The organism is Marinobacter adhaerens HP15, from assembly GCF_000166295.1.
Taxonomy (GTDB): domain Bacteria; phylum Pseudomonadota; class Gammaproteobacteria; order Pseudomonadales; family Oleiphilaceae; genus Marinobacter; species Marinobacter adhaerens.
In genome coordinates, this window is record NC_017506.1 from 3,890,798 (window position 1) to 4,006,140 (window position 115,343).

The 115,343-nt window shown below is 58.7% G+C and carries 91 protein-coding genes, 1 tRNA gene and 3 pseudogenes (2 of these 95 running past the window's edge); 43 read left to right on the plus strand and 52 right to left on the minus strand.

The annotated features are described in order from the left end of the window. Positions 1-1,022, minus strand: the 5' portion of a protein-coding gene (locus tag HP15_RS18255; RefSeq protein ID WP_014578828.1) for an MFS transporter. 277 nt of this gene lie to the left of the window's left edge; 1,022 of the gene's 1,299 nt are visible here — the first part of the coding sequence; its start codon is at positions 1,020-1,022; its stop codon lies off the left edge, out of view. A 228-nt stretch (positions 1,023-1,250) separates the two neighbouring features. On the opposite strand from HP15_RS18255, the gene HP15_RS18260 reads away from it, so the two are divergent. Next, positions 1,251-2,516 (plus strand): EAL domain-containing protein, encoded by a 1,266-nt coding sequence (locus tag HP15_RS18260; RefSeq protein ID WP_014578829.1) that lies wholly within the window; start codon positions 1,251-1,253, stop codon positions 2,514-2,516. 12 nt (positions 2,517-2,528) lie between these two features. On the opposite strand, the gene HP15_RS18265 is transcribed toward HP15_RS18260, so the two are convergent. The 3 genes from HP15_RS18265 to HP15_RS18275 are packed head-to-tail and all read right to left on the minus strand — an operon-like array spanning position 2,529 to position 7,372. Then, positions 2,529-5,675, minus strand: coding sequence for an efflux RND transporter permease subunit (locus HP15_RS18265; RefSeq protein ID WP_014578830.1), 3,147 nt, complete (start codon positions 5,673-5,675; stop codon positions 2,529-2,531). A 3-nt stretch (positions 5,676-5,678) separates the two neighbouring features. Continuing rightward, on the minus strand, positions 5,679-6,773 hold the full coding sequence (locus HP15_RS18270) for an efflux RND transporter periplasmic adaptor subunit (protein WP_014578831.1): 1,095 nt from the start codon (positions 6,771-6,773) through the stop codon (positions 5,679-5,681). Between the two features lie 38 nt (positions 6,774-6,811). Continuing rightward, the gene (locus tag HP15_RS18275; RefSeq protein ID WP_008172557.1) at positions 6,812-7,372 is read right to left on the minus strand and encodes a DUF3833 domain-containing protein; all 561 of its coding nucleotides are present in this window, start codon (positions 7,370-7,372) and stop codon (positions 6,812-6,814) included. A 247-nt stretch (positions 7,373-7,619) separates the two neighbouring features. Between HP15_RS18275 and HP15_RS18280 the strand changes: the two genes are divergently transcribed. Continuing rightward, positions 7,620-9,440, plus strand: coding sequence for an acyl-CoA dehydrogenase C-terminal domain-containing protein (locus HP15_RS18280; RefSeq protein WP_041645850.1), 1,821 nt, complete (start codon positions 7,620-7,622; stop codon positions 9,438-9,440). A gap of 164 nt (positions 9,441-9,604) precedes the next feature. Continuing rightward, positions 9,605-10,540: an ectoine hydroxylase gene (gene thpD, locus HP15_RS18285; RefSeq protein ID WP_014578833.1), complete on the plus strand. Its 936-nt coding sequence runs from the start codon at positions 9,605-9,607 to the stop codon at positions 10,538-10,540. Positions 10,541-10,542: 2 nt separating this feature from the next. On the opposite strand, the gene mnmE is transcribed toward thpD, so the two are convergent. The 5 genes from mnmE to rpmH all read right to left on the minus strand — a co-directional run bounded on the left by mnmE (position 10,543) and on the right by rpmH (position 14,553). After that, positions 10,543-11,913 (minus strand): tRNA uridine-5-carboxymethylaminomethyl(34) synthesis GTPase MnmE, encoded by a 1,371-nt coding sequence (gene mnmE / locus HP15_RS18290; RefSeq protein WP_041645852.1) that lies wholly within the window; start codon positions 11,911-11,913, stop codon positions 10,543-10,545. A 70-nt stretch (positions 11,914-11,983) separates the two neighbouring features. Continuing rightward, positions 11,984-13,699: a membrane protein insertase YidC gene (gene yidC, locus HP15_RS18295; protein ID WP_014578835.1), complete on the minus strand. Its 1,716-nt coding sequence runs from the start codon at positions 13,697-13,699 to the stop codon at positions 11,984-11,986. A 4-nt stretch (positions 13,700-13,703) separates the two neighbouring features. Further along, a complete protein-coding gene (yidD, locus tag HP15_RS22025; protein ID WP_008172546.1) occupies positions 13,704-13,997 on the minus strand; it encodes a membrane protein insertion efficiency factor YidD in 294 nt (97 codons plus the stop codon). Then, on the minus strand, positions 13,997-14,404 hold the full coding sequence (gene rnpA / locus HP15_RS22030) for a ribonuclease P protein component (RefSeq protein WP_014578836.1): 408 nt from the start codon (positions 14,402-14,404) through the stop codon (positions 13,997-13,999). Before rnpA ends, yidD begins: the two co-directional genes overlap by 1 nt. Positions 14,405-14,418: 14 nt before the next feature. Beyond that, entirely contained in the window at positions 14,419-14,553 is a 135-nt protein-coding gene (rpmH, locus tag HP15_RS22035) for a 50S ribosomal protein L34 (protein ID WP_008172542.1), read from the minus strand. A 657-nt stretch (positions 14,554-15,210) separates the two neighbouring features. On the opposite strand from rpmH, the gene dnaA reads away from it, so the two are divergent. The 5 genes from dnaA (at position 15,211) to gyrB (ending at position 22,825) form a co-directional block, all read left to right on the plus strand. Beyond that, positions 15,211-16,653 (plus strand): chromosomal replication initiator protein DnaA, encoded by a 1,443-nt coding sequence (gene dnaA, locus HP15_RS18305; RefSeq protein WP_014578837.1) that lies wholly within the window; start codon positions 15,211-15,213, stop codon positions 16,651-16,653. Between the two features lie 55 nt (positions 16,654-16,708). Then, positions 16,709-17,812, plus strand: coding sequence for a DNA polymerase III subunit beta (gene dnaN / locus HP15_RS18310; protein WP_008172539.1), 1,104 nt, complete (start codon positions 16,709-16,711; stop codon positions 17,810-17,812). A 15-nt stretch (positions 17,813-17,827) separates the two neighbouring features. After that, positions 17,828-19,099 carry an ABC1 kinase family protein gene (locus HP15_RS18315; protein WP_041645856.1) on the plus strand — a complete coding sequence of 424 codons (1,272 nt, stop codon included), beginning with the start codon at positions 17,828-17,830 and terminating at the stop codon, positions 19,097-19,099. Between the two features lie 128 nt (positions 19,100-19,227). Next, on the plus strand, positions 19,228-20,355 hold the full coding sequence (gene recF / locus HP15_RS18320; protein WP_014578839.1) for a DNA replication/repair protein RecF: 1,128 nt from the start codon (positions 19,228-19,230) through the stop codon (positions 20,353-20,355). Between the two features lie 55 nt (positions 20,356-20,410). Next, complete coding sequence (gene gyrB / locus HP15_RS18325; protein WP_008172535.1) at positions 20,411-22,825, plus strand: DNA topoisomerase (ATP-hydrolyzing) subunit B; 2,415 nt, start codon at positions 20,411-20,413, stop codon at positions 22,823-22,825. Between the two features lie 100 nt (positions 22,826-22,925). On the opposite strand, the gene HP15_RS18330 is transcribed toward gyrB, so the two are convergent. The 3 genes and pseudogenes from HP15_RS18330 to HP15_RS18340 all read right to left on the minus strand — a co-directional run bounded on the left by HP15_RS18330 (position 22,926) and on the right by HP15_RS18340 (position 26,992). After that, on the minus strand, positions 22,926-23,690 hold the full coding sequence (locus HP15_RS18330; protein WP_008176596.1) for a VC0807 family protein: 765 nt from the start codon (positions 23,688-23,690) through the stop codon (positions 22,926-22,928). A 205-nt stretch (positions 23,691-23,895) separates the two neighbouring features. Next, complete coding sequence (gabT, locus tag HP15_RS18335) at positions 23,896-25,173, minus strand: 4-aminobutyrate--2-oxoglutarate transaminase (RefSeq protein WP_014578841.1); 1,278 nt, start codon at positions 25,171-25,173, stop codon at positions 23,896-23,898. 89 nt (positions 25,174-25,262) lie between these two features. After that, positions 25,263-26,992, minus strand: a pseudogene (locus HP15_RS18340) (ABC transporter transmembrane domain-containing protein). A gap of 254 nt (positions 26,993-27,246) precedes the next feature. On the opposite strand from HP15_RS18340, the gene HP15_RS18345 reads away from it, so the two are divergent. Further along, the gene (locus tag HP15_RS18345; protein WP_008176603.1) at positions 27,247-29,064 is read left to right on the plus strand and encodes an ABCB family ABC transporter ATP-binding protein/permease; all 1,818 of its coding nucleotides are present in this window, start codon (positions 27,247-27,249) and stop codon (positions 29,062-29,064) included. On the opposite strand, the gene HP15_RS18350 is transcribed toward HP15_RS18345, so the two are convergent. The 4 genes from HP15_RS18350 to recC all read right to left on the minus strand — a co-directional run bounded on the left by HP15_RS18350 (position 29,049) and on the right by recC (position 40,063). Further along, entirely contained in the window at positions 29,049-30,398 is a 1,350-nt protein-coding gene (locus HP15_RS18350) for a sensor domain-containing diguanylate cyclase (protein ID WP_014578843.1), read from the minus strand. The genes HP15_RS18345 and HP15_RS18350 overlap by 16 nt on opposite strands. A 67-nt stretch (positions 30,399-30,465) precedes the next feature. After that, positions 30,466-32,739 carry an exodeoxyribonuclease V subunit alpha gene (gene recD, locus HP15_RS18355; protein ID WP_014578844.1) on the minus strand — a complete coding sequence of 758 codons (2,274 nt, stop codon included), beginning with the start codon at positions 32,737-32,739 and terminating at the stop codon, positions 30,466-30,468. After that, positions 32,736-36,440: an exodeoxyribonuclease V subunit beta gene (gene recB, locus HP15_RS18360; protein ID WP_014578845.1), complete on the minus strand. Its 3,705-nt coding sequence runs from the start codon at positions 36,438-36,440 to the stop codon at positions 32,736-32,738. Before recB ends, recD begins: the two co-directional genes overlap by 4 nt. Further along, positions 36,437-40,063, minus strand: coding sequence for an exodeoxyribonuclease V subunit gamma (recC, locus tag HP15_RS18365; RefSeq protein WP_014578846.1), 3,627 nt, complete (start codon positions 40,061-40,063; stop codon positions 36,437-36,439). The genes recB and recC overlap by 4 nt, the downstream gene beginning before the upstream one ends. A gap of 155 nt (positions 40,064-40,218) precedes the next feature. Between recC and HP15_RS18370 the strand changes: the two genes are divergently transcribed. Further along, positions 40,219-41,004, plus strand: a complete 786-nt coding sequence (locus tag HP15_RS18370; protein ID WP_014578847.1) for an SDR family NAD(P)-dependent oxidoreductase — start codon at positions 40,219-40,221, stop codon at positions 41,002-41,004. 18 nt (positions 41,005-41,022) lie between these two features. Here HP15_RS18370 and HP15_RS18375 read toward each other — a convergent pair whose 3' ends face one another. Further along, complete coding sequence (locus HP15_RS18375) at positions 41,023-41,313, minus strand: DUF6482 family protein (protein WP_014578848.1); 291 nt, start codon at positions 41,311-41,313, stop codon at positions 41,023-41,025. Between the two features lie 77 nt (positions 41,314-41,390). On the opposite strand from HP15_RS18375, the gene HP15_RS18380 reads away from it, so the two are divergent. Continuing rightward, positions 41,391-41,822: a hypothetical protein gene (locus tag HP15_RS18380; RefSeq protein ID WP_014578849.1), complete on the plus strand. Its 432-nt coding sequence runs from the start codon at positions 41,391-41,393 to the stop codon at positions 41,820-41,822. 83 nt (positions 41,823-41,905) lie between these two features. Continuing rightward, positions 41,906-42,346 (plus strand): DUF4864 domain-containing protein, encoded by a 441-nt coding sequence (locus tag HP15_RS18385; RefSeq protein WP_014578850.1) that lies wholly within the window; start codon positions 41,906-41,908, stop codon positions 42,344-42,346. 5 nt (positions 42,347-42,351) lie between these two features. Here the strand turns inward: HP15_RS18385 and folM are convergent, their stop codons facing one another. Next, positions 42,352-43,059 (minus strand): dihydromonapterin reductase, encoded by a 708-nt coding sequence (gene folM, locus HP15_RS18390; protein WP_014578851.1) that lies wholly within the window; start codon positions 43,057-43,059, stop codon positions 42,352-42,354. 105 nt (positions 43,060-43,164) lie between these two features. Between folM and HP15_RS18395 the strand changes: the two genes are divergently transcribed. Continuing rightward, positions 43,165-44,874, plus strand: coding sequence for a VRR-NUC domain-containing protein (locus tag HP15_RS18395; protein ID WP_014578852.1), 1,710 nt, complete (start codon positions 43,165-43,167; stop codon positions 44,872-44,874). Then, on the plus strand, positions 44,871-47,168 hold the full coding sequence (locus HP15_RS18400; protein WP_014578853.1) for an ATP-dependent DNA helicase: 2,298 nt from the start codon (positions 44,871-44,873) through the stop codon (positions 47,166-47,168). The genes HP15_RS18395 and HP15_RS18400 overlap by 4 nt, the downstream gene beginning before the upstream one ends. On the opposite strand, the gene cra is transcribed toward HP15_RS18400, so the two are convergent. Next, positions 47,089-48,123, minus strand: a complete 1,035-nt coding sequence (gene cra / locus HP15_RS18405) for a catabolite repressor/activator (RefSeq protein WP_049784503.1) — start codon at positions 48,121-48,123, stop codon at positions 47,089-47,091. The two genes, HP15_RS18400 and cra, sit on opposite strands and share 80 nt — an antisense overlap. 132 nt (positions 48,124-48,255) lie before the next feature. Here cra and ptsP point away from each other — a divergent pair, with 132 nt between their 5' ends. Genes ptsP through HP15_RS18420 form a run of 3 tightly spaced genes read left to right on the plus strand, consistent with a single transcriptional unit; the run spans position 48,256 to position 53,812 of the window. Continuing rightward, positions 48,256-51,087, plus strand: a complete 2,832-nt coding sequence (gene ptsP / locus HP15_RS18410; RefSeq protein ID WP_041646422.1) for a phosphoenolpyruvate--protein phosphotransferase — start codon at positions 48,256-48,258, stop codon at positions 51,085-51,087. Beyond that, entirely contained in the window at positions 51,087-52,052 is a 966-nt protein-coding gene (gene pfkB / locus HP15_RS18415; protein ID WP_014578856.1) for a 1-phosphofructokinase, read from the plus strand. The genes ptsP and pfkB overlap by 1 nt, the downstream gene beginning before the upstream one ends. After that, entirely contained in the window at positions 52,049-53,812 is a 1,764-nt protein-coding gene (locus tag HP15_RS18420; protein ID WP_014578857.1) for a PTS fructose-like transporter subunit IIB, read from the plus strand. The genes pfkB and HP15_RS18420 overlap by 4 nt, the downstream gene beginning before the upstream one ends. Before the next feature lie 40 nt (positions 53,813-53,852). Here HP15_RS18420 and HP15_RS18425 read toward each other — a convergent pair whose 3' ends face one another. The 6 genes from HP15_RS18425 to HP15_RS18450 form a co-directional block, all read right to left on the minus strand. After that, a complete protein-coding gene (locus tag HP15_RS18425; RefSeq protein ID WP_014578858.1) occupies positions 53,853-54,224 on the minus strand; it encodes a VOC family protein in 372 nt (123 codons plus the stop codon). Between the two features lie 60 nt (positions 54,225-54,284). Continuing rightward, on the minus strand, positions 54,285-55,574 hold the full coding sequence (locus HP15_RS18430; protein ID WP_014578859.1) for a sensor domain-containing diguanylate cyclase: 1,290 nt from the start codon (positions 55,572-55,574) through the stop codon (positions 54,285-54,287). A gap of 33 nt (positions 55,575-55,607) precedes the next feature. Then, positions 55,608-57,974 carry a sensor domain-containing phosphodiesterase gene (locus HP15_RS18435; RefSeq protein ID WP_014578860.1) on the minus strand — a complete coding sequence of 789 codons (2,367 nt, stop codon included), beginning with the start codon at positions 57,972-57,974 and terminating at the stop codon, positions 55,608-55,610. 9 nt (positions 57,975-57,983) lie between these two features. Beyond that, positions 57,984-60,038, minus strand: coding sequence for an EAL domain-containing protein (locus HP15_RS18440; protein ID WP_014578861.1), 2,055 nt, complete (start codon positions 60,036-60,038; stop codon positions 57,984-57,986). Positions 60,039-60,060: 22 nt separating this feature from the next. Next, positions 60,061-61,614, minus strand: a complete 1,554-nt coding sequence (locus tag HP15_RS18445; protein ID WP_014578862.1) for a methyl-accepting chemotaxis protein — start codon at positions 61,612-61,614, stop codon at positions 60,061-60,063. A gap of 135 nt (positions 61,615-61,749) precedes the next feature. After that, the gene (locus tag HP15_RS18450) at positions 61,750-63,018 is read right to left on the minus strand and encodes an NAD(P)/FAD-dependent oxidoreductase (RefSeq protein WP_014578863.1); all 1,269 of its coding nucleotides are present in this window, start codon (positions 63,016-63,018) and stop codon (positions 61,750-61,752) included. 281 nt (positions 63,019-63,299) lie between these two features. Between HP15_RS18450 and HP15_RS18455 the strand changes: the two genes are divergently transcribed. Together HP15_RS18455 and HP15_RS18460 are read left to right on the plus strand one after the other, a co-directional pair. Beyond that, positions 63,300-64,208, plus strand: a complete 909-nt coding sequence (locus HP15_RS18455; protein WP_014578864.1) for an MBL fold metallo-hydrolase — start codon at positions 63,300-63,302, stop codon at positions 64,206-64,208. Between the two features lie 166 nt (positions 64,209-64,374). After that, positions 64,375-64,818, plus strand: coding sequence for a hypothetical protein (locus HP15_RS18460; RefSeq protein WP_014578866.1), 444 nt, complete (start codon positions 64,375-64,377; stop codon positions 64,816-64,818). Between the two features lie 45 nt (positions 64,819-64,863). Here HP15_RS18460 and HP15_RS18465 read toward each other — a convergent pair whose 3' ends face one another. Next, positions 64,864-65,409, minus strand: a complete 546-nt coding sequence (locus HP15_RS18465) for a rhodanese-like domain-containing protein (RefSeq protein WP_227499666.1) — start codon at positions 65,407-65,409, stop codon at positions 64,864-64,866. A gap of 66 nt (positions 65,410-65,475) precedes the next feature. Continuing rightward, positions 65,476-66,102 carry a peroxiredoxin gene (locus HP15_RS18470; RefSeq protein WP_014578868.1) on the minus strand — a complete coding sequence of 209 codons (627 nt, stop codon included), beginning with the start codon at positions 66,100-66,102 and terminating at the stop codon, positions 65,476-65,478. Between the two features lie 244 nt (positions 66,103-66,346). Here HP15_RS18470 and HP15_RS18475 point away from each other — a divergent pair, with 244 nt between their 5' ends. Next, positions 66,347-67,903, plus strand: coding sequence for a phospholipase D family protein (locus HP15_RS18475; protein WP_014578869.1), 1,557 nt, complete (start codon positions 66,347-66,349; stop codon positions 67,901-67,903). Positions 67,904-68,001: 98 nt separating this feature from the next. Here HP15_RS18475 and HP15_RS18480 read toward each other — a convergent pair. The 8 genes from HP15_RS18480 to def all read right to left on the minus strand — a co-directional run bounded on the left by HP15_RS18480 (position 68,002) and on the right by def (position 76,148). After that, positions 68,002-68,078: transfer RNA gene (locus HP15_RS18480), tRNA-Pro, on the minus strand. A 35-nt stretch (positions 68,079-68,113) separates the two neighbouring features. Then, the gene (gmhB, locus tag HP15_RS18485) at positions 68,114-68,671 is read right to left on the minus strand and encodes a D-glycero-beta-D-manno-heptose 1,7-bisphosphate 7-phosphatase (protein ID WP_014578870.1); all 558 of its coding nucleotides are present in this window, start codon (positions 68,669-68,671) and stop codon (positions 68,114-68,116) included. A gap of 28 nt (positions 68,672-68,699) precedes the next feature. Next, positions 68,700-70,781, minus strand: coding sequence for a glycine--tRNA ligase subunit beta (glyS, locus tag HP15_RS18490; RefSeq protein ID WP_014578871.1), 2,082 nt, complete (start codon positions 70,779-70,781; stop codon positions 68,700-68,702). A gap of 2 nt (positions 70,782-70,783) precedes the next feature. After that, a complete protein-coding gene (gene glyQ, locus HP15_RS18495) occupies positions 70,784-71,809 on the minus strand; it encodes a glycine--tRNA ligase subunit alpha (RefSeq protein ID WP_041645858.1) in 1,026 nt (341 codons plus the stop codon). 104 nt (positions 71,810-71,913) lie between these two features. Next, positions 71,914-73,317, minus strand: a complete 1,404-nt coding sequence (gene trkA / locus HP15_RS18500) for a Trk system potassium transporter TrkA (RefSeq protein WP_008176663.1) — start codon at positions 73,315-73,317, stop codon at positions 71,914-71,916. Next, positions 73,314-74,615 (minus strand): 16S rRNA (cytosine(967)-C(5))-methyltransferase RsmB, encoded by a 1,302-nt coding sequence (rsmB, locus tag HP15_RS18505; protein WP_041645860.1) that lies wholly within the window; start codon positions 74,613-74,615, stop codon positions 73,314-73,316. Before rsmB ends, trkA begins: the two co-directional genes overlap by 4 nt. 1 nt (position 74,616) lies before the next feature. Then, complete coding sequence (gene fmt, locus HP15_RS18510) at positions 74,617-75,552, minus strand: methionyl-tRNA formyltransferase (protein ID WP_014578874.1); 936 nt, start codon at positions 75,550-75,552, stop codon at positions 74,617-74,619. 92 nt (positions 75,553-75,644) lie between these two features. Beyond that, entirely contained in the window at positions 75,645-76,148 is a 504-nt protein-coding gene (gene def, locus HP15_RS18515) for a peptide deformylase (protein WP_008176668.1), read from the minus strand. A gap of 418 nt (positions 76,149-76,566) precedes the next feature. Here def and HP15_RS18520 point away from each other — a divergent pair, with 418 nt between their 5' ends. The 8 genes and pseudogenes from HP15_RS18520 (at position 76,567) to HP15_RS18555 (ending at position 83,264) form a co-directional block, all read left to right on the plus strand. Beyond that, the gene (locus tag HP15_RS18520) at positions 76,567-77,583 is read left to right on the plus strand and encodes a LysM peptidoglycan-binding domain-containing protein (protein WP_014578875.1); all 1,017 of its coding nucleotides are present in this window, start codon (positions 76,567-76,569) and stop codon (positions 77,581-77,583) included. 70 nt (positions 77,584-77,653) lie between these two features. Then, a complete protein-coding gene (dprA, locus tag HP15_RS18525; protein ID WP_014578876.1) occupies positions 77,654-78,796 on the plus strand; it encodes a DNA-processing protein DprA in 1,143 nt (380 codons plus the stop codon). A gap of 45 nt (positions 78,797-78,841) precedes the next feature. Then, positions 78,842-79,414: an L-threonylcarbamoyladenylate synthase gene (locus HP15_RS18530; RefSeq protein WP_014578877.1), complete on the plus strand. Its 573-nt coding sequence runs from the start codon at positions 78,842-78,844 to the stop codon at positions 79,412-79,414. An 8-nt stretch (positions 79,415-79,422) separates the two neighbouring features. Then, positions 79,423-80,348 (plus strand): annotated as a pseudogene (gene hemF / locus HP15_RS18535) (oxygen-dependent coproporphyrinogen oxidase). Beyond that, on the plus strand, positions 80,341-81,168 hold the full coding sequence (aroE, locus tag HP15_RS18540) for a shikimate dehydrogenase (protein WP_014578880.1): 828 nt from the start codon (positions 80,341-80,343) through the stop codon (positions 81,166-81,168). The pseudogene hemF and the gene aroE overlap by 8 nt, the downstream one beginning before the upstream one ends. A gap of 54 nt (positions 81,169-81,222) precedes the next feature. Next, entirely contained in the window at positions 81,223-81,996 is a 774-nt protein-coding gene (locus HP15_RS18545; protein ID WP_041645862.1) for a motility protein A, read from the plus strand. 4 nt (positions 81,997-82,000) lie between these two features. After that, the gene (locus tag HP15_RS18550; RefSeq protein ID WP_014578882.1) at positions 82,001-82,834 is read left to right on the plus strand and encodes a flagellar motor protein MotB; all 834 of its coding nucleotides are present in this window, start codon (positions 82,001-82,003) and stop codon (positions 82,832-82,834) included. Between the two features lie 112 nt (positions 82,835-82,946). Beyond that, positions 82,947-83,264, plus strand: coding sequence for a PA4642 family protein (locus tag HP15_RS18555; protein WP_014578883.1), 318 nt, complete (start codon positions 82,947-82,949; stop codon positions 83,262-83,264). Positions 83,265-83,305: 41 nt separating this feature from the next. Here the strand turns inward: HP15_RS18555 and HP15_RS18560 are convergent, their stop codons facing one another. From HP15_RS18560 to HP15_RS18580, 5 genes are all read right to left on the minus strand, one after another. Continuing rightward, a complete protein-coding gene (locus HP15_RS18560) occupies positions 83,306-83,761 on the minus strand; it encodes an Hsp20/alpha crystallin family protein (RefSeq protein WP_014578884.1) in 456 nt (151 codons plus the stop codon). Between the two features lie 189 nt (positions 83,762-83,950). Further along, a complete protein-coding gene (locus HP15_RS18565; protein WP_014578885.1) occupies positions 83,951-85,501 on the minus strand; it encodes an alkaline phosphatase family protein in 1,551 nt (516 codons plus the stop codon). After that, positions 85,498-87,603, minus strand: a complete 2,106-nt coding sequence (mdoH, locus tag HP15_RS18570) for a glucans biosynthesis glucosyltransferase MdoH (protein WP_081449855.1) — start codon at positions 87,601-87,603, stop codon at positions 85,498-85,500. The genes HP15_RS18565 and mdoH overlap by 4 nt, the downstream gene beginning before the upstream one ends. Further along, positions 87,596-87,841: a hypothetical protein gene (locus HP15_RS18575; protein WP_014578887.1), complete on the minus strand. Its 246-nt coding sequence runs from the start codon at positions 87,839-87,841 to the stop codon at positions 87,596-87,598. Before HP15_RS18575 ends, mdoH begins: the two co-directional genes overlap by 8 nt. 65 nt (positions 87,842-87,906) lie before the next feature. Beyond that, positions 87,907-88,443, minus strand: a complete 537-nt coding sequence (locus HP15_RS18580) for a gamma carbonic anhydrase family protein (protein WP_041645865.1) — start codon at positions 88,441-88,443, stop codon at positions 87,907-87,909. 225 nt (positions 88,444-88,668) lie between these two features. Here HP15_RS18580 and prlC point away from each other — a divergent pair, with 225 nt between their 5' ends. From prlC to HP15_RS22410, 3 genes are read left to right on the plus strand one after another with little or no spacing between them, the layout of a single operon-like run. Next, a complete protein-coding gene (gene prlC, locus HP15_RS18585; RefSeq protein ID WP_014578889.1) occupies positions 88,669-90,714 on the plus strand; it encodes an oligopeptidase A in 2,046 nt (681 codons plus the stop codon). Positions 90,715-90,771: 57 nt separating this feature from the next. Further along, a complete protein-coding gene (locus HP15_RS18590; RefSeq protein WP_041645867.1) occupies positions 90,772-91,026 on the plus strand; it encodes a YheV family putative zinc ribbon protein in 255 nt (84 codons plus the stop codon). Positions 91,027-91,066: 40 nt separating this feature from the next. Next, a complete protein-coding gene (locus tag HP15_RS22410; RefSeq protein ID WP_146162204.1) occupies positions 91,067-91,258 on the plus strand; it encodes a hypothetical protein in 192 nt (63 codons plus the stop codon). Positions 91,259-91,351: 93 nt separating this feature from the next. On the opposite strand, the gene HP15_RS18595 is transcribed toward HP15_RS22410, so the two are convergent. Together HP15_RS18595 and HP15_RS18600 are read right to left on the minus strand one after the other, a co-directional pair. Beyond that, positions 91,352-92,674 carry a Na+/H+ antiporter family protein gene (locus HP15_RS18595; protein ID WP_014578891.1) on the minus strand — a complete coding sequence of 441 codons (1,323 nt, stop codon included), beginning with the start codon at positions 92,672-92,674 and terminating at the stop codon, positions 91,352-91,354. A 116-nt stretch (positions 92,675-92,790) separates the two neighbouring features. Then, the gene (locus tag HP15_RS18600; RefSeq protein WP_014578892.1) at positions 92,791-93,021 is read right to left on the minus strand and encodes a DUF1653 domain-containing protein; all 231 of its coding nucleotides are present in this window, start codon (positions 93,019-93,021) and stop codon (positions 92,791-92,793) included. Between the two features lie 158 nt (positions 93,022-93,179). Between HP15_RS18600 and HP15_RS18605 the strand changes: the two genes are divergently transcribed. Next, positions 93,180-94,976 carry a sensor domain-containing diguanylate cyclase gene (locus HP15_RS18605; RefSeq protein WP_014578893.1) on the plus strand — a complete coding sequence of 599 codons (1,797 nt, stop codon included), beginning with the start codon at positions 93,180-93,182 and terminating at the stop codon, positions 94,974-94,976. A gap of 14 nt (positions 94,977-94,990) precedes the next feature. On the opposite strand, the gene HP15_RS18610 is transcribed toward HP15_RS18605, so the two are convergent. The 7 genes from HP15_RS18610 to HP15_RS18640 all read right to left on the minus strand — a co-directional run bounded on the left by HP15_RS18610 (position 94,991) and on the right by HP15_RS18640 (position 101,939). Then, positions 94,991-95,377: a DoxX family protein gene (locus tag HP15_RS18610; RefSeq protein WP_014578894.1), complete on the minus strand. Its 387-nt coding sequence runs from the start codon at positions 95,375-95,377 to the stop codon at positions 94,991-94,993. 16 nt (positions 95,378-95,393) lie between these two features. Further along, the gene (locus HP15_RS18615) at positions 95,394-95,843 is read right to left on the minus strand and encodes a group I truncated hemoglobin (protein WP_014578895.1); all 450 of its coding nucleotides are present in this window, start codon (positions 95,841-95,843) and stop codon (positions 95,394-95,396) included. 2 nt (positions 95,844-95,845) lie between these two features. Continuing rightward, a complete protein-coding gene (locus HP15_RS18620) occupies positions 95,846-96,721 on the minus strand; it encodes a DUF3034 family protein (RefSeq protein ID WP_041645869.1) in 876 nt (291 codons plus the stop codon). Then, positions 96,718-99,072 (minus strand): putative bifunctional diguanylate cyclase/phosphodiesterase, encoded by a 2,355-nt coding sequence (locus HP15_RS18625; RefSeq protein ID WP_014578897.1) that lies wholly within the window; start codon positions 99,070-99,072, stop codon positions 96,718-96,720. The genes HP15_RS18620 and HP15_RS18625 overlap by 4 nt, the downstream gene beginning before the upstream one ends. Then, on the minus strand, positions 99,072-99,737 hold the full coding sequence (locus HP15_RS18630; protein WP_014578898.1) for a methylamine utilization protein: 666 nt from the start codon (positions 99,735-99,737) through the stop codon (positions 99,072-99,074). The genes HP15_RS18625 and HP15_RS18630 overlap by 1 nt, the downstream gene beginning before the upstream one ends. A gap of 16 nt (positions 99,738-99,753) precedes the next feature. Next, on the minus strand, positions 99,754-100,404 hold the full coding sequence (locus HP15_RS18635) for a hypothetical protein (RefSeq protein ID WP_008176713.1): 651 nt from the start codon (positions 100,402-100,404) through the stop codon (positions 99,754-99,756). A gap of 206 nt (positions 100,405-100,610) precedes the next feature. Beyond that, positions 100,611-101,939: an MATE family efflux transporter gene (locus tag HP15_RS18640; RefSeq protein ID WP_014578899.1), complete on the minus strand. Its 1,329-nt coding sequence runs from the start codon at positions 101,937-101,939 to the stop codon at positions 100,611-100,613. A 203-nt stretch (positions 101,940-102,142) separates the two neighbouring features. On the opposite strand from HP15_RS18640, the gene coxB reads away from it, so the two are divergent. From coxB to HP15_RS18660, 4 genes are read left to right on the plus strand one after another with little or no spacing between them, the layout of a single operon-like run. After that, positions 102,143-103,267 (plus strand): cytochrome c oxidase subunit II, encoded by a 1,125-nt coding sequence (gene coxB / locus HP15_RS18645; RefSeq protein WP_041645870.1) that lies wholly within the window; start codon positions 102,143-102,145, stop codon positions 103,265-103,267. A gap of 57 nt (positions 103,268-103,324) precedes the next feature. Continuing rightward, the gene (gene ctaD / locus HP15_RS18650) at positions 103,325-104,908 is read left to right on the plus strand and encodes a cytochrome c oxidase subunit I (RefSeq protein ID WP_041645872.1); all 1,584 of its coding nucleotides are present in this window, start codon (positions 103,325-103,327) and stop codon (positions 104,906-104,908) included. A 15-nt stretch (positions 104,909-104,923) separates the two neighbouring features. Further along, on the plus strand, positions 104,924-105,526 hold the full coding sequence (locus HP15_RS18655; protein ID WP_014578902.1) for a cytochrome c oxidase assembly protein: 603 nt from the start codon (positions 104,924-104,926) through the stop codon (positions 105,524-105,526). A gap of 16 nt (positions 105,527-105,542) precedes the next feature. Further along, entirely contained in the window at positions 105,543-106,430 is an 888-nt protein-coding gene (locus HP15_RS18660; protein WP_014578903.1) for a cytochrome c oxidase subunit 3, read from the plus strand. Positions 106,431-106,440: 10 nt separating this feature from the next. Here the strand turns inward: HP15_RS18660 and HP15_RS18665 are convergent, their stop codons facing one another. Next, positions 106,441-106,644 (minus strand): twin transmembrane helix small protein, encoded by a 204-nt coding sequence (locus tag HP15_RS18665; RefSeq protein WP_014578904.1) that lies wholly within the window; start codon positions 106,642-106,644, stop codon positions 106,441-106,443. Positions 106,645-106,723: 79 nt separating this feature from the next. On the opposite strand from HP15_RS18665, the gene HP15_RS18670 reads away from it, so the two are divergent. The 6 genes and pseudogenes from HP15_RS18670 (at position 106,724) to hrpB (ending at position 113,459) form a co-directional block, all read left to right on the plus strand. After that, positions 106,724-107,461, plus strand: a complete 738-nt coding sequence (locus tag HP15_RS18670) for an SURF1 family protein (protein ID WP_014578905.1) — start codon at positions 106,724-106,726, stop codon at positions 107,459-107,461. Continuing rightward, positions 107,454-108,092 (plus strand): hypothetical protein, encoded by a 639-nt coding sequence (locus HP15_RS18675; RefSeq protein ID WP_014578906.1) that lies wholly within the window; start codon positions 107,454-107,456, stop codon positions 108,090-108,092. The genes HP15_RS18670 and HP15_RS18675 overlap by 8 nt, the downstream gene beginning before the upstream one ends. Before the next feature lie 64 nt (positions 108,093-108,156). Then, positions 108,157-109,219, plus strand: a pseudogene (locus HP15_RS18680) (COX15/CtaA family protein). Further along, the gene (gene cyoE, locus HP15_RS18685; RefSeq protein WP_014578909.1) at positions 109,216-110,136 is read left to right on the plus strand and encodes a heme o synthase; all 921 of its coding nucleotides are present in this window, start codon (positions 109,216-109,218) and stop codon (positions 110,134-110,136) included. The pseudogene HP15_RS18680 and the gene cyoE overlap by 4 nt, the downstream one beginning before the upstream one ends. A 148-nt stretch (positions 110,137-110,284) precedes the next feature. Further along, positions 110,285-110,956: an SCO family protein gene (locus tag HP15_RS18690; RefSeq protein WP_014578910.1), complete on the plus strand. Its 672-nt coding sequence runs from the start codon at positions 110,285-110,287 to the stop codon at positions 110,954-110,956. A gap of 22 nt (positions 110,957-110,978) precedes the next feature. After that, positions 110,979-113,459, plus strand: a complete 2,481-nt coding sequence (gene hrpB / locus HP15_RS18695) for an ATP-dependent helicase HrpB (RefSeq protein WP_014578911.1) — start codon at positions 110,979-110,981, stop codon at positions 113,457-113,459. On the opposite strand, the gene HP15_RS18700 is transcribed toward hrpB, so the two are convergent. After that, positions 113,413-114,267, minus strand: coding sequence for a translation initiation factor eIF-2B (locus tag HP15_RS18700; protein ID WP_041645874.1), 855 nt, complete (start codon positions 114,265-114,267; stop codon positions 113,413-113,415). The two genes, hrpB and HP15_RS18700, sit on opposite strands and share 47 nt — an antisense overlap. A 141-nt stretch (positions 114,268-114,408) precedes the next feature. On the opposite strand from HP15_RS18700, the gene HP15_RS18705 reads away from it, so the two are divergent. Beyond that, on the plus strand, positions 114,409-115,227 hold the full coding sequence (locus HP15_RS18705) for an alpha-L-glutamate ligase (RefSeq protein ID WP_041645876.1): 819 nt from the start codon (positions 114,409-114,411) through the stop codon (positions 115,225-115,227). Positions 115,228-115,230: 3 nt separating this feature from the next. On the opposite strand, the gene HP15_RS18710 is transcribed toward HP15_RS18705, so the two are convergent. Further along, positions 115,231-115,343, minus strand: the 3' portion of a protein-coding gene (locus HP15_RS18710; protein ID WP_014578913.1) for a YjfB family protein. Its footprint extends 100 nt past the window's final position; 113 of the gene's 213 nt are visible here — the last part of the coding sequence; the start codon falls outside the window, past its right edge — the gene reads right to left on this strand; its stop codon occupies positions 115,231-115,233.

Sequence of the window (115,343 nt, forward strand, 5' to 3'; positions counted from 1 at the left end):
ACCAGATCCATCAAAACCCTCAGATAGACAGGATCGGTCAACAGGGTCCACCAGGTGGAGGCCATGGGATCATCCGGCACCGCAAAATACAGGTCTATTCCGAACAGGCTCAGCCCCAGGGCGCCCCAGGGCACGGGTGAAAGGGTAATGCGGTGTTTGGTGAGTCGCTCGCACATCATGGAGCCGATAGAAATGCCGATCGTAAACATGGCCAATAACAGGGTCACCACGGTCTCGTCACCCAAGAGGTTGGTGCGGGCAAAATTGGGAAACTGGGTCAGATAGGCGGCTCCAAGGAACCAGAACCAGGAGATGGTCAGCACCGCCAGCAACACCTGCCGGCGCTCGGCCGCCAGAGCCATCAGTCTCCAGGTTTCGAGCACCGGTCGAAAACGGACATTGACACCGGAACCATCGGATTCGGTCACCGGAACCTGACGCGCCGCCAGATAGCCGAACACCGCCATGACAAAAACGGCAACCGCCGTCAGCCGGGCGGCCATCTCAAAGCCCATCAAAAGCCCCGCCGCAATGGTGCCCAGAAGAATCGCCACAAACGTGCCCATACCAACCAGGCCATTGCCGCCCACCAGCTCATCGTCCGCCAACACCTGGGGCAGGATCGCGTATTTCACCGGACCGAAGAACGTGGACTGGGTACCCATCAGGAACAGCAGAACCAGCAACAACTCGTACCAGCCGAACCACAGTCCGAATGCGGCAACGGCCATGATGACAATTTCCGCCAGCTTCACATTCCGGATAATCCGGGATTTTTCGTAGCGATCCGCCATCTCGCCGGCAATACCCGAAAACAGGAAAAACGGCAGTATGAAGAGGAAAGCGGCCAGGTTAACCACCACATTCACCGACAACCCCATCAAACCGCCGGCACTGTAGGTGATCAGCAGCAGCAGCGCGTTCTTGAACAGATTGTCGTTGAAGGCGCCAGAGAACTGAGTCAGATAAAACGGCAGGAACCGGCGTTGGCCAAGCAAACGGAACTGACTTTTCGATGGCATCAAGAAACCCTGTTTTGGTGCGTTGCCGGCATTGCGACCGAAAATCTGCCCGGATCCGGTGCGGCAGCGTAGAAAGCGGCAATCATGTTCATTTATTTGACGGGGTTAAGCATAGTTAAACGCTTGATTTTTGGCCGTCTGGTACGCAATTCGCTTGGTCTCCTTGTTCAGACACTATTTTATCAGGCCAGGATGGCTGGATTATTGGCACTATAAAGGTTCCTGACCATGAGCAGCGTAGTCCGACTTCCAAGGCGCATCTATCGCGGAGCCGAAATATCCAGGACTCCCAAGATCATCGACGACTATGATTTCAGTTCTGTTTACCAGCCGATCCTGAGCCCAACCCATCGAAAACTGGTTGGCTATGAGGCATTGGTCCGGGTCAGAAAGAACAATGAAAGCATCTCTCCGTTTACGCTTTTCGAACAGGCCGAAAAAAACAACCAGACACCGGAGCTGGATCGGCACCTGTTGCAGCTCCATCTGGACAACTTTGCGGCCAGCTCCCAGGCCGTCTGGCTGTTCCTGAATATCAATCCCGGTACCTGCATCCATCCGGAAGCCTCCCTGGAAAAGCTTGCTCTGCAATGCCAGCGTAGCGGAATCGATCCCGAGAAAGTGGTTCTGGAACTGGTCGAAACCGCGTCCGACAACCCGACCGCACTTCTGGAATTCATCCTCAAGGCCAAAGCACACGGCTTTCAGATCGCTATCGACGATTTCGGTATGGGCGATTCCAATTTTGAGCGCCTGTGGCGCATCAATCCGCTCATTGTGAAACTCGACCGGAGCCTATTGGTAAACGCCGAGAACAACAGTCGCGCCCGAATGCTGCTGGAGAGTCTGGTCAAGATGATCCGCGAAAGCGGCAGCCTCGTGCTTCTGGAAGGGATCGAGAACCACACCCAGGCTCACATTGCCCTGCAAACGGAGGCCGATCTTCTGCAGGGTTTCCTGTTCGCAAGGCCGTCCAACCTGAAACAACACGAGCCGGAGCTGACCGAACAGGCGTTAAAACGGATCATTGCCGATTCCAGCGAGTCATCAGCCCAGGACATACGGGATCAGGAGAGTTATTTCCGACTTCTGCGTTTCGAAATTCTCGAAGCCTGCCATTCCCTGAGCCGGGAGCTGCCGTTCAGCACCGCCTGCAACAAGCTGTTGGAAGTGGATGGCGTAAAACGCTGCTTCCTGCTCAATCCAAAGGGCATCCAGCAAGGCAACCTTGCCCGCGCCAATCCGGACATTCATCGCGGAAAGTTCAATCCGCTGTATCATTCCGCCGGTGCTCAATGGACCCACCGGGAGTACTTCCGGAATGCCCTGGAACGGCCCCAGCACATCAGCAGCTGTCGGCCCTATGTCGGTCTGCCGGACGCAAAACGTACCGTCACCCTGTCAACAATGCTGCCGGGGCAACAGGTCTTCTGCGTCGACATACACCCGGATGAGATGTTTGGCGGCCAGCTGGAGTTCCCGGCCACCCTGTAATCATCCGGTGAGTCAGAAATCGTCGGCGCGTTTCTGTGGCGCGGCGGCCAATCCCGTGCCACCCGCCTGTCCGGACGCCTGACGTTCCAGTTCTTTTTCCACCGCATTGGAAGACTTGGCAAACCGGGCCAACAGGTTGTAGAGCACCGGAATGATGAACAGGGTCAGCGTGGTGGCGAAGATCAGCCCGCCCAGAATGACCATACCAATCGCAGCCCGACTCTCGGCTCCCGCACCGGTGGCAATGACCAGTGGCACGGCACCGAAAATCGTCGATATGGTAGTCATCAATACCGGACGGAAACGCAGACAGGCGCCTTCGAGAATCGCCTCCCGCACCTCGTAACCCTTGTCCCGGAGCTGGTTGGCGAACTCCACGATCAGTATCCCGTTCTTGGCCATCAATCCCAGCAACATGATGATGCCGATCTGGCTATAGATGTTCAGACTGATACCCGTCCACCAGAGCGCCAGGAGAGCCCCGGTTACCGCCAGCGGCACCGACAGCATGATAATCAACGGATGTATCCAGCTTTCAAACTGGGCTGCCAACACCAGGAACACGATGACGAAAGCCAGCGCAAAGGTAACGTAGATTGCCGCCGAGGATTCCTGGAATTCCCGGCTCAGGCCCTTGTAACTGACGCGGGCTTCCGGCGGCAGGTTATCCACAGCCAGGTTGTTCAGGTAGGTCAATGCCGAACCCAGGTCGTAACCATCCGCCAAAGACGCACTGATCACCACAGCGGGCAGGCGGTCGATGCGGCGGAGGTCCGGGTTGGCCCCGATTTCCTGCACGGAAACCAGTGCCTGCAATGGGATCAGGTTACCGCCCTCCCGGGGCCGCAGGAAAATCTGGCCCAGGTCTTCGGGCGTTGCCCGGTTGGCGTCTTCCGCCTGAATGATTACATCGTATTCCCGGCCTCGATCGATGTAAGTGGTTACCTGCCGGGAAGCCAGCATGGTCTGCAAGGTGAGGCCCACGTCTTCCACCGTGATATCCAAATCCGCGGCCCGCTCCCGGTCGATGTTTACCCGCAGTTCCGGCCGGGTCAGCTCGAAATCGGTATCCAGGTCCTGAAGATTGGGGTTTTCCTTGGCCCGCTCCACTATCTCCTGGCTCCAGGCCTGCACCGATTCGTAGTCCGGGCCGGCCACCACAAACTCCACGGCCTGGCTGAACCCCCGCTGACCCAGACCCGGCGGGTTCACGGCCACGGTTCGAATGCCGGACACATCGGCCAACTTTTTGCGGATTTCGCTGGTCACTTCCTGCTGCTTGATCTCCCGATCTTCCCAGGGCACCAGGCCTATGATCATGAACGCGTTGTCCTCTTCATTGCGGAATCCGACGATAGCAAGCAAACGGTTGGCTATCCCCTCGTCCAGATACGGGAGCAGTGTTTCTTCCACTTGCCGAACGTAGTGGTCGGTGTATTCCACCGTTGAGCCACGGGGCGCGCTGGTGGGCATGATAATCACGGCACGGTCTTCGGTCGGCGCCAGCTCCTGAGGCAATTTCGGATACACCACGGCGGCAATGACCAGCCCGACAAGTCCAAGGCCCAGTAACAATCCCGGCTGCCTCAGGGAAAACTCCAACAACCTGCGATAACCATTGGTCAGGCCATTCAGGACCTTTTCACTGGCGGCCCAGAGCCGATGACCTTCTGCCGATTCGGGGCTGTGCCTGAGCCACTTGGAACACAGCATCGGCGCCAGGGTCAGGGCCACGAGGCTCGAAAACACCACTGCCGCCGCCAGGGTAAAGCCGAATTCGGCAAACAACCGGCCAATGTTGCCGCCCATGAAGGAGATGGGGACGAACACCGCCACCAGGGTCAGAGTGGTCGCAATCACGGCGAAGGCAACCTGCTTCGCGCCCCGGTAGGCGGCAAGCAACGGGGGCTCGCCCTCGTCAATCCGGCGCTGGATGTTTTCCAGCATCACGATGGCATCGTCCACCACCAGGCCGATGGCAAGAATCACCGCCAGCAGGGTCAGTACGTTGATGGAAAAACCCAGGAAGCCCAGACCGATAAAGGCACCAATCACCGCAACCGGAATGGTCACCGCGGGAATGAGGGTCGCCCGCCAGGAGCGCAGGAACAGGAAAATAACCAGGATAACCAGTGACACCGCAATGGCGAGCGTGGTGACCACTTCCTTGATGGAAGCCCGGATGAAAATGGATTCGTCGTAGCTTTCCGCGATGGTGACTTCCGGTGGCAGTGTCTCCCGGATCTTCTCCAGCTCGGCGCGGACGGCATCGGAAACCGCAACGGTGTTGGCCTTGGACTGGCGGATAATCCCCATGCCGATGGCGGTCTGGCCATTGGCGCGCAGGCGGCTCACATCCGACTCCACACCCATCTGGACATTGGCCACCTCGCCCAGGCGCAACAGATCATTACCATCCCGGCGAACCACAAGCTCCCGGAACTGTTCCACGTTCGACAGCCGGCCCTCGGCCCGCACGGTGAAATTCCGGGTGGACGAATCCACCGATCCTGCAGGCAGCTCCACGTTGTTGGCACGCAGGGCCCGTTCCACTTCCGCCACGGTGATATCCCGGGCCGCAAGACGTTCGCGGTCCAGCCAGACCCGGATGGCATAGCGCCGTTCGCCGCCAATACGCACGTCGGCAACACCATCGAGTACCGACAACCTGTCCGCCAGGACCCGGTCGGCAAAGTCACTCAATTCGGCACTGTCCCAGACATCACTGCGCAGGGTCACCCACATCATCGGGCGTGCATCGGAATCCGCCTTGCGCACCACCGGTGGATCGGCTTCGTCTGGCAGCTGGTTCGCCACCCGGGACACCGCATCGCGGACATCATTGGCGGCAATATCCACATCCCGCGCCGTGGTAAATTCAATACTGGTTCGGGACTCGCCCTGCTCGGTGGATGATTCGATCGACCGAATACCCTCAATGCCACTGATGGCACCCTCGATCACCTGGGTAATCTGGGTGTCTACCACCTCGGCCGCCGCGCCGGTGTAGTCGGTGGAGATGGAAACAACGGGTGGGTCAATATCCGGGTACTCGCGCACCGGCAGGCCCATCAGGGCTGCCAGACCGAACACAACGATCAGAAGACTGAGGACCGTAGCGAACACCGGCCGCTTGATGGAGACGTCAGAGAGGACCACCGGTTACGACTCCCTGGCCGTAATAAAACGATTCTCGGGAATGGCTTTGTCGTCTTCCAATACCCGAACCCGGTCCCCACTGCTGAGCCGGTCCTGACCGGTCACGATCACCGGGTCTTCCTGGCTCAAACCGCTCGAAACTTCCACAAAACCGGGCATGCGCGACCCCAGGCTCACCGAAACCCGCCGGGCCACACCGTCTTCAGCCACAAACACATATTGTTCATCACCCCGGATCATCACCGCCTGCTCGGGGATTACCAGTGCCTGCCGTTGCCGGAGTGTAAGCGTCGCAGACATGAACTGTCCCGGCCGGAGCAGACCATCCGGGTTATCGATCAGTGCCCGGACAGGCAGCGAACGGCTCAACTCACTGACCCTGGAACCCAACTCCACCAGCTGACCGGAAAAGGTCTGGTCCGGATAGGCCGGCGATGCGCCCCTTACCTCTTGCCCGAGACTTACCTGCCCCAGGAAACGCTCCGGTATCGAAAAGCCCAGTTCCATACGGTCGGTGGTATCCAGGGTAGTCACCGAGGTCCCGGCAGTAATATAGGCACCGACGCTGATGTCACTCAGCCCGACCACACCGGCAAACGGCGCCTCGATCCGGTGGTTTTCCAGACGAACTTGAGCTGACTGGCGCTGTGCCTCGGCGACATCGACTGACGTTCTCAGTTGATCCACCTGGGACTGGGAAATACTGTTGTTCGAGCGCAACCGCTGTGCCCTTTCAAGCTGTCGGCGGGCATCCGCCAGTTGCGCCTCGATCACCTGCAGGTCTGCCCAGGCCTGGCGATCATCAAGCCGCAACAGGACGTCGCCCTGCCCCACCCGGCGGCCGGTTTCCAGATTCAATTCCACCACGCGGCCACTGACTTCCGTGGTCAGTTCAACCGCGTTCAGGGCTTTGAGACTGCCAACGGCGTTGACCACATCCCGTACTGCCTCCATCTGCGGAAGCATGGTGTTAACGGCGCTGGCGGGGCGTTCTCGGCCGCTCTGGGCGGCGGTCCCATCATCGAAGTTCTGATACACAAAGGCGCCGCCGATAGCGACAGCCACCAGTACCAACGCAATCAACCACTGTTTCCACATAGGATTTCCAGGTATTTCGGGGTCAGGTTAGTCGTCTGTTACTTTTTCTGGATGACCAGAACCACCTCGCCCACGTCGATTCCCCACTTGCTCATGGTGGTCTGATTGATCAACGTGTCGGGCGTAATCAGGTACATCCAGTCATCCATGCGTACGTCCAGGGTACCGTCGCCATAGGCCACCTGGAGCACATAATTCATGTGAATTGCATTGCCACTCCAACGCATGGTTCCGGGTTCAACCACGTCACCGGCGTCAGCATGGTAGCCGTCTTCCGCGGGAGTCAGGGTCCAGACGCGGGTCTGCACTTCGCCGTCATCGAAACGGAACACCTCATCCAGGGTGCCTACGCCCTCGTCATCCCATGATGCGCTGATATCCGCATCAAAGGTGCGAATCACCTCACCGGAAAAATTCTTGACCACCCCCCGGGCGGAAAGTTCGCCGGTAAAGAACTCTTCAGGGACCAGCTCTGGCGTGCGGTCGGCGTAGTCCTCGAGCGAGGGACTGGCACAGCCACTGAGCAGCAGTGCCGAAAACAATACCCAGAGTATAGGTGTCGACAGGCGTTTCGATATCTCAGTAAACAGGCTTTGCATGACTTTTACACTCTCTGAACAGGAAAATGTGGGGGTCCTCGGCGCAAGGAAATACGCCGAAACCCTCTTTAGCGATCATTACCCGGAATCCACGATCTCTGCTACGTCATCTCGGCCAATTGTCCATTCTGACAGTCTGCCCGGTGCTTTTCGTCAATGGCAGTGCCCGGGTATTGGCGTAAAACACAAGGCAACGAACGGTGGTTGCCCACCCAAGATTGTTGAGAAAGACACAGAGGATTCCGCTATGCCGGTTTACAAAGCACCCCTGCGCGACATGAAATTCCTGCTGAACGAGGTGTTCGATTACCCGGGTCATTACGCCACCCTGACCAGCGGTGAAAACGCCACGCCCGATATCGTGGACGCGATACTCGGCGAATGCGGAAAGTTTTGTGAAGAGGTGCTGAGCCCACTTTACCTCTCTGGCGACGAAGAAGGCTGCAAACTGGACAACGGTGAAGTCACCACACCCGCCGGTTACCGGGACGCCTACCAGCAATACGCCATGGGGGGCTGGCAGGGACTCTCAGCGCCCGAGGAATACGGCGGCCAGGGCCTTCCCGCGTCCATGGGACTGCTGAAACAGGAAATGATGGGTACCGCCAACTGGCCTTTCTCCATGTATCCGGGGCTGTCCCTGGGGGCCATGAACACGATTTTCCTTCATGGTACGGAAGACCAGAAACAGACCTACCTTGCGCCACTGACGGAGGGCCGCTGGGCCGGCACCATGTGCCTGACCGAACCCCAGTGTGGCACCGATCTGGGCCAGGTAAAGACCAAAGCCGAACCCCAGGCCGACGGCAGCTACCGGCTTACCGGAACCAAGATCTTCATCTCCTCTGGCGACCACGACCTGACCGAGAACATTGTCCACATTGTACTGGCCCGTCTGCCCGACGCCCCCAAGGGCACCCGGGGTATCAGCCTTTTTATCGTACCCAAGTTCCTGCCCGACAGTAACGGCGATGTCGGTGAGCGCAATGGTGTGGTCTGCGGCAGCCTGGAAAAGAAAATGGGCATCAAGGCCTCGGCCACCTGTGTACTGAATTTCGATGGCGCAACCGGTTTTCTCATTGGCCCCGAGAATGACGGCCTCAATTGCATGTTCACTTTCATGAACACCGCCCGTATCGGCACCGCCATTCAGGGCGTCGGGCCGGCGGAGCTGTCCTATCAGTGGGCGTTGGCCTATGCAAAAGATCGGCGCTCCATGCGGGCACTCTCAGGCAAGAAAGAGCCGGACCAGGTCGCCGACAGCCTGATCCATCATGCTGATGTGCGCCGGATGTTACTGACCCAGAAGGCCATCGCCGAAGGCGGTCGGGCCATGCTGTATTACGCGGCCCGCCTGGCCGACCATATGGTAGAAGGATTCACCGAAGGCGACGAGAAAAAGGCCGACAAATACGACGACAAGCTCGGCTTCCTTACACCGATACTGAAGGGCTTTCTCACCGAACTCGGTTGCGAAGCCGCCAACCTGGGGGTACAGGTCTTTGGCGGCCACGGTTACATCCGCGAACACGGCATGGAGCAGATTGTCAGGGATACCCGCATCGCCACCCTGTACGAGGGCACTACCGGTATCCAGGCGCTGGACCTTCTGGGACGAAAAGTATTGCTGATGACCCAGGGCGGCGCGGTGCGCGAGTTCACCCTGAACATTGCCAATTTTGCCCGTAAGCATCTCACCGATAAACGGCTACGGCCCTGGGCTCTGGAACTGCTCAAGCTGACCGGGCAATGGAATCTGCTGACCGTCCGTATCATGCTCGCGGCGCGCAAGGATCGCGATGTGGTGAGTTCCGCATCCTACGATTTTCTGATGTATAGCGGCTACGTCACCATGGCCTATATCTGGCTGCGTCAGGCTGCGGTGGCTGTGGATAAACTCGATAACGGTGGTGAGGAATCCACCGGCTTTTACCAGGCCAAGCTCGCCACCACCGAGTTCTATTTTGAACGTTTGCTGCCCCGGGCCCAGAGCCACGCCACCAGCATGCTCAGCCCCAGCAAAAACCTGATGCAGCTCGACGCCGAAGATCTGGCCTTCACCGGGTAGAGTATCCGATACACCTTATCCCCGGGCCTCGGCCCGGTTTTTTTGCCCTTGAAATACGTCCGCCTGAACCCATCTACCAGGTGCATTTCCGCATTGGAGTTATTAACTCACTGAATTAAATAGAAATGTTCTGATCTCTCGAATAAAAGTAAGGAGGTTCGAATATGGAGACTCGTACTGACGACTTTTATCCCACCCGCCTGGAACGCCCCACCAAAAGCTTTGAACGACAGGATCCCGTGGTGCACAGCAGCGGCTCGGACCGTTCCGACGGACCACTGAGTGAGACTGAGCTGGCACAGTACGAGCGCGACGGTTTTCTGGTCTTCGACAGTTTTCTCGACCAGGCCACGGTGCGCCAGTTCCGGGAGGATTTGCGGGGCTATGAGGACGATGAAAGCATTCTGCGCTCAGAAGGCACCATTACAGAACCCGGCAAGCAGGGAATCCGCTCGATTTTTGGCATTCACGAACTGTCGGACCGATTCGACCGGTTGACCCGGGATCCCAGGATTCTGGCCATGGTGCGTCAGCTTCTGGGCAGTGAAGCCTACATCCACCAGTCCCGGATCAACTTCAAACCCGGTTTCCACGGCAAGGGTTTTGACTGGCACTCGGATTTTGAAACCTGGCACGCCGAGGACGGCATGCCACGGATGCGGGCAGTCAGCTTTTCCATCGCCCTCACCGACAACACGCCTTTCAACGGCCCCCTGATGCTCATTCCCGGTTCCCACAAGACCTTTGTGCCCTGCGTTGGCCGCACACCGGAGGACAACTACCAGTCGTCGCTGAAAAAACAGGAACTGGGTGTTCCCAACAATCGGGACCTGGCAGCCATGGCGGATGACTACGGTATCAAAGCGCCAACCGGCCCTGCCGGCTCGCTGATCATCTTCGAGTGCAACACGCTCCACGCCTCCAATGCCAATATGTCGCCCTGGCCGCGCAGCAACCTGTTTTTCGTCTATAACAGTGTGGAAAACCAGCTCCAGGCCCCATTCTGCGGCAACAAACCGCGCCCGGATTTCCTGGGCAACCGCACCAGCACTGAGGCATTGATGCCAGTTACCTCCGAGGAACGCCGGAAGACCGGTTAGCGCTATTTACCGATACAGAAGCTGCTGAAGATCTTGCCCAGTAACTCATCAGGCGTCAGATGCCCGGTGATCTCGCCCAGGCTATCCTGGGCGGCACGCAGGTCTTCAGCCAGAAGCTCGCCGGCACCGAAACCCTCCAGCTGGCTCTGGCCCTGGATCAGCAGGGCCTGGGCGCGCTCCAGAGCATCAAGATGGCGGCGCCGGGCGAGGAAACCACCTTCTGTGGTGCTGGCAAACCCCATGCATTGTTTGAGATGGTCCCGGAGGATCTCCAGGCCTTCCGCAGACTTTGCTGCCAAACGGATCACCGGCGCGCTCTGGTGGTCTTCGGCACTGATACCGACCGTTTCACCAGAGAGGTCCACTTTATTCCGTATCACCGTCACCGGGGCGTTGGCCGGTAGCTGGTCGATGAAATCCGGCCAGATTTCATGGGGACTGGTCTTCTCGGTGGTAGTCGCATCCACCATCAGAAGAATGCGATCGGCCTGACGGATTTCCTCCCAGGCCCGGGCAATACCGATCTGTTCCACTTCGTCCGGGCTGTCCCGCAGGCCGGCGGTATCAATAATGTGCAGGGGCATCCCATCGATGTGGATATGCTCCCGCAGAACATCACGGGTTGTGCCCTCAATCGCCGTAACAATGGCCGCTTCGCGACCGGCCAGGGCATTGAGGAGACTCGACTTGCCGGCATTAGGCCTTCCGCCGATCACCACTTTCATGCCGTCACGAAGAATCGTTCCCTGCTGGGCTTCGGCCAGGATTTTCCCGAGCCGCTCCAGGAGGTTTTGAAGGTCACTGGCTACCTTGCCGTCGGCCAGGAAGTCGATTTCCTCCTCTGGAAAATCGATCGCCGCCTCCACGTAGATCCGTAGATGAGTGACCGCGTCCACCAGATCCTCGATCTGCCTGGAGAACACACCCTGCATCGAACGAACCGCGCAGCGGGCCGCCTGTTCCGAACTGCTTTCAATCAGGTCGGCAATCGCTTCGGCCTGGGCCAGGTCCAGTTTGTCGTTCAGAAACGCCCGCTCGGAAAACTCGCCGGGCCGGGCGAGCCTTGCACCCTGGCCGCACACCTCACGGAGCAGAAGATCGAGAATCACCGTACCACCGTGCCCCTGAAGCTCGAACACATCTTCGCCGGTGAACGAGTGGGGGTTGGGGAAAAACAGGCCGATGCCCTCGTCTATTAACTCGCCATGGCTGTCATGGAAGGGGCCGTAATGGGCGTATCGCGGTTTCGGCTCAAACCCCAGCATCTTTTTTGCAATGGCGAGGGACTTGGGCCCAGAGATACGAACAATGCCAACTCCGGCCTGTCCCGGTGCGGTGGCGATGGCTGCGATGGTGTCAGAACTCTGGCTCATGCTTTTTCCACAGGCTGAAAACAACAAAGGCTCCATACAGGAGCCTTTGCCGGGTCGGTTCGGGCACCGGTCAGTGCTTCTTGCCGGCCATTTCTGCTTCGATCTTGCGGGTAATGTACCACTGCTGGGCAATGGACAGAATATTGTTCACCAGCCAGTACAGAACCAGACCTGCCGGGAACCACAGGAAGAAGACCGTAAAGATCAACGGCATCATCTTCATGATCTTGGCCTGCATCGGATCCGGCGGCGTCGGGTTCAGACTCATCTGAAGGAACATGCTGGCACCCATCAGAATCGGCAGGATGAAGTACGGGTCCATGACCGACAGATCCTGAATCCACAGCATGAATGGCGCGTGGCGAAGCTGAACACTCTCGAACAGAACCCAGTACAGGGAGATGAACACCGGCATCTGCACCAGTATGGGCAGACAGCCACCCAGCGGATTGATCTTCTCCCTCTTGTACAACGCCATCATTTCCTGGGACATGCGCTGCCGGTCGTCTCCGTACAGTTCTTTCAGCCGGGTCAGCTGGGGCGCAACGGCCCGCATCTTGGCCATGGACTTGTAGCTGGTAGCGGACAGATGGAAAAACACCGCCTTGACCAGAACCGTCAGCAGGATGATGGACACGCCCCAGTTGCCAACCAGGCTATGAAACCAGTCCAGAATGATGAACAGCGGCAGCGAAATGAAGAACAACCAGCCGAAATCAACGGTACGGTCGAGGTTCGGAGCCATGCCTTCAAGGCGCTCAATAATCTTCGGCCCAACGTAGGCCCGGGCACCGATCTCTGCGGTTTCGCCCGGCGCCACACTGGTAGCCGGATAAACAAAGCCCATTACATAGTTCGGGCCACGGCGCGTGGTCTGGTACTGGGCGGGAATATCGCGCTCCGGTACCCATGCCGACAGGAAGTAGTGCTGCAGGAAGGCCAGCCAGCCGTTGGTAACCGACTGATTGATCTGGTTTTCCTGTAGGTCTCCGAAATCAAACTTCTCGTAGGGATCTTCCGGAGAGCTGATGACCAGACCCAGGAAGGCCTGGATACCCATGCTGGTCTGGGAGGTCGGGTCCGGGGACTGATCCCGGACGATCTTGCCGGTGAAATTGGCCTGCCATTCTTCACTCGACTGGTTTTCAACCAGATATTTGACGCTAATTTCGTAGCTGTTGCGTTCAAATTCATAACGCTTGGTGATCTGGACGCCATTATCAGAGGTGTAAGTCAGATCTACCTGAAGCTGGTTGTCGCCTTCCGCCAGTTCATAGCTTGCAGCGTCAGCACTGTAGACCGGAGCCGAACCGTTTTTGCGACTATCCGGGCCATCACGACCAATCAGCCCACTTTCCAGAACGTACAGGCGATTCTGCGTGTTGTTCAGGAGCGTCAACGGCTTTTCGCTGTTCAGGGTATCGTCGTAATCAAGCAGCCGTGCTTTTACCAGGTTACCGCTGACCCGATCGATCTGCAGATCGTAGACATCGGTGCGAACTGTGATGAACTGATCGCTGACCGCGGTGGTGGTTTCGGTTGAGCTGATGACAGCCTGACCAGTCTCCGGAGTGGTGAACTCGCCATCACCATCAACCTGAGCGGAGCTGTCCTCCGGAAGCACCATATTGTCGGAATTGCCCATGTTGCCAGCGGTTTGCGAAGGCTGGGATTCAGCGACCTGAGCCGTCTCGGGCGGCTGATGGTAGTCCTCATTCCAGGCAAGCACCATCAGATAACTGACAATAGCCAGGCCGGCAAATAATACGATGCGTTGAATATCCATAGAGTTACTGTCTGGTCTGGGTTGTTGTATGGGAGTGATCAGCGTGTACGCAGGCTGTTGCGGTTTCCGGAGCCCGGGGTTCTGCCGTTCCCGGTACAGGATCATAACCGCCTTCCGCCCAAGGATGACACCTTAACAAACGCCGGATTGCGAGAAATAATCCTTTAAGCGCGCCATGGTGGTTAATGGCTTCAACGGCGTATTGTGAGCAGGTGGGGTAGTGGCGGCAGTGACTGGCCATCAGCGGGCTGATTGCATACTGGTAGAAGCGGATGGGCAGAAGCAGAAGCTTGCGCATTAACCCGTTCCTCGATTGGCAGATTCCGATGGTGCTGCCCGGGATGGCTGAGATTGAGCGTACTTTTTCCTGAGACGTCGCCAGAGGTCATCCATGGATGCCCGAACCGAGTGGTTGTCCAGGGAAACCAGCCCCTGGCGTCCCAGAATCACAAGATCCAGGCCGGGCAGGTCCGTCTGGTGACGAAAACTTTCCCTGACCTGGCGCTTTACCCGGTTTCTCTGGACTGCAAGCTTCAGGTTTTTCTTCGAGAAGATCAAACCAATCCTGGCGTGACCGAGATTATTCGGTGTAGCCAGGATCAGAAAATTCCGGTGCGGAACTTTCAGCTGCACGTCGTTGAAGACTTTGCCGTAATCAGCAGGTCGCAAGAGACGATGTGATTTCGGGAAACTCAAAGCCTTCATGAGGCAATCAGAGCTTACGCGGACAGACGTGCGCGGCCCTTGGCACGACGACGGGAAATAACCTTGCGACCGTTGGCAGTGGCCATACGGGCACGGAAACCGTGAACGCGCTTACGCTTCAGGACGCTTGGTTGAAACGTTCTTTTCATGGTGATGATCTCACAATTCGTAAGTTGGAAATTCAGTAACTGGCTGGAAAATGAACAGCCAAAACAGGAGCGGCATTCTATTCAAATACCGGGGGGAATTCAATGCTTATTGCTAGGGGGTTATGCGCATGCCCGAAATTCGGAATCAGCCAGGTCAGCTAATAAATTCAGTAAGTCTTTTTAGAATTCTTTTAAGGATTAATTATTACTGTTATTAGTACCGCAGGTTTCTGTGGATAAGCGAAGAAAAGATCAGAAAAACAGTTCGTTGGGCGGTTTATAAGGGTATTGATAAGGCGCCCTGAGATCTGTGGACGATGGCAGGGTGAAATGTGGGTAAGTCGTTTTCGAAGGGAGGTGCAAAGTTATCCCCGGTTGCATCCCGTGGTTCCTAACAGGGTTAAACCCGGGCTGTACACACAGGGCTGTGGGTAACTTTCATTGTAGGAATTTTCTGTACACAAGGTTGTAGGTAAGTTCGTAAAAAATTGAAATATAAAGAAATAAATTTCCACAGGCTGTTCATGAACTGGCTTTAGCCCTTTCACTGGAGGGCCGGTCGGGTTAGAATTCGGGGTCATCTCACAGGACAGGAAGTCCCTTGTCCGTTCAGAGACATTTCAGGGTTATCGGGAGCAGGCTGTCGTGCCAAACAGTATGTGGCATCAATGTCTTGAAGTACTCCGGGACGAGTTTCCCGCACAACAGTTCAATACCTGGCTCAGGCCCCTGCAGTCCGATCACCGGGAGGGGCAGCTGATGCTGTTCGCCCCAAACCGTTTTGTCATGGATTGGGTAAACGAAAAGTACCTGCGACGTATCGAAGAGGTGCTTAAGGATCTGAACGGTGGGCAGGCGCCCCGGGTCAATATGAAAGTGGGTTCTGCACCCCGTGAAGGCGAACCGGTCAAACGGTCGGAAGCACCTGCCCGCGTCAACGGTCAGGTTCAGGAAGAGGCCGGCAGCCGGGTAACCGAAGAAGAAAAAGGCGTGGCCGCCACCGTTGCATCCACACCATCCGTGCGCCCGAAGAGTGACACCCAGCGGCGTCCGGTTCAGGTTGAAGGTGACATCAAACACCAAAGCTTCCTCAACGAGGGGTTCACCTTCGAAACCTTTGTGGAAGGCAAATCCAACCAGCTGGCCCGTGCCGCATCCATGCAGGTGGCCGAGAATCCGGGTGGAGCCTACAACCCTCTGTTTTTGTATGGCGGTGTTGGTCTTGGTAAAACACACCTTATGCATGCGATCGGAAACGAAATTGTCCGTCGTAACCCCAAGGCGAAGGTGGCCTATCTCCGTTCGGAGCGTTTTGTTGCCGATATGGTGAAGGCATTGCAGCTCAACGCCATCAACGAGTTCAAGCGCTATTACCGTTCAGTGGACGCGCTGTTGATTGATGATATCCAGTTCTTCGCCCGCAAGGAGCGTTCCCAGGAAGAGTTCTTTCATACCTTTAATGCGTTGTTGGAAGGCGGGCAGCAGGTAATTGTTACCTGCGATCGGTTTCCGAAAGAAATTGTGGATATGGAAGAGCGACTCAAATCGCGGTTTGGCTGGGGCCTGACGGTGATGGTAGAGCCGCCGGAACTGGAAACGCGGGTTGCCATTTTGATGAAAAAGGCTGATCAGGCCAACGTGAAGCTCAGCAGCGAAGCGGCCTTTTTTATTGCCCAGAAGATTCGTTCAAACGTTCGGGAGCTCGAAGGCGCGCTTCGTCTGGTGATAGCGAATGCTCACTTCACTGGCTCTGAAATCACGCCTCCGTTTATCCGGGAGAGCCTGAAAGACCTGTTGGCGCTGCACGAGAAACAGGTGAGCATCGACAACATTCAGCGCACGGTGGCGGAATATTACAAGATCAAGGTGGCCGACCTTCTCTCCAAGCGCCGGACTCGAACGGTGACCCGGCCAAGACAGGTCGCCATGGCGTTGTCGAAGGAGCTGACCAATCACAGCTTGCCGGAGATTGGTGATGCCTTTGGCGGGCGTGACCACACCACCGTATTGCATGCGTGCAAGAAAATCGTGGAGTTGCAGGAGACTGATCCGGGCATCCGCGAGGATTATCAGAATTTTATGAGACTGCTGACCACCTGATGCCGGGCGTTGGCGAACAACATTCACCCTTCCAACATAAAGAAAGCTGAGTGCCATGAAACTGACGATCAGCCGTGAATCCCTGCTTACCCCGCTGCAAAGCATTGCTGGCGTGGTGGAAAAGAAACAGACCATGCCCGTGCTCTCCAACGTCTTGCTGGTGGCCGAGGACAATACCCTGACCCTGACCGGTACCAATATGGAAGTGGAACTGGTGGCGCGGGTAACACCGGTGCATGTAGATCAGCCCGGCCGGATTACCGTTCCGGCCCGCAAGCTGTCCGATATCTCCCGGGCCCTTGGTGACGAGGCGCCGATGGAGCTGTCGCTTGAAGGCGATCGGTTGCACCTGCGGTGTGGCGCCAGCCACTTTACCCTGTCGACCCTGCCGGCGGAGCACTTTCCGAACGTGGAAGACGAAGACGAGAGCTTCCGTCTGGAATTGCCCCAGAAAGAACTCGGCCGAATGCTTGATGCCACGGCGTTCGCCATGGCTCAGCAGGACGTGCGCTACTACCTGAATGGACTGTTGCTGGAAGTGGACAAGGACCATGTGCGGACGGTAGCTACCGACGGCCATCGACTGGCCATGGCACACCTGGAACTGGCCACCAACTGCCCGGAGCTGCGTCAGGTTATTGTTCCGCGCAAAGGGGTACTGGAACTGGCCCGGTTGCTCGATGATGTGGAAACACCGGTGACCCTGGTTATTGGCGATAACCACCTGCGAGCGACGGTGGGGTCTTATACCTTCACCTCGAAACTGATTGAAGGCAAATTTCCCGACTACAATCGCGTAATTCCGCGCGGGGGCGACAAGATCGTCCTGGCGGACCGCGCCACCTTAAAGAATACCCTGCAACGGGCGGGCATCCTGTCCCACGAGAACATCCGCGGCGTGCGCTTGAACCTGGCATCCAATGAACTCCAGGTATTTGCCAACAACCCGGATCAGGAACAGGCCGAAGACGCGCTGCCGGTGGACTATCAGGGCGAATCCCTGCAAATCGGTTTTAATGTAGGCTATCTGGTGGATGTCATGAACGCGCTGGATGAGGACCAGGTAAAAATAACCCTGTCGAATCCGAACAGCAGTGCGTTGATAGAGGCGCAAAACGATAACCGTTGCCTCTATGTTGTCATGCCCATGAGGCTGTAGGAGGAGATGAGATTGATGAGTACCGTAACGAATGGAATCAAAGGCGCCTTCAGGATTGGCCAGACTGTGTCGGTACTCGGGCGCACCGGGATCAACTGGCTTCGGGGGGATCGCCCTCCAACGCCGCGCTTGCTGAGGCAGACGTTTGAATCCCTCGGTGCAACCTACATCAAACTGGGACAGTTCATTGCCAGCTCCCCGACGTTTTTCCCTAAGGAGTATGTCGAGGAGTTCCAGCACTGCCTGGACAGAACACCCAACCTGCCCTTTGGTGTGATCAAGAGAATTATCCGGGAAGAGCTTGGTCGGCCCCTGGAGGAAGTCTATTCGGAAATCGATCCGGTGGCCCTGGCGTCGGCATCGATTGCCCAGGTTCACGCCGCGCGTCTGGTATCCGGTGAAGAAGTGGTGATCAAGGTTCAGAAGCCGGGTGTGGAAAACATTCTCTTAACCGATCTGAACTTCCTGTACCTGTCTGCCCGTATTCTGGAAACTCTGGCACCGAAACTGTCCTGGACCTCCATGTCCGGTATCGTCGAGGAAATCCAGCGGACCATGATGGAAGAGTGCGATTTCATCAAGGAAGCGAACAACCTGAAGGTGTTCCGGGATTTTCTGCATGATACCCATAATGAAGATGCGGCAGTACCGAGGGTGTTCGAACACTGCAGCACCCGGCGGATCCTGACCATGGAGCGGTTCCACGGTGTGTCCCTGACCGATCTGGAAAGTATCCGCGGTTACGCCCGTGATCCGGAGCGAACCCTGATCACGGCCATGAACACCTGGTTCTCCAGTCTGACCCAATGTGAGTTTTTCCACGCGGATGTGCATGCCGGCAACCTGATGGTTCTCAAGGACGGTCGGGTTGGTTTTATCGACTTCGGAATTGTTGGTCGTATCAAGCCGGATACCTGGCAGGCGGTGAGCGATTTCATTTCAGCCGTTATGGTTGGGAATTTCGAGGGAATGGCCGACGCGATGATCCGAATCGGTATTACCCGCCAGACGGTTCGGGTAGATGATCTGGCCAGCGATTTGAGACGGCTGTACCAGCAGATGGATCGAATGGTGCCCGACGAGGTTCCCTATGAGGCGGAGCAGGCAGAAGACGATGTTAATCATATCCTGATGGATATGGTTAAGATCGGCGAAAGCCATGGCCTGCATTTTCCAAGGGAATTTGCTTTGCTACTGAAACAGTTCCTGTATTTCGATCGCTATGTTCACATCCTTGCACCAGAAATGGATGTGTTCATGGACGAACGGTTGAACATGCTCCACTGAGGCTGTCGCCTTGAGCGATTGGCTTTTGTACACTAGGGCAGCGTTACCGACGGGAAGGTAACGCTGCCTTTTTCGTTAAAGGGTTTTGTGTTGTTTCCTGCCCTCATCCCCTTCGAGTCTGCTTTTCTATGGCGCTTGTAAAATTCCAGACTGAGAACTTCCGCAACCTGTCGTCGGCGCCGGTCAGCTTTTCGTCGTCGTTTAATATGCTTTACGGAGAAAATGGAAGCGGCAAAACAAGCGTGCTGGAAGCCATCGGTTATCTGGGATTGGGCCGTTCGTTTCGGGTGAACAGACACCAGGCAGTGGTGAGTCATGGCGAACAACGGCTGACAGTGTTTGGTGGTCTCGATCATGGGTTGGACTCACGCAGGCATGGCAGCGAGACCGATCTGGTGCATCGCCTGGGAATATCCCGGGATGTGGGTCAGAAGGAAACGATGTTACGGGTGGATGGTGAGGCGGTCAGGAGTCTTTCTGCCCTCGCCAAGCATCTGCCGGTATCGGTGATCGATCCTGGTGTTTTTGATGTCGTGGCAGGTGGACCCGGGAAGCGGCGTCAGTTTCTGGACTGGTTAGTGTTCCACGTGGAACCTTCCTTTGGATCTCTCTGGCAACAATGCCAGAGAGTGACATCACAGCGGAATCAAACGCTGAGAAATGGTAGACTAGACGAAGCTTTAATGCGTGTCTGGGATCATCAGTACGCTACCCTGAGTGAGCGCATTACTGAGGCCCGTGCCGGCACCTTTGGCCGGTTCAAGTTGGCTTTTGAAAAGCTGGTTCGGGAAGTAGAGGTACCCTGGACCGAAGGTCTGAAGCTCGAGTATTACCCGGGCTGGGATGTCAGTCGGCCGCTGGCAGAATTACTGGTAGACCATCGGGATCAGGAGCGAAAAGTCGGGCACACATTATATGGTCCGAATCGCGCAGACATCCGGTTGAAGTTTCAGGGCAGGCCTGTTGCCGAAACGTTCTCCCGGGGCCAGCAGAAAACCCTGGTGATTTTGATGAAGATTGCCCAAGGCATGGTGTTGAGTGACATGGGCAAGCAGGTGACCTTTTTGCTCGACGATATTAACGCCGAGTTGGATGAGGGCCATCGCGCCATGCTGGCTATCAGGTTACAGGCATTACGTTGTCAGGTGTTTATCACGTCTATTGAGCGTCCCATGGTGGATCAGCTCTGGCCCGAGGGTAATGCACCGGATTACAGATTGTTCCACGTGGAACATGGCAAATTGACGGAAGAATAAGACCGGTGCGAAGAGCAAAGAATGCTCCGGCCTATCACGCTTCAGGAGTTTCCGAATGAGTGAATCGAACTATAATTCCTCCAGTATCAAAGTCTTGAAAGGGCTGGATGCGGTGCGAAAGCGGCCAGGTATGTACATCGGGGATACCGATGATGGCACTGGCCTGCACCACATGGTCTTTGAATTGGTGGATAACTCCATCGACGAAGCGCTTGCGGGCTACTGCTCAGAGATTGGTGTGATTATCCACCCGGACGAATCGGTAACCGTGAAAGACAACGGACGTGGCATCCCGGTGGACCTCCACGAAGAGGAAGGCGTTTCGGCTGCGGAAGTTATCATGACCGTGCTGCACGCCGGCGGTAAGTTCGACGATAACTCCTACAAGGTGTCCGGCGGTCTTCACGGCGTGGGCGTCTCGGTCGTGAACGCATTGTCCTCTACCCTCACCCTGACCATTCGTAGAGACAACAAGGTTTACGAGCAGACCTATACCCACGGTGTTCCCAATGCACCTCTGGCAGCCGTCGGCGAGACCGACGCATCAGGTACCAAGGTGCATTTCATTCCCTCGCCGGAAACCTTTACCCACATTGAATTCCACTACGACATTCTCGCCAAGCGTCTGCGGGAACTCGCGTTCCTGAACAGTGGCGTGCGCATTCGTCTGACCGACGAGCGTTCTGGCAAGGAAGAAGTCTTCGAGTACGAAGGTGGCCTGCGCGCCTTTGTCGAGCATCTGAATTCCAACAAGACCCCGATCAACCGCGTTTTCCATTTTAATCGCGAGCGCGAAGACGGTATCGCGGTGGAAGTGTCCATGCAGTGGAACGATGCTTTTCAGGAGAACATCTACTGCTTCACCAACAACATCCCCCAGCGCGATGGCGGCACACACCTGGCCGGCTTCCGGGCGGCCCTGACCCGTTCTCTCAATAACTATATCGAGCAGGAAGGTCTGGGCAAGAAGGCGAAAGTTGCGACCTCCGGTGACGATGCCCGGGAAGGCCTGACTGCCATCATCAGCGTCAAGGTTCCGGACCCGAAGTTCTCCTCACAGACCAAGGACAAGCTGGTCTCCTCCGAGGTGAAGACCGCGGTTGAGCAGGAGCTGTACCAGAGTTTTGCGGAGTACCTGCAGGAGCAGCCGAACGAAGCCAAGCTCATCGTCAACAAGATGCTGGAAGCCGCCAGGGCTCGTGAAGCCGCTCGAAAGGCGCGTGACATGACTCGCCGCAAAGGCGCCCTGGATATCGCCGGTCTGCCCGGCAAACTGGCCGACTGCCAGGAGAAGGACCCCGCCCTTTCCGAACTTTACATTGTGGAGGGTGACTCGGCCGGTGGTAGCGCCAAACAGGGCCGTGACCGCAAGACCCAGGCAATCCTTCCGCTGAAAGGTAAGATCCTGAACGTGGAAAAAGCCCGCTTTGACAAGATGCTGTCCTCTGCAGAAGTGGGCACCCTGATCACGGCTCTGGGCTGTGGTATCGGCCGGGAAGAATTCAATCCCGATAAACTGCGTTACCACTCCATTATCATCATGACCGACGCGGACGTGGACGGTTCTCACATCCGGACACTGCTGCTGACCTTCCTGTTCCGTCAGATGCGCGAAATCATCGAGCGTGGCCATGTCTTTATCGCCATGCCGCCGCTTTACAAGGTCAAGCGTGGCAAGCAGGAGCAGTACCTGAAGGACGAGAAGGCCAAGGAAGCTTACCTCACCCAGACCGCTCTGGAAGGTGCCCAGCTCTATGTGAACCCGGAAGCCCCGGCGATCAAGGATTCCGCTCTGGAAACCATGGTCAAGGACTACCAGGCGGTCATGAACATGATTGGGCGACTGTCCCGGGCCTACCCGGCCAAGGTGCTGGAGCAGATGCTCCAGAACGTCACGCTCAAGCCTGAGCATCTGAAGGAAGAAGCTTCCGTGGCTCGCTGGGTTGCGCGTCTCGGCGATGGCCTGGACCTGGATACCCGCACCGGTACCAAATACACCTTCTCGGTCACCAAGGATACCGAGCGGGCGCTGTATCTGCCGAAGGTAACCATCTACGTGCATGGCATTCCCTACGAGCATGTATTCAGCCATGAGTTCTTTGAATCATCCTCGTACGCAGCGATCGCCCGCATGGGTGAAACTCTGGATGGCCTCATTGAAGACGGCGCCTATATCCAACGTGGCGAGCGTAAGCAGCCGGTGCTGTCGTTCGAAGGTGCCCTGGACTGGTTGATGAAAGAGGCCCAGCGCGGTCTGAATATCCAGCGCTATAAGGGTCTTGGCGAGATGAATCCAGAGCAGTTGTGGGAAACCACCATGGATCCGGAGACCCGCCGCATGATGAAAGTGACGATCGAAGACGCCATTGCGGCAGACCAGATCTTCACAACCCTGATGGGCGACGATGTCGAACCGCGTCGTAACTTCATTCAGACCAATGCCCTGGAAGTGACCAACCTGGACGTCTGATCACAACCGTCCAAAAGGCACAAAAAAAAGCGGCGAAGGCTTCAAACCTTCGCCGCTTTTTTTGTTTTCGATCCCGTGCGGCAACGATCCACCGGAGGTTTTATTTACCGGTGCTCGATTCCGACGATTCGTTTCTCTCCCTCTCTTTCTCGGCCAGATGCGGTGCCATCACTTCTTCCAGCGTGTACCCGGTCAGCCGGCGGATGGTGCGCCAGAGATAATAAAAGATCAGCATCATCATAATCATGGAAGGAATGGCGATCATGGGATAGCTCACCAGGGTCATCCGACCAAGCTCTTCATTGAACGCCTCAGTACCGGACGGGCTTACCACGATCCATTTGGCAATCACGTAGTTCATGATGGATGAAAACAGGAAGGTGCCCGCAAAGAAGTAACTCGCCTTGAGCAGGCGGGCCTCGAATTCCTCAACCCGATTGTGTTCTTCAAGGGTCTTATGGATCTTATCGACATCCAGAACACTTGGGTTATACAGAAGGGTGCGTACCAGAGGGTACTTGGTTCGTGTGGAAGCCAGTACCGCCAGACCTATAATCGCGGGAATCGCGGCTTCCTTGATGGCTAACCAACCCGCATCCAGCTCAAGCAGGCCAATGCCGCCTGTCAGCCCGACACTGACCAAACCGAGTACCGCAATGAAGTTTTTCTTGCGGTACTTGATCAGTTCGAACAACCCCCAGCCCAGTGGAAACGCCAGGCCGATGACCAGTGCGTTCACGCTGCCCAGATGTTCTTCGCCACTGAACTTCATCAGGATAACGGATGGAATGATAATACTGACCAGCAAGTCGACCCAGGGCCTTGGCTTGTGGTCCGGAACGTTGGCGGAGCTCGGAGACGTCATGTTCTAGCCTGATTGGTGAAACTGGAGCAGGCCGGAAGGCACTGCCGGAGTAGTCTGGGCAGTATACGATGAATCCAAGTGTGGACGTAACCGCCGTCACCGCACACAGAAGCGGCGGGTTGACTGAATAGACGCTTTCCAAACGGGCATAAAAAAACCGGGCTTATGCCCGGCTTTTCTGTTTCCTCTTGAACGTCAGCGCCGATCAGGCACCCACTTCCTTGAGGCTTTCTTCCACAATCGCCAGCCCTTCTTCCAGCACCTCGTCTTCGATGGTGACCGGCATCAGGAACCGCAAGGTGTTGCCGTACATACCACAGCTCAGGAGAATCAGACCCTTCTCCTTCGCCTTCTTGGTTACCGCCGCTGCCAGTTCCGGCTTGGGCGTACGGCTTTCCTTGCTTTCCACCAGCTCAAACGCAGCCATGGGACCGAGGTTGCGCACATTGTCGACGTGGGCAAACTGTTCCTGCCACTGGCTGAAGCGCTGCTTCAGTTTTTCGCCCAGCGCCTGGGACTTGCCGAGGATGTCCTCTTCCTTGAACACGTCGAATACGGCCAGGGCTGCTGCACAGGCGGTCGGGCTGCCCGTGTAGGTGCCGCCCAGAGAGTTCGGGCCGGACGCGTCCATGTACTTGTCGGTACCGACGATGGCGGAAATCGGCATGCCATCAGCCATACTCTTGGCCATGGTCATCAGATCCGGCTCAACGCCACTGTGCTCGATGGCAAACATCTTGCCGGTCCGGCCAAAGCCGCTCTGCACTTCGTCTGCGATCATCAGGATATCGTTCTCGTCGCAGATCTTGCGGATTTCCTTGAGGAAGCTGGTCGGAGCCGCGTAGAAGCCGCCCTCACCCAGCACCGGCTCGATAACGATCGCTGCGGTGTTGTGGGCCGGGGAATCGGCTTTCATGGCCATTTTCAGGCCGCGCAGTGCTTCATCTTCACTGACGCCGTGGTACGGAACCGGATAAGGCGCGCGATAAACGGTGCCGGGCATGGGGCCGAAATCCGTCTGGTACGGCGCTGCCTTACCGTTCATGGCCATGGTGTAGAAGGTCCGGCCGTGATAACCACCGTCGAAGCAGATGACGTTGGTTTTGCCAGTCGCTGCACGGGCGATCTTCATGGCGTTTTCCAGAGCCTCGGCACCGGAGTTGGCCAGCATTACCTTGGCGTGGCCACGCACAGGAACCACACCGCTGAGCTTCTCCGCCAGTTTCACGTAGCCCTCATAGGGCATAACCGTCTGGCAGGTATGCATCAGCTTGTCCAGCTGTGCCTTGACCGCTTCCACCACCTTCGGGTGGCGATGGCCGATGTTCAGTACGCCGATGCCGCCGGCGAAATCGATCATGCGCTTGCCGTCTGCATCCCACAGCTCTGCATTCGTTGCATGGTCGGCAAACTGTTCATTGGGACTTGCCGCGCCCGCCGCAACGTAGCGTTCTTTGAGTGCCTGCAATTCTTTATTGCTCACTTTGCCATTCTCCCTGGGTTCAGGTTCGAAAGTTTCACCTAACAGTGTAAGTAGTACGGTCACAGGAAACAAACCGACTATTGTCGCCCTCAGGCCGCATTGTCCCGGAATTGCAGTTTTGCCAGGCGTTGATAGAGGGCGTTATGGCGCATCAGTTCATCATGGGTGCCCACCGCCAGCAGGCGTCCCTGGTCCATAACCGCAATCCGGTCCGCGTCCCGGACCGTGGCCAGTCGATGGGCAATCACCAGGGTGGTACGCCCGGCAGTGAGAGCTGGCATCGCTTGCTGGATCAGGTTCTCGCTCTCCGCGTCCAGTGCGCTGGTGGCCTCATCCAGCAACAGCACTGGCGCATCGGCCAGAAGCGCCCGGGCGATGGCAAGACGCTGCTTCTGGCCACCGGACAGGCCCAGGCCAGCATCCCCGAGTGGCGTCCCGTAGCCCTTTGGCAGGCTCTGGATGAAATCATGGGCATGGGCGACCTTCGCAGCCTGCTCGACATCCTGCTGGCTGGCATCAGGCCGGGCGTAACGGATGTTGTCGGCCACCGTGCCATGGAACAGGGCTGGATTCTGGGGCACCAGGGAAAAACACCGGCGCAGCGCATCGAGAGACAGATCGGCAGTGTCGACGCCATCGAGCAGAATTCGGCCCTCTGTCGGCTGATAGAAGTGCAGCAGCAAATCGAACAGCGTGGATTTTCCGGCTCCGGACGGCCCCACCAGGGCCAGGGTCTCGCCGGCCCTGACCTCCAGCGAAAGATCTGTCAGCGCGGGCTGTTCCAGCCGCCCCGGGTAACTGAAGCTCAGCCGCTCAATCCGGATTGCCCCCTGAACGTGTTCAGGGAGTGTCTGTGTCGACGCTTTGCGTTCAAACGCCGGCTCAGTCTGTAACAGTTCAAACAGCCGCGCCGCCGAGCCTGCAGCCCTCTGCAACTCGCCGATGACCTCGCTGATGGCGCCGGCAGCAACACCCACCAGCAGACTGTAGAAGACAAAGGCCGCCAGCTCACCCGGGCTGATCCGGCCGTGAATAACGTCCAGGCCCCCTATCCAGATGACGATGCCCACAGCGCCCATCACCAGGGAGATGGCCAGTGTGGTCAGCCAGGCGCGCTGACGGATACGCTGGCGGGCAATCTCGAACGCCCGTTCAGACACTTCGGAAAAATACTTGCGGTCGTGGGGCTGATGGTTGAAGGCCTGAACGGTCTTGATCTGGGTAAGGTTCTCGCCCACGTAGCTGCCGACATCGGCAACCCGGTCCTGGCTTAAACGGGAAAGAGCCCGCACCCGCCGGCCATAGAACAGAATAGGCGCGATCACCAGGGGAAAGCCCAGCAGAATAATGCTCGCCAGTTTGGCGTTGGTGATGAACAGCAGCAGCAACCCCCGACCAGCATCAGGGCATTGCGCAGCGCAATGGAAACCGTGGAGCCAATCACCGACTGCAGAACCGTGGTATCGGCAGTGAACCGGGACTGGATTTCCAGGGCCCGGTTCTGCTCGAAAAAGCCCGGATGAAGATCAATCAGGTGGTTGAAGACTTTTTTGCGAATATCCGCCACCACCCGTTCGCCGATCCAGGAAACGAGATAGAACCGGGCAAACGAGCCAAATGCGAGCCCCAATACCAGGATGAAAAACAGACCGATGGCCCTGGCCAGGTTCTCCGGCGACTCGGTGGCTAATCCCTGATCGACAAGAATACGTAGACCCTGTCCTAACCCGAGTGTAATTCCGGCCGTAAAAATCAGCGCCACCAGGGCACCGGCAACAGCCCGCCGATAGGGGCTGATAAAGTCGATGACCAGTTTCAGGGCCTTGCGGTGACGAGTGTTAATGATGTGCCTCCAACCTGATGGCTACGATAGACTCCACTCCAATACGGTTTGTACTGGCAATAAGACCTATCATACAGCTACGTAAGAGCGTGCGGGGCGGGATGGCCTGACAGGACCGTCGAAAGCCATGGATGGCTTTCGCCGAGCGTACAGGGACGTATTTAAAGCGTGTCCTGTCAGGCCATCCCGCCTCGTGCGCTCGACTACTCTGAAGTAAAAAAGGAAATCCTGTGCGCGCATACGCCGACAACGATTACCCGGCAGATCATAAACCGGACTGGAAAATCATTTCAGGCCTCTGGCCCTATCTGGCCGAATTCCGCGGCCGGGTAGTCCTGTCCCTGGTTTTGCTGGTGTTGGCCAAACTGGCGACCGTTGCCACGCCCATTGCCCTGAAATACATCGTCGACTACCTCGACCAGAACCGCGGCGCGGACATGCTGCTTTGGATCCCGGTGATCCTTGTGGTGGCTTACGGCACACTGCGGTTTGGCGCCACCCTGTTCAATGAGCTTCGGGATGCGGTATTTGCCCGGGTAGCTGAACGGGCCATGCGCCGGGTGTCCCTGCGAGTGTTCGAGCACCTGCACCAGCGCGAACTGGCCTTCCACCTGGATCGAAAGACCGGTGGCCTTGCCCGGGATATCGAGCGGGGTACCAACGGCATCAGCTTCCTGCTGCGTTTTACCCTGTTCAACATTGTGCCCACCCTGCTGGAGATCCTGATGGTCGCCGGCATTCTTTTCGTGGTGTTCAACGTGGGTTATGTGCTGGCGATCCTGGTGGCCGTAGTGGTGTATGTGGTCTTTTCCATCAAGATCACTGAGTGGCGGACGAAATTCGTGCGCGAAGCCAATGCCCGGGATAACCAGTCCAACTCGCGGGCCATAGACAGCCTGTTGAACTATGAAACCGTCAAATATTTCAATAACGAGCGGTACGAGGCCGAGGTCTATGATCGGGATCTGGACGACTGGGAACAGGCCCGTCTGAAAAACCGCCTGTCCCTGGCCGCGCTTAACTCCGGTCAGGCATTGATTATCGGTCTGGCGATGATCGTGATCATGGCCATGGCGGTCCGGGAAGTGGCCAGTGGTGAAATCACCCTCGGTGACTTCACCATGATCAACGCCTACCTGCTCCAGCTGTTCATTCCCCTGAACGCCCTGGGGTTTGTCTACCGGGAAATCCGGCAGGCACTGGTGAATGTCGAGCGCCTGTTCAAACTGCTGGGGGACAAACCGGCGATTGAAGATGCTCCGGATGCTACCGAGCTGGCCGTGGATAGAGGCGAAGTGCAGTTTGACCACATCCACTTTGCCTACCGCCCGGACCGCCCGATTCTGAAGGATGTGAATTTTTCCATCCCGTCCGGCCACAAGATTGCCGTGGTGGGAGCCAGTGGCGCCGGCAAGTCCACCCTCGCCCGCCTGCTGTTCCGCTTTTACGACGTCGATCAGGGCGCCATACGGATCGACGGTCAGGACATTCGGCAGGTGACCCAGGACAGCCTGCGCTCTGCGATTGGTGTGGTGCCTCAGGATACGGTGCTGTTCAACGATACCCTTTACCGGAATCTGGCCTATGGCCGACCGGAAGCCACGGAAGAAGAGGTGTACCGGGCAGCTCGAATGGCCCACCTGGAAGACTTTATCCACAGCCTGCCGGAGGGTTACGAAACGAAGGTGGGCGAACGGGGCCTGAAGCTCTCCGGTGGTGAAAAGCAACGGGTGGCCATTGCCCGGGTGATCCTGAAGAACCCGCCGTTGCTGATCCTGGATGAGGCGACATCCTCTCTGGATTCACTTTCGGAGCAGGCCATCCTCACGGCGCTCAAGGAAGTTAGCCAGAGGCGGACAACACTGGTGATTGCCCACAGGCTGTCGACTGTTATGGATGCGGACAGCATCCTTGTGATGGAGGGCGGAAAAATCGTGGAGAGCGGACACCATCAGGATTTGTTGGCCCGGAACGGGCATTACGCCCGGCTGTGGTTCCAGCAACACCAGTCTGATGGCGGGGATACCGAAATTCAGCCGGAATCCTGATCTTTGTAGTCAAACACGACCACTTGATTGCGGCCTTGAGCCTTGCCCCGGTACATCGCCTGGTCCGCACGTACCAGAATCTGGCTGGGTTTTTCGTCAGTCCGGTCGGAAATGGCAACGCCGCAGGTTATGGTGCCCCGCAGTTCATCAAAGCCAATGAACCGCAATTGTTCAACGGATCGGCGAAGGCGTTCCGCAAATTGCCTGGCACTGTTCTCGTCGCACTGAGGCAAGAGCACGGCAAACTCCTCGCCACCGATTCGCCCCAGCGTGTCGCCCGTACGCAGTTCATTTTTGATGCGGTGGGCAGTCTCCCTCAGGACAAGGTCACCAACGTGGTGCCCGTAATGATCATTCACTCTCTTGAACCAGTCAAAATCGAAGAGTACGACCGCATAGCCGGCGCCGTTCCGTTTCAGCCTCTCAAACTCCCAAGACAGCACCTCGGTGAAGCGACGCCGATTGGCTGCACCTGTGAGATCGTCAGTGGTTGATGTCTGTCGGAGCTCTTCTTCAAGCGTTTTCTGGGAGGTGATATCCAGGATCGCGCCGTGCCAGATGACCGTACCGTCCGGCTTGAATTCCGGTTTGGAACGGCCCAGAACCCAGCTGACCACGCCCTCGTTTATAACCCGATATTCACAGATCCAGTTTTCGCCGCTTTTCTTCGAGTGGTTAATGGTCTGTTCAACAAAGCCGCGGTCTTCTGGATGAATGGCCTGGAACACAATAGTCCCATCGGCGAGCGCCTGCTCAGGCGTCACGCCATAGACCCGTTCAATTCCGGCACTGGCATAGGGAAACGTCATGGTTCCGTCCGGTCTGATCTCGAACTGGAACACCACTCCCGGCAAGAGCGACGCCATTTTTTCAAAACGCTGGATCGTTTGCTGTTGCTCAGCCTTGATTTGCTCCAGCCTCTGTTCGTACTGCTTGCTGCTGGAGATCTCTATGTGCGTTCCGGAAATCCACTCGGGCTCCCCTTCAAGTGTCCGACTGACGAGGCGACCATAATCTCGGACCCAAACCCAATAGCCGTCGCGATGACGCATGCGGGCTTCACACTCGTAATACTCGGAGTCGCCGCGGAAATGAGCCGTTAACTTCTGCTCTGAGAGAGCCAGATCGTCCGGATGGGCGTGCTTCATCCAGGTGTCAATGGACACCGGTTGAAGTTCTTCCAGCGAATACCCGATGATTTCCGCCCAGCGCTCATTAAAAATCGTCTCCCCCGTCTGGACGTTCCATTCCCAGGTTCCGGCGCCGGTCCCTTCCAGAATGGTTTTTAAACGCGAGGCTTCGTCTTGCTGAAGATAAAAAGAATGAGAGGGCATTCCACGTACTGCATGTCAGAGAGTTCCCGGCGATCATATAAGAACATGTAGCTGGAGGCGATACCCATTAGTCAGTAGATTCCACAAGTGCGAGCGCCAAACCTGAGGCCCTGGAGACCTGCTGCGAGACGGCCTCCCTGAGCACCGGAATGTCCCCGGCAATCAGGCTGAACCAGTTTCTGGCGCGGGTGATGCCGGTATAGACCAGCTCTTTTGTCAGGACCGGGCTCAAACGGTCCGGCAAGACCAGGCAGGTGTGGTTGAACTCCGAACCCTGGGATTTGTGCACCGTCATGGCGTACACGGTTTCCAGCTGCTGCAGACGACTGGGCGAGATCCAGCGAATACCGCCAGCGGTGTCGCTATCCGGAAACGCCACTCGCAGGGTATAGCGGGGCTCACCGGTGTCGGTCCGATCCCAGGGCACGTTGACGGCAATGCCAATGTCGCCGTTCATCAGGCCCAGGTTGTAGTCGTTGCCGGTAATCAGCACAGGCCGGCCCTCATACCAGCCCTCGGCCCGCGAAATCAGTTTTTCAGCCAGTAACTGCCTTGCGATCCGGTCGTTCAGGCCTTCCACGCCCCAGGGGCCCTTGCGCAGGGCACAGAGCACTTGGAAGTCACTGAAGGCTTCAAGGAGCTGCACCGCCATCGCATCCCAGTCTTCGCGGGGGCTGCTTTCGTTCAGGCCATGATTCTGCAAGCGTTCGAGGTAATGGCGGTAACCAACGGGTGGTGGCAGGCTCTGACCATTCACTTGCCGGCCCTGCCCGGCATTTCGGAATGCCTCTGGTGAGCCGGTGATGGCATGTCGACACACCAGGTCCAGGGTGTCTTCCGTATCCCCACTTTTCGACCGGCCGTTAAGCAAAATGACATCGTCGAATTCCGCTTCCCGGATCTGGCGCAACATGGCGTTATCAAGCGCGTTAGTGTTCACTGCTTCGGCAAAGGCGCGGATACCGCTGTCCTCCCGGAACCGGTAGCTCTTGCGCAGCATGGCCACGGCCTGATCCATGGGTTGGCCGGTTTCGTCCACCAGTGACTCCGGTATCTCGCTTCCGGCCATGGCGGCCAGCCACCGGGCAGTTTCCGGAGTGTAATGCGCCAGCAACGCCCGCTGGCAAAGTTCCCCCAGTACCGCACCGGCGTCCACCGAGGCCAGCTGGTCCTTGTCGCCCAACAGGATCAGCTGGGCGTTGGCGGGCAAGGCATCAAACACCGACGCCATAAGATCCACGTCCACCATTGAGGCCTCGTCGATCACCAGGATATCCACCAGCAAAGGGTTGTCCCGGTTATGGCGGAATTTGCGGGTATCCGGCCGGCTGCCCAGTAACCGGTGCAGGGTAGTGACCCTGGTGGGGATATCATTCAGGTCCACGTTGCCCGGCAGTTCGGCAAGGGGTAACCGGCTCACTGCACCACCGATGGATTCGTTCAGTCGGGCCGCCGCCTTGCCGGTCGGGGCTGCCAGGCGGATCCGGTATTTCCGACCGGCCCGTTCGGGGGATTCCCCGGCGACGGCCTGAAGTGCCGCCAGAAGATTGACCACGGTGGTGGTCTTGCCGGTGCCCGGCCCGCCGGTGATCACGGCGAAATGGTTGCGGGCCGCTAGGGCACAGGCCAGTTTCTGGTAATCCACCGGTTCTGACGACCGGAACAGTGTATCCAGAGCGAGAGACAGGGTGCGGGCCGGACCGGATTCCGGATCTGCCAGGGGTGATGGCAAAGCCAGGCGGTGCCGGATACCCGCCGCAATGCGTTGTTCGTAGCGCCAGAATCTGCGCAGATAGAGCCGGGTTCCGTTCAGCACCAGGGGTGTTGTATGTGAGCCATCACTTACGGCGCAGGCGCTTTCCAGTATGCTCAAGCATTCCGGCAGCGTTACAAGTGCAAGCACGTCGGCGGGCTTGGGACGGTCCGGCTCGCTGGTGCCGGAATCGGTGAGCGGCTCCTGGACCGACTCCTCTGGCGGCAGTGAAAGGGTATGCCCGGCATCGGCCAGGAGATTGCCCAGATCGACGCAGACATGGCCACGCCCCACCTGATGGGAGACCAGTGCCGCCAGCAGCAGGAGCAGTGGGTCCGGGCGTTCGCCCTGCTCTTCCGAGAGCTCCCGGATCAGCCGGGCAAACCCCACATCCAGCGCGCGGATCCACTCCGCCTGCTGCCAGTGCAGCAGCAGGGACTCGGTTTTATCCGGGCTCGAGAGCAGATCTTTGATAGCGAAGGTGGTATCACCGGCAGCGGGTATGGTCGGCGTTTCCGCAGCGATGTCCTCCGCGAACAGATCAATCTGGTGGTCGGACTTTCCGGTTTGGGAGCGGGAACGGCTCATGCGGCCACCTCCGCAACCGACTCGCCATCAAACAGGGCATCCAGTTGTTCAATCAGGGCTCTGGGCGGTTTGTCGGTGAAGGCGCCACCTGTGCTGGAATCAATGCCTCGCAGGAACAGATACACCGCGCCGCCAATGTGTCGGTCGTAGTCGTAATCCGGCAAACGGGCTTTCAGCAGCCGGTGCAGGGCCAGCAGGTAGAGCACGTATTGCAGATCGTAGCGTTTATCCAGGATGGCGTTGCCCATGGCCTGATCGGTATAGGCGCTGTTGTCTTCGCCCAGGGTATTGGATTTGTAGTCCAGCACGTAATAGCGCCCGTTGTGTTCGAACACCAGATCGATAAACCCCTTGAGCATCCCGTTGAATCGGGTCTCTTCGACTCGGGGACGGTCCGCGCGATTCAGGGTGTGCGCCGTTACCAGCTCGTCGAGTTTCCGGATACTGACGTTGCGGCTTTCAAACCAGAACTCCAGTTCCGGGCGCAGGGTGGTCAGGTCCGACAGGCAGACGGTTTCTGCACCGGCCCGGTCGAGGCTCAATGGTTTGCTGATCAATGCCAGCAACCAGCGCACCAGCGGCTCCACCCATTCGTTCCAACCACGAGTGCCGCAGCGCCGGGTCAGCTGCTCATGAAGCAGCGGCGGGTTATCCACAACCCGCTGGAACCCCTGCTGCGTGCACCATTCCAGCAATTCGTGCAGGAAGGTGCCGGGTCCGGCGCCTTTCGGAAAGTTATGCTGGTTGCGCTGGTTGGCCATTTGAGCCGGGTTTTCCTCTTCGTCCAGGGTGCTTTCTTCCAGCAGGTTCTGGGTCTGGGCATCTTCCACCTCACCGGTAAACGCGATCCCGGTGCCGGTCATGCCGGTGTATTCGATGGAGGAGTAGCTGGCAATCCACCAGTCCTCTCTGGCCTCACGGGAAGAGACCATGGCCGGGCCAAGCGCTTCGGGCGCCGGTCCGTGGTAGTGCGTATCGTCCGGATCCGGTAACGGGGTTATCCGGATCTCCGCTCTGCCCTCTGCCAGTTTCCCCAGGCAGTCGCTGATACGGCTTTGCCCTTCGCTTCCAATCAGGTAGCCCAGTCCGCTTTGCTGCCAGTTGTCCAGGGCCGCCGTGCCGACCCAGGTGGCGAAGCGGGCCCGGGTCAGGGCTACGTAGAACTTGCGGATATCCTCACCTAGGCGTTCCCGGTCAGCCCTGGCCACGTCGTCCGGCGACGGGTCGAATACCGTGACCAGCCTGCCCTGCTCATTGTGATAGCGCACGAAGGCCTGCTTTTCACTCTGGGCGCGAAAGGCCGTGCCAAAGGGCAGAAACACCAGCGGGTATTCCAGACCCTTGGACTTGTGCACGGTGATGACCTTCACCAGGCCGGCATCACTTTCCAGCCGCAGGGTACGGTGTTCATCTTCCTCGTCGGCTGCACGCAGAATCTGGGTGTAGTGATGCACCAGGGCATGTTCGCCGTCCAGTTGCAGGCTGTCCTGCTGCAGCAACTCGGCAATGTGCAGAATGTCGGTCAACCGCCGTTCGCCGTCAGGGCGTTGCAGTAACTGGCCTGGCACCTCGAAATCCATCAGGAAGGTTCGCAGCATGGGCAGTACACCCTGTTTCTGCCATTGCTGCTGGTAACCAATAAAGCGCTCGATTTCCCGTTCCAGCACGAGCTCGTCGGTGAGAAGCTGATTCATGGCATGCCAGGACTGACCGAGGGTGGGTGTAGCCAGGGCCGCGCGGATATAGGCCAGCTGCCGGGGCTCGGCAAATGCCCGAAGCCAGCAGAGGATTTCCTGTGATTCCCGTGAGGTCAGCACCGAATCGCGGTCTGACAGGTACACACTCTTGATACGCCGCTGGCCCAGGGCGTCCCGAACTGCGCTGGCCTCGTTGCGGTTGTTGACCAGTATCGCGATGTCTTTGGGGGCAACCGGCTCCAGATCGCTCGGATTATCCGGTAAGGCAAAACCGGCCTGCCCGGCCTGGCCCAGGGTCAGCAAACGGGCGATCTCGCTAGCGCAGGTTTCTGCCATATCGGCCCTGGCGGCGCCCTTGGCAACGCCTTCCTCTTCCCCAGATTCGTGGGTCCAGAACACCAGGCTGGGCTGCACTTCTCCGTTAATCGACCAGCTTCGTTTGGTACCGTTGGCGTCCACGCCCTGGAACGGCAGCGGTGAGGTGTCGCCCTTGCCGAACAGGAAGGCGCCGTCCCGGCTGTTCTGGTCACTGTGGTCAAAGACCCGGTTAACCGCCGCCACCATGGTCTTGGCGGAGCGGAAGTTCTTGCCCAGTGTGTAGGTCCGCTCTTTCACGCCCTGCCTGGCCTGCAGGTAGGTGTATATATCAGCACCCCGGAAGCCGTAGATGGCCTGCTTTGGATCCCCGATCATCAGCAGGCAGGTACCGGAATCGCCGCCAGACACATTATAGATGCGGTCGAAGATCCGGTACTGCACCGGGTCGGTGTCCTGGAATTCGTCAATCAGAGCAACGGGAAACTGGCGACGGATCGTCGCGGCCAGCTGGTCGCCCCGGGGGCCATGCAGCGCATCGTCCAGCCGGGTGAGCAGATCGTCAAAGCCCATCTCCGAGCGTTTTTGCTTTTCCGATTCCAGCCGTTCGGCCATCCAGTGGCTGGCGTGGCGGAGAATGTCGGATTTGGCGCTGGGCTGGTTCTGGCTGAAATCCAGCAGCGCTCCGATGGCATCAAAGGCCGGGTGATGAGGGGCAGAATCATCGCCCTTGAGAATCTTGTCGAGCCCTTCGGGCGTCTGATTCTTGAAGCCCGCGGCGCTATCGATCTTTTCGGGCAAAAGGTCGTCCGATTCCGCCCAGGCAACCAGCAAATCCCAGACCTTGATCATGGCATTCTTGCTGGCGCCATGGAGTCGCTTGCTCTTGTTCAGATCGTTCAGCAGCTCGATCACGTCATCGCGCCACTGGCTCCAGGGGTGGGCTTTCAGAGACTGTGACTGTTCCAGACGCCGGTGGACCACCTGATCGATGGCCTGATGAACGCTCTCCGGGGGTGTGCCCAGGCTCAGGGGATCGTCAATCAGATTGCGAACACCCTGGCGCAGGTCCCCGGGGGTTTTCCAGTGGCTCAGGGCCTCGTCCATCAGCGCCGGTGGCAGCGGATAGACAAAGGTGCGCCAGTAATCCCGGGCGACCTCGTCCAGCAATTCGCTCTGGTCGGTTTCGAGGGTGAGTTTGAACAGGCTGCCGCTGTCGAAGGCGTGCTCGCTGAGCATGCGGTTGCAGAAACTGTGGATGGTGGATACCGCCGCCTCGTCCATCCATTCGGCGGCCAATAGCAGCTTCTTTCGGCATTCCGGCCAGCTGGCCGGATCCGGGTAGCTTTCATCCCGTAGCTGGTAGATCAGTGCCGTTTCCGCGGGCGGATTGGGCTCGTCGGGCGCATCAGAAAACACCTCGGCGGCCTGGGTGAGCCGGGTGCGGATACGGTCACGCAGTTCCTTGGTAGCGGCCTCGGTAAAAGTGACCACCAGCAGGTTGGGAGGCAGCAGGTTCTGCAGAGGGCTGTCGGGCGACTGACCCTGGCCAAGCACCAGGCGCACGTACAGAATGGCAATGGTAAAGGTTTTGCCGGTGCCGGCACTGGCCTCGATCAGGGCACTGCCGTTGAGGGTCAGTGCCAGGGGATCCAGATTCGGATTCCGGTTGGTCATCTGCTCGGTCATTCCAGGCCTCCGATCTGATCTGCAGCCGATTTGTCCTGCTCGGCTTCCCAAACCGGCACGTAGAGCTGATGCAACAGGGCTTCGAATTCACTGCTGGCCATCAGCAGCTCCGGTGTTTCAAAGGCCCCTCTCAGGTAACCGGTATCCCGCTTCAGAGCAATGGAATAGGCCTGCTGCGCCTCTGATATGGCTCGTTCATGGTCACCGACGTACTTTTTGCTGCCGTAGAAACTGGTGATCCAGGCAAAGCCGGCCTCGCAGTGAATGGGCAGCGCCCGGGTGGTGGCGTCCATCCATCCGCTGAGCACCGTTTCGAACAACGGTCTGGCCCGCTCTGGATGCAATGGAGCAAAGCGGAATTTCCGTCCCTCCTCCTTGCCCAGAACCAGGGTCTCAAAAGGTTGACCGCCGAGCTGGCCTGCCAGATGGATCAGCCAGTCCCGCATCAGGTTGGCATAGCGTACTTTCTTGCTGGATCCTGAACCGGTCAGCAGGCTGGAACTGGCCACCACCAGCCGGCACAGCTCTCCCTGGGCATTGCAGCGCAGGTTGTCGATCAGATCCGCGATTTCCACCGAACCCAGGGCGCTTTCAAACCGGTAATCAAAGGGCAGCGGTTCAGCAACCGCTTCCGGCCAGTCAGCCAGTGCGTTCTGGTAACGCTCGAACAGATCGGGCAAGCGCCCCGCCAGCTCGGAACGCAGGCGGTGTTCGGTCACGCCCATACCCAGGTCGCCGCGTCGCGCCATGCGGTCCAGAGTTGCCTGCAACCGATCGTGCAGTTCCTCGTCGCTGCTGGCTTTCAATAGCCCATCCTGGATCAGCTCGTTGTCCAGGCGCCAGCGGTCCAGGCCGTCCAGTTCGAAATTCTCGTTGTCGGTGTCGTCGTCTTCGACATCCTCGAAGCGCACCTGCAGCCGGCGCTGGTAAAAGGTGTCGATGGGTTTTTTCAGGAAAGCCGCCAGATCGTTCAGGCTGATGGGCTCTTCGGGCGCCTGGTAAGGTAGTGCCGACTGTGTCTGCGCGGCAGCCTCACCACCATGGGCACTGCGCCATTCCCGCTCGTAGGTGAATAACCGGCGTGCCTCCAACACCTCGGCCAGGGGACGGGGCGAACTGTTTTCCCCCTTTCCACCCTCCTCCAGCCCGTTGGCTTTCGGGAAATAGCTCCGGCTGAACGGCTGCAACGGGTGTTGGGTCGTCAGTGCCTCGATGACCTTGGTTTCGGGTTGCCCAGACACAGACCAGAGACTGTCCAGATGATCCTGAAGCTGCCCCACCAGAACCGACGGCGGCCGTTCCGAATCATCCTTTATGCTGCGGCCTACCCAACTGATGTAAAGCTGCGCCCGGGCGGATAACAGGGCTTCCAGGAACAGGTAGCGATCGTCTTCCCGGCGGGAGCGGTCCCCCGGGCGGTAATCCTGGGCCATGAGATCGAAATCCACCGGCGGCCGGGAGCGGGGATAGTCGCCGTCGTTCATGCCCAGCAGGCACACTTTCCGGAAGGGTATTGCCCGCATGGGCATCAGGGTGGCGAAGTTGACCTTGCCGGCCAGGAAACGCTGGTTCAGGCCGCCTTCATCCAGCCCCTCCAGCAGCACATCCTTGACGATGTTCAGGGGCAGGGTCTGTTCCTCAAGGCCTGCTGCCAGCGCGTCTTCCAGCCACTGCTCCAACTGGCGGCGGAAACGGTTCAGCAGCAACAGGTCGCTGCCTTCGACCTTGTGGAAGAACTGCCCGAGCATCTCTGAGAACAGGTGTTCCCATTCGTCCGGTGTGCGATGGGTCTGAAGCGCTTGCCAGAGGGTTTCCAGCTGATGCACAAAGTCGTTCAGGCGGCCGGCAAGACTGGCCTGCAGGCCGCCGATCTCGCCGAAGGGTTCCACACCGGCCCAGGGCTCATCGTCGCCCATGCCATAACCCAGCAGCATCGAGCGCAGACCGGATTGCCAGGTATTGCGTTCCAGTTCGGCGGGCAGGTCCAGGCTTTCCCGGTGCTGGCCGTGCAGACCCCAGCGGATATTGGCGCCCTCGACCCAGCGACGGGCCAGGGGGATCTCGTCTTCATTGATACCGAAGCGGTCCCGTATGCCGGGTACTTCCAGCAGGCTGATGATCTCACTCACCGCAAAACGACTGCGGGGCAGTGACATCAGGGTTTCCAGAGCAATCAGCACCGGCTCGTGGTGGCGCTGGCCCTGGTCGGAAATGGTGAAGGGAATGTGGCGTTTCCGGCCCGGCTGGTAGCGGCCGAATACGGCCTGTATGTGGGGCGCGTACACGTTGATATCGGGCACCATCACGATCACGTCCCGGGGCCGCAGCGTGGGATCGACGTTGAAGGCGGCGAGAAGCTGATCGTGCAGAATTTCCACTTCCCGCTGTGGGCTGTGGGCCTGGTGGAACGCCAGGGAATGATCCTGCTGAACATCCAGTTGTCGTTGTTGCTGGCGGATTTCCCGAAGGGGCGTCAGGTTGTGGATATCGTTCTGCAGCTGATGAAGCAGGCGCGGTGCTTCCGGGTTGCCATGGTCCGAGAAAATATCAATTTTCTGGTCCGGAGTCTGGAAGCTGCCCCGGTACTGATCCGGGTTGTCGAACTCGTCCAGCAGCCGGATGTAGTCCCGGCCCTGCTTGCCCCAGGCGGCCAGCAGTGGATTGGCGTGCTGGTGCAGCTGGTCCGGATCCTCAATGGCGGAAAGTGTCGGATGGGTCCTGCCCCGTTTACGTTCGGCGGTGAGTAGCTCCCGGTCGCTGATGATGTCGGCCCAGTAGAACTGGCAGGGGTTGTGAACACACAGCACTACCTGACTGAACCGGCTCAGCACGTACAGGGCTTCCAACGCTTGCCGGGGCAGTGAGGAGACGCCAAAGACGACAATGCGGGTCGGCAGCCGGGACGGGTTGGCCGGCGCCTGAAGTCGCTGGCCCTGTTCCATGAACCGGGTATGGATCTGCGAGCGGCTGGTATGAGCGTCTGCGCCCACATCCTCAACCAGCCGGCGCCAGAGCAGGGGCTGCCAGCGGGTTTCCGCATCCAGAGGCTTTTCCTCGGCCCGGGCCGTGATAATCACGTCCTTGCCCTGCTCCCAGGCGGCCAGCCAGTCGGCCCGGAACACCTGGTACTGGTCAAACAGATCCGCCACCTTCTCCGCCAGCTGGAAATTGCGCAGGTCCGGATCGTTACCTTCCAGAAACCGGGCCAGGGGTGTGAAGGCCTCGTCCTGCCCCACCAGACGTGGCAATAACCGGTACAGCCGCCACACCAGCCGCCGTTTGTCGAAGGGCGACTGTTCCGGTACCTCACCGTCCGGAAGCACGGCCCGGTAGGCTTGCCAGATAAACCGGGCCGGGAACAGGAAATCCATACCGGCAGCAATTCCAAGGCCGCCCTCAAGGCCATCTTCGGTGCGCTTCTCCGCCAGCGCAAGCTTCAGCCACTGGGCAATGCCGTTGCTCTGCACCAGGAAGGTCTCGCTCTCCAGTGGCGGCATTGGGTTGTGCCGACAGATGTAGACAACGGCCCGGCGCAAGTCTTCCAGATGGTTGGCGTGGATCGCGTGAAACCCGGGTTCGATCCTGGCGCGTTGCTCGGTGGGCTCGGTGGAGAGTGCGGCCATGAATTTCCTTGTCTGGTGTGCAGTTCAATCCTGTTGCCACAGGTTACCGTATGTGACCACAGATGCGGACTGTCTGAAACGTCTGATCTCCAAAAATCATAACGGCCCGTCGCGACAAACGGTGTCGTGAATTATCTGCAAAAGGGAGAAGCACTATGTGGACACTGATCACTGGCGCGGGGTCGGGCATTGGGGAGGCCCTGGCCCTGGAACTTGCTGCTCAAGGCCACGACCTGATCCTTGCAGGCCGCACCGTGTCAAAGCTGGAGGAGGTCGCGACAAAGCTCCGTGTGGAGGCGCCCGACCGTGAAGTGATGACGCTGGAAGTGGACCTTGCGGATCCCGAAAGCACCCGTGATCTCGCGCAGCAGGTGAGCGACGCCGTAGATCGTCTTTCAGCGTTTGTGTATTGCGCTGGCGTGGGTGAGCCGGCTGCGGATTTTGCCAGCCTTGGGCTCATTGATTTTCAGGAAGCCCTGGCCGTGAACGTGTCCGCGCCCATGCTGCTCACCCAATCGTTGTTACCGATACTCAAAGGGAGTGATCCCTCGTCGCGAATCGTGATGATTGGTGCGGGTATGGACAAGCATGCGCAACCCGGAACGGGCAGCTACGGGATCAGCAAGATGGCGCTGCGTCGGCTGGTGCGTCAGATGTCCGTTGAGTTCGACACCATGTCGGGCGGGCCGGTTGTCAGCCTCTTTCAGCCGGGGCTGGTGGATACGCCGGGTATTCGAAGCCATATCGATAAGGCGGGCAAGTTAGATCTGCCCCACGCGGAGTGGCTGACCAATCGTCTGGCGTCGGGGGATTGCCTGAGTGCCGAACAGGCCGCCAGTGCCATCGTGTTTACGCTCAATCAGATACCGGAGAGCGATTTTCACGGGGCCGTGTTCAACGGCGCCGATCTCGTGGATTCGCTCTCATTCGCTGGAAGCTAGGGGAACGTCAAGCGGGCCCTAGAGAGGGACCCGCATGGTTTCGGAGCCGCTGTCAGGCATACCAATCATTTCATCGGTTCCAGTCGGCGGAATCACCTCGGTGCGCTCGACCTCGTATTCGTGGAAATGTTCTCGCACCGCGCAGGCTCCGGTGAACATCACTGGCTTGTCGTAGGGGTCCGTCAGAACGTAGCCCTGTCCATCCAGATAGAACCGCGCCATGTAATAGCGCCCTTCCATCGAGACAATCTCCAACAGAGAAATTGTGTCGTGCTTGTGTTTTTTCAGTTCGCCGGTGTCCATGTGCATGGGAAGTCTCCCGCAGGTTTATTGTCGTAAGGAACAGTACGAAACGCTTTCCGTTACAGGTCATAAAACGAGCAATTATGAGCAGGATTGATTTGGTCAAAGCCGCCGTGGACGAGCAGTTGAATGACAGCTACGACCTGCTGGCCATGCGGATGCTGTTTCCCCCGGACCACGTGGAAGTAAAAATTGATCAGGAAATCAAAGACCTGTACGTGTATCCGGAAAGGCTCGATACCGGGTATCGCGACGAATGGCGAGCCATTGCCACCCGGGCCCTGTTCCGGAACGCCTTTGACGATCACTGGCGGCCTGATGAAGAGAATCTGGAGCGCTACCTGCATTTTCTGAGAGATGAGGCCATTCCCCGTTGTGTTCACGACAACATCGAACTGTTTCGTATGCTCGGCGAGGTCCTGTCGATCGCGAGGTCCGACAACGCTATTGCCTTTCCGGATCCAAAGCGTCGGGCCCTGATGAAGATCATCTGGCCGGAGAAGGGTCGTCGGTGAGAGTAAGCTGGCTGGCGGAACGCGAATCCGGAGCCCTGATCCGACCGTATTGTTTAAAAGATGAACAATAGAGAGGTGCCATCATGGGTCACCAACACATCGTTTCCGGAAAGTGGCTGATTCCCGTGCTTCTGGCTTTCATTGGCTTCGCGGTTCTCGGGTCCCCACAGTCTGTGGCCAGTGACAAAGACGCAGAAATCCGCGACACCATCCTGCGCCAGATCGAAGCGTTTGCGAACAACGACGAGGAGCAGGCCTGGGCCCACGCCTCCGAGGGCATCAAGCGTCGATTCGGGTCGTCACAGGTGTTTGTCGATATGGTTCGTGAAGCCTACCCGGCGGTGCACAACGCCACGGCCATCGAGTTTACCCAGCGCGTGCCCCACGGCGCCTTTGAAATCCAGGTGGTGCGGTTGCAGGGGCCGGAGGGCAAGCGATGGGACGCCTATTACCGGATGGTGCTCACGGAAGGGGCCTGGAAGGTGGCCGGCGTGAGACTCCAGCCGGCCGAGCTGGGCATTTAACGGGATCAAACCAGATGGCGCCCACCATCCAGGGGCAGGGTGCGGCCCGTGATATAGGGGTTGTCCAGCAGAAACTGAAGCGTGGCGACAGCGACCTCAGCCCCCGGTTCTATTCCCATAAGCGACTTCTTCAGGGTTTTCTCCCGATACGCCTGGCTATCGCCCTGGTTGAACATGATCAGGGACGGCGCCACGGCGTTCACCTTGACCCTGGGCGCCAGTAGACGGGCGAACGACAGGGTCAGGTTAGTCAGGGCTGCCTTGCTGGCGGCATAGGCGATATGCTTCGCGCTGCCCTTCTCCACCACGTAGTCGGTCATGTGGATAATGTCGGTTGTCGAACCCTCCTGCTCCAGCATCGACCGGCACGTGAGGTTTATCCGGTACGGTGTCATCACGTGAATCTGCATCATGGCGTTCATCACGTCTGCCGGGTCGGAGTCTTCGCTCTCTGGTATCCAGTCCGACGCATTGTGGATAATGGCACGTAGCGTGTCCGTCCGGGATTTCAGGGCCTGGATGAAGTCATCAATGCCCGCATTCGTGGCAAAATCCGCATGGAGACACACTGCTCCCGCCTTCTGCAGCGCGTCGATGGCCGGTCGATAGGTTCGGTAGGTGACGATGATGGGCTGGCCGCGGTCAAGACAGGCTCTGGCAAAGGCCAGACCAATGCGTTGGCCGGCGCCGGTAATCAGGATGGGTGCGGTCATGGTGTTCTCCTGTAATCAGTGTCTTACCTACGTTAATGTCATGCCGACGGCTCAACGTGGTAGCGTCACTTTCCCGAACCATCCTGAAGGAAGATCAACCTGGCCATGTCACCGGCGAAGCGACAGAGCACACAACTGGCCACTGCGGATCTCGACAATCCGCTGTACTACCTCGAGAACATGGAAACCGTCCTTGGCTGGGTCCAGAGCCATCACGGTGACTTGCTGACAGCAGAAGAGCTGGATCGACTGGCCAGTTTCCATACCCTTTCAATGCCGGCCCGGGCATTGCTGACCCGAATGGTGATGCGCACGGGCGATCTCTTCCGGTCGGACAAGCTCAAGTATCCGGAGCTCGGCGTACCAGAGGCCAGTGCCCTCGACGAAATCACGGAGGCAGGCTGGCTGGACACCGATCCCCTGCTCAGCCTGGATGAACTGTTCAGATTGTTCACGCTTGGAGAACTGCGTCCGGCCATGGAGCCGCTTTTAAAGGCGGCGGGAGAGCCCGCCAACCTGCCCAAAGGCCGGATGCGCGACGCTCTGCTTCTGCGATTTCCCGACCCTCTGATCGTTGCCGACTGGCTTGGCCAGCACGCCAGGCCGGTTATCAGGCTCAAAACCATGGCGTTGTTTGACCGGGTGCGTCTGATGTTTTTTGGCAATCTTCGCCAGAGCTGGTCCGATTTTGTGCTGGTGGAACTGGGCCATCAGCAGTTTGAGCCGGTCACTTTCACACCGGATTCCCGGGCCTTCCAGCAGCGTTCCGAGGTCGACCTGTATCTTGCCATGCACCAGTGTCGGGAATGGCTGGACCAGGGCGTACCCGCCCTCGAGGTTTGGCAGGCGGTTCCGTCGCCCTCGAATAACGCCTGGCTGACCAGCCGCCGTGACCGGCTGTTGCTGGAATTGGGCCGGCAGGCGGAGCGCCAGGGGGAGCGGGAACTGGCATTAGAGGCTTTCGCCAGCAGCGGCCATCGGGAAGCGCGGCTGAAACAGCTCCGGTTGCTGGAGCGGATGAAGCGTCACCGGGAAGCCTGGGCCATTGCCTCCGAGTGGCAGAACCAGGAACTGAGCGATGCAGAAGCCCAGGGTCTGGCGCGGATTCTCAAGCGGCTTGCGAGCCGGCTTGGCGAGATAGCGCCACCGCCTCCGGAGCAGCCGCTCATCCGGGAGATCACCCTGACCCTGCCCAAGCCAGAGGTCGGGTCGGTCGAATACGCCGTTCGGGACCACCTGTATCGGGACGAGGCGCCCGTGCTTTATGTGGAGAATACTCTGATCAACGGCCTGTTTGGCCTGCTCTGCTGGCAAACCATTTTCGAGCCGGTGCCGGGGGCCTTTTTCCATCCCTTCCATGTGGGCCCGGCGGACCTGACCCGGGAAGATTTCGTCAGCCGTCGGAAGGGATCGTTCGAGCAATGCTTTGCGCGGCTGGCGGATGGCAGTTATCGGGAGCGGATACTGGCGAATTACCGGGCCAAACAGGGCACCACCAATCCGTTCGTGATCTGGCCGGTCATCACCGAGGAACTGCTGAGCCTGGCGCTGGACTGTCTGCCACCGCCGGATCTGGAACGCCTGTTCCGTCGCTTGCTGTTGAATATCCGGGAGCATCGCAGCGGCTTTCCTGATCTGATCCGGTTTCTCCCCAATGTGGCTGAGCCTGACAAGCGTTATGAAATGATCGAAGTGAAGGGGCCGGGTGACCGTTTGCAGGACCACCAGATTCGTTGGCTCGAGTTCTTTGCGGCTGAAGGCATCCCCGCCAGTGTTTGTTACGTGCGATGGCAGGCGAGCGAGGCGATGGAATGACGGTGACAGTTGCCGTCCGTACTCTGTGCGAGTTTGCCGCGCGTAAGGGCGATCTGGACTTCCGCTATACCCCGGCACCCAGTGCCGAGGAGGGCATTGCTGGCCATCAGGCAATCCAGTCCCGGCGCGGCTACGGCTATAAAAGCGAGCATTTACTGACCGGTGAATGTATGGGGTTATTGCTTTCCGGCCGCGCCGATATCTATAACCCCCACCGAGGCCGGCTGGAAGAGATCAAAACCCATCGGGGTGACCTGTCCCGAATCCGTGAGCATCAGCGGGCACTCCATCGGGCTCAGCTGCGAGCCTACGGCGCGCTGTTGTGCCGGCAGGAAAACCGGAAAACCCTGGAGCTGGCACTGATCTATTACGACACCGGCAGAGACAAGGAAACGCCAGTGGTGGAGACCGCCAGCGCCGAAGAGCTCTGGCAGGAACTGGAAACCCTGTGTAGTCATTACAAGGCCTGGGCTGAGCAGGAAGAACATCACCGCGAGCAGCGCAATGTCCTGCTTTCAGGCCTAAGATTCCCCTTCCCCGCGTTTCGCCCCCGGCAGCGCCAGCTGGCGGAGACGGTGTACAAAAACTCGGTAAAGTCCGGCACCCTTTTGCTGGAAGCCCCCACAGGCCTGGGCAAGACCCTCGGCACCCTGTTCCCGGCGTTGATGGCGATGCCAGCAGCCGGCCAGGACCGCCTGTTCTACCTCACTTGTCGCAATACCGCCCGTCAGCTGGCCATGGATGCGGTTGGTCGCCTGCGTTCGGCTCAAGCTGCCCAGCATTGGCCACTGAGAACCCTGGAACTGGTCTCGAAAGATGACGCCTGCGAGCACCCGGACAAAGCCTGCCATGGCGATTCCTGCCCCCTGGCTAAAGGGTTTTTCGACCGGCTTCCTGACGCCCGGGCGGAAGCCGCCCAGAGCGAAGGCACGCTGGATCAGCACGCCCTGGCGAAGATCGCCGCCGGTCACGATATTTGCCCCTACTTTCTGGCCCAGGAAATGGCCCGGTGGAGCGATGTGGTGATCGGGGATGTGAACCGGCTGTTCGATCAATCCGCCCTGCTCCACGGTTTGATTCGCCAGAACAGCTGGAAGGCCAGCGTACTGGTGGATGAGGCCCATAACCTGGTGGACCGTGGCCGGGGTATGTATTCGGTTCGGCTGGATCAGCAGCGCTTACTGAGGATCAAAAAAACCGCACCGAAGCCGCTGAAATCCGCCATCGATCGCACCGCCCGCGCCTGGCAGAGCCTGATCCGGGATTGCCAGGCTGATACACAGAGCCCGGAGTTTCTGGAGACGCTGCCGACGCAATTGCTGGGTGCCCTGCAGGCGATGGTTTCGAATCTGACCGATTACCTGGCCGATAATCCCCCGGATCTGGCCCTGCAGGAGCTGTTGTTTGAAAGCGTCGCCTTCATAAAGCTGGCGGACTCCTTTGGTGATCATTCCCTGTGTGAATTCCAGCGCGCCGGTCGGGGGCGGGCCAGCCTGACCATCCAGAATCTCATTCCGGCGGATTTCCTGCGGGAGCGGTTTGAAGCGGCGCATTCGGTTCTGCTGTTTTCCGCCACCCTGAGCCCCGGTGTTTACTATCGGGATTTGCTGGGATTGCCCGAGGATTCCCGTTTTACCTCCTTGCCCAGCCCGTTCAGCGCCGACCAGCTGCGGGTGCAGTTCACGCCCGGTATCAGCACCCGCCAGGTTCACCGGGAGGCATCACTCAAACCGATTGCCGACCTGATCGCTCGCCAGTTCCGGGATCGGCCCGGGCATTACCTGGCGTTTTTCAGCAGCTTCAAATACGCGAAGCAGGCCAGCGACGCGTTGGCGGAGCAGGCGCCGGATATACCCCAGCGAGCTCAGCAACCGGGCATGTCGCCTCAGCAGCGAGCAGATTTTCTGGCCGGTTTCCGGAATCCGGAGGGCAGTGTGGCGTTTGCGGTGTTGGGTGGGGTGTTCAGTGAAGGCATTGATCTGCCCGGTGATCAGTTGATCGGTGCCTTTGTGGCCACCCTGGGCTTGCCACCGTTCGATGCCTGGCATGAAATCCTGAAGGTTCGCCTCGAAAAACGCTTCGGCGCTGGCTATGACTACACCTATCTCATTCCGGGGCTGCAGAAAGTGGCGCAGGCGGCGGGGCGGGTGATTCGCACCCCGGAAGACCGGGGGGTGATCTGGCTTATTGATGACCGGTTTCTGCAGCCGGCAATCAGCAGGTTTTTTCCGCGCTGGTGGTTTGCAGAGGGCGACACTGCCGATCCGCGGCCCGAGTCTTCAGAGACCGGTTAATCACTATGGTGTCGACAGGGCCTTCCTGGGCAATAGCCGACAGTGCCTGCTCAAGTGTGGCATTGGCGATGGCCTCATGATCCTGAGGAAGAGAGTTGACCGCCAGTGGAAGAAAGTCCAGCAGCCGGTCATCGCCGAAGGTCGCTATTTTCAGAGTCTTCGGAAGCGGGTCCGGCTGATCGAGCAGAACATCCAGAACCCCTTGAAGCAGCGTGAAAGAGGCTGTAACCAGGGCATCCGGCAAACCATGGTCAGTCAGGATCCGACGCATCATTGCGGCGCCAGAGGCGCGATCGTAATGAGGGCCACTTTCTACCAGCGGGGCAATGCCGGCCTCATTTGCGGCCGCCATAAAACCTTCCCGGCGCTCCCGGGTCATGGCGATCTCCGGCACGGCATCCAGCCAGGCGATACTGGCGGTTTTCCCTCCCAGCACAGAACGGGTCAGGATCTCGGCTGCTGAGCGGTTGTCGCTGACCACACATCGAATCTGATCCGGAGACTGGGCGCGATCAACAGCAATCACCGGTAGACCTTCTTTCTGCAGTTGGGGATAAAAAGGGTCGTCCAGGGACAGGGCGCTGGCGACTATCAGGGCGTCGCAGCGCCTTGCTTTCAGTGCTCGGGCCAGGGACTTTTCGGTCTCGGGGTCGTCATCAGAGCCGGCAATCAGGAGCTGATAGCCTCTCGCCCTCGCGCCCTGCTCAAGCAATTTGGCCAGGCGGGCATAACTGGTGTTCTCGAGATCCGGCAGAATAAATCCGAGGGTCCGGCTGGCCCCACCCCGTAGCGCTGCCGCCTGGGTATCTACCTGAAAGTTGTGCTTATGAGCCACCGTAAGCACTTTTTCGATGGTGTCCTGTTTGATGCGCCGTGAAGCCCCCTGACCATTAATGACATAGCTGGCCGTGGTTCTTGAAACGCCGGCAAGCCGGGCAAGTTCTGCAAGGGTCATGGACGACAGCTCCGATTAAAAGATTGCTTGATTTCTGATCATATCTGTTTCACCATCGATTTTAAGCATGCTGACACGATTCAGCAAACAAAAACTGATACGCAGTATCAAAACAAAAAGCGAGGCAACCTCATGCTGACGCTAACTGCCAATGACGTTCGATTGGGTGCCACTGCCTCTGACTGGCAGGACGCACTGCAACAGGCTGCTCGAGACCTTGAGCGCGCTGGCCGGACTTCCCCGGAATACCTGGCTGGAATGAACGCCCGTGAACAACAGTCTTCCACGGTATTGGGCAACGGCATCGCCATTCCCCACGGTACACCGGAAAGCCGGGATGCCGTCCTTGAAACCGGTGTTCGCATTCTTCAATTCCCCGAGGGGGTCTCCTGGCACGATGGTGCGCGGGTGCATGTACTGGTGGCCATCGCTGCACAGTCCGACGAGCACCTGGATATTCTCCGCCATTTGACCCGGGTACTGGATAAGCCAGGACTGGCTGAGAAGCTTGGCCATGCTACGGATGCCACGGAACTGGTTGCCTTGCTTTCCAAAGCTCCGGCCGTTGCCAAATGCGACAGCGAGACGCTCTGTCTGGGAATAGATGCCTCCACACCGAACGAACTGGCCTTGATCGCAGCTGCACGTCTGCAGAGTTTGCGGTGCGTCGACACGGATTTTCTGGCGAGCATTGTCGGCCAACCGCCGGTGGACCTTGGTCAGGGCTTCTGGCTGACCCACCACACTGTTGGCGCCAGGCGCCCGACCCTTTCACTGGCAACACCAAAGCGTGCAACTGCGGAACTGCGTGGGGTGTTCTGTCTGGCCGGACCCGGTGATGAGTGCCATGACCTGCTGGAGCGCATCGATACTTTCCTGGCTGGTGATGAACCTATTCAGGGCCTGAGTGCTGAGGCCTTGTTGGCAAGGCTTTCCGGCGAGGCGGCCGATGCAGTGACGGCGAAAGTCACCCTGTTGAATACCCATGGCCTACACGCGCGACCCGCCAAGCAACTCGTCCAGGAGGCGCGTCGCCACAATGCCAGTATTCGGTTGCGCCTGTTGGAAGGCGAAGGTGCCGCAGTATCCGCTACCAGCCTGACTCGGGTGATCGGCCTGGGCGCCCGCAGGGGTCAGACGTTGCTGCTTTCGGCGACTGGGGATGACGCAAGCCAGGCCATTCAGTCTCTGACCAGCGCCATTGAAGGCGGCCTGGGTGAAAAAGTTTCTCCATTGCGGTCTGCGGATCCGCAAACCAAGGTGCCTGAAGCCGAACAGGCTCCCGCACTGACGGATGATCAGCCGGTTAAAGCGGTTGCCGCATCTCCCGGACTGGCGCTGGCACCGGCTTTCGTCATGCGACAGCCGACCCTTGAATATCCGCAATTCGCAGAAGATAGCGAACAACAGATCCAGCGCCTCAACCAGGCCGTCGATAGTGCTGACGGTCAGCTTCGAACCCTGATCCGTCAGGCGGAAGGCGGCGAAGCCGCGCCTATTCTCTCGGTTCACGTGGAAATGCTTCAGGACGAAGATCTCTACCAGGCTACGTTGGAAGCGATCAACGAAGGGGCGTCCGCCGAGGCAGGCTGGTGGAAAGCCATAGATACCGCGGCCAGGGGCCAGGAAGCGCTGGCGGACCGTTTGCTGGCCGAACGTGCCGCGGATCTGCGGGATGTCGGGCGCCGGGTCCTGTCCAACCTCTGTGGCGTGGCCATGCCGACGCCGCCGGACACTCCTTATATCCTGGTGGCTGACGATCTCGGGCCATCGGATGTGGCTCGGCTGGATACCACCAGGGTGCGTGGCCTCGTCACAGCCCGCGGGGGAGCGACGTCCCACAGTGCGATTTTGGCCCGAGCCCTGGGGCTGCCTGCGGTCGTGGGTACCGGTGAGCGAATACTGACAATCCTGAATGGCTCCGATCTGGTGGTGGATGGCGAACGGGGTTGCCTGGTGCCGAACCCCGGGGCCGAACGCTGCGAGAAGATCCGTCGCCGTCTGCAACAACTGGACGCGTTGCAGGCCGAAGCTCATGAGAACCGCAATCAGCCTGCTACCACCGTAGATGGCCATACCATCGAAGTCTGCGCCAATCTCGGCAACACCGCCCACACCCCGGATGCTGTTGAACGGGGCGCCGACGGTGTTGGCCTACTTCGAACCGAGTTCATTTTCATGGCCCATCCGGAAGCGCCGGATCTGGCCACTCAAGTCACTGAATATCAGCACGCGTTCGATGCCCTGAACGGTTTGCCCCTGGTAGCCCGGACCCTGGATGTGGGTGGCGACAAGCCGCTGGATTACTGGCCGTTACCCCAGGAAGACAACCCGTTTCTGGGCATGCGTGGCATCCGCTTGTCACTGACCCGCCCGGACATCCTGGAAACCCAGGTCAGGGCCCTGCTGACTGCGGCAGGTGATCGCCCCCTTCGCATCATGTTCCCCATGGTGAAGGATCTCGAGGAGTTCCGGGCAGCCAGGGCCATTGTTACAAAAGTCCAGAGCGAGGTTTCGGCCAGTAATGTTCAGGTCGGCGTGATGATTGAAGTGCCCTCCTGTGCCTTGCTGGCTTCGACCCTGGCGCCGGAAGTGGATTTCTTCTCGATAGGTACCAATGACCTGACCCAGTACACACTGGCCATCGACCGCGGCCATGGGCAGCTCTCCGCGGAATCGGATGGACTGCACCCCTCGGTATTGCGGCTGATCCGGATGACCGTGGAAGCTGCCCATGCCCACAACCGTTGGGTCGGGGTGTGCGGGGAGCTGGCCTCAGATCCCCAGGCGATTCCGGTTCTGGTTGGGCTGGATGTCGACGAGCTGTCTGTGACCAGTCGTCGGGTGCCCCTGGTAAAGGCCTGTATTCGCGGTCTGAACCTTGAAAACGCCCGACAACAGGCTGAAAAGGCGCTGTCCCTGGCGACGGCGTCCGAGGTACGTGATGCCCTGGAGGCCTGGTGATGGCCCGTATCCTGACAATCACCCTGAATCCGGCTCTCGATCTGAGTGTTGAAACGGCGCCCCTCGCTCTCGGAGAGGTAAATCGCACAGGTCATACCCTGATGGAGCCGGCCGGAAAAGGCATCAATGTCGCTCGGGTGCTGGCGCGTCTGGGCCATTCGGTCACCGTTGCAGGGCTGTTGGGAGACGCCAATGCTGCGCCCTTTGAACGTCTGTTTGAGGCAGAGGGCCTGCAGGACAGTTTTGTACGCGTTCCCGGCCAGAACCGAAACAACATCAAGATTGCTGAGGCCGGCGGCCGGGTAACCGATCTGAATGGCCCCGGTTTCCGGGCCCCGGAAGACGCACTTCAGCGCCTTCAACTCCGCCTTAAATCCCTGCTGCCGGAATGCGACGCGGTGGTCATCGGAGGCAGTTTGCCAGATGGCTTTCCGCCTTCTGGATTGGCAATCCTTGTCGAGCAAGCTTCCCGAGCAGACAAACCGGTATGGCTGGATACCAGTGGCGCGGGCCTGAAGGCCGGCATCAAAGCTGGTCCCTACGCCATCAAACCCAACACGGACGAACTGTCTGACTGGGCCGGCACACCCCTGAAGGATTTGGCCTCAGTGGCAGCTACGGTTGACGGCATCCGTGCCGGTGGCGTGTCCCACGTGGTGGTATCCATGGGTGCAGACGGCGTGTTCTGGTCGTCACCGGCCGGCATTCTGAGGTCCCGGGTACCCCCTGTCTCGCTGGTCAGCACCGTGTGTGCCGGCGATACCTTACTCGCAGGCATGCTCCATGGCGTGCTTGGTGAACAGTCTGAAGACACAGTGTTGGCGTTCGCCACGGCTTTGTCTGCCGAATGTGTGCAACACATTGGTGTCGGAGACCCCGGGGCCCCGGACTTTCACTCCCTTCTCCAACAAACCCGGGTGCAGCCATGGCCCTGGCAAAACAACACCGGAGAGATACGGTTATGAATCTGATCATTGTGACCGCCTGCCCCCAGGGCGTGGCAACTCGTTTTCTGGCCGCCCGGGCCCTTGAGCGGGCGGCGAACCGGCGCGGCTGGTCTGTTACCACTGATACTCGAGGCCCGGATGGTAAAACCGACAACAAGCCCAGCGAAGCGGCAATCCAACAGGCCGATCTTGTTATTGCCGCGGTCGGTATTCCGGTAAATCTGGATGTCTATGCAGGCAAACGCTTGCTGCAGATTCCGGTCACCGCTGCCCTGCCAGACCCAGACGCCATCCTCACCCGGGCGCAGGCGGAGGCCACACCCTGGGACCCGGCAATGGCCAGTCAGGAATCTATAGCAACCAGTACCGCTGTCGGCAGTACCTCTGCCGGTAAGCGGATCGTTGCCGTTACTGCATGCCCCACTGGCGTCGCCCATACCTTTATGGCGGCAGAGGCCCTGACCGCCGCGGCGCAATCCGCTGGCCACAAGATCCGTGTAGAAACCCAGGGGTCGGTCGGCGCCCAGGATCCGCTGACGGAGGAGGAAATTGCGGCTGCCGATGTGGTGATCCTGGCCTGTGATATTGAGGTAGATCCGGGCCGCTTCTCTGGCAAGCGGGTCTGGCGGACCTCGACCGGTGCCGCCCTGAAAAAACCAGCCGATACCATCCGTGATGCCCTGGAACAGGCCGTGGTTCTGAACGCCGGCCAGAAGAAAACGTCCGGCGCTTCCGGAAGTGGTGAGAAAAAGGGGCCTTACAAGCACCTGCTGACCGGTGTCTCTTTTATGCTGCCCATGGTGGTGGCTGGCGGTTTGCTGATCGCCCTGTCCTTCGTGTTCGGGATTGAAGCGTTTCAGGAGGAAGGCACGTTGGCTGCCGCCCTGATGCAGATTGGTGGTGGCACCGCCTTCAAACTGATGATTCCGTTGCTGGCCGGATACATTGCCTGGTCGATTGCCGACCGTCCCGGCCTCGCGCCGGGAATGATCGGTGGGTTTCTGGCGGGCGAATTGGGAGCCGGATTCCTCGGCGGTATTGTGGCGGGTTTTCTCGCTGGTTATGTAGCGCGCTTTATAAGCCAGAAACTGCCAATGCCCGAGAGCATCGAATCGCTGAAGCCGATCCTCATCATTCCCTTGCTGGCCAGTCTGGTTACCGGCCTGGGGATGATCTATGTGATTGGAGAGCCCATGGCTGCCATCATGGGCGCCCTGACCGGATTCCTCGAGGGCATGGGAACGACCAATGCGATCCTGCTTGGTGGCATTCTGGGCGCCATGATGTGCTTTGACCTGGGAGGGCCTGTCAACAAGGCGGCCTATACCTTCGGTGTGGGACTGCTGTCTGAGGGCAGCGGCGGCTCGGCACCCATGGCTGCCATCATGGCGGCAGGAATGGTACCGGCCATCGGCATGGGTGTGGCGTCTTTCATCGCCCGGCGAAAGTTTGCAGAGGCGGAACGCCAGGCCGGACGGGCATCATTTGTCCTGGGATTGTGCTTCATCTCGGAAGGTGCAATACCGTTTATGGCAAAGGATCCGTTGCGGGTTATCCCGGTGTGTATGATCGGTGGCGCAATTACCGGTGCCCTGTCGATGCTGTTCACTGTCAAGCTGATGGCACCCCATGGCGGGCTGTTTGTGCTTGCCATTCCGAACGCGGTAAGTGCGGTATTGCCCTACCTGATTGCGATTGCGGTGGGATCACTGGTGATTGGTTTCGGTTACGCGTTGCTGAAAACCGGTAAGGCGGAAGTGACGGCAGCGGTTAGCTGAAAAATAGAGACTGCGGCCCTCGTCTGAGGGCCGCAACTAATCAACCGAATACGAAAAACGCCAGCTTGTTGCCGTCCGGGTCCTTCACGTAGGCACCGTAGAACTGGTTCGGAATTCGCTGACCGGGCTCGCCGTCGCAGGTGGCGCCCAGCTCAATGGCCTTCTTGTACATTTCATCCACGCCCTCTTTTGAACCGGCAGGCAGAGCCACCATGTTGCCGTTGCCAGGATGGTTGGGCTCTTCATTGAAGGGAACGCAAACTGCCAGCATGGGCGCGCTCATGCTCTTGCCGATAAATGCGATGCGTCCCATATCCAGAAGCACCTTGGCTCCCTGGTCGCTCAACAAATCGGCATAGAATGCCTTTGCTCTTTCCATATCACTGACGCCAAGGGTGACGTATCCGATCATGTTTATTCTCCGTTGCTGATTGTTTTGGGCGTATTGAATACGTTGAATCTTGCACCGGGATCATTCTCCGTTGCCATTGGCCACAACCCGGTTCCGCCCGGCTCTCTTGGCGGCGTACATGGACTGGTCGCAGGCCGAAAGTAAATCCCGTACAGATGTGGTCTGGGACTCTGCCCCGGACCAGTTAACCACACCCGCACTGAAGGTAGTGCCAAATGTCTCGCCTTCATCACTGACAAAGCTCTCTGTCTGCAGGGCAATACGCAGGGATTCCGCCACATGCCCCGCCTCAGACAGCCCGGTGTTGGGCATGAAGATAATGAACTCTTCACCCCCGGTACGTGCCACGATATCGGATTTTCGGGTCCTGGATTCGATAATATCGGCGAACCGTTGCAGCACCGCATCGCCGGTGGGGTGTCCGTAGGAGTCGTTGATGGTTTTGAAGAAATCGATATCCAGGGAAATCAGCGAAAAGGTATCGCCGTACCGTTCGCCCTGTGCCACCGACTCTTGAAGTTTCCTCAACATGTACCGGCGGTTGTAGAGGCCGGTCAGCTCATCAGTAATTGAAAGCTGTTCGAGCTCGAGCTCCAGGTTCTTCTCGGTGTCGATATTGATGGTCATTCCATGCCAGCTGATTCTGCCATCCGCGTCTTTCTCGGGCCGCGACACGCCTTTAAGCCAGTATGTGCCGCGCTCGGTCTGAACGCGGTATTCGCAGACCCACTCGTCCAGGGTCTGGGCAGAAACGGCGATGCTCTCATGCACCCTCGGAAGATCATCCGGATGGATCAGGTTAAAGATTTTGTCAGGGTCATCCAGACACTCTTCGGCGGTCAACCCATAGAAGTCCCAGGTTTTTTCGCTCAGATAGGAAAAGAAGTAGCGACCGCCTGGTTCCAGTACAAAAGTGTAGATGATGCCCGGCAGGGATTTGGCGAGTTGCTCCATCTGGTGTTGGCTCAGCTTCTCCCGGGTGACATCCAGATGGGTTCCCATCAGCCAACGGCTTTCTGCCGTCTGGTCATTGTTGAACAGGGTCCCGCGGGTGTGGATGTAACGCCAGTCTCCGTCCTTGTGAAGCATACGCACCACGCATTCAAACTGGTGGGCATCACCGCTCAGGTACGCGGTCAATGCCTGGTTTGCTGACTCGATATCGGTGGGATGACTGAGCTTTTCCCAGGTCTGGAACGACAATGGCGAAAGCTCTTCCAGGGTGTAACCCAGCATGGTGGCCCAGCGTTCATTAAAGATGATTTCGCCGGTGTCCAGGTTGTATTCCCAGGTGCCTGCCCCGGTGCCGTCAAGAATGGCATTGAGCCTGGTTTCTGCAGTCAGGTGCATGTGATCCCTCACACGAAGGCCGCTTGTTCGCGGCTAGTTGTGGCCCGAATGGTAACGAGCCCAATTGAAATTATTGGCCCAGTCGAGCGCTTCTGCCAGTGGCAGAGGTGGACTGTACCGGTAGCCCTGCCCGACATCACAGCCAAGTTCGAGGAGACGTTGTTCTTGCTCGGCCGTCTCCACCCCTTCCGCCACGGTGCGCCTCTGAAAACTCTGGGACAGGCGTAAAATAGCTTCTACGATCATCGAGTTATCCTGGTTCCCTATCAGATCACCCACAAAGGTTCTATCAATCTTCACTTCCTGGGCCGGCAATGTCCGGAAGTAATTCAGTGAAGAGTAGCCGGTTCCGAAATCATCCAGGGAGATGCAAAGACCGGTATTGCGACAGACGCTGAGATTCTTCATGACGGTCGTGGTATCGTCCAATGCGGTCGTTTCCAGGATTTCAATGATCAGCCGGTCACGCACCTCGTGAGGGCACTCGTTCAGCATGCCCGTTATATCGTCGGGGAAGTGTTCACTCAGGAAGTGGGACGGGCTGAGGTTGATACTCAGGGTATACGGCAGCCCCAGGTCCATGAATTCACAGATTACGCTGACCGCGCTTTCCATCACGAACAGTCCAACCTGCCTGGCGTAATCGGTGAACTCCAGGTGCTCCAGAAAACGCGCCGGGGAAAGGAGTCCCTCCTCCGGGTGATTCCAACGAATCAGTGCTTCAAAACCTTCAACCGTTCCGGTGCGGTAGTTGATCTTGGGCTGGTAGTAAAGTTCGAACTGTTTTTTTGCCAGCGCTTCGTCGACCTGCTCGAGGACACGAACTCGCTCCTTGCGATTAAAGTGAGACGCCAGATCAAACAGGCTATAGGTATCTTTCCCCGAATCTTTGGCCGCATACATAGCCTGATCGGCATGCCGAAGCAACGTATCGGGGTCTTCGGCGTCATCGGGATAAACGGTCACCCCCATACTGGCCGACAGTTTCATGACGGCATTCTGGTAGCTGATGGGCCGGCGGATAGCTTCCAGAATCCGGCTGTAGACTGTTGAGTCTTCGACATCCCTGAGAACAGCGACGAATTCATCGCCCCCGAGCCTGCCGATGGCATCGTGTTGCCTGATCGTGGCTTTGAGACGTTCGGAAATGATTTTCAGAACAGCGTCGCCCACTGCATGACCCTGTTGGTCGTTGATGCCCTTGAATCCGTCCAGATCAATGAAGCAGAGGGAGACAGTCCCCTGGCGAAGGTTTGCTTCATGAAGTTCCTGAGTAAATATTTCTGTGAGCCGTCGACGGTTTGGAAGACCTGTCAGCGAGTCGTAATTTGCAGCTTTTTCAAGCCGTTCCTGGTGCTGTTGTTTCTCATGATGCAGGCGCTTCCGTTCAATCAGGTTCCCCAGAGTTTGCAGTAAAGGCTCAAGTTCCTCGGCCAGCCTCGGCTTATAACCGTCCAGGCGATTGGCAAGTCCAACAAGTCCCACCTGTTGATCACCCGAGAAAACGGGAATCCCGATATAGGCGTCGATATTGGGGTGTCCCTCGGGCAGTCCTCCGCGACGGGGATCTGTGGCGACATCGCCCGAGATGACAACCTCTCCTGTTGTCATAGGAAGTGCGATCAGCGTATCGAGCCGATCGAAAACCAGCCCACGTCGTTCAACCTGCTGGTAAAGCGCCTGCGTTTTCGGATTCCAGGCAATGTTGGTGATTGCGCCGATCTTCAGAAATGGATCGCCGTTCTCCCTGGACAGGATTTCGCCAATGAAACCGAACTGGCTGCCAGTAAGCGAAAGAAGATCGTTCAGCATCTGCTCAAAGGCTGCGTGCTGGTTGTCACTGGTCAGGAAAACGTTCAGGGCCCTCTGGATCGACCGGTTCAGGTGGGACACTTCAACAAATTCGTGATTTTCGATCGAGAGATAGGTCCGCTCGAGTTCGTCTTCAATCATCGTGGCGAGGTTGCGAAGGATATCGAGATCCAACTCCCCTAAGTCCCTTGGCTTATCGTCGATGATGCAGATCGTGCCGATTTTGAATCCGGTTGGCTCCCGCACCGGCATGCCGGCATAGAATCGAATATGGGGAAAGCCGGTCACAAGGGGGTTCTGCGCAAAGCGTGGATCTTTCGTGGCATCCGACACGATAAACGCTTTGTCCTGCTGGATTGCGTAATCGCAAAAGGCATCCGTTCGTGGGGTTTCATTGACGTCCAGACCCTGACGCGACTTGAACCATTGGCGTTCGGAATCGAGCACCGAGAAAAGCGCGGTTTTCACGCCATAGTACTGGCGAGCAATCCGTGTGAGCCTTTCAAAACGATCTTCCGGCGGCGTGTCCAGGATGCCCAGGCGTTCAAGTGCGGTGAGCCGACGTTTCTCCAGGGTACTACTGTCCATGGTTGTGACTCACTGTGTTTGAGCAGGCGACTGCTGGGAAAAAAGTTCAATGGCTTCGTCAACCGGTAGTGGTTTCGACAGTAGATAGCCCTGACACAGATGACAACCCATTTCACGTAACAGTTCGAATTGCTGCGCCGTTTCCACGCCTTCTGCGACGACCTGAATGTCGTGAGCCGCTGCGATATCAATGATGGATTTGACGATAATTTTTCCTTTTTCCGTCAATACCTCATCAACAAAGGTTTTGTCGATTTTGAGGTCATCAATGCCGAGGTATCGCAGATAGTTCAGTGAAGAGTAACCCGTGCCAAAATCATCAATGGCGATGCGAACACCCTGGCTGCGAAGGGCATCAAGGTTTTGTCTGGCCTCTTCCGATCGTTCCATTACCGCCCCTTCGGTAATTTCCAGCTCGACACTTTCAATCGGAATGTTGGCATCTGCTATGCCGGCTAATACCAGCTTGTGAAAGTCGACTCGTGAGAAATGCGCGGGCGTTATATTGATGGCAACAGGTGGAAAGTCGCGGATAGTCGCTCTGGCCGAGGCGATAAGCTCAAACACCCGAACCAGCACATAGTGGTCCAGCTCCAGCCCTAACGAAGACTTTTCAGCTATCGGGACGAATTCGCCCGGTGATATGAAACCCTCTCTTGGATGGTGCCACCGGACCAGGGCCTCATAACCTGCTATGGATTTATCACTGATCCGATATTTAGGCTGGAGGTAGATCGCCAGTTGGTGACTTTCGATAGCATCCTTGAGCCCCTGTTCGATTTCGATTTGCCTGTGGAGCACTTTGTGGTGCTCGAAATCAAAAATCCCGATCCGCTGGTTTCGGTCCCGAGCGAACCCATTGGCCGACTCGGCCAGCTCCGGGAGAACTTCAATGACTTCCGAATCTTCAGGGTACATCGCGATGCCAATCGTGGCTCGCACATTGAGCTGGTTTTCCCGCAGTTTGAACGGTGTCGAAATATATTCGATGATCCTCTCCGCTACTGCCTCTGCGTCTGCCTGGCTGTTTACCTGGATCGCCGCAAGGAAGGTGTCTGCTCCTGCCCGCGCGCAATGATTTGCGCGCTGCATAGCACGCCCTATGCGGTTGGCAAGCTTGATCAAAACGGCGTCGCCAATCTCGTAGCCGTAGCGCTGATTGATAAGGCTGAAATGCTCTATATCGATGTAAAGCAGCGCGCCGGGGCTGGCACTCCTGAACCAGAGCTTACAATCTTCAACGAGCGTCTGTTTGTTTAGCAAACCCGTTAAAGGATCGTGTGTTCTGAGGTAGTGTGCCTGCTCCAGGGCCCTTTCCTGCTCGGATACGTCGATACCAAATCCCTGTAATTCGGCTTCGTCGCTCCCCTGCGTCGAAGTTCTTCGGAAACTCCAGTCTACAAGAGTCTGCGAGCCGTCCTTGCCATTCATCGTGACTTTGACAGCAATTTCCTCAGAGGTGTTCTCGTCACTGAACAGGGACGCCAGACGTTGGCGGATACGATGGCCAGGTTCGTTAAAAAAGACCGTGATTGGCGCTCCGATGATGTCGGTGTTTTCTGTTCCCAACGCTCGGGTGAAAGAAGCGTTGGCAAAGGTAATTCGGAAATCGCTGTCGAGTCGCAGTATGAACTGTTTCTGCGCCTGAACAATTTCACGGTAACGTTCTTCAGCCGCCGCCAGTTTGTCGAGAGCGTTCTTATAATTGCTGAGGTCGTGGCAAATTCCGACGAAAAGATGTTGGTCAGCAAATTCGCTCTCGCCAACCGAAAGGTGCATTGGAAAGGTTTGGCCGTCCTTTCTTTGCCCCTTCACATCACGACCGATGCCAATTATTTTTCCGACACCACTGTTTTTGTAGTTCTCAATGTAGCGATCGTGGTGACGAGCGTCCGGATAAGGCATGAGCATCGAGACGTTATGCCCGATCACTTCCTCGGCGGCGTATCCGAACAGGGCTCTGGCAGATTCGGAAAACTGCTGAATGATTCCCTTGTCATTGATAACAATGATGGCGTCAACCGCTGCATCCATCAGCGCCGATGCCAGGTCTTGCTTGCTCATACTGTGATGCCTTAACCCTTGGCTATTTGAACCTTACGACCAGTTCGTGCAAATCGTTGGCAATCTGTTCAATGTTTTTTACACAGTCGGTGGACTCCTCACCTTTCGACAAGTTGTTGGATGCCAGATCCGAAATTTTTTCCACCTGTTCGTTGATCTGATCTGATACCTGAGCCTGCTCTTCAACGGCCGCTGCCATCTGCAGTGCCATTTCGGCGATATTGGTAACCGATTCAGCGATGTCATTCAGTGTGCTTTCTGCCGACAGCATTTTTTCCATGCCTTCATCCGCCGACAGCTTGCCTTCGTCTGCTTTTCTATTCGCGTCCTCGGACCGGGAAATCAATGCATTGACGATACCGTGGATCTCGCTGGTGGAATTCCGTGTGCGTGATGCCAATCCACGAACCTCCTCAGCGACTACGGCGAAACCGCGCCCGTGTTCGCCGGCCCTGGCAGCTTCGATCGCAGCGTTCAAAGCCAGCAGGTTCGTCTGTTCAGCGATTTCCTCGATAATTTTTGCAGCAGACGCTATTTGCTGGGTTTGTTGTGACAGTTCACCGACGGAGTCGCTGATGCTGTGGACAGAACCCTTAAGGGTTTCGATCGCTTCCCGCGTTCCCCGAACAACGGAGCGCCCCTCGTTGGCAAATTCCTTGGCGCTGTCCGCCCGCTCCGCGGTTGATTGAACGTTTGAAGAAACCTCAGCGATGGTCTGGGACATCTCATGCACGGCCGCCGCGACCTGTTCGGTTTCAGCCTGTTGCTGCCTGAGGGCTTCCTGCGCCTCGAAAGTGACTTCACGGCCTTTCACGGAAAACAGTCGCATTTCATCCGCAGAGTCTTCAAGTCTGGTCAGAACTGCGTCCAGATGCGCCTGCTGAGCTTTGACAGCAACCTTGATCCTGCCCAGGGGCAATTCGTCATCGGTGTAGCTTTTTGCAGCAAGGTCATCGGTGAAACTGTGCTCAAGTAACTGAGTGACTGACGCCATAAGCTGTTTTCGCGCAACATGCATCCAGCCCGCATAGATAATGACGCCGACAGCCAGTGAGAGCTCAGAGAACATTTTCTGGCCGGCAATAAACAAGATCCCTGCGACAATAAAGACAAATGCGAGGAAGAGGGTCGGCGGCTGGAAACGCTGCCAAAAGCGAATGCCAGAATTGCCTGAACGGATATCAGCGTAGAGTTTTTCCGCCCGAGCCACATCCTGTCGGTCCGGACAGGATCGGACGGATTCATACCCGACTACTTTGCCGTTTTCGGTGACCGGCGTGACATAGGCACTGACCCAGTAGTAATCGCCATTTTTGCAGCGGTTCTTTACCAGGCCCATCCAGGGCTGCCCGGCTTTAAGGTGAGACCACATGTTTTCATAGGCGGCCGGAGGCATATCCGGGTGCCGGACGATGTTATGGGGTTGGCCTATCAGTTCGTCACGGCTGAAGCCACTGACCTCGACGAACGCCGAGTTGCAGTGTCGAATTTTCCCTTTGAGGTCCGTGGAGGAAATCAGTTTCTGATTAGATGGAAAGGTTTTTTCGTTATCCGTGACAGGTAGATTCTTTCTCATCGCAAGTCCTTGCGTATCCGGCTGCTTTCACTTCGAAAGGTAGTCGTTGATACGCCAGCCTGCCACGAAAAAGAAAGTGGGCAGGCTGGAATTGCAAGGACAAATACTGCAAATCTGGCTTTTCAGGCAGAGTTCTTATTTTTGGGGGGATCGGACTGCTGGCCTGGCAAGCCACTCGTGACCTTTCAACATGCCGTGCCAATACAAAGTGGGTAACTGTTTCGCCTTCAGCCACCAGGCCGCCCGGGTCGCTTTGGTGCCATCGTTGATCCATTTCGGGAAGCTGGGCTGGAGTACGCCGCCATAGCCGAATTCTGCCAGCACGATCTTGCCGTTTTCGACCGTCAGCGGGCAGGAGCCATAGCCCAGGTAGGCGGCTTCAAGCGGCTGGTTTCGGAGCGTGGCCACGAGGTTTTCAGCCACCACGGGTGCCTGCTTGCGCACCGCGGCAGCGGTTTTTGCGTTGCCGGTTCCGCTCGCGTCGCCAAGCCCAAAGATGTTGGCGTAGGTTTTGTGGCGCAGGGTGTCGTCTTCCAGGTCCAGCCAGCCGGCTTCGTTCGCCAGGGCAGACTCCCGGATCAGCTTCGGCGCCCGCTGGGGGGGCACCGCGTGCAGCATATCAAAGCTGACCTCACGGTCTTCGGTATTGCCGTCGCCATCTGTTGAGCGGAACACAGCCGTTTTAGCCGGTCCGTTTACCGCAACCAGGGTACTCTGGAAATTCAGGTCGATGCCGTATTTTTCGACATAGGCTTCCAGGGCCGGGACGTAATCGGCGACACCAAACAAGACGGCTCCGGCGTTATGAAACTGGATATCCACATTGTTGAGCACGCCGTGCTTGAGCCAGTAATCGGCAGACAGATACATGGCTTTCTGAGGGGCGCCGGCACATTTGATCGGCATTGGCGGCTGGCTGAAAAGAGCCCGGCCTTTCTTGAGCTTCTGCACCATGTCCCAGGTGTAGCTGGCCATGCCTTCCCGGTAATTGGATGTGACCCCGTTGGAGCCCAGCGCTTCCTCAAGGCCGTCGATGCCGCCCCAGTTCAGCTCCAACCCGGGAGCGAGCACCAGGGCTTTGTATTGCACGGAGGAACCGTCAGCCAAAGAAACCTGGTTGTTGTCCTGGTCGATGGCGGTTACCGGTTGCTGGTACCAGGATACGAATTTTGGCATCACTTCTGACATGGGCTTGGAGGTGACTTCTGGCCGGAAAACCCCACCACCCACCATGGTCCAGCCGGGCTGGTAGTGGTGCCGGGTAGCCGGCTCGATAATGGCGATGTCGATATTGCCATCCCGTTTGTGGATGCTGGATGCCACCGATATACCGGCCGCTCCGCCGCCCACGATTACGACGGTATGGGTTTTGACGCTGCCCGTGGTGGTTGTGTTGCTGGTCATGCCTCGAACCTCTTGTCTTTGTTTGCTGTGTGCGAGTGAGCTTGAGATATATCAAAGGGTACCAAACAAAAGGTTCTATCGTTAGATTAAATAAGAATATTGCCGACTGAAGCTCTAGTGCGTGGCTATAAAGTTAGGAAAACCTAATGAATTGGGATTATCCGAAAGGTTTTGTGTATTGCCTTAATGGGTGCTCGCAATTGGAAGATTAAAACCTATAGCTATATCCTAATAACTAAAGTAAGCAATCACGCGTTTTCAATTCAGAGGAGGACGCACTTATGAGAACGTTTCAGCAATCACCGGCAAAACACGCCGGCACACCGAATGTGGCCGGGTTTTTCGATCCAAGAACGTTCAGTGTCCAGTACGTGGTTAGTGATCCGGAAACAAAGCAGTGTGCGATCATTGATCCAGTGCTCGATTACGATGAAAAGTCCGGCGCAACGGCGACGCACCACGCAGATGAACTCCTGGCATTTATTCGTGAACAGGGCTTTGAAGTTCAGTGGATCCTCGACACGCATCCCCACGCCGATCATTTCTCGGCAGCCCAGTACCTGAAAGAGCAGACGGGCGCTCCAACCGCAATCGGTGGTTATGTGACCGGAGTTCAGGAACTTTGGAAAGGCATCTATAACTGGCCCGATTTTCCTGCTGACGGTTCACAGTGGGACCATTTGTTCCGGGCCGGGGACGAGTTCCGGGTTGGCAACCTTCAGGGCCGTGTGATGTTTTCGCCCGGCCATACCCTGGCTTCTGTTACCTATGTGATCGGCGACGCTGCGTTCGTGCACGACACCATTTTCCAACCGGATTTCGGCACTGCCCGCGCGGACTTCCCCGGGGGAGACGCCCATCAGCTATGGGATTCCATCCAGGCCATTCTGGCCCTGCCGGACGAGACCCGCCTGTTCACCGGTCATGATTACATGCCCGGTGGTCGTGAACCTGAATGGGAAAGCACCGTTGGCGAGCAGAAGCAGGCGAACAAGCACCTGGCTGAAACCTCCGAAGCCGAGTATGTGGAGCTTCGGAACACCCGTGACAGCGAGTTGCCGATGCCGAAATTGATTCTGCATGCGCTGCAGGTCAACACCCGGGGTGGACGCCTTCCCGAGCCGGAAGCCAACGGCAAACGGTATCTGAAGATTCCATTGGACGCACTCGAGGGTGCTGCCTGGGAATAACCCGGGAGAGCGAGCACACAACCCCTTTGCCGGGCCGACAAAGCCCGGCTTTTTTGTGGGTGAAGAGCTGCTGGGCAGAGTTGAGTGACTTTGTCACTGAAGGCCACTCCCTGGCCGGATACATTGGTTTCGAAGTTATTCGATCCACCAAAAAGGAGCTTTTCCCATGATCAAGTCAATCAAGGCCATCGCCGCGGCTGCGGTGATTGCAGCCGTACCGTTCAGCGTTCAAGCCGACAGTCATAAAGGGGGTGTTGAAGAAGTGCTGGTGATCCTGTCCAGCGATTCGCTGCAGACACAGGGCATGGCGATGGTGCTTTCGAACACCATGGCCCAGCAGGGAGCCAAGGTAAACGTGCTTCTGTGCGACAAAGCCGGTGACCTGGCACTTAAGTCCTACGAAGCGCCCGCGCTCAAACCCAAAGATGTGACTCCGGGGCAGATGCTGCGCGGTCTGTTGAAAAATGGTGGTGAGGCGAAGGTCTGTGCGCTGTATCTTCCGAACAGCGACTACGGCAAGGACGATCTGATTGACGGCGTGGGCGTTGCCATGCCGCCGGAAATGGCCGGCCAGATGCTCAACCCGAAGATGCGTACGTTCACTTTCTGAGTTTGCAAGCCCGGTGTCCAGTGACCCCGGGCGTTTACATCTGACTCAAGGACGATAGATTTTATCGGCGTTCAGCGTCATGGACCATGGCAGGCCGTCATTCTGCCAGCCATTTACAATTCTCATGCCTTTCTTCTTGCCTTCTTTGGCGCCACTTCCCTGAAAGCCGTGGTCAATGTACTTCACATTGGTGAAACCCCGTTCCAACAGGTATTCCGCGCTTGGCTTGCCACGGCTGGACCCGGAGCGGCACATGGTAATGACCAGATCATCCTTGGTAAGGCCTTTTTCCTTCAGGGCATTTTCTACCTGTGAAGCGAACTCCGGATTGGTGTTCATGGCAAACCGACCCTTGTCATCCAGGAAAGTCGAGCGATCGGCGAGTTTGAACGGGATATTCTTGTCGACCACATCGGTGAAGCCGATAAACATGATTTCAACCGGATCCCGGACATCCACAAACAGGAGTTGGTCTCCCTGCTCCTGAACCATGTCATAGGTTTGCTGTGGAGTGAGGGAAAGTGCCTCTTCCGCCTGGGCGCTGAAGGCAATGGCGATAGTGGCGAGCAAGGTTGTCAGTATATGCTTCATGATGGTTTCCTCCTGCATTGGGGAGGCCCGCCGAACGACGGGCCCCTTATCTATCCGCGAGTCGGATTAAAGCTTGGTGGTGCGGAGATACGGACGGATTTCATTCCAGCCCTGCGGGAACAGACCCTTGGCTTCCTCGTTGGAAATGGAGGGCGGAATGATCACGTCGTCTCCTTTGCGCCAGTCGGCCGGCAGGGCAACCTTGTTGGCATCACCGGTTTGCAGGGCATCGATGACCCGGAGGATCTCGTCGAAGTTACGGCCGACCGCCATCGGGTAGGTCATGGTCAGACGAATCTTCTTGTTCGGGTCGATGATGAACACGCTGCGCACGGCTGCGGTTTCGCTCTCACCGGCGTGGATCATTTCGTACAGCTCGGCCACTTTGTGGTCAGCGTCGGCAACGATCGGGAACTGGAGGTCGCAGTTCTGGGTGTCGTTGACGTCTTCAATCCACTTTACGTGCTCTTCCACGGTATCGGTGGAAAGCCCCAGGGGCTTCACGTTGCGGGCTTCGAATTCTTTCGCCAGCTGCGCGGTGCGGCCCATTTCAGTGGTGCACACCGGCGTGAAGTCGGCCGGGTGGCTGAAGAAGAATACCCAGGAATCACCTGCCCAGTCGTGGAAGTTGATCTGGCCGGCGGTGCTGTCGATGGTGAAGTTCGGGGCGGTAGAGCCAAGCAATAAACTCATGATGAATCTCCTGTCGGGTTTTGCTGGTGGAGGCGGGTTGCCTCTTGATGTCGGAATAACAATAACCCGCCAGGAGGTTCTTAGCCAAGAAAGTTATATCTATAGAACAAATAGGATTAACGAATTAAGGACGGGCCTTTCTCAGTAGATCGCTCTACCGTGAGGGTTACTACTCTGTCCTGATAAAGCGTTTACTCTGTGGCATGCTTCAGATTGTGCCCATAGTCGCAGGCCCCCTTTGAAAATGATCGAAAGCCGAACTTTCGCCCCTCTCGCACTCCTACTGCTCACAGGTCTGCTGGCAGGTTGTGCGTTGCCATCTTTGAAAGACCGCTCACAGTCTGTCGCATTCGTTCAGGCGCAGACGGCGGATACGCGCCTTGGCAGCGCAGTTGGCAGAGAGATTGAAGCCCACCCCGATCTCAGTGGTATTACAACGCTGGAGGATCCACTGGACGCTTTCGTTGCCCGCGCTTTGCTCGCCGAGGCCAGCGAGAGATCCCTGGATGTCCAGTACTACATCTGGCGCGAGGATATTACCGGCAAGCTGCTTCTGTACTCGCTGTATCGCGCGGCCGAACGCGGCGTTCGGGTTCGGCTGCTTCTGGATGACAACGGCATCGCCGGCATGGACGATTTCCTGGCGGCGTTAAATCATCACGACAACGTCGAGGTTCGGCTGTTCAATCCGTTTGTGATTCGTAGTTCCAGGGCGTTGGGCTTTCTGACGGACTTTGGTCGCCTGAACCGCCGGATGCACAACAAGTCATTCACGGCTGACAACCAGGCCTCCATTATTGGCGGCCGCAACATTGCCGATGAGTATTTCGGTGTGGGTAACGGTACGCTGTTCGCGGATCTGGATGTTCTGGCGATCGGGCCCGTCGTGGAGCGTGTCTCCAGGGATTTTGATCGCTACTGGGCGAGTCAGTCCGCGTACCCGGTGGATCGGTTGCTCGCAGGCGCCGATGATGAGGATCTGGATGCCATGGCAGCAAGTCTTGCTTCCGTCGAACAGGATGCTGAAGCCCGGCGCTTCGTGGCTGCTTTGCAGAATTCGGATTTTCTCAGAGAATTGCTGGACCGGGAGGTCTCTTTTGTCTGGGCGCCGGTAGAGATGGTGAGCGACGATCCTGCCAAGGCCCAGGGTCTCGAAGGAGAGCAGGGTCGATTGAGCCAACAGTTGGCCCTGGCGTTGGGTGAACCTGAAAAGACAGTAACGCTGGTTTCGCCCTACTTCGTTCCCGGTAATCGTGGCGTTGAGCTGTTTCGCGAGCTTGAAAGCGCCGGTGTGCAGGTGCGGATTCTCACCAACTCCCTGGAAGCCAACGACGTCGCCCTGGTCCATTCAGGCTATGCGAAATACCGGGAGGCCCTATTAAAGGCGGGCGTTGAGTTGTTCGAGCTGCGCAAATTCAGGTCTGAGGATGAAGACAGCAAGTCGAGCCCTGGCGGCATTGCCGGCAGCTCGGCCGCCAGCCTTCACGCCAAAACCTTTGCCGTAGATGGTCAGTCGCTTTTCGTTGGTTCCTTCAATTTCGACCCCCGTTCAGCGAATCTGAACACCGAGCTGGGTTTTCTGATCAAGAGCCCGGAGCTGGCGACCGCACTGGAATCCGCCTTTCCCGAGAAAGTCAGGCTGGCGGCTTATGAGGTTGTGCTGGATGAAGATGGCGATCTCCGATGGCTGGAGTTCACGGGTGAAGAAACGATCGAGCACTACCATGACCCGAATACCGGCCCTTTCAAACGGGCATTGGTGTATCTGTTCTCTTTGTTGCCTGTGGAGCCGTTGCTTTAGTTACGTAATCAGCGCTGTGATTGACGGCGTCGACGATAAGTCGATTTTTTGATGCGTACCGCCAGGGGGGAAAAACGGAGAGGGAATAAACGGGAAGATGGTCGGCGTGGCAGGATTCGAACCTGCGACCCCTTCGTCCCGAACGAAGTGCGCTACCAAGCTGCGCCACACGCCGATCAACGGCCGGTATTATACGGATTCGCTTCGGTTTTACCAGCCCTCGGCGGATAAAAGGGCATCCGTAAATTTGCTGAGATTATCGTAGATACTGACATCGGCGCCGGGTATGGGTCTGGCGTCCAGATGGCGTTCGGTGTCCAGTCCATTACCGGTTCTCACCAGTACCGGACGACACCCTTCGGCGTGGCCGGCTTCCAGGTCCTTGCGGCTGTCTCCCACCATGATGACCCCTTCAAGGCTGGCGAGATGAAAATGCTCGCGGATCTGCTCCAGCAGGCCGGTGAGTGGCTTGCGGCAGCAGCACTGGTCGTCGGGGTGATGGGGGCAGTAGGCAATGAAGTCAATGCAGCCACCCTGGGCTTCCACCAGCTGCTCGAGCTTCTCGTGCATGGCATCCAGCTCATCGGTGTCGTAGTAGCCGCGGCCGATGCCTGACTGGTTAGTGGCGATGGCAATGCGATGGCCGGCAATACAGAGCCGGGCCACCGCCTCAACGCTGCCGGGAATGGGGTGCCATTCATCCGCCGAGCAGATGTAGTTGCCATCGTACTCGTTGATGACCCCGTCCCGGTCGAGAATGATCAACATCGCTGTGCGCGTGCCCCTTGGTCCGGTCTCAGCCTGCTGTGGGCAGCAGGGAGATATCCGCAACGCGCAGGAACAGGTTGCGCAGGCGGTTCAGCAACGCCAGCCGGTTGTTCCTTACCGCCTCGTCGTCGGCCATGACCATCACTTCATCAAAGAAGTTGTCCACCGGTGCACGTAGGCTGGCCAGTGAGCTCAGGGCACTGGCGTAGTCGCCGTTCTCGAACAGCGGCAGAACCTTCGCGGCCTGTTGGTCGACCTGCTCGGCGAGGGCCTTTTCGGCGCTGTCCTGCAGCAGGCTGGCGTCGACCGTTTCGCCGATGCTGTCGCCACCCTGTTTGGTCAGGATGTTAGAAACCCGCTTATTGGCGCCGGCCAGAGCCTGCGCTTCGGGCAGCTGCCGGAAGGCTTCCACCGCCTTTACCCGGCGGTCGAAATCCAGCGGGCGGGTCGGACGGCGGGCGTGAACGGCCAGGTAGACCTCGGCGCCAATGCCCTGCTCGTCGTAGTGGGCACGGAAGCGCTCCAGCATATAGTCCACCACGGTGCTGGCGGTGTTCTGCTCGGTCAGCACGCTGAAGTTCTCTTCGGCCCACTCGCAGCAGGTTTGCAGGTCCAGCGGCAGTTCGCGCTCGATGATAATGCGCAGTACCCCGAGGGAGGCCCGGCGCAGGGCGAACGGGTCCCGTGTGCCGGATGGCGGCTGGTTGATGCCGAACAGGCCCACCAGGGAGTCCAGGCGGTCCGCGATGGCGATGGCACAGCCGGTCAGGGTTGTGGGCAAGTCGTCGCCGGCGAAACGGGGCATGTACTGTTCGTTCAGTGCCTTGGCCACGTCTTCCGGTTCGCCGTCATTGGCGGCGTAGTATTGGCCCATGATGCCCTGCAGGTCGGTGAACTCCAGGACCATTTCGGTGACCAGGTCGGTCTTCGCCAGCATGGCCGCGCGCTCGGCAAGGGCCGGATCACTGCCGATGGCGTCGGCGATTTTCTTGGCCAGTGCGGCAACGCGCACAGACTTGTCGTAGATGCTGCCCAGTTTTTCCTGGAACACGATGGGCTTCAGGGCGTCGATGCGATCCTCGAGCTTGGTCTTCCGGTCGGTTTCGTAGAAAAACGCGGCATCGGACAGCCGTGGCCGGATCACTTTCTCGTTACCGGAAACAACCTGTGACGGGTCCTTGCTTTCGATGTTCGCAACAGTGATAAACAGCGGCAGCATTTCCCCGTCGGCGGCCACCACGTGGAAGTACTTCTGGTGTTCCTTCATAGAGGAAATCAGGGCCTCCGCCGGAACCTCGAGGAACCGTTCCTCGAATCGACCCATCAACGGCACTGGCCACTCGTTGAGCGCGGTGACTTCGTCCAGCAGGTCCTCATCGATGACGGCCTTGCCACCGGCTTCCTTCTCGGCCAGCTCGGTGACGCCGGCGCGGATCTGTTCCCGGCGCTCGGCGAAATCGGCAATCACATAGCCTTCCTGCTTGAGGACGACTTCGTAATCACTCGGCGTAGGTACGATCAGGGATTTCGGGCAATGGAAGCGGTGACCGCGGGTCTTGTTGCCCGGAGTCAGGCCCATGATGGGCGCCTCAATCACCTTGTTCCCGAACAGCATTACTACCCAGTGCACCGGGCGCACGAACTCGGTGCGATGGGCACCCCAGCGCATGCGCTTGGGAATCGGCAGGCCGGCCAGGGATTGCTCCACCAGTTCCGGCATCAGCTCTACGGTGGGCTTGCCCTGCTCGACCGTGCGGTAGACCACCCAGGCACCCTTGTCGGTTTCCAGGGTGTCGAGCTGGTCCGGGGTTACGCCCAGAGAGGTGGCAAAGCCGGTCAGCGCGCGGGTCGGATTGCCGGCATCGTCGAACGCTGCCTTGACGGCAGGGCCACGTTTTTCAACGGACTTGTCCGGCTGGGAGTCAGCCAGATCCCGGATGCGCACGGCCAGGCGGCGCGGAGCGGCAAAGGCTTCAACCTTGCCGAATTCGATGCCCGCTTCTTCCAGGCCCCGGGCAATGCCCTGGGTGAAGGCGTCAGACAGCGGCTTGAGGGCCTTGGGGGGCAGCTCTTCGGTGCCCAGTTCGACCAGAAAATCCTGTGTTGCCATGGTTATGCGTTCCCCTGTTCCTGCTGTGCCTTCTTCGCTTTCTTGCCCTTCTTGCTTTTCGCCTTGTCGTCGGCGGCCTCAGCGGCGGCAAGGACTTCCTTGCGCAACGCCTCGGGGGCGAGCGGGAAGCCAAGCGAGCGACGGCTGTCGAAGTACGCCTGGGCGACGGCACGAGCCAGGGTGCGAACCCTCAGGATGAAGCGCTGACGCTCGGTAACCGAGATGGCGTGGCGGGCGTCCAGCAGGTTAAAAGTATGGGAGGCCTTGAGAACCTGTTCATAGGCTGGCAGGGCCAGGCCGGCTTCGATCAGCCGTGCGCTCTCCCGCTCGTGAACATCAAAGCTATGAAACAGGAACTCGGTGTCAGCGTGCTCGAAGTTGTAGGTGGACATCTCCACTTCCTGCTGGTGAAACACGTCACCGTAGGTGACCACACCGTCCGGTCCCTCGGTCCAGACCAGGTCGTACACGCTGTCGACGCCCTGCAGGTACATGGCGATCCGCTCAAGCCCGTAGGTGAGCTCGCCGGTCACCGGGAAGCATTCCAGGCCGCCAACCTGCTGGAAGTAGGTGAACTGGGTCACTTCCATGCCGTTCAGCCAGATTTCCCAGCCCAGACCCCAGGCGCCCAGCGTCGGGGACTCCCAGTTGTCTTCCACAAACCGGATGTCGTGAACCAGCGGGTCCAGACCCAGCGCCCGCAGGGAATCCAGGTACAGTTCCTGGATGTTGTCCGGTGATGGCTTCAGAACCACCTGGAACTGGTAGTAATGCTGCAGGCGGTTCGGGTTCTCACCGTAACGGCCGTCGGTGGGACGGCGGCTGGGCTGAACGTAGGCGGCGTTCCAGGTTTCCGGCCCGATGGCACGCAGGAAGGTGGCCGGGTGGAACGTGCCGGCACCCACTTCCATGTCCAGTGGCTGGAGGACCACGCAGCCATGCTGCGCCCAAAAATTCTGCAGAGCCAGGATAAGGCCCTGGAAGGTCCCGATATCCGGAGTTGTCTGTTTCGTTGCCTTGTCTGTCACGACGGTTGCCTGCTGATCAGTCTGTGTGTGGCGCCCCGGTTGTCCTTCGGGGCGCTCCGAAAAAGAAAGGCGCATTATACGCGTGCTGGCTGTGTATTTCTAAGTCAGAAGAAGGTAAGGCCCACCTGGAAGAGTTTTTCCACATCCCGGATGCGGGTTTTGTCCACCAGGAACAGGATTACGTGGTCGTCCGGCTGGATCCGGAGGTGATCGTGGGCGATCAAAACTTCATTGCGGCGCACGATGGCGCCGATGGTGGTGCCTTCTGGCAGGTTGATTTCATCAAGCCGTTTACCGACCACTTTCGAAGATCTGTGATCCCCGTGGGCAATCGCTTCGATTGCCTCCGCTGCGCCCCTGCGCAGTGAGTGAACGTTCACAACATCACCCCGGCGAACGTGGGTCAGAAGGCTGCCAATGGTGGTCTGCTGGGGCGAGATGGCCACGTCGATGTCGCCGCCCTGAATCAGATCCACGTAGTCCGGATTGTTGATCAGGGTCAGGACCTTGCGGGCGCCCAGGCGCTTGGCCAGAAGCGACGCCATGATGTTGGCTTCATCATCGTTGGTCACTGCGCAGAACACATCGGTGCTCTCGATGTTCTCTTCCAGCAGGATATCCTTGTTGGCGGCGTTACCCTCCAGAACCACGGTCTTACGCAGGTTCTCCGAGAGCATGACGCAGCGCTCGTGGTCCCGCTCCAGCAGTTTGACCTGGTACCGGTTCTCGAGGGTATGGGCAAGCCGCTGACCGATATTGCCGCCCCCGCAGATGAAGATGCGCTTGTAGGGTTTGACCAGGGGTTGGAGTTCGCTCATCACCGACTTGATGTGGTCGCCGGCGGCAATGAAGAACACCTCGTCCCCGTCTTCAATCACCGTGTTGCCCTCGGGCATGATCGCCCGGTCTTTGCGGAAGATGGCCGCCACCCGGGTATCGATCTTGGGCATGTGGGTGCGCAGGTAAGACAGCTCATGGCCCACCAGCGGGCCACCCTTGGTGGCACGGATGGCGACAAGGCGGGTCAGGCCCTTGGAAAACTCCAGTACCTGGAGGGCGCCGGGGTTCTCGATCAACCGGGTGATGTGTTTGGTCACCAGGTGTTCGGGGCTGATCAGAACATCAATGGGAAAACCCCGCAGGCTGTCGAGGTCCTTGGTCTGGTCGCGCTGGTAGAAAAGTTCGGATTTCGCCAGATAGGCGTTGGCTCGTACCCGGCATATGGTGGTCGGGGTCTTGTACAGCAGTTTGGCCACCTGGCAGGCGACCATATTGGTCTCGTCACTGTTGGTGACGGCAATCAGCATGTCGGCGTCTTCGGCCCCGGCCTGTCGCAGTGCCGTGGGATAGGACGCCGCGCCCTGAACGGTGCGGATGTCGAGCCGGTCCTGCAATTCGCGCAATCGGGCACCATCGCTGTCGATAATGGTGATGTCGTTGGCTTCGTTGGCTAGGTTTTCGGCAAGTGTACCGCCGACCTGGCCGGCACCGAGAATCAGGATTTTCATGGTTCGGGTTTCTCCAGCACGGCGTAGAAGAAGCCGTCATGGCTGTCCGGATCCGGGAGCAGTTGCCGCCCCGCACCCATATCGCGTCCCCATTGAGCCTCCGGCTCAACGAGAATGGCATCGGTCTGCTGCTTGCAAAACCGCTGAATTATACGGTGGTTTTCCTGCGGGAACACCGAGCAGGTGGCATACACCAGCCGGCCTCCGGGTTTCAGGATAGCCCACATTGCGTCCAGCAACCCGAGCTGTATGGCCGCCAGGGGGGTAATGTCCGATTCACGGCGCAATAACTTGATATCAGGGTGGCGGCGAATCACGCCGCTGGCGCTGCAGGGCACGTCCAGCAGAATGCGATCGAATGCCTCGCCGTCCCACCATTGGTCGGTCGCAGCGGCATCCGCCTGTTTCAGGGTGGCGTTGAGATCAAGTCGGTCCAGATTCTCCTGAACCCTGGGCAGGCGATCAGCGGATTCGTCGATGGCGACCACTTCTGCCAGCTCGCCACAGCTCTCCAGAATCGCGCAGGTTTTGCCGCCGGGAGCGGCACAGGCATCGAGAACCCTCTGGCCAGGCGCCAGGTCCATCAGGGTGGTGCACAATTGCGCGGCCTCATCCTGCACGCTGACAGCGCCATCGGCGAACCAGGGCAGCCGGTCGACAGGAACCGGAGTAGCCAGTTGAATGCCGTGGGGTGCGAAGCGCGTTGCCTTTGCCTCGATGCCGGCCTCAGCCAGCAGGCCAAGATACTCATCCCGGGCAAAACGGAGGGCATTTACCCGCAGGGTCATGGGGGCCTGGGCATTGTTGGCGTCGAGAATGTGATGCCAGTTTTCCGGCCAGTTGTGGCGGAGCTTTTCCACCATCCACACCGGGTGGCTGAACCTGGCGGCATCGTCTGCCGGTTCTTGTGCGCCTTCCCGCTCCGCGGCCCTGAGGACACCATTCACCAGCCCGGTCAGATGGGGTTTGTCCAGGGCGCGACAGGCTTCAACAGTTTCATTGAGAACGGCGTAATTGGCCTGTTGGCTGAAGCGCAACTGGAACAGGGCAACCAGCATCAGGTGATGGATGATGCGGTCGGGCTTGCGCAGAGGTTTTTTCAGCCGGTTGTTGAGCTCGCCGTCCAGGCGATAAAACCAGCGGCAGGTGCCGTAACAGAGCGCCTGGAGAACCGGGCGTTCATTGGCGGGCAGGCGGTTCAGTGCGGGCGGCAGGCACTGGGACAGGGACTGGCCATTCTCCACGGAAAGCATCACACCCGCGGCGATGGCGCGCATGGGGTGTTGTCGGTCGCCCATCTCAGCGCAGCTCCTGGCCGGGCATGAGCAGTTCCTTGCCGCCATTGATCAGGTCGTTCACGCTTTGGGCGCGGGAGCCCGGCAGCTGGAGACGGGTGATGCGCAGGGTGCCGTTGCCGCAGGCAATGTCGATCCCGTCCCGGTCCCGTTGTACTACGGTGCCGGGGAAAGCGTCGCTGGCGGTAACCAGGGCCTGGGCTTCGTGAATCCGGATACGTTGGTCACCCAGATCGGTGTAGGTTCCGGGCCAGGGGTTAAAGGCGCGAACCAGCCGTTCAATCGCTGTGGCATCTGCGGCCCAGTCAATATGGCCTTCGGTCTTGCTCAGTTTGCTGGCGTAGCAGGCCAGCTGGTCGTTCTGGGGTTCCCCGGTGAGTTCGCCCTTCTTAAGAAGCTCCAGGGCCTTGATGATGGCCTGGCCACCCAGTTCAGCCAGGCGGTCATGGAGACTGCCGCCGGTGTCGTTGTCCTCGATGGTGGTCAGGGATTTCAACAGCATGGCGCCGGTATCCAGGCCCTCGTCCATCTGCATGATGGTGATGCCGGTTTCCGCATCGCCTGCCGCTATGGCCCGCTGAATAGGTGCGGCGCCGCGCCAGCGCGGCAGCAGCGAGGCGTGGATGTTCAGGCAGCCGTGGGTTGGAATGTCCAGGACCGCCTTCGGCAGGATCAGACCGTAGGCCGCGACAATCATCACGTCCGGATTCAGATCGGCCAATTGTTTCTGGGCGTCGGGCGTTTTCAGTGTTTCGGGCTGGAAGACCTGGATCCCGTGGTCCAGCGCCACCTGCTTGACCGGGCTGGGCTGCAGCTTCCGGCCACGGCCGGCGGGACGATCCGGCTGGGAGTAAACGCCAACAATGGTGTGGCCGGCTGCAATAAGGGCGCGGAGCGCGGTTGCCGCAAAATCCGGTGTACCAGCAAAAACAAGTCGCACGGTGTAGTGATCTCTGTTCCGTTGTATACGAAAAGACCGGGTCATGACCCGGTCCGGAATAGTGTCTGGTTTTGGGCTAGGCCAAAGCCTGATCAGGCACTTTTCTTGTGCTGCTTCTCCAGCTTTTTGCGAATGCGGTTCCGCTTGAGAGAGCTGAGGTAGTCAACGAACAACCTGCCGTTCAGGTGATCCATCTCATGCTGGATACAGACAGCCAACAGGCCTTTCGCTTCCAGTTCAAACGGTTTGCCGTCCCGGTCCATTGCACGGATCATGCAGTGTTCGATCCGCTCAACGTCTTCGTAGAAACCGGGCACAGACAGGCAACCTTCCTGCATGGCTTCCCGTTCGCCGTCCAGCACTTCCACCTCGGGATTGATGAACACCCGCGGCTCGCTCTTGTCCTCGGACAGATCCATAACGATGATCTGTTTGTGCACATTCACCTGGGTGGCCGCAAGGCCAATGCCGGGCGCATCGTACATGGTCTCGAACATGTCGTCGATCAGCTTGCGGTCGGCGTCTGTCACCTCTTCTACCGGTTTGGCAATGGTGCGTAGACGGGGATCCGGGTATTCGAGAATCTCTAGTATCATAGGTCGGTCTTTTAGCCTGTATGTCGGGATGCCCGCGGTATTGTGCCGGCATGCCTTTTGACTTTGCTGCTCTTTGTAACAGTGTGAAACTGATCTCCGAAATGCGACAGCGTACTGCGCAAATTTTCACCTTGCCTCTACTATTATCGGGGCAAGGCCCCAGCTTTCAACGGCTGGAGGGGTTCTCAAGCTTTATACGAGTATTATCCAACAATTCGTCGATTGAGTACAAACTGATCAGTTAATAGTTAAAATCTTTCAACGACGGGATAGAATTTACTGGAAGAACAAAAGATAACATCACAATTTGCGAGACTTCTTCTATAGTAACTGGAATAACAACGTAATAAGCTGCAGGTAACTGACTGCATCCCAACAGAATGCAAAGAATCAAGGCACGCGATCAAGGACTTACACAATGAGGAAACTGCTGTACGCTCTGGCAGCAACTACGCTGCTTATAACCTCCTGGGCTCATGCTGCACCGGAGCTGCGGTCCGATCATCCCGAGCGTTACACCGTAGTTAAGGGTGACACCCTCTGGGACATTTCGGCCCGTTTTCTGAACAACCCCTGGTACTGGCCGGAAATATGGCATGTAAACCCGCAGGTCGCCAACCCTCACCTGATTTATCCCGGTGATCGCCTTGCCCTGGTTTATATTGATGGCAAGCCCCGTATTACGAAGGTTGCCAGCAACGATGTCGTAAAGCTGTCGCCCAAGGTACGTTCCGAGCCCATCGATACGCCCATCCCGGCGATCCCGCTTGATGCCATTGGCAGTTTCCTGACGGACACCCGTATTGTCAGCCCGGAAGAAATCAACGGTGCTCCGTATGTTCTCGAAGGTGAAGACGGCCGGATTATCACCGGTGCCGGCGACAAGCTGTATGCTCGCGGAGAAAAGCCTGCAGACAAGGTGGGTGTATTCCGTCGCAGCAAGGAATTCCGGGATCCGGATACTGGCGAGTTCCTCGGTCTTGAGGCGCGCAGTATTGCCCGTGGTGATGTCGCCCGGGAAAACGGCGATGTGTTGACCGTAAACCTGACCAGCTCCAGCGAAGAAGTTCGCATTGGTGACCGACTGATGGTGAGTGAAGACCGCCGTCTGACCACCAGCTTCGTGCCAAGTGCTCCCGACCAGGATATTGAAGGGCAGATGATCTCGGTTGACGGTGGTGTGAGCCAGATCGGTCAGTTTGATGTGGTTGCCATAAACCGCGGCACCCGGGAAGGTCTGGAAGCTGGCAACGTGATGGCCGTACTGAAAAGCGGCAACCTGGTTCGCGATCCGGTGACCGGAGAAACCATCGAGCTGCCCTCCGAGCGTGCCGGGTTGTTGATGGTGTTCCAGGCCTACGAAAAAATGAGCTACGGTCTGGTGCTGCAGGCCAGCCGCGTGTTGACGGTGGGTGACAAGGTTACCAACCCCTGATTGACTGACTACCGATAGACGCAATGGCTGGACCAGGAAGGTCCGGCCTCGCTGTTTCAAGGATGATGCCGTGTTTTCCTCTGCCACAGCCCAATGGCTGTTCCTGACTTGCCTGCCCGGCCTCGGCCGTACCCGTCGGCGTGAACTGCTGACTGAATTTCCTGATTTGCCCCAAATGCTTTCCATGAATGCTGCTACCCTGCGGGCCGTGGGCATGACTGCAGACGCCATGGCCGCAATCCAGGCCTGGCAAAAGCAGGATGATGCGCATCCGGCGATTCGTGAGGTGCGGACCATCCTGCACGATTGTCAGAAGCATGCCGTCGGTATTCTGACCTGGGAAGATACCCACTACCCCGAGCAGCTCCGGCACATTCACGACGCGCCCCTGGTGCTCTTCACCCGAGGTGATACGGAGCTCCTGGCACGGGACCAGATCGGTATCATCGGTAGCCGCAAGGCTACGCCCGCCGGTCTGGATCATGCCCGGCGTTTTGCCGCCGAACTGAGCGCCCGCGATCTGATGGTGACCAGCGGTCTGGCGCTGGGGGTCGATGGCGCTGCCCATGCGGGGGCACTGGATGCGGGGTATCCCACCGTCGCGGTGATTGGCTGTGGCCTCGACCGCGTCTACCCTCACCAGCATCGCCGCCTGGGTGAGCGAGTCGTTGCCGACGGACTGATGATTTCCGAGTATCCTCCTGGCACGCCGGCAAGAGCCGCGCACTTTCCCCAACGCAACCGGATTATAAGTGGCCTGAGCCGTGGCGTGCTGGTGGTCGAGGCGGGCCTGCGCAGTGGCTCCCTGATTACCGCGAGGATGGCGCTGGAGCAGGGGCGGGAAGTATTCGCCATTCCCGGCTCGGTGCACAGCCCTGTTGCCCGGGGGTGTCATCACCTGATCAAACAGGGTGCCCGCCTGGTGGAAACGGTGGAGGATATCCTGGAGGAGCTTGGTGCCTGGTGGTCCCCGCCGCTGGCAAACGAAGCGGCTGGCACCCCGGAGCCGAAGCCCGGAGGCAAGGGCCCGCTGGCCGGCCTCGACGGCCGTGAAATCGCGGTGTTTGAGGCTTTAGGGTATGATCCACAGTCAACCGATGCACTGAGTTCAGCAACCGGCCTTCCTGCCGATCAGCTTATGCAGTCCCTGTTGCTTCTGGAGTTGCAGGGGCTGGTCAGCTCGGCACCGGGAGGCTTTCAGAAAATCGCCTGAACCCCGTGTGATCATCTAACCGGATCAACGTCTGACACAAGCAGTATGGCCCATTCCCACCCCCTATCTGACTGGCAATTGCACTGCGCTCGCCGCACGGTTCTCGGAGGCGGCGTTATTGCCTATCCCACCGAGGCTGTCTGGGGGCTGGGTTGTGATCCCTGGGACCAGGAAGCGGTGGAGAAGGTTCTGGAGCTGAAGCAGCGCCCAGTCGAGAAAGGCGTGATTCTGGTGGCTTCTTCCCTTGACCAGGTCCGCTTCCTGCTGGATCCCCTTCCCCCTCTGCTCCGGGCCGAGGCTGAGCGGCACTGGCCCGGCCCCGTGACCTGTCTGCTGCCAGACCCGGAGCGACAGGTGCCGGAATGGGTGCGCGGGAAGCACAGTTCCATCGCGGTTCGGGTCAGCGAGCACCCGGTGGTGCGGGCGCTCTGTGAAGCGACGGGCATGCCCCTGGTCTCCACGTCCTGTAATCCGGCCGGGCGACAGCCTGCCCGCCATATCTGGCAGGTGCGCGGGTATTTTGGCGATCAGTTGGACTGGATCGTTCCGGGAGCACTGGGCGGTAATCGCAAACCCAGCCGTATTATTGATATTGTCAGCGGTCAGCAACTTCGTTAGGAGCGTTTATGGCAAAGCAACCCGACAGCCAGGCGGTCAAGCAGTATCTGCTGGGCCTGCAGGAGTCCATCTGCAACCGTCTGGAGGCCCTCGATGATGGCGCATCGTTCATCAAGGATGCCTGGGACCGGCCCGAAGGTGGTGGTGGCGTCAGCCGGGTGATCACCGAAGGCCGGGTGTTCGAGAAAGGTGGTGTTAATTTCTCTCACGTCATGGGCGATACCATGCCAGCTTCGGCCACCGCTCATCGTCCCCATCTGGCCGGTGCACCCTGGCAGGCCATGGGTGTGTCACTGGTGATCCACCCCAACAACCCCTATGTGCCGACCTCCCACGCCAACGTGCGGTTTTTATTGCCACGCCGCAGAACAGCGAGCCGGTTTACTGGTTTGGCGGCGGCTACGACCTGACGCCTTACTACGGTTTTGAGGAAGACTGTGTGCACTGGCACCGGACAGCCCGCGATGCCTGCGAGCCGTTCGGAGAGGGCACCTACAAGCGCTTCAAGGACTGGTGCGATGATTACTTTTATCTGAAACACCGGGATGAACCCCGGGGTGTTGGTGGTCTGTTTTTTGATGACCACAACACCGGCGACTTCGAGCAGGATTTCGGCCTGATGAAAGCGGTGGGCGATAGCTACATAGACGCCTATGAGCCGATCGTCCGGCGCCGAATGGATCATCCGTTTGGTGACCGTGAGCGGGATTTCCAGCTCTACCGCCGGGGGCGCTACGTGGAATTCAACCTGGTCTATGACCGCGGCACCCTGTTTGGCCTGCAATCCGGCGGTCGCACCGAATCCATACTGATGTCCCTGCCGCCGCTGGTGCGCTGGGACTACAACCGGACCGCCGAGCCCGGTTCGGAAGAAGCCCGGCTGACAGACTATTTCCTGACCGGGCGGAACTGGTTGGAGACCCAAGATGACTAACGATCTCTACGCGGTAGTTGGCAACCCCATCAGCCACAGCAAATCGCCGAGGATCCACAGCCTGTTTGCCAGCGAGACCGGTGAGCCGGTTGAGTACACGGCCATCCAGGCGCCACTGGATGATTTTGCCGGCACGGTGAGGCAATTCTTTGAACGGGGTGGCAAGGGCCTGAACGTAACCGTGCCCTTCAAGGAGGACGCCTGGAAGCTGGCGGACCGTCGTACCGAGCGGGCCGAGAATGCCGGGGCCGCCAATACCCTGTATCTCGATGACGAGGGCCGGCTCACCGCTGACAACACTGACGGGTGCGGTATTGTGCGAGACCTGGTTGTGAACCACGGTGTTGTCCTTGGGCAGGCACGCATCCTGGTGCTGGGGGCCGGTGGCGCGGTTCGTGGTGTTCTGGGGCCGATCCTGGCGGAGCATCCTGCCGCCATTACCATTGCCAACCGGACGGTTTCCAAGGCTGACGCGCTGGTTAACCTGTTTAAACCCGTGGCGGGCGAGACCGCGCTTTCTGCCTGCGGATTCGAACAGCCCCGGGAGCCTTTTGACGTGATCATCAACGGTACCAGTGCCAGCCTCCAGGGCGATCTGCCACCGCTGTCACCGGAGGTACTCGGAGAGCAAACGGTGGTCTACGACATGATGTATTCTCTGCAAACCACGACGTTCAATCAGTGGGCGCTGGAACAGGGTGCACAGAACGTTCATGACGGGCTTGGTATGCTGGTGGAGCAGGCGGCGGAATCCTTCCGTATCTGGCGCGGCGTGAACCCTGCCACCGGCCCCGTCATTGAGGAATTGCGTAACGACTGAGCCGCTGCCCCCGGATTGGGCTATGCTCAGGGTCAACTTCCGTAGGGATTTTTGATGGATATTCTTACCCTTGTAGGGCTAGTGGCAGGTGTCCTGATCGTCATCATGGCGATGCTCGCCAATGCCTCTTTCCTGACGTTCCTGAACCTTCCGGGGCTTGCCATTGTGCTGGGCGGAACCTTCGCCGTTACCCTGATCAAATTCCGAATGGCGTCAGTCATGAGCGCCTTCCGCCTGGCCATGTCGGCGGCGTTCACCGACCGTATGGCGCGGCCGACGGAGTTGATCCGGGAAGTGGGTTCGCTGGCCATGGTGGTGCGTAAGGAGGGCATTCTGGGCCTGGAAAACCACCAGACTGACAACGAGTTCCTCCAGAAGGCCATCAATCTGTGTGTCGACGGCCACCCGCCGGAACTGGTGGAGGAGGCGCTGGCCCAGGAAACCCAGCAGACCGCCGAACGGTACGAAGTGGCCGAGCGGGTGTTCCGGGGCATCGGCGAATCGGCTCCGGCCATTGGCATGCTGGGCACCCTGGTAGGCCTGGTGCAGATGCTCAACACCCTCGACGATCCGTCCTCCATTGGCCCGGCCATGGCCATCGCCCTGCTTACCACCTTGTACGGTGCGTTTATTGCCCAACTGGTTGCCCTGCCCCTGGCCGACAAGCTACAGCTGAAAGCCGAGGACGAGGCCCGGAACCAGGTGCTGATCATCACGTCCATCAAGAACATCATGCGCGGTGAGAATCCCCGGGTAATGACCGAACTGCTGTCGTCGTTTGTTCACCCGGAGCAGCGCACCGGCCTGGCGCCGGAGCGGGAGGCCTGAGGGTTTGGAACTGGTCCATAAGAAAAACAGGAAGCGTTTGCAGAACCAGACGCCGGCCTGGATCGTCACATTTGCCGATCTGGCCACCCTGCTGCTGACCTTTTTCATACTCCTGCTTTCGTTTGCCGAGATGGACGTGGAGAAGTACCGGGCCATGGCCAATTCCATGGCGGTCGCTTTTGGCTCCAGTAATGTCCTGGCCGATGATATCGGTGGTTCCCCGCTGACCATGATTGAATCCGAGACGGTCTCCCTCCCGGAGCCAACGGAATCCCAGACCAGGGAGCCCGAGTTTATTGATGAGCGCGCCGAGGGTGTCGCGCCCACCCAGATCCCCGGCGGCGTGATTGATCTGGCCAGCCGGATGATCCGGGAGCTGGAATCGGAAGTCGCGTCGGAAGCCCTGAGTGTCAATTACGACCAGAACCAGGTGGTGATCCGCTTTTCCGAGGAAGCCACCTTTCGATCCGGTGAGGCCGCCATAAAGCCCGAGATGATTCCGATCATCGAACGGGTGGTCAATGTGCTGTCCGCCTGTACCGGAGATGTCCTGGTGTCCGGCTACACCGATGACCGGCCCATCTCCAGTGACCGCTACCGTTCGAACTGGGATCTTTCGGCGGCCCGAGCCGTGTCCGTCGTGCACGAGCTGGTGATGAACCGCCAGGTACCCGCCGACCGCGTGGTGGCGGCCGGTCGAGCCGAGACCAATCCTCTGGCGCCTAACGATTCGCCAGAGAACCGGGCCCTTAACCGTCGGGTGGAGATCGCGATTCGTAATCCCGAGTGCAACGATGACGTCCCGACCGGCGACCTTCCGGTCGAAATCATGCCCTGAGTCTTATATCCGGCGTGAAGCTTCTCATTCGTAATCCATATAACTGTCGTGCTTTCAGGGCTTTATACTGTCCGCCGTTTATTGACTGGCACAGCGGAGCGAGAGGGTAACCATGAGTGGACCGGACAAGCCAAAAGTGATTGGCGAAGAGTGGAGTGATGAGCGGGTCAGAAGTTTTCTGGCTATCCAGCCCTGGGATGCTGCCGAGAACCCTGACTTCAACGCCCTGTTGAAAGCCTATCAGGCGATGCGGGCCGAAGATTTCGAGCGCTTTATCGGCTTTTTTGTTGCCGAGGGTCGGGATCTGAATGCCGCAGGCCCAGACGGGGAAACCATTCTTGACCTGATTTCCCGTCATCGCCGCAGTGTCGATTATGCCCGGGCGCTGGAGAACGCCGGCGCCAAGAAAACGGCCGCGGCGGGCAACTGAGCCCAGCGCGGCCGCTTCATCTGGTTTGAGAACAATGGCGTTTACTGCACGTCAACTTCAATGGCCTTGGGCTCTTTCGGCTCGGCTTTCTGAAGCGTCAGTGTGAGCATGCCGTCCTTGAAGTTCGCCTTCACGCTGTTTTCGTCAACGTTGTCCGGCAGTGTGAAGCGGCGAAGGAAGCTCCCGTAGAATCGTTCGATCCGGTGATGCTTCTTGTCCTTGGATTCATCTTCACTCTTGCGTTCGCCCTGAATGCTCAGAACGCCCTCGTGTACCGTTACCTTTACGTCTTCCTTGGACATACCCGGCAACTCTGCCTCGATGGTGAAGGCCTCAGGAGTTTCTTTGATGTCTACGGCCGGCGCCCAGTCGCTGCGGCTGAATACGTCTTTACCTTCGCGCTCGCCGCCTGAGCGGGCCAGGCCAAACATGCGGTTGTAGCGGTTCATCAGGTCTTCGAACTCATTGACCGGATTCCAGCGGGTAAGATTGCTCATAAAGCATCCCTCCTTTTCAAACGAAACGAATCTGAATAGTTGAGCATCAGCTTCGATCGCGGAACTGCTCCATGCCGGTGGCGCCTGCCGGATGGCTATCCGTGAACCTCTGCTAATTCCGAATGTAGGTGCAGCGAAAATGTTTTCAAGGGTGGGGTTGGTCGAATTTTGATCAGGGTCAAATTGGCTTCAGAGTTCCCCGAAATGCCGGTGTAAAAACGGACGGAATTGGCTCATGGTGGCGCCAGCCGTCTCCGGATCGGGCCGGATACCGGATTGGAAACCCGGGAGCTCGCCGGACAGGAAAGGTTCCACCAGCGATGGGTTGGCACTGATGACATGAACGACCACATCCCGGCTGGCCTCCTCGCCGGTGATAAGTGGCGCCGGCTGATGATCACCCAGAATGATCATCAGGGCGTCCTGGCGCAGGTAGTGGGCGGCGAAGCCCCCGGCAACTTCCAGGGCATAGGCAATCGCCTGACCGTAATGTTCCCTGACCCGGTCCGGATCGCGCCACAGCGAAACCGGCGCCTCGCCAGCACCCTCCCAGCGCCGGAACACTTCACCGTTGCCGATGCTTTGCCAGTCATCGAGCACCGGCAGGATCGGCACCCAGGGAGCGTGGCTGCTGATCAGCGCCAGCTCGGCAAAGAGCGGCCCCTCATTCGCATCGCGAATGTCCTGAAACCGGTGCCAGGTGTACTGGTCGGGCATGGTGACCCAGTTGAATGGTGGCCCCTGGTAACCCAGATCATCGTGATCGTAAATCCGGTCGTAGCGGAACAGCCGGCCCTCGGGCCAGGCCTGGGTGATAGCCGGCATCACGGCGACAGTGCTGTGCCCTGTGCTGCGGAAGTCATCGATCAGCGTGGCGTAGCCGGAGCTGAGGAGGGTTTCGTAGGCAAGCTGGTTGTGGATCCACTGGCCACTCAACACGGATAGATGACCAAGCCAGGACTGGCCACCCTGGATGGGTGATTGCAGCCGGCCAGTCACCACCGATAGCCCGGCCGCATCAAGGGACCGGCCCAGGGCCTCAAGGCCCGGATTGACGAGTGACCGGTAGCGCTCGTCCGTGACCGTCGACACCCCGTAGGATTCGATAAAACCCAGAATGACATCGGTATGTGCCAGCCTTGGCAGGGGCGTTGCCCGGCCTTCCCGCCCTGGCTGCGCACTCAATTCGTTGGCAAAGTCGCGGGTTGTCTGGTGAGTGTGAGTGATCAGGGAGGCCTGATTGGCAACGAAGGCCAGCGCCGGGCTGCCAATCCAGGGCGTGATGGCCCCGGCCAGAAACAGGCCAGCCACAAACCAGAGCGGTTTGCCCAAGTGTGCCGGCGAGTGGTGCGCCAGCCGTTCCAGGCCATGGCGAAACAGCCAGCCCACGCCTGCAAGCAAACCCAGCAGAGCGGTGAGGGCTGCAATCGCCAGAACCGCTCCCAGGTTTGTGTTGAGCAGATTCCAGGCCGCATCCAACAGGCCAACTTCAAGATACAGGTTCAGGCCTCGGCCAAGACTCTCCCGAACCAGGGCATCTGCCAGAACAAGCAGGAACAGAAACGCGTAGGCGACGGCCAGCAAACGAGCGACGCGGTATCTCCGCTGGGGATCCCTGAGCCCGCAAATGATGGCCCACAGGACCAGGGCCTCCAGAGAAAGCCAGGGGGTGTTACCCGGCAATGCCAGAGATGGAAACAGGAACAACCCGTTCAGCAGAAAAAGCCAGACCAGTATCACGACGCGACCTCAACCCAGGCGATCTGTTCCTGCCGACGGGGCAGGGGCGCCGGTATCGGCGAGTCTCCCTCAACCGATTGTGCCATACGAGTCAGTGTTTCCCGCCAGGGTGATTCGTGGGAGGCATGCCAGACGCGCCAATGCAGGGCGGCTAACGCCTCCGGATGTTTGCAGATCAGGCTGAGCTCCCGGTGAGTCAGGCCCTGCTTTCCTTCCGTGGCGCAGCGATCCACCAGAGACGCCAGGGCCCGCGCTTTCTTGCCCCGTAATGGCGAGGCACTTCGCCTGTGGTCCCGGGCGGAAACGGGAGACAGAACCATCTGTTCGAACCAGTCCAGGCCGCCCGGTGTCCGATGACCCATAGGTGCGGGACCGGCAAGATCAATCACCCTCGTTGTCCGGTAATCTTCGGGCACAGCCAACCATTGCCCTTCCCCCGGTTTTCGGCTCAGCCACCAGGCCAGAGCAGGTGAAAACAATACCGGTGCCAATACGGGCAGGGCCCAGGGTGTCAGCGACGGCGCGTGCCATTGGATCAGGCTGAGCGCCGCAACGGCGGAAGCCAGCAGGAGGGCAAAGTGCCGAAGGCTGAGCCCCGGCTTGGCACCGCCGGACCGGTTCTGTCCCTGCCAGCCAACTCTGAGATTCGACAGCGCGCCCCCAACATGGAAGGTGTGAATCAACATCCGGATGGGGGCCAGCGCCAGTGCTGCGAGCGTCTCCATCAGCGTGTTCCCCGAGAGCCTGAGCAGCCCGCCAAACCTGGAAGTCCGCTTTGCCAGCGCGTGGTCCGTTATCGCAAGCAGCCGGGGGCCGAACAGCAGCACCGAAGTCACCAGGACCAGCAGAAAGCCCGGACCAGAGCCTGTGTCCGTGGTAGCCATCACGCCCGGCAAAGCCGGCGTCGAATCGGCCAGCGCCACATAGCCGGACAAGCCCAGGAAAACCAGCCAGAGCGGAGAGGCCAGGTACGAGAAAATTCCGGTTGCCAGGGCCATCCGATGGGCGAGCCGGATCTTCCCCAGGGTTGCCAGTAACCAAAGATGCTGGAGGTTGCCACGGCACCAGCGCCGGTCCCGGATCAGGTCATCCTCGAGAGTCGGCGGTGATTCCTCAAAACTGCCGGCGATGGCAGGTTCCAGCCAGACCTCGTAGCCGGCCCGTCCCATCAGTGCCGCTTCGATAAAATCATGGCTGAGTACCGGCCCCCGGAACAGACCGGGCCCGCGAAGCTTGCGAAGACCACAGTGGGTCATGAACGGCGCTACCCGGATGATTGCATTGTGGCCCCAATAGGTGGCCTCTCCCAGCTGAATGGCGGCCAGTCCGGAACCGTAAAGCCTGCCATAACAGCGGTTGGCGAACTGTTGCAGACGCGCAAATCGGGTTTCTGCCCGGGCAAGGCGGGGTGTGGTCTGAATAATCCCCGCTTCGGGCCGGGCTTCCATGAGCTGTATCAGGCGGGTAATGCAATGGGCACTGAGCAGGCTGTCGGCATCCAGAACCACCATGTAGCGGTAGCGCCGGCCCCATCGACGCAGGAAATCGGCGATATTGCCGCTCTTGTAGTTCAGATTGATGTTGCGTCGCCGGTAAAACAATTGCTGGCCGGGCGCCAGCTCTGTGCGTATCCGGTCGCAGGTGGCCTGTTCCTCGAGCCAGATTTCCGGGTCCCGGCTGTCCGAGAGCACATAGAAATCAACGGATTCCTGCTGTCCCGTTCGTTCGAGATCGCGGATGATTGCTTTCAGACCGCCGAGGGTGCGCTGCACGGGTTCATTGCAAACGGGCATCACGACGGCGGTAGGTGCGACCGTTGCTTCTTCGGGCGTAGGCTGCCCAACGCGGCTGGACAGGCTCCAGGGGTCGCCGCCAAAGCGGAGCGCAAAAAAGCCAAAAACGGCGGTCCAGAAGCCCACGCCTATCCACGCAAAGAGGAGCCCGAAGACGGCCAGCAACGTGGCAGTCGTTCCGCCATTCGCCTGCTCCGGCACTGTCTGGGCAAACAAATAGACGCCGGCCAGGGTTTGAGCGGCCACCAGGAAAACAAGCAGAAGGCGTCGCCGGAACGCGACCGGGCGCCAGCACGCGGCGCTATTCACGAGGGTAACCGATACTGGCCCGCGTAATGGGTGGCAGAGGGCGCCCCTGGCATGGCCCGGGCAGGGTAAACCACTCCGGCATCCGCGCCAGCAACTGCCCGTTGCTCAAGGCCGGGTTTTCAGTGGCGTGTACCTGCAGCAGGCTGTGCAACCGCGCCCGGGTTTCAGGACCGGTATCGTGGCCTGCCGCGCGCAGGTAGAGCAGTGCTCGATCAAACGGTTGGTCTGGTGTGTCCACAGTGGTCTCCGGGATGTAAGGTACCCCGAAAGATACGGCCACGGCGGTGACTTCAGACCACTGGCTTACTGATCGTTAAGATACTCATTCTTCAGGCGGACATAGTTGGCGGCGGTGTACTTGAAAAAGCCCCGCTCCTTTTCCGTCAGCGCCCGGGCGTTCTTGCACGGTGATCCAACATAAAGGTGCCCGGATTCCAGGGTCTTGCCGGGCGGAACCAGGCAGCCCGCGGCAACAATCACTTCGTCCTCTACCACGGCGCCATCCATGATGATGCAGCCCATGCCGACCAGAACCCGGTTGCCAATGGTGCAGCCGTGCAGCAGTGCCTTGTGGCCCACCGTTACATCATCGCCAAGCGTGAGCGGATAACCGCCGGGGTTGTAGTCACTGGCGTGGGTGATGTGCAGAACCGATCCATCCTGGATGCTGCACCGATGTCCGATACGGATTTTGTGCATATCACCACGAACAACGGTCATCGGCCAGATGGAAACATCATCGCCGGTTTCCACATCGCCAATCACCACGGCACTTGGATCGACCCATGCCCGTTCCCCAAAATGTGGCGTGATACCCTTGTGTGAACGTATATTCGTCATTACATAGTACCTGTTCGAGTGAAATTGAACGCGTATACCCGGAGGCCCGGGGCGCCTGTGGGAGAGGTCCTTCCAAAACTGACTGTCGCCATGGATGGCGACAGTCAAGCGTCACATGGACGTGCCGCCAGGAGCGTGTTTTGGAAGGACCTCTCCCACAGGTGCCAGCCCCATAGAATTAAGAAACCAAACTACCCAAGATTCGACGAACTGAGAAGGGGACCTATGAATAACCCGTTACTGACTGACGACCTGTTGCCGAAATTTGACCATGTCCGCACCGAACACATGGAAACGGCAATCGACCAGATTCTCAGTGAAAACCGGATGAAAATCAGCCAAATCGCAGACCAGGACGATCCCACCTGGGAAACCCTGGCGCAGCCGATGCAGGCGCTGGATGACAAGCTGAGCAACGCATGGTCGGTGATTTCGCACCTGAACGGCGTGATGAACAACGACGAGCTGCGGAAGGTGTACAAGAACTGCCTGGAGAAACTCACCGAATACAGCACCGAGGTGAGCCAGAACGCAGCCCTGTGTGACGCCTACAAGAAGCTGGCCAATCGGGACGATTTCAAGAACCTGAACGAGGCCCAGCGCAAGTCCGTGCAGAACACGCTCCGGGACTTTCACCTGGGCGGTGTGGACCTGCCGGAAGACAAGAAAAAGCAGTACGCCGAGTTGTCCCGGGAGCTGTCCGAGCTGTCCAACAAGTTCAGCGATAACGTGCTGGATGCTACCCAGCACTGGTTCAAACATATCACCGACGTCGATGAACTCGCTGGCGTCCCCGAGACCGCTATTGAAAGCGCCAAGCAGGCCGCCCGCCAGAAAGACCTGGACGGCTATGTCATTACCCTGGATTTTCCCAGTTTCTTCCCGGTCATGACCTACTGCGACAACCGGGATCTGCGTCGGGAAGTCTATGAGGCCTTTGTGACCCGCGCCTCCGACCAAGGCCCGGATGCCGGCCAGTGGGACAATACCCCGGTGATGGCGGAAATCCTCAAACGCCGCCACGCCCAGGCCAAGCTGCTGGGCTTTGACAACTACGCCGAGCGCTCCCTGGCCACCAAGATGGCCCGCAGCAGCGACGAAGTGCTGGACTTCCTGAACCAACTGGCGGCCAAGTCCAAGCCCCAGGCCGAGAAAGAATTTGCCGAGCTCAAGGCGTTCGCGAAAGACGAGTACGGCGCCGAGGAATTGCAGGCCTGGGATATCGGCTATTACAGCGAAAAGCTTCGCCAGAAGCGCTACGACATCTCGCCGGAAACCCTGCGCCCCTGGTTCCCGGTGAACAAGGTGGTGCCCGGACTCTTCCGTGTGGCAGAGAAGCTGTTCGACGTACAGATTGAAGCGAAGCCCGAGGTTGAAACCTGGCACGAGGATGCCACGGCGTATTGCATCAGCCGCAACGGTGAGCCCCTGGCCTGGTTCTATCTCGACCTCTATGCCCGCCAGGGCAAGCGTGGCGGTGCCTGGATGGCCGATTGCCGTGTGCGCTGGCGCAACCTGCGTGGCCAGCTCCAGTTGCCGGTAGCCTTCCTGACCTGCAACTTCACCCCGCCGGTGAATGGCAAGCCGTCGCTGCTGACCCACGACGAAGTGACCACCCTGTTTCACGAATTCGGCCACGGCCTGCATCTCATGCTGACCCAGGTCGATGTGCTGGACGTCTCGGGTATCAACGGTGTGGCCTGGGATGCGGTGGAACTGCCCAGCCAGTTCCTGGAAAACTGGTGCTGGAATCCGGAATCGTTGGGGCTGATCGCCTCGCATCACGAGACCGGTGAACCGCTTCCTGAGGATCTGCTGCAGAAACTGCTGGCGGCCAAGAACTTCCAGTCCGGCATGGGCATGGTGCGCCAGCTCGAATTCTCCCTGTTCGACTTCCGTCTGCACGCGGAATTCACCGACGAAGCGCCTACCAACCCGCTGGATATGCATCGCAAGGTGCGCAGCGAGATTGCCGTGGTGGAAGCCCCGCAATTCAACCGCTTCCCCAACTCCTTCTCGCACATCTTTGCCGGTGGCTATGCGGCTGGCTACTACAGCTACAAGTGGGCGGAAGTGCTGGCGGCCGATGCCTTCTCCCTGTTCGAGGAGAAAGGCATCTTCGACCCGGAAATCGGCAAGGCCTTCCTTCACAATATTCTGGAAAAAGGCGGCTCAAAGGAGCCGATGGAGCTCTTCAAGGCTTTCCGGGGTCGTGAACCACAGGTGGATGCGCTCTTGAAGCAAACAGGGATCACGGACGAAGCGGCCTGACCCAATTTGAGCCGGCAGTCGTAAAGGCTGCCGGTTGTTCCAAACGGGAGTATTTTTATGGCGAGTCCAAAACGTTTTATCGCCGGCGCCGTCTGTCCCCGCTGCGCGGAGATGGACAAGATCATGATGTTCACCACCGACGACGATGACCAGGTTCGCGAGTGCGTGGCCTGCGGCTTCACCGATGCGGTGTCTGACGCCGAACAGCCGTCCAATCCGGAGCTCGAGACGCGGGTGAACAAGCGCAAGAACGAGGACGATCACACGGTCAAGCAAGTCGTGTTCTTCAAGTCTTCTGCCGACGACGAGTAAGCTGTTCTTCCTAGCCTGCAGGTTTGCGGGCGGAGAGGCCATGGGAATGCTTTTCTTCTGGGGAAAAGCAACTCGCTTCGCTCAGACATCTTTTCCCCGCCAGAAAAGCACACCCACACCCTCTCTACCTGACTCAAAAGATATTTCTTCAGAACAAGATCTTTTCAGCGATATCCGTGAGTTCTTATGTGAGGGGGCCGGATTATTTTTCCCGCCGGAAATTGATGTCTGAGCGCAGCGAGTTGCCATTTCCAAGGGAAAAATAATCCGGCCCCCTCGCAATTCCCCTCAACACGAAGGCTACAAGGGACGGCAAACTCCAAGCTCAGAGAACCATAGCCGCCAACCACCCAAAGCCAAGCAACGGCAAATTGTAGTGCAGGAACGTCGGCACCACGGTATCCCAGATGTGGTTGTGCTGGCCGTCGGCGTTCAGGCCGGCGGTGGGGCCGAGGGTGGAGTCGGAGGCCGGGGAACCGGCATCGCCCAGAGCGCCGGCGGTGCCGACCAGGGCCACGATGGCCAGCGGGCTGAAGCCGAGTTGCAGGGCCAGGGGCACGTATAAGGCCGCGATGATGGGGATAGTGGAGAAGGACGAGCCGATACCCATGGTAATCAGCAGACCTACCACCAGCATCAGCAGTGCGGCCATGGCCTTGTTCTCGCCGATCACGCCCACGGAGCTGTCCACCAGGCTGGCGATTTCTCCGGTTTCCCGCATCACTTCGGCAAAGCCGGAGGCGGCGATCATGATGAAGCCGATCATGGCCAGCATCTTCATACCTTCAGTGAACAGGTCATCGGCTTCTTTCCAGCGCACCACACCGGACAGGTTGAAGAGCACGAAACCGGCCAGGGCGCCCAGGATCATGGAGCCCAGCCAGAGCTGCACCACGAAGGCGGTAACGATGGCCAGCAAGGCCATAACCAGGGTGCGCGGGCTATAGCTGGTGTCTACCCGCTCGGCCTTGGTGATGGTTTCCAGGTTATAGGTCCGACCGCGGCGGTAGCTGAAAAAGACCGCGATCAGCAAGCCGCACAGCATGCCCAGTGCCGGCAGCGCCATGGCTTTCATGACGCTCAGACCGGAGGCGTCTACGCCGTTGGCGTTGATCTTGGCGATCAGGATTTCATTCAGGTAGATGCCGCCGAAACCAACTGGCAGGAACATGTAGGGGGTGATGAGGCCGAAAGTCAGCACGCAGGCCACCAGGCGGCGATCCATGCTCAGTTTGGCCATCACGTAGAGCAGCGGTGGTACCACCAGGGGGATGAAGGCGATGTGGATCGGCAGGATGTTCTGGGACGAGATGGCAATGGCCAGCAGCAGGCCGATGATCAGGAAGCGGATGCCGTTTACGGCGGCGCCTTCTTCCTGGCGACCGACCAGGGCCAAGGCCCGGTCGGCCAGGGCGTGAGCGAGGCCGGATTTTCCGATGGCTACGGCGAAGGCACCGAGCGTGGCGTAGGACAGTGCCACGGTGGCACCGCCGCCGAGGCCGCTATTGAAGGCTTCGATGGTGGCTTCCAGGGACATTCCTGCAATCAGGCCACCGGATACGGCACCGATGATCAGGGCAACAACAACGTGGATGCGGCACAAACTCAGGACGAGCATAATCGCGACCGCGGCAACGACGGCATTCATGGCAAAACTCCGGGTAGGAATTAACGGTTGTCCCGGCCCCTTGTGGGGGCCGGCATCATGAAAAGCGCGGTAATGTGCAGGAAATGGTCGCGGTAGTCAAAGCGGTTGTGTAACGGTCAGGCTTCATCAAGGCGGGCAAAGCGGGGCACCTGTTCGCCGGCAACTTCCACGGTTTCCCGGAACATGGACAGAGGGCGCACCCAGAGGCTGTAGTCACCGTAAAGGCAGCGGTAGACCACCATCTGCTCTTCGGTCTCGCTGTGCCGGGCAACGCCGATGACTTCGTAATCCTTGCCCTTGTAGTGTCGGTATTTACCCGGACGTATCTCGTTCTTGCGCTCGGTCATTATTGGCCTCAATGGATTCGGGCTATGCTGGCCCTGTCGTTACGGAGGACGGAGCACGCGCAACCGTCTAAACTGGACACAATTGCAGGGATGCGTACGACTCAGTCAGGGCCTGAAAGTGTAGATCACCCGGACGGGCCCGGAAACCGGAAACAGCTATGATGCGGCAGTTAACCTGCATCCTCCTCGTTTTATTGTCGCTGGCGTGTCTTGTCAGCGCGCCTGTTCAGGCTGCTCCTGTCGCATTTGACTGGCTGGAGGCGCCCGAGGATGAATTGGCGCTGGAAGACGTTCGCGCCCTGCCTCCGGGCGACTGGCAGACATCCGGCTCCAGTGAGGTGTTCAATCGTGGCTTCAGCGATGGCAGTTTCTGGCTGAAAGTCGAGATTCCGCCTGAGCCGGCGAACCGGGTGATGGAAATCGGTTATCCGTTGCTGGATGAGGTCTCTGTTTACTGGGTCCTGAACGGTGAGCTGATACAGACCCACCACACCGGCGATACCCTGCCCTTCGGCAGTCGCCCGATTCACCATCGGAATTTTGTTTTCCTGGTGCCCTCGAACACCGAGCCGGTCACCGCCTTCGTGCGAGTGAAAACTCTGGGTTCGGTGCAGATTCCACTGGAAGTTATTCCGTCGGCGGAATTCCTCGCCAATGAGCAGTTGTCCTATGGTTGGCAGACCATGTTTCTGGGCATCATCGTTGCCATGGCGCTGTACAATCTCTTCCTGTTCGTTATCGTGCGCCATTCCACCTACCTATGGTACGTGCTGACGGTTGTGTTTACCGGGCTGGTTCAGCTTAATTTCAATGGCCTGCTGTTCCAGTGGCTGTGGCCGGATGCTCCCGGTATCAATCGATATTTCACCGTTCCGGTTATCTGTTTCGCCCTTTTCTCCGCGATTATTTTTGCGATCCGTTTCCTCAATATCCGGTCCTACAGCCTGAGAAGCTACCGGTTTCTGCAATGGGTTTTGACCGCTATATCTGCCTGCTTTGTCTTTACCCTCTTTGGCAGTTATCAGACCGGTATCGTCCTGGTAAGCGGTATTGCAGCGCTGGTCACTCCCGCGGCCTGGGTCATCGGTTTTCTGGTTTGGCGCAAGGGCCAGGTGCTGGGTGGCTTTTATATGTTGGCCTGGACCCCCCTGTTGATCGGCCATCTGATTCTGGCCGTCAGCAAGCTCGGAATCATGCCGCGCAGTTTTCTGACCGAGTTCATGCCCCAGATTGGCGTGGCGCTGGAGGTGGTGTTGCTGTCTTTTGCCCTCGCCTACCGGATCAATCTGGAGCGTCGCAAACGCCATGAGGCACAGGAGCAGGCGCTGTCGATCCAGCAGCAGGCCAACCTGACCCTGGAGATGCGGGTTCAGGAGCGCACCGACGAACTGGAGCGCGCCAACGAACAGCTCAGAGCGATCAGTCTCACCGATGGGCTGACCCACGTCGCCAACCGGCGCCGGTTCGATGAGAAGCTGCAGGACGAATGGAAACGGGCCCAGCGACACGGTCACCCATTGAGCCTGTTACTCCTCGATATTGATCACTTCAAGCGGGTGAATGACGAGCTCGGCCACCTGGTCGGCGACGACTGCCTGACCGAAGTGGCCGCCCTGTGTGCGGCCGAAGTCCAGCGTTCCGGCGACTTGCTGGCCCGCTATGGCGGCGAGGAGTTCATCATTCTGTTGCCGGCAACACCGGAAGAAGGCGCGGTTCGCGTGGCCGAGAGAGTGCGTCAGGCTGTTGCCCGGTCGCCGGTCTATTCCAGCGAGCGGGTCGCCCCGGTCAGTCTCACTATCAGCGTGGGTGTTGCCTGCGTGGTTCCGGATCCGGATATGGAGCCCCAGGAACTGATCCGTCAGGCCGACGAAGCCCTGTACTCGGCCAAGGAGTCCGGCCGAAACCGGGTCATGGTGGCCCGTGATTTCAGGGCCGCGACCGTACCCGGTGCCTGAGGTGTCTCTGAGTTTCAGTTCTTCAGCTTGTAACGGCCCGGCCCGAGGAAAATCACTGCCACGGCGGTAAACAGGAAGAAGCCCTGCAGTTCCAGTGCCCAGCCGCCACCGCGTCCAAGGCTCAGAAGTTCGTTGCCATGTACCAGGATAATGGCAAACAGCATGTTGAAGATGATCAGCAGGGCTCCGATCCGGGTCTGATAGCCTAGAACCACCATCAGCGGTGCAATGATTTCGCCGACAAATACGCCGTAGGCAAGAAAGGTAGGCAGGCCGTGGCTGGCCAGTTCGCCTTCGATAAAACCAACACCGCTAAGCAGTTTGGCAATGCCGTGGAACAGCATCAGCCCGCCCAGGGTCAGGCGGATAATCAGTTTTCCCAGATCAGCGTTTTCGAGCAAGGTACGGGTCTCCGTTCTATAGGTTGCGAATGTCAGGATACAGCGGCACAAGCTGTTTGATCAGCCGGTTCTGGGCGCCGGTGGGAATATCGTTCTTCTCCATGGCCAGGATCAGGTTTTCCGCCAGGGCATTGAACTGGGTGTCGGTGATGGCCATGTCGGAATGCAGCTCGCGCATCTCCCGACCGGTATAGGCACAGGGCCCGCCACTGAGCTCGCACAACTGATCCGTGAGGTTGCGGTGGAACTGGGCAACATCCATGCCTTTGAACTGCTGGTTGATGCGCTCATCCTCGACGATCAGGTAAAGCAGGTCTTCCACCACGTTTGCGATGCCTTCCCGCTCACCCAGCTGCTGATACAGACTGTTTTCGGGTTCGGTATTCAGGCTCTGGCAGCCACCGAGTAGAAGTGCCAGCATCATCAACAGGGCGGAAAGCGTGGCGCAGCGATTGGTAAGGCCCATGTTCAGAAACTCCCCTGCAGCGACAGATACAGACCTTGCTGGTCTTCCAGTGTGGCAACGTCACCCAGGTTGACCAGAGCGCCTGTAATCGCCAGGCGACGGTCCGGAACCCAGGCGACAAACAGATCCCACCAGTCGTCTTCGGTGGCAAAGCTCAGGTTGTCCGGCTTCTGCCGGTATTCGGCACCTACCAGCCACTGACGATTCAGGAAAAGCCCGACACTGCCCTCCATCATCAGTTCGTGACTGTTGTTACGGTCACCGCCAAATCCCAAAAGCCCGCCCTGGTTGGCCCGGGTTGCCCGCGCGGTCAGGTTTACCAGCAGGTTGCGTTCCATCACGGCGGCGAAGAACAGTTTGCTGCCACTGACATACACATCGGTGCCACTGTCGTCCCGGGCGCCGATTGCCGACGGCACGGTGAAATCACGCTGGCGCTTGTACTGCACACCGGCAGACCACTGGCCCCAGGGACTGTACAGCACATCGCCGACGAGCCGGACCTTGGCGCCGAAAATATCCTGGTTCAGTTCGTCCTGTTCCAGACCGAAGCCGTCTTTCAGGGTAAACACCAGGCTGTCCAGATCCAGGGTCTGCCGGGCCACGGTGAGTTCCAGCCGGTTGTTCCAGTTCAGGCCGGCACCGGTGACCGAGAGCGAGTAATCGTCCACTTCGGCCCGGCTGAGTGCAAGGGTGCCGCCCCACTCTTCGTCGCTGGCGTAGCTTCCAAGCAGTGCCCAGGGCACCAGGCCGCCGCCGGCACTGCCCTCGATGGTGGTAACGCCTCCGGTCGCCCAGATACGGCTGCCAATGTCGGCGCCGGCCACCGGTACGAACAGGAGCGCCACGGCCATTAATACCAGGCATCTTGCTGTCATTCTGAATACTCCGGGTTGGTATGGGTCAATTCCTCCCGGCGGTCAGCCAGGGCGCGGGCTGTCTCAGGCAGGTCCTCCGGTGCGACTGGGCGGCTCAGGTAGAAGCCCTGAGCCAGGTTGCAGCCCCAATGCTGCAGAAGGCGCCATGCCTCCAGGTTCTCGATGCCTTCGGCCACGACCTTCAGCCCGAGGCCATGGGCCATATCAATGGTGGAACGCACAATCAGCTGGTCCTGGGGCTCGGTATCCAGCCTGAGCACGAACGACTTGTCGATTTTCAGCTCCTGTACCGGGAGCTTGCGCAACTGGGACAGCGAGGAATAACCGGTACCGAAGTCGTCTACCGACAGGGTCACGCCCAGTTCCCGGAGCCGGTTCAGTGTTGCCATCGCCTCTTCCGGGTCTTCCATCAGGGCGCTTTCGGTGACTTCCAGAGTGACCCGCTCCAGATTGTGGTGCCAGCCCTCGAAGGTGTCGCCAATGTGTTGGATAAGGGCGGGCCACGTCAGGTCCATGGCGGACAGGTTGATGGCGACGCCCGCATCAACACCCTGTTCGTGCCAACGCCGGGCATCGCTGGCGACCCGTTGCAGGATATGGGCTGTCAGATCGTGGATTTGCCCCGACTGCTCGGCAAGAAAGATGAACTCCTCCGGGGATATAAAACCCAGCTCCGGGTGAATCCAGCGTACCAGGGCTTCCACCTGAACCAGCTCACCGGTCTGGCTGTTCAGTTTTGGCTGATAGTTCATGTGCAACCCGTTGTTCAGGATGGCGGTGTGCAGATCGGTAACCAGTTTCAGTTCCCGGAGATGACTTTCATCCTGTCCGGGCTTGTAGCGTGTGAAGGCTTCGGGATGGGCCTCGGCCTGCTCGAAGGTGAGATTGAGCCGGCGACGCAGGGCGTCGGTATCCGAGGCATCTTCCGGCAGTTCCATGGTGACGATGGTGACCCTGAGGGAGAAGGGCGTCTGGTCTACCTGCAAGGGAGATTCGATGAGCGCGTGCAGTTGCCGGATTCTGTCACTGCCTTGCTCCGGGGGCAGTGAAGGGATCAGGGCCAGGAATTCGCCGCCACCGGTGCGGGCGAGGATATGGGCGTCCGGGAGTTCCTGCTGCAGGCGCTTGGCAATACCGATCAGGACCTTGTCGCCGAATTCCAGCCCCAGGGTGTCGTTGATATCGGAGAGATCGTTGAGCCGGATCCCCACCAGTGAACCCGTGCCACGGTTCTCAAACAGCTCGGCGGCCTCCTGCATCAGGGCGTTGCGGTTTTTCAGTCCGGTGACGTCATCGTGGGTCGCCGCATAGCGGATCTGGGCTTCCCGCTCCCGAAGGCCAGACAGCATATCCCGCAGGGCGTTGCGGAGCTGGGTCAGTTCGCCGCCGGCCCGGATGGCCGGTGCCTCGGGTGTGGTGCCCTCACCGATAGCCCGCGCGTAGCTTGCCAGCTGCAAAACCGGGCGTCCGAGGTTCCGGGCAATGACCAGCGCCAGCAGAATGGCGAAAATCAGGATGGCGGTCACCAGCAGGGCAATTTCCACCGCTCGCCGGTAGTAATTCTGGAGCGTGGCATCACGGCTGATCAGGAGCACGGCCTGGACGGCGGCGGGGTCTGATTCGCCCAGGTTGATGATCCGGGTGAAATAACCGGCACTTTCAATAAAATTGGCGTTGGCGGATGCGCCTGCAAGCTCCTGTTCCAGCTTGGCATCGATGCTGCTGGTGGCGGCAAAACTGTTCAGGTTGTCGTTCTGGTTCGATCGCGCCCGGAAGATCACCGAGGTGCCACTGAGCCTGGCGATGACCTCTGCCAGGGACTGGTCCATGGCAAAGCCGCTGACCAGCGAGGCCCGAAGCCCCGGGGCCTCTATCGGGATGATGAGAATCTCGTAGCCCCTGCCATCAATGGCCCGCAGTGACCGGGTAAACCCATTACGACGGGTGCTTGTCAGCTGTTCCTGGCTGACGGCAGGAAAAGGGTTTTGCAGGGTCGAGGCCAGGGGCTCTCCCTGACTGTCCAGCAAGAGCGCGAAGTCGGCACCCACCCTGCCGCTGTGGTTTTCCAGGGCGCTGTCGATGGTTGCCGGGTCGCGGCTGGCAATGGCCGAGCGAAAGCCGAAATCCTGCACCACAACACTGAGCCGGGACAGTTCCAGCTCAGTCCGGCGGTCAATGACCTCGTTGGTCAGCCGCTCTCCGATGGCCAGCTGTTCCAGTGCCCGGCTTTTCTCATCCTCGAACAGGTACACCATCAGCAGGGCGACGATCACCAGACTGACCAGCGCCACCAGAGAGATCATGGCGACAATAAGCCGGCCCCGGAATCCGAGACGAGATACCAGACTCATCAAAGCTCCCGAAAGCGCTGCTGGAGACGGTCCAGCGAGCCTTCCGCGGCGGGCTCGGGCTCAAGATTGAGGGTGACGGTTGCGGCCTCAATGCCACGTTCGATTTCACGGGTGACCGGGCGGGTATTATCCGGCAGTCGTGGGTGCCAGATCTCAAGTGTCACCGTGTCCTGGCTGCCCTCGCTGGGCAGTGCATCGAGCGACAGGGTGACCTTGCCGGAGGTATCTGTCCGGCCGGTGGCAGCGGTGTCGGTGACCACCACAAAGCCCTGCATGTGGTCGTGAATGTTGCAGCCCAGTTCAACGATGCCTGGCTTGTCGAAAACAATGGGAGCCGCCGGGCGGTCGGCGTAAAGCTCGATGTTGAAGGTTTTTGCCGGCGAGAAGGAATACACGTGATGCTGGGTATTGTCGCGATTCGGGAAATCCACGCTGGAGCCGACTGGCACCACCAATACATGGGGATGGAAGGCGCGATCCTTCTGATAGATTTCGGCAGAAACCGGTGTTGCCGGACGGGCACTGTCTACGGAAACCACGGCATTGGCCACGGGTTCGGTGTTGCCTTCCAGGGTGACGGTTACGGACAGCTCGTACGCGTTGGCTGTCGATACCATGGCAGAAATCAACAGTCCCGCCAGCACTGCAATCGCTGATACTTTCATTAAACCTCTGAACCTGTCAGGCCAGGCCGGACCCGAGAGAAAATCGAATGTGGTTCCTTACCAGCAGATTTTCCCAGTAATGCCGCATCCAGTCCCAGGCGGCGTTGTTCACCTGCTCGACAAACGGGTCGAGGTTGAGTTCGTAGTAGTCCGGCGTGCCTGCTATCTGCAACACGGTTACGGTGATGGAGTCGTCCAGCTCGTTGGCAAAGGGCTCGCCGATAAGCTGATGAGCCAGAAGATTAGCACGAGTTGCTTCCATATCCACGATTTCGCTGGCCCGGGTACACCGGTTGTTTTCGTACATTTCTTCCATCAACCGATGACAAAGGTAGGCGCGGATCAGCAGGCCATCGAGACCGTCGTAGCGAACCAGGAGCGCTGATGGCTGGGTAAAATACCGGATGGCGGCATTCACAAAGGGCTCAAACAGATCGGCTTTGCCGGCTTCCCGGGCACAGGCTTCGACGCATTCGATCAGCCTTGGTGCCATTTCGATGTACTCAACCACGAACTGGAACAGGCAGGTGGCGGGCTGATACCCCTCAATAGTGACCGCAGACGGGAGCGCGGCAACCTTTTCGTGAAGCTGTCGGAGGAAGGTCCCGGAGCGGGCTTCCTTGCGCCGCGCCTGGTCAATAATCTCAAGGACTACCTGTGGTGTCATTTCAGGAGAAGCCGATGTCTGAACGAATTGAGGTCGCAAGGCGCCTCCCGTTGTTAGCAACTGATAGCAACGAGTTCCCGGGCAGGAGAGGAGGGCTGGCTACCACATCGTGCCTGCCTTTTCAGACAAGTGTAGCCGAGATTTTTGCCCCTGCTTTTCCGCTGTGGTGAAAATACCCGCCTGTAATGTTACGGATTGAATCTGCGTCACTGGCTCTGGAACCAACGATCGTTCCTGGTATGGGACCAGCACAGCCATCCCATGCTCAGAGCCCGCGCCACCATCAGGGAGATCAGCGCGAACCAGAGCCCGTGGTTGCCCCATCCGGTTGTCAGCCACCAGACCGGTGCAAACACGGCAAGGGCCGAAAACAGCATGGTGTTCTGCATGTCCCGGGTCCGGGTTGCGCCGATAAAAATCCCATCAAGAAGAAAGCCCCAGACTGCGGCAAAAGGTAGCAGCCAGAGCCAGGGCAGGTAACGCCAGGCGGTGGCTCTCACTTCCTCGATACCGGTTAGCAGTGCAATGAGCCAATGCCCGCCGGCAACAAAAACAATGGTGAGCAAGAGGGCGCCCCAGAGTGACCATCGCAGGGCACTGCGAAAGACCACCCGGAAGCGCCGCCGGCTGCCTTTGCCGATAGCCTCGCCAATCAGCGCCTCGGCAGCATTGGCAAAACCGTCCAGGGCGTTGGAGATCAACAGAAGAAAGGTGATCAGAACGGCATTGGCAGCGAGGATGGTGTCTCCCTGACGGGCGCCCTGGGCGGTAAAGAATGCCAGCACCAATAACAGCGCGATGGTTCGGACCATGATGTAGCGGTTAACCCGGAGAATCCTCAGGTAATCCTCGAGTTTGCCGAACAGAGCCCTCGTCAGCCCCTGCCCCTCAGGCATTCGCCGTAATACGATCAGGAAACCGATGGCGGCGGCGCCGTATTCGGCGATCACAGTGGCAATGGCCACGCCACGGCTGTTCCAGCCAAGCACGGTAACAAAAAGAATATCCAGCACGATGTTCAGGCCGTTTGCCGCAATCAGCATGATCATCGGGCCCCGTGGAAACTGGGTGCCGATGAGCCAGCCAACCAGCGTGTACTGGCAGAGAACGGCCGGCGCGCTCCAGATTCGGATTCCGGCGTACTCGGCCGCCAGTTCGGTCACGTTGTCACTGGGATTCATCAGGCTCAGCCCGGTCTGGATCAGAGGCTGGTGAAACAGAATGAGAAGAAGGCCGATCCCGGTTGCCAACAGGATCGAGCGCAGCAGTAATGCGACCTGGCTGAAGTTGTCCCGCTTGCCCCAGGCCTGAGCGGCCAGGCCGGTCGTGCCCATGCGCATGAAGCCAAAGGTCCAGTACAGGATGCTGAACAGATTGGCGCCGACAGCAACCGCCCCCAAGAACTCCGGACTTTCCAGGTGTCCGAGCACGGCGGTGTCCACCAGTCCCAGGAGAGGAACAGTAAGGTTGGTGAGCATCAGTGGCCAGGCCAGAGCCCAGAGGCGCCGGTCGGTTGCCGGCAGATTAAAAGTCATATTCTTTTTGAGTCTTAAAATTCCGCGGTTAGCTTTTTTGGATTTAGCTGATTTTTTAGTCTTTTTTTGATCTGTGTCTATACTCGAATTTGAGGTATCCGTAAGCAGGCTTCCACTCTGGTTTTTCCGGTGTATGCGAGCGCCAGTAAGGCCGGTGGGATAACGCAAAATCCGACAAGAATAACACTCTGTGGAGACACAGTATGCGCGTGCACGCTCAGCGGGCAGGTGCCCTTTTAGGCGGTCTGATGTTCCCCGCCTGGTCCATGGCGGACTGGACACTGAACATGACCCCGGGGGTGACCGGCACCAGTAACGAAATTTTCAGCCTTCACATGACCATACTCTGGATCTGCGTCGTCATTGGCGTCGTGGTCTTCGGAGTCATGTTCTGGTCTATTTTTGCCCACCGAAAATCCCAGGGCGCCAAACCGGCCAACTTTCACGAGAACACCCTGGTAGAAATTCTCTGGACCATCATACCGTTTGTGATCCTCGTTGTTATGGCGATTCCTGCCACGGCGACCCTGGTCGACATGTATGACACCTCCGAATCGGAGGTGGACATCAAGATCACCGGGTATCAGTGGAAGTGGCAATACGAATATATCAATGAAGATTTTGGCTACTTTTCCAACCTGGCGACGCCACGAGACCAGATTGAGAACCGACAGGCCAAAGGTGAAAACTACCTTCTCGAGGTGGATAACCATCTGGTGATTCCGGTCGGGAAAAAGATTCGTTTTCTGGTAACGGCGAACGATGTTATCCACTCCTGGTGGGTGCCGGACTTTGGCGTCAAGAAAGATGCGATTCCAGGCTTCATCAACGAGACCTGGACCCGCGTCGACAAGCCCGGCATTTACCGCGGTCAGTGCACCGAACTTTGTGGCAAGGACCATGGCTTCATGCCGGTGGTTGTCGAGGCGGTTCCCGAGGAGGAATACAACACCTGGGTCGCGGAGAAGAAGGAAGCTGCCGAGCGCGAGCGCCAGTTGACCCAGAAAGACTGGACCATGGCCGAGCTGATGGAACGGGGCGAAAAAGCCTACCAGACCGCTTGTGCTGCCTGCCACCAGGCCGACGGCAGCGGCGCGCCACCGGCGTTCCCGGCGCTGAAGGGCAGTCCCATTGCAACCCAGGACATGGCGGCTCACATAGACATCGTTGTGAACGGCAAGTCCGGCACGGCCATGCAGGCTTTCGGCAACCAGCTGAGCGAAGTGGACCTGGCGGCGGTGATTACCTACGAGCGGAACGCCTGGGGTAACAACACCGGTGAAATGGTCACTCCGAAAGAAATTTTTGATTACAAGAACCAGCAGTAATCAACGCCAGATAACAGATATCACCAGCCACAATAAATGGCGGTAACGGGGGTTTTCATGAGTGCGGTTGCAGATACCCACGCCCAGGATCATCATCACGGCCCGGCAAAAGGCATCAGCCGCTGGCTGCTGACCACGAACCACAAGGATATCGGGACCATGTACCTGATATTCAGCTTTGCCATGTTCCTGTTGGGCGGGAGCATGGCCATGGTCATCCGGGCAGAACTCTTCCAGCCCGGGCTGCAAATCGTGCAGCCGGAATTCTTCAACCAGATGACCACGATGCATGGTCTGATCATGGTCTTTGGTGCGGTCATGCCGGCGTTTGTCGGCCTTGCCAACTGGATGCTGCCGCTGATGATCGGGGCCCCCGACATGGCGCTGCCCCGGATGAACAACTGGAGCTTCTGGTTGCTGCCCTGCGCCTTCCTGATTCTGGTTTCCACCCTGTTCATGGAAGGCGGCGGTCCCAACTTCGGCTGGACCTTCTACGCGCCCCTGTCCACAACCTACGGGCCGCCGAGCACGACCTTCTTCATCTTCGCGGTCCACATCATGGGTATCTCGTCGATCATGGGCGCGATCAACGTTATCGCTACCATCCTGAACCTCCGGGCGCCGGGCATGACCCTGATGAAGATGCCCCTGTTTGTCTGGACCTGGCTGATTACGGCGTTCCTGCTGATTGCGGTGATGCCGGTCCTGGCCGGTGTGGTGACCATGATGCTGATGGACATCAACTTCGGCACCAGCTTCTTTGACGCCTCCGGCGGCGGCGATCCGGTACTGTTCCAGCACGTGTTCTGGTTCTTCGGGCACCCGGAGGTATACATCATGATCCTCCCCGCCTTCGGGGCGGTCTCCCATATCATTCCGGCATTTTCCCGCAAACCCCTGTTTGGCTATGCCTCCATGGTCTATGCGGTCGGTGCCATTGCCCTGCTGTCTTTCGTGGTCTGGGCACACCACATGTTCACCGTTGGTATTCCCATCGTTGGCCAGCTGTTCTTCATGTACGCCACCATGCTGATTGCGGTGCCCACCGGGGTGAAGGTGTTCAACTGGGTGGCCACCATGTTCCGGGGTTCTCTCACCTTTGAGGCGCCCATGCTGTTTGCCGTGGCCTTCGTGATCCTGTTCACCATTGGAGGTTTTTCCGGTCTGATGCTGGCCATCGCGCCGGCTGACTTCCAGTACCACGATACCTATTTCGTGGTTGCCCACTTCCACTATGTGCTGGTGCCGGGTGCCATCTTCGGGATCTTCGCTTCGGCTTACTTCTGGCTGCCCAAGTGGACCGGGCACATGTATGACGAAACCCTGGCCAAGACCCATTTCTGGCTGTCTTTCGTTGGCATGAACCTGGCGTTCTTCCCGATGCACTTCCTGGGACTGGCAGGCATGCCACGCCGGATTCCGGATTACGCGCTGCAGTTCGCCGATTTCAACATGGTTTCCAGTGTGGGCGCATTCATGTTCGGTGCCACACAGCTGCTGTTCCTGTTTATCGTGGTCAAGTGCATCAGGGGTGGCAAAGAGGCGGCCGCCAAGCCCTGGGATGGTGCCGAAGGGCTTGAGTGGACCGTGCCCTCACCGGCGCCTTACCACACCTTCTCGACACCACCGGAAGTGAAGTAACCGGAGGCCGGCACCATGTCGAACCAGCAGGCAAACAAGGCAGGCGCATCCCGCAGCACCAACCGTGTTGTGGGTTGGTGCCTGGCCGGGGTAGTTGGCATGTTTGCCTTCGGCTTTGCCATGGTGCCTCTCTACGACGTGTTCTGTGAGATTACCGGGATAAACGGCAAAACCGGCGGGCGATACGAGTCCACCGAGGTGGCCGAAGCTGACATGAGCCGGACGGTAAAAGTTCAGTTTCTTGCGTCCAATGGACCGGGAATGACCTGGAAGTTTCGCCCGGTTGTGCGCTCCGTGGAAGTACATCCCGGAGAGCCGACGACGGTGAACTTCTATGCCGAGAACCCCACGGCCGAGCCGATGGTCGGGCAGGCGGTTCCCAGCCTTGCGCCCTCGGAAGGCACGCTCTACTTCCACAAGACCGAGTGCTTCTGCTTCAACCAGCAACCGCTTGAAGCCGGCGAAAGCACTGAAATGCCCCTGATTTTTATCGTCGATAAAGACCTGCCGGCGCACATCACGAAACTCACCCTGTCCTATACGCTTTACGATCAGGGCAAGCAGCCGGCGGTAACGCAAACTTCCCGGAAAGACACAACAACAAACGATAACGGATAAGCCATCGGAGACTGTCATGGCGGAAAACCAGACCTACTACGTTCCGGAACAGAGCAAGTGGCCCATCATTGCGACGGTTGGCCTCGGCGTGACCCTCTATGGGGTTGCGGCCATCATGGTCAACGGCAAGCAGGGCGAGAGCACCACCGGTGCCTGGATCATGTTCATGATTGGCGCCATCATCATGGCGTACATGTTGTTCGGTTGGTTCGGGAACGTCATCAAGGAAAGCCGGGCCGGGCTTTACAGTCCGCAGATGGATCGTTCTTTCCGCTGGGGCATGAGCTGGTTTATTTTCTCGGAAGTGATGTTCTTCGCCGCGTTTTTCGGGGCCCTGTTCTACGTTCGGGTTTTCGCTGTGCCCTGGCTGGGTGGCGAGGGCGACCGGGGTTCCTCCAACATGCTGTGGGAAGGCTTTCAGTCGAGCTGGCCCCTCATCAATAATCCTAGCCCGGAGGCCTACCCCGGACCCAAAGAGGTCATCAGTGCCTGGGGCTTGCCGTTAATGAATACCATTCTGCTGGTGACATCTTCCTTCACGGTAACCGTGGCTCACCATGCCCTGAAGGCGGGCAATCGGGCGAAAACCAAGCTCTGGCTCGCCCTTACCATTGCGCTGGCCATCGTATTCGTGTTTGTCCAGGGCTACGAGTACATGCACGCCTATCAGGACCTCGACCTGACCCTGCAATCCGGGATCTACGGCAGCACCTTCTTCATGCTGACAGGCTTCCACGGGGCACATGTGATTCTCGGGTCACTGATGCTGATCATCATGCTGATTCGCATAAACAAAGGCCACTTCACGGCCGATAATCACTTCGGGTTTGAAGCGGCGGCCTGGTACTGGCACTTTGTGGACGTGGTGTGGCTTGGTCTCTTTGTCTTTGTCTACATTCTCTGAAAAAGGCTGATCAGGGCGTCGGGTTCAATGTCAGGGCGCCCTGCCACAGAGCAATCAGAATGACCGCCAGGAGCAGTATGCTGAGTGTGACCCGAACCGCCAGGGAGTTCACCACCCGGTTGGTTTTGCCGCCATCCTTGATGAGAAAGAACAGGCCACTGAACAGACTCACCACGACGGCAAGCATCAAAAAAATGATAAAGCCCTTGAGCATGGGAGTTCCTGTTTTGTTGGTGCAGTGAATGTCCGGGCAGGAACAGGTTCCAGACCCGTTGAGGTCACTATAGCAGAGCATGTCTGATTCGCAGGGCCAACACCGTCAATGGCACTTTGACTGGCGATTGCTGGTGTTCAGCGGCGTCTTCCTGCCCATACTTATCGGCCTCGGTGTCTGGCAGCTGAATCGGGCGGAAGAAAAACAGCTTCTCCTGAACCAGTGGCAGCAGGAAGCGGAAAACCGGGCCTGGCAGGACATGGTGTCCGGTGATCTGACCCGTGGTCGGCCTCTGACACTGACCGGGATGTACGGAAGCCGAAACTGGCTGCTGGATAACCGGACCCGTGATGGCATCCCGGGTTATGAAGTCCTGACAGAGTTTCGTCCTCTGGAAGGGCCGCCGGTGGTGGTTAATCGCGGTTGGGTTCAGGCGCCGAGAACCCGGGATCAGCTCCCGCAGCTGGAAACGCCGGAAGGGATTTTTACCCTGGAAGGACGACTCAGTGACTATCCGGTGCCGCCGGTGCTGGTGGATCAGCCAGAGGCAGGCGGTCCGTGGCCCCGGCGGGTACAGAGTCTGTCCGGAGAGGCCGCACGAAAGGAGATTCCGGATCTTCCCGACAAAATAGTAAGGCTTTCCGGCAATCGCCAGCCGGGAGCTTACCGGGCTGACTGGGAACCGGACCTGATGGGGCCACAAACCCATTACGGATATGCCACGCAATGGTTTGCGCTGGCCGTGGCGCTGACTATATTGACTATAGTGGCGAGTTACCGAAAGACAGGAGCCAATAATGACAATGACAATGGCTAACCGGATATCCAACCAGGAACACAACGAAGGGCCAACCCCGGAACAGGTGCGTCGCGGCCGTCGCACGGCATTCCTCCTGTTTGCGTTGGGTTTTGGCCCGATGATTGTTGCAACCATCATGTTTTATACCGGCTGGCTGAACCCGGCCGGCCACACCAATAACGGCGTTTTGCTCCAGCCAGTGGCCCCGGTTTCAACGCTCAATCTCGAAACGGCTTCCGGTACTCCGTTGGCAGAACGCTTTGGCCCGGAAAAAATCGATCCGGACTGGCTCATGATTGTGGCTGCCGGCCAATGTGGCAGTCAGTGCGAAGAGCTGCTCTATCTGGCCAGGCAGGTGAATATCGCCCTTGGCAAGAACGCCAACCGGGTCTCCCGGGCTGCCGCACTGGGTAGTGTGCCCTCCGATCTGCAGGCGCGTTGGTCCTCCGAATACAGCTCCATGGAGCGCCTTGTGCCTGCGGCGGGTGCCCGGCCGGACTGGCCAGCCGGTATCAATCCGGAAGCGGAGCCGCGCATCCTGCTGGTTGATCCGTTCGGTAATGTGATGATGCATTACGGTTCCGAGCATACTGGTAAGGATATGCTGGAGGACCTGAAACACCTGCTCAAACTGTCGCAGATCGGTTAATGGCCAGAGCGGAGAGTCAGCCTTGAATCAGTCATCTGTTTCCCCAACCACGGCAGCCCACAAGATGGCAAAGTGGGCAACCTTTGCCGTTTTGCTGGCGGTTGTCGTGATCATGCTGGGTGCCTGGACCCGCCTGGTGCACGCAGGGCTGGGGTGTCCTGACTGGCCCGGGTGCTACGGTTTTCTCACGGTGCCCCAGAGCGAATCGAACATTGCCATCGCGAATGCCCGTTTTCCCGATACGCCGGTGGATGTGCAAAAAGGCTGGCCCGAGATGATCCACCGTTACGCCGCCGGCACCCTGGGGCTGGTGGTGTTCGGCCTGGCGGCCTACGCGGTTCGTAACCGGCGCAAGGGTGTTCCGGTAAAGCTGCCTTTGTTTATCGCTGGTTTCATCATTCTTCAGGGCGCTTTCGGCATGTGGACGGTGACCCTGAAACTGTGGCCCCAGGTGGTGGCGCTGCACCTGCTTGGCGGCTTTACCACCCTGAGTCTCCTGACGCTGCTGGCCCTCCGGTTGCGACGTCAGGCCAGACGGACAGGGGGATCGGGAGCCCCCGCCATCCAATGCCCTGTCCGGTTTCCGGCCCTGGCTCTATGGCGGGCTGCTGTTAGTGGTGATGCAGATTGCCCTGGGGGCCTGGACAGCGGCCAACTACGCGGCCGTTGCCTGTACCGATCTGCCCACCTGTCAGGGCCAGTGGTGGCCTGAGGGCATGGATTTTCGGCACGGCTTTGACGTGACCCAGCACGTGGGGCCGAACTATCTGGGTGGTCAACTGACGGCGGATGGCCGGGTGGCCATTCATGTCACTCACAGACTTGGTGCCATGCTGGTGCTGGTCTATTTCGCAGCATTACTGACGTTGATGTGGCGTCGACGTGGTGATTCCGGGCTGGATAACGCCATCCGGCTGGTGGCGGTCCTGCTGGGTGTTCAGATCCTGTTGGGTCTGGCCAACGTGATTTTCCATATTCCCCTGTCCATCGCCGTGGCCCACAACGCCATGGGCGCAGGTCTGCTGTTGTCAGTCATTCACCTGATCTGGCGGCATCAGCTATTACTCGAACCACATAGCATCCCGGCAACACACACAACAACAATGAACCAGGAGGTTACGGCATGAGCGAGCAAGTGGAAGCACTGCCGGCCCAGGCAATTGCGAGCGACTCCAGAACAACCATTTCCTGGCGTGACTACCTGGAGCTGACCAAGCCCAGGGTTGTCGCGCTGATGATCCTCACATCGGTTATCGGGATGCTGCTGGCGGCGCCAGGCGTGCCCGGTTGGGGCGTGTTGGTCTGGGGCAATCTGGGTATCGCCCTGCTGGCCGGCGCGGCTGCGGTGGTCAACCATGTGGTAGACCAGAAAATTGACACCGTCATGGCTCGCACCCGCAAGCGCCCGGTGGCCACAGGCAAGATCTCGCCTGTGGATGCGATCCTGTTCGCAACGATACTCGCGTGTGTTGGTATGGCCGTGCTGATGTGGCAGGTGAACCACCTCACTGCCTGGCTGACCCTCGCCTCCCTGGTGGGTTACGCCGGTGTCTATACCCTGTTCCTCAAGCGTGCTACGCCCCAGAACATCACCATCGGTGGTCTTGCCGGAGCCATGCCACCGCTGTTGGGGTGGACCGCTGTGACCGGCCAGGTTGAGGGCCACGCTCTGCTGCTTGTGCTGATCATTTTCGCCTGGACCCCGCCGCATTTCTGGGCTCTGGCTATCCATCGCAAGGAAGAGTACGCCAAGGCGGGCATTCCCATGCTGCCGGTCACCCATGGCAACAAGTTCACCGAGCTGCACATCCTGCTCTACACCCTGATGTTGCTGGCAGTCAGTCTGCTACCTTTTGTCACAGGCATGTCCGGCGGTATCTACCTGGTGGGCGCCCTGGCCCTTGGCCTGCGCTTTCTGCAGTATGCGGTAAGGCTGTTGAAGGGTGACGATCGGCGGGTGGCCCTGAATACCTTCAAGTATTCCATCACTTACCTCATGGCCCTGTTTGTGGTATTGCTTGTGGATCATTTTGTATTCTTCTGAGTCAGACATTGTGCTGACGCAGGCGGGGATGGCTTTCCGAAACACGCTGTAAATACGTCCGTGTACGCTCGGCTACGCCATCCATGGCTCCGCACGGTTTCGGAAAGCCATCCCCGCTTGCTTATCTGATCAACGAAGTGGACCACCCATGAAAAGCTCCAGCTCTATTCGCCTTACCCTGTTCTGCCTTCTGCTAATCGTTGTTCTGATCTTTGGGCTGGTTGTCGGACGGCAGGTGTTCCTGGTGGGCAACGAGGAACCGATTCCGGCGCCGGAGCTGACGGAGTTCAATACGTATGTCTATGATCAGCCTCGGCAATTGACAGAGTTCACGCTGACGGATGAGAACGGTGAAACGGTCACACGGGAGAGTCTGAGGGGTCGCTGGACCATTGCATTCGTGGGCTACACCAATTGCCCGGATATTTGCCCGGCAGCCATGGCCAATTTGCGCCAGACCGACAAACTGCTGTCCAAGGAATTGCCCCAGCCTGACTATCTGCTGGTCAGCGCCGATCCGGAGCACGATACGCCGGAGAAACTCAAAGCCTACACGGACTTCTTCGGTGAAAATTTCCATGGTCTGACCGGAGATCTGGACACCCTGCGGGAACTGGCCAAAAGCCTGAACGCGGTGTTTGTCCATCGTGAGGTCGATGATGAGCTGCTGGTGGATCACAGCGGCCATTTTGCGCTGCTGAACCCCGACGGCGAACTTGCTGCTGTAATCCAGCCGCCCCATAATCCGCACAACCTGGCCGAGGCCTTTGAGCGGATTTACCAGTGGGCAAAGGCCAATCGTGAACGGGTGAGCTCCTGACGCTTCAGAAACCCGGAATCCGATGCTCCCTATTGATGCCATTCTTCCAGACCTGAAAGCGGCCCTGGAACGCACGACTACCGTACTTCTGCAGGCTCCGCCCGGTGCCGGTAAAACCACCCGTGTGCCTGCCGCCCTTCTGGATGCGCCCTGGCGCGGTGACGGCAAGATCCTGATGCTGGAGCCCCGTCGGCTTGCAGCTCGCTCTGCCGCCCGTTTCATGGCCCGGCAACTCAATGAACAGCCCGGCCAGACGGTAGGCTATCGCACAAGGCTGGATACCCGTGTGTCTGCGGCCACCCGGATCGAAGTCGTGACCGAAGGCATCCTGACGCGGCTGATCCAGGCGGATCCGATGCTGGAGGAGTACGCGGCGGTCATCTTTGATGAGTTCCATGAGCGCTCTTTGCAGGCGGATCTGGGCCTGGCCCTGGTGCGGGAATCGCAGCAGGCGTTGCGGGAGGATCTGCGGTTGCTGGTGATGTCCGCAACCCTGGATACCGGGCCGATTGCGCAAGTGCTTGGAGACGTTCCCGTAATAACCAGTGAAGGACGGGCGTTTCCGGTCGATGTTCATTACCGGCCGTTGCCGCGCAGTGGCCGCATGGTGGATCAGGTTACCGCTGTGGTTCGGGAGGCATTGGCTGAACAAAGCGGCTCACTGCTGGTGTTTCTGCCCGGTGTGGGTGAGATACGTCGGGTTGAGCAACAGCTCCGTGCAAACCTGCCGGACCGGGTGATGCTTGCTCCGCTATACGGCAACCTGAAATCGGAGCAGCAGGACCAGGCAATCTCGCCGGCTCCCGAAGGCCAACGCAAGGTGGTGTTGGCTACGGCTATTGCCGAAACCAGCCTGACCATTGAAGGGGTTCGGGTTGTTATCGATTGTGGTCAGCAGCGTCGGGCCGTGTTTGATCCCAACAGTGGCATGACCCGCCTGGTTACTGGCCGGGTATCCAGGGCTTCTGCGGAACAGCGTAAAGGCCGGGCCGGCCGGATGGAGCCCGGGGTCTGTTATCGATTGTGGAGCGAATCGGAACAGTTCGGATTGGCCGATTACACGCCTCCCGAAATTCTGGAGGCCGATCTGGCACCCTTGGTGCTGGAATTGGCCCAGTGGGGCGCGCGGGAAGCCGATGCCGTCGCCTGGATTGATAAGCCCCCTGCCGCCCATTGGAGGCAGGCTGTGGCCCTCCTGCAGTGGCTCGATCTGCTCGATTCAGACGGAGCCATTACGGACCACGGCAAAGCGGCCCGGGAGCTGGGTATACACCCGCGACTGGCGCATATGGTGCTGAAAGGCCGTTCTATAGGGCTCGGAGGCGCGGCTGCGGCCGTGGCCGCCTTGTTGGAAGAGCGTGATCTCCTGGGCCCCGGAACTGGTGCGGACATGCACGAGCGGGTTCGGGTGTTCTTCGGGGAACGGCGGGATCGCACGCTGGATGTCGCTCGCCTGAAGGCTGTACGCCAGTCGGCCCGGCGTCTTTCCGGGCCCGGGGCGACTGAGGCAACACCGCCCACGGAGACCGAGATCGGCCGATTGCTTGCCCTGGCCTATCCGGACCGTATTGCCAGGCGGCGATCGGATAAGGCGGCAAGGTATCAGCTCAGTAATGGCAAAGGTGCGGTACTGAGAGAGGATGATCCCCTGGCCCGGCACGAGTGGCTGGTGGCGGCCGAGCTGGATGGCCAGGCCCGCGAAGCCACGATTTACCTGGCCGCGCCGGTGGACATTCCGGACCTGGAGCTCGACCTGGCTGACCACATAAAGGAGATCGAAGAGGCGCTGTGGGACGACAGCCAGGGTAAAATTCTGGCGCGACGTGCGCGAAAACTGGGTGAACTCGTGCTTGAGGAAAAGCCGCTTGGCCGGGTGGATCCGGAACTGGTCCGGCAGGGGCTGCTCAGTGCGATTCGGAAGAAGGGCCTGGAAAGCCTGCCCTGGAGTGATGGCAGTCGCCAGTGGCGTGCCCGATTGAGGTTGCTCGCCAGAACCTTCCCGGATTCCGGCTGGCCGGACACCGATGACGCGGCGCTACTGGATAATCTCGAGGTTTGGCTGGGCCCGTTTCTGGTCGGCATGACCCGATGGTCCGATCTGGCCCGGATCGACCTGCTGGCGGCCCTTAACAGCCTGATTGATTACCCGGCCCAGCAGCAACTTCAGAGTCTGGCGCCAACACACCTGACCATACCGACCGGCCAGCGGGTGAGTCTGGATTACACCGCCGACAATGGCCCGGTGTTGGCAGCCAAGCTCCAGGCGCTGTTTGGCTGGAAAGAAACCCCTGCCGTTGCCGGTGGGCGGGTACCGGTGGTGCTTCATCTGTTGTCCCCCGCGCAACGACCTCTGGCGGTCACCGCAGATCTGGCCGGTTTCTGGCGTAACGCCTACCCTGAGGTGCGCAAGGATATGCGTGGGCGGTATCCCAAGCATCCCTGGCCGGAAGATCCGTTTACCGCCGAGGCTCAGCAGGGCACGAAAAAACGCCCAACTCGCTGATGCGTTTGCTGACCAGCGCGTGTGGCACCCGCTCAAAATAGATATTCCGTGGCGTTATCCAGTCTCCCGGCGGTGCGTTGAGTTCTTCCGCGGGCATTTCCTCGAGTTCAACCGACCCGGGGTCGGCGTCGCTGTTCCGGAAGCTGTCGGCAAGAACCCAGAGGGGCTTCCCGGCCGCATGGGCCGCCAGAGCCAACAAGTGTGTACCGCTTTTGTTGATAAAATGCCCATTGGAAAGCCAGGTATCGCATCCGGTGATCACTAGGTCAGCCTGGGGCACAAACAGCCCCATCTGCGCATCGGTGATCAGGGTGACGGGTATGGCTAGCTCGTTCAGCGCCCGTGCCAGGGAGTGGCCCTCGAAGCCCGGGCTGCTCTGGGTGCAGATGACAGAGAAGGCCTGGCGCTGTTGCGCCATGTTCCGAAACAGCGCCAGCACCGCGGAGCTGGCGCTATGGGTCAGTATCACCGGCGACCCTGGCAGAAGATCGATGGCGTGCCGGGCAATGGTTCCGGTGGCATTTTCCAGCTGGTCTCTGATGTCCATGATGGCCTGCCGTGCGACCTGAACATCACTGGAAAGACGCTGCTCGATCATGGCCAGTGCATTGCCAATCACGATCATGCTCGGGCGTGCCGCCCGGAGTTCTGCCAGTAGCCTCAGAAATGTCTCGCCCTCTGGCTCGACCTCGTCGAGGTAAGATAGCAGTTGATCGAGGGTGTTCAGTGCCAGCTGTGTAGCGCCTGACCGGGAGTCCGCTTTCAGTGCGGCCAGAAGAGACTCTGCCCTCGCATCAAGTTCCTGCATTCCGCCCTCCCGTGCTTTTGTGCTGCTTCAAGGGTAGCACCTGTACGGTCTTTTCCTGATGTCCGGACGTGAAAATAGCACTTGCCTGAATGTCAGCCCTGTATAAAATACGCGCAACTCAACCCCGAGTGCGCAGTGTCCATGCACCTTGTTTCCTTCGATATTTTCCGAACCCTGGGTTTTCCCGACACCACCGTCCTCAAGCCGGAGCAGTTTCTGCGCCATAAAGAACTGTTGCGGGAAGCGGATTGGGTCCTGTTCCCGGAATACTGGCAGTTAAATGCCCTGGTTCACGGTCTCAAGTGCCGGGTGTTTCCCAGCGAAGCCAGCTACCGCATCGGCCACGACAAGGTGGAGATGACCCGTGCATTCCAGGCAGTGGCCCCGGAGCACACGCCCTGGACCATGATTGAGGCCAACGGCCCGGTGGAACGTGACATGATCTGGGATGCCATGGTGCATCCGTTCGTGGCAAAGCTCCCCAAGGCCAGCATGGGCGAAGGCGTCTGGCTGATTGAATCCCGTGAGGACTGGCGCCGCTACTGCGAGCGCACTGACGTGCTCTACGCCCAGGAATACCTGCCTCTGGACCGGGATGCACGAGTTGTTGTGGTTGGCGATCAGATGCTGACGGCTTACTGGCGAACCCAGGCCGATCAGGGCTTCTACAACAATGTGGCCCAAGGTGGCCGCATCGACAACAGCCCGGTTCCCCCGGCGATGACGGCGCTGGCATTGCGGCTGGCCCGGGATCTGGGTGTTGATCACGCCGGCTTTGATATTGCGCTGGTGGATGGCCACCCTTACGTACTGGAATTCAACCGGTTGTTCGGAAACAAGGGATTGGGCCAGGGCACGGAGCTCCAGGAAGCGATTCTCGGCTATCTACGGGAACAGACTGAACCGGAAGACCCGGACGGGCCTACCGAACCACCGCCGATATGGCCGGTGGCGGTCTGAGGGCTACGCGCGAACGTCGATCAGACTGCCGACGTTGTCAGACGGATTCGCTCCGGCTGTCGCTACAGCCGTTTCCGTTACGCCTTCAAGCAGTTGCAGGGCGCCCTGCTGGGCCA

Bases quoted from the DNA above. Each gene is read 5' to 3' on its own strand.
- HP15_RS18260 (WP_014578829.1), top strand. From the start codon at position 1,251: ATGAGCAGCGTAGTCCGACTTCCAAGGCGCATCTATCGCGGAGCCGAA.
- HP15_RS18270 (WP_014578831.1), bottom strand. From the start codon at position 6,773: ATGTGGAAACAGTGGTTGATTGCGTTGGTACTGGTGGCTGTCGCTATC.
- HP15_RS18275 (WP_008172557.1), bottom strand. From the start codon at position 7,372: ATGCAAAGCCTGTTTACTGAGATATCGAAACGCCTGTCGACACCTATA.
- HP15_RS18280 (WP_041645850.1), top strand. From the start codon at position 7,620: ATGCCGGTTTACAAAGCACCCCTGCGCGACATGAAATTCCTGCTGAAC.
- thpD (WP_014578833.1), top strand. From the start codon at position 9,605: ATGGAGACTCGTACTGACGACTTTTATCCCACCCGCCTGGAACGCCCC.
- mnmE (WP_041645852.1), bottom strand. From the start codon at position 11,913: ATGAGCCAGAGTTCTGACACCATCGCAGCCATCGCCACCGCACCGGGA.
- yidC (WP_014578835.1), bottom strand. From the start codon at position 13,699: ATGGATATTCAACGCATCGTATTATTTGCCGGCCTGGCTATTGTCAGT.
- yidD (WP_008172546.1), bottom strand. From the start codon at position 13,997: ATGCGCAAGCTTCTGCTTCTGCCCATCCGCTTCTACCAGTATGCAATC.
- rnpA (WP_014578836.1), bottom strand. From the start codon at position 14,404: ATGAAGGCTTTGAGTTTCCCGAAATCACATCGTCTCTTGCGACCTGCT.
- rpmH (WP_008172542.1), bottom strand. From the start codon at position 14,553: ATGAAAAGAACGTTTCAACCAAGCGTCCTGAAGCGTAAGCGCGTTCAC.
- dnaA (WP_014578837.1), top strand. From the start codon at position 15,211: ATGTGGCATCAATGTCTTGAAGTACTCCGGGACGAGTTTCCCGCACAA.
- dnaN (WP_008172539.1), top strand. From the start codon at position 16,709: ATGAAACTGACGATCAGCCGTGAATCCCTGCTTACCCCGCTGCAAAGC.
- HP15_RS18315 (WP_041645856.1), top strand. From the start codon at position 17,828: ATGAGTACCGTAACGAATGGAATCAAAGGCGCCTTCAGGATTGGCCAG.
- recF (WP_014578839.1), top strand. From the start codon at position 19,228: ATGGCGCTTGTAAAATTCCAGACTGAGAACTTCCGCAACCTGTCGTCG.
- gyrB (WP_008172535.1), top strand. From the start codon at position 20,411: ATGAGTGAATCGAACTATAATTCCTCCAGTATCAAAGTCTTGAAAGGG.
- HP15_RS18330 (WP_008176596.1), bottom strand. From the start codon at position 23,690: ATGACGTCTCCGAGCTCCGCCAACGTTCCGGACCACAAGCCAAGGCCC.
- HP15_RS18350 (WP_014578843.1), bottom strand. From the start codon at position 30,398: ATGCCCTCTCATTCTTTTTATCTTCAGCAAGACGAAGCCTCGCGTTTA.
- recD (WP_014578844.1), bottom strand. From the start codon at position 32,739: ATGAGCCGTTCCCGCTCCCAAACCGGAAAGTCCGACCACCAGATTGAT.
- recB (WP_014578845.1), bottom strand. From the start codon at position 36,440: ATGACCGAGCAGATGACCAACCGGAATCCGAATCTGGATCCCCTGGCA.
- recC (WP_014578846.1), bottom strand. From the start codon at position 40,063: ATGGCCGCACTCTCCACCGAGCCCACCGAGCAACGCGCCAGGATCGAA.
- HP15_RS18370 (WP_014578847.1), top strand. From the start codon at position 40,219: ATGTGGACACTGATCACTGGCGCGGGGTCGGGCATTGGGGAGGCCCTG.
- HP15_RS18375 (WP_014578848.1), bottom strand. From the start codon at position 41,313: ATGCACATGGACACCGGCGAACTGAAAAAACACAAGCACGACACAATT.
- HP15_RS18380 (WP_014578849.1), top strand. From the start codon at position 41,391: ATGAGCAGGATTGATTTGGTCAAAGCCGCCGTGGACGAGCAGTTGAAT.
- HP15_RS18385 (WP_014578850.1), top strand. From the start codon at position 41,906: ATGGGTCACCAACACATCGTTTCCGGAAAGTGGCTGATTCCCGTGCTT.
- folM (WP_014578851.1), bottom strand. From the start codon at position 43,059: ATGACCGCACCCATCCTGATTACCGGCGCCGGCCAACGCATTGGTCTG.
- HP15_RS18395 (WP_014578852.1), top strand. From the start codon at position 43,165: ATGTCACCGGCGAAGCGACAGAGCACACAACTGGCCACTGCGGATCTC.
- HP15_RS18400 (WP_014578853.1), top strand. From the start codon at position 44,871: ATGACGGTGACAGTTGCCGTCCGTACTCTGTGCGAGTTTGCCGCGCGT.
- cra (WP_049784503.1), bottom strand. From the start codon at position 48,123: ATGACCCTTGCAGAACTTGCCCGGCTTGCCGGCGTTTCAAGAACCACG.
- ptsP (WP_041646422.1), top strand. From the start codon at position 48,256: ATGCTGACGCTAACTGCCAATGACGTTCGATTGGGTGCCACTGCCTCT.
- pfkB (WP_014578856.1), top strand. From the start codon at position 51,087: ATGGCCCGTATCCTGACAATCACCCTGAATCCGGCTCTCGATCTGAGT.
- HP15_RS18420 (WP_014578857.1), top strand. From the start codon at position 52,049: ATGAATCTGATCATTGTGACCGCCTGCCCCCAGGGCGTGGCAACTCGT.
- HP15_RS18425 (WP_014578858.1), bottom strand. From the start codon at position 54,224: ATGATCGGATACGTCACCCTTGGCGTCAGTGATATGGAAAGAGCAAAG.
- HP15_RS18430 (WP_014578859.1), bottom strand. From the start codon at position 55,574: ATGCACCTGACTGCAGAAACCAGGCTCAATGCCATTCTTGACGGCACC.
- HP15_RS18435 (WP_014578860.1), bottom strand. From the start codon at position 57,974: ATGGACAGTAGTACCCTGGAGAAACGTCGGCTCACCGCACTTGAACGC.
- HP15_RS18440 (WP_014578861.1), bottom strand. From the start codon at position 60,038: ATGAGCAAGCAAGACCTGGCATCGGCGCTGATGGATGCAGCGGTTGAC.
- HP15_RS18445 (WP_014578862.1), bottom strand. From the start codon at position 61,614: ATGAGAAAGAATCTACCTGTCACGGATAACGAAAAAACCTTTCCATCT.
- HP15_RS18450 (WP_014578863.1), bottom strand. From the start codon at position 63,018: ATGACCAGCAACACAACCACCACGGGCAGCGTCAAAACCCATACCGTC.
- HP15_RS18455 (WP_014578864.1), top strand. From the start codon at position 63,300: ATGAGAACGTTTCAGCAATCACCGGCAAAACACGCCGGCACACCGAAT.
- HP15_RS18460 (WP_014578866.1), top strand. From the start codon at position 64,375: ATGATCAAGTCAATCAAGGCCATCGCCGCGGCTGCGGTGATTGCAGCC.
- HP15_RS18465 (WP_227499666.1), bottom strand. From the start codon at position 65,409: ATGAAGCATATACTGACAACCTTGCTCGCCACTATCGCCATTGCCTTC.
- HP15_RS18470 (WP_014578868.1), bottom strand. From the start codon at position 66,102: ATGAGTTTATTGCTTGGCTCTACCGCCCCGAACTTCACCATCGACAGC.
- HP15_RS18475 (WP_014578869.1), top strand. From the start codon at position 66,347: ATGATCGAAAGCCGAACTTTCGCCCCTCTCGCACTCCTACTGCTCACA.
- gmhB (WP_014578870.1), bottom strand. From the start codon at position 68,671: ATGTTGATCATTCTCGACCGGGACGGGGTCATCAACGAGTACGATGGC.
- glyS (WP_014578871.1), bottom strand. From the start codon at position 70,781: ATGGCAACACAGGATTTTCTGGTCGAACTGGGCACCGAAGAGCTGCCC.
- trkA (WP_008176663.1), bottom strand. From the start codon at position 73,317: ATGAAAATCCTGATTCTCGGTGCCGGCCAGGTCGGCGGTACACTTGCC.
- rsmB (WP_041645860.1), bottom strand. From the start codon at position 74,615: ATGGGCGACCGACAACACCCCATGCGCGCCATCGCCGCGGGTGTGATG.
- def (WP_008176668.1), bottom strand. From the start codon at position 76,148: ATGATACTAGAGATTCTCGAATACCCGGATCCCCGTCTACGCACCATT.
- HP15_RS18520 (WP_014578875.1), top strand. From the start codon at position 76,567: ATGAGGAAACTGCTGTACGCTCTGGCAGCAACTACGCTGCTTATAACC.
- HP15_RS18530 (WP_014578877.1), top strand. From the start codon at position 78,842: ATGGCCCATTCCCACCCCCTATCTGACTGGCAATTGCACTGCGCTCGC.
- aroE (WP_014578880.1), top strand. From the start codon at position 80,341: ATGACTAACGATCTCTACGCGGTAGTTGGCAACCCCATCAGCCACAGC.
- HP15_RS18545 (WP_041645862.1), top strand. From the start codon at position 81,223: ATGGATATTCTTACCCTTGTAGGGCTAGTGGCAGGTGTCCTGATCGTC.
- HP15_RS18555 (WP_014578883.1), top strand. From the start codon at position 82,947: ATGAGTGGACCGGACAAGCCAAAAGTGATTGGCGAAGAGTGGAGTGAT.
- HP15_RS18560 (WP_014578884.1), bottom strand. From the start codon at position 83,761: ATGAGCAATCTTACCCGCTGGAATCCGGTCAATGAGTTCGAAGACCTG.
- HP15_RS18580 (WP_041645865.1), bottom strand. From the start codon at position 88,443: ATGACGAATATACGTTCACACAAGGGTATCACGCCACATTTTGGGGAA.
- prlC (WP_014578889.1), top strand. From the start codon at position 88,669: ATGAATAACCCGTTACTGACTGACGACCTGTTGCCGAAATTTGACCAT.
- HP15_RS18590 (WP_041645867.1), top strand. From the start codon at position 90,772: ATGGCGAGTCCAAAACGTTTTATCGCCGGCGCCGTCTGTCCCCGCTGC.
- HP15_RS22410 (WP_146162204.1), top strand. From the start codon at position 91,067: ATGGGAATGCTTTTCTTCTGGGGAAAAGCAACTCGCTTCGCTCAGACA.
- HP15_RS18595 (WP_014578891.1), bottom strand. From the start codon at position 92,674: ATGAATGCCGTCGTTGCCGCGGTCGCGATTATGCTCGTCCTGAGTTTG.
- HP15_RS18600 (WP_014578892.1), bottom strand. From the start codon at position 93,021: ATGACCGAGCGCAAGAACGAGATACGTCCGGGTAAATACCGACACTAC.
- HP15_RS18605 (WP_014578893.1), top strand. From the start codon at position 93,180: ATGATGCGGCAGTTAACCTGCATCCTCCTCGTTTTATTGTCGCTGGCG.
- HP15_RS18615 (WP_014578895.1), bottom strand. From the start codon at position 95,843: ATGGGCCTTACCAATCGCTGCGCCACGCTTTCCGCCCTGTTGATGATG.
- HP15_RS18620 (WP_041645869.1), bottom strand. From the start codon at position 96,721: ATGACAGCAAGATGCCTGGTATTAATGGCCGTGGCGCTCCTGTTCGTA.
- HP15_RS18625 (WP_014578897.1), bottom strand. From the start codon at position 99,072: ATGAGTCTGGTATCTCGTCTCGGATTCCGGGGCCGGCTTATTGTCGCC.
- HP15_RS18630 (WP_014578898.1), bottom strand. From the start codon at position 99,737: ATGAAAGTATCAGCGATTGCAGTGCTGGCGGGACTGTTGATTTCTGCC.
- HP15_RS18635 (WP_008176713.1), bottom strand. From the start codon at position 100,404: ATGACACCACAGGTAGTCCTTGAGATTATTGACCAGGCGCGGCGCAAG.
- HP15_RS18640 (WP_014578899.1), bottom strand. From the start codon at position 101,939: ATGACTTTTAATCTGCCGGCAACCGACCGGCGCCTCTGGGCTCTGGCC.
- coxB (WP_041645870.1), top strand. From the start codon at position 102,143: ATGCGCGTGCACGCTCAGCGGGCAGGTGCCCTTTTAGGCGGTCTGATG.
- ctaD (WP_041645872.1), top strand. From the start codon at position 103,325: ATGAGTGCGGTTGCAGATACCCACGCCCAGGATCATCATCACGGCCCG.
- HP15_RS18655 (WP_014578902.1), top strand. From the start codon at position 104,924: ATGTCGAACCAGCAGGCAAACAAGGCAGGCGCATCCCGCAGCACCAAC.
- HP15_RS18660 (WP_014578903.1), top strand. From the start codon at position 105,543: ATGGCGGAAAACCAGACCTACTACGTTCCGGAACAGAGCAAGTGGCCC.
- HP15_RS18665 (WP_014578904.1), bottom strand. From the start codon at position 106,644: ATGCTCAAGGGCTTTATCATTTTTTTGATGCTTGCCGTCGTGGTGAGT.
- HP15_RS18670 (WP_014578905.1), top strand. From the start codon at position 106,724: ATGTCTGATTCGCAGGGCCAACACCGTCAATGGCACTTTGACTGGCGA.
- HP15_RS18675 (WP_014578906.1), top strand. From the start codon at position 107,454: ATGGCTAACCGGATATCCAACCAGGAACACAACGAAGGGCCAACCCCG.
- cyoE (WP_014578909.1), top strand. From the start codon at position 109,216: ATGAGCGAGCAAGTGGAAGCACTGCCGGCCCAGGCAATTGCGAGCGAC.
- HP15_RS18690 (WP_014578910.1), top strand. From the start codon at position 110,285: ATGAAAAGCTCCAGCTCTATTCGCCTTACCCTGTTCTGCCTTCTGCTA.
- hrpB (WP_014578911.1), top strand. From the start codon at position 110,979: ATGCTCCCTATTGATGCCATTCTTCCAGACCTGAAAGCGGCCCTGGAA.
- HP15_RS18700 (WP_041645874.1), bottom strand. From the start codon at position 114,267: ATGCAGGAACTTGATGCGAGGGCAGAGTCTCTTCTGGCCGCACTGAAA.
- HP15_RS18705 (WP_041645876.1), top strand. From the start codon at position 114,409: ATGCACCTTGTTTCCTTCGATATTTTCCGAACCCTGGGTTTTCCCGAC.